Genomic DNA, 115343 nt, shown 5'->3' on the forward strand with positions numbered 1-115343 from the left:
CGGGCGCCGTGTTCTGGATGTGGCTGATGGCGCTCGTCGTCGCCGGAGCCAGTTTCGTCGAGTCCACCCTGGCCCAGCTGTACAAGGTCCGGGACTCCACCGGTTACCGGGGCGGTCCCGCCTACTACATGGAGCGGGGCCTGGGGCAGCGCTGGATGGGCGTCCTGTTCGCCGTCGTCCTCCTGCTGACCTTCCCCATGGTCTTCAACGCGGTGCAGAGCAACACCATCGCCGGTGCCGTGGCCAACTCCTCCGACTCCCTCGGCACGGGTTCGGGCATGTGGTTGTCGGTCCTGGTCGGAGTGGCGGTCGTGGCGGTCACCGCGCTGGTGATCTTCGGCGGGGTCCGGCGCATCGCGAACACCGCCCAGGCCCTGATCCCGTCCTTCGCGGCGATCTACCTGGTCATGGGCGTGGTCATCGTGGGGATGAACGCGGGGCAGATCCCGGCGATGTTCGCGCTGATCTTCGAGCACGCCTTCGGCGTGCGGGAGTTCGCCGCCGCCGGTCTGGCCACGGTGATCGTCCAGGGCGTGCGCCGGGGCATGTTCTCCAACGAGGCCGGGCTCGGTTCGGCCCCCATCGCCGCGGCCAGCGCGGCGGTCACCCATCCGGTCAAGCAGGGGTTGGTGCAGACCCTGGGCGTCTACTTCGACACCCTCGTGGTCTGCTCCATCACGGCCTTCATCATCCTCATCGACTACGAGGGGGGCGCCGGTCGGCAGGTGGAGGGCGATCTGGCCCAGGTCGCGGTGACCTCCGCGCTGGGGCCCTGGGGGCTGCACCTCATGACGCTGATCATCGTCCTGGTCGCGTTCACGTCGGTGCTGGGCAACTACTACTACGGCGAGTCGAACCTGGAGTACCTGACCGGCAGCCACGGTGTCATGGTCGGCTACAAGGTCTTCTTCCTGGTCGCCAGTTTCCTCGGCGCGCTGGGTTCGATCGACCTGGTCTGGACGTTGGCCGACACGACCATGGGCATGATGGCGCTGGTCAACCTGGTCGCCATCACGCCTTTGGCCGCGGTCGCGGCACGGCTGCTCAAGGACTACACCGATCAGCGCCGCCAGGGCCTGGACCCGGTGTTCACGCGGGACCGGTTGCCCGACCTGAGGGGCGTGGAGTGTTGGGAGCCGGGCAGGACCGAGCCCGCGACCAAGGCGGAGGTCTCCTCCTGAGCCCGGCCGGAGCGGAGTAGGAGGGGCGGAGGGTCGTGTGCCTTCCGCCCCGAGCTTCGCAAACTACGGCCTTTGTGACGAAACCCCTACAGTTATTGCGTTTTCGTGCATCTGTGTCCTTTCGGTCACGGCCGATAATCGCTAGTGTTCTGCATCACAGTTGTGGCGGCCCGTGTGTCTCTTCGAGGGAGTCCGATGTCCATCGTCTCAATCGAGCCCGCCACCGCCGAGCGGTGGGAAGACCTGGAAAACCTGTTCGGACCGACCGGAGCGTACGGGCACTGCTGGTGCACGTTCTTTCGCAGGCGCGCCAAGGACCATACGGCGAGCGTCTCCTGTGAGCGCTCCAGACGCGGCGTGGACAACAAGGAGGAGTTGCGCCGTCTGACCCTGGAGGGGCGGGTCCCCGGCCTGCTCGCCTACGACGAGGACGGCCCCTGTGGCTGGGTGTCCGTGGCCCCCCGTGAGGACTACGTCCGCTTGTCGCGATCGCGTTCCCTGCGCCCGGTGGATCCCCGTGAACCGGGTGTGTGGGCGCTGGTCTGCTTCTGGCTGCCGCCCCGCCGGCGAAGGCGTGGGCTGGGCAGCAGGCTGTTGGACGGGGCGATCGAGTACGCCCGCGCCGGCGGTGCCCGTGTCCTGGAGGCCTATCCCGTGGACACCGCCGGAGGCCGGGCGCCCAGCGCGGAGGTCTCCATGGGAACCGTGGAGATGTTCCAACGGGCCGGATTCACCCTGAGCAACCACCACGCGAGTGAGCGCCTGGTGGCGCGCCTGGAGCTCAAGCCCGAGTAACCCCCTTCCTTTCGACCCCCTCCCCTTCCCCCCGTCCGCACTCCTGGAACCCTCCTGCCGCGCCGCACCGAGGAGGGGACTTCGGTCTGCCATGGCGGGGGAGGGGGAGGGGTGTCCTCGGGGGAGGCCCGGAGCCCGTCCCCGAACGCCCGTGCGCGAGCGGGCCCCGACACCCTGGCCAGGCGTGTCATGATCCGTCCGGTACCCCCCATGGGTACTGTGGGGCCTGGAACACGCGCCGGGAGAGAGAGTGTCGACACCGGCGCGGCCCCCGCGTCCGTCGCGCGAGGACGGAGCCGGGCCGAGCAGGGGCGTTCCTTCTCCGTGCCCTGGGGCCGGAGGGTCGTGCGACGACGGGGGTCGTTTGACATCCGTATACCCCCAAGGGGTATTGTGATCTCTTGGGAGGACGGTCCCGCTGGGGACCGGAACGACACACGAGCCCCAGGAGGCGACATGGACACCACGACCACCTCTGTCTACACCGTTGACGGTATGAGCTGCGGACACTGCGTCAACGCCGTCACCGAGGAGGTCGGCGAGGTCGCGGGGGTCACCGACGTCGCGGTCGACCTGGAGGGCAAGAAGGTGACCGTCACCAGCCAGGGCCCGGTCGACGACGCGTCGGTCCGTGCCGCGATCGACGAGGCCGGATACCAGGTCCGGGGCTGAGGCGGGCCCCAGACCTTCCCGAACGACAGACCGGCGAACGGCCGCACGGCTCGGGACCTCACGCCCGACGGAGCGGGGGGTGGGGCATCGCTTCGACGCACAGCCAAGGACATCCGGGGGATCGATGAGTACCACCAGAGCCACAGCATCCGGCGCGACGTCGGTCGAACTGTCGATCAGCGGGATGACCTGCGCCGCCTGCGCCAATCGGGTCGAGAAGAAGCTCAACAAGCTCGACGGCGTGACCGCCACCGTCAACTTCGCCACCGAGAAGGCCAACGTCGTCTTCGACGGTGAACCGGTGGACACCGACGCCCTGATCGCCGAGGTCGAGAAGGCGGGCTACGGCGCGGTCGCGCCCCGGCGGGAGACGGCCGAGGCCACGGTGGAGGAGGACGACCCGGTGCGGGCCCTGCGGCAGCGCGCCGTGGTCTCCCTCGTGCTGGCGGTACCGGTCATCGCGATGGCGATGTTCCCCGTCTTGCAGTTCACCTACTGGCAGTGGGCCTCCCTGACCCTGGCCGCGCCCGTCGTCGTCTGGGGCGCCCTGCCCTTCCACGTCGCCGCGTGGAAGAACCTCCGGTCGGGCACCGCCACCATGGACACCCTGGTCTCACTCGGGGTCACGGCCGCGTTCCTGTGGTCGTTGTACGCGCTCTTCCTCGGCACCGCGGGCACGCCGGGCATGACGCACCCCTTCGAGCTGACCATCGCCCGCACCGACGGCTCCTCCGCCATCTACCTGGAGGTCGCCGCCGGGGTCACCGCCTTCATCCTCCTGGGCAAGTACTTCGAGGCACGCTCCAAACACCGCGCGGGGACCGCCCTGCGCGCCCTGCTCGAACTCGGCGCCAAGGACGTCGCCGTCCTGCGCGACGGCACCGAACGGCGCGTCCCCGCCACGGAGCTGGTCGAGGGCGACCTGTTCGTGGTCCGCCCGGGCGAGAAGATCGCCACGGACGGCCGCGTGGAGGAGGGCACCTCCGCCGTCGACATGAGCATGCTCACCGGTGAGTCCGTCCCCGTGGAGGTCTCGCCGGGAAGCCTCGTGGTCGGCGCCACCGTCAACTCCGGCGGGCGCCTGGTCGTGCGCGCCACACGCGTCGGTTCCGACACCCAGCTCGCCCGGATGGCGCGTCTGGTGGAGGAGGCCCAGAACGGCAAGGCGGCCGTCCAACGCCTCGCCGACCGGGTCTCCGGCGTGTTCGTCCCGGCGGCCATCCTCATCGCCCTCGGCACGCTCGCGTTCTGGCTCGGCACCGGTGCGCCGGCCTCGACCGCCTTCACCGCGGCCGTCGCGGTGCTCATCATCGCCTGCCCGTGCGCTCTGGGCCTGGCCACGCCCATGGCCCTGATGGTGGGCACCGGACGCGGAGCCCGGTTCGGCATCCTCATCCGGGGCCCGGAGGTCCTGGAGACCGCTCGTGGCATCGACACCATCGTGCTGGACAAGACCGGGACCGTCACCACCGGCCGGATGACCCTCACCGACGTGTTCGTCGCCGACGGTGAGGACGAGCGGGAGGTCCTGCGCCTGGCGGGCGCGCTGGAGAACGCCTCCGAACACCCCATCGCCCGGGCCGTCGCCTCCGGCGCCGCCGACAGGGTCGGCGAACTGGACAAGGTCGAGGACTTCGCCAACATCGAGGGCCGGGGCGTGCGGGGTACCGTCGACGGCCACGCCGTGCTGGCCGGCAGACCCTCCCTGCTTCGGGAGTGGTCACAGGAGCCGTCCGAGGAACTGGAACGCGCCAGGAAGGCCGCCGAGGCCGAGGGCGGGACCGCGATCGTCGTCGGATGGGACGGCCGGGCCCGGGGCGTCCTGGTGGTCTCCGACATGGTCAAGCCCACCAGCGCGCAGGCCGTCCGACGCCTGCGCGAACTGGGTCTGAAACCGGTCCTGCTCACCGGCGACAACGAGACCGTGGCCCGCTCGGTGGCCGACGAGGTCGGCGTCGACGAGGTGATCGCCGAGGTGCTGCCCGAGGACAAGGTGGCGGCGATCCGCCGGTTGCAGGACCAGGGCCACACGGTGGCGATGGTCGGCGACGGGGTCAACGACGCCGCCGCCCTGGCCCAGGCCGACCTGGGACTGGCCATGGGCACCGGCACCGACGCGGCCATCGAGGCGAGCGACCTGACCCTGGTCAGGGGGGACCTGCGCGTGGCCGCCGACGCCATCCGCCTGTCGCGTCGCACGCTCTCCACGATCAAGGGCAACCTGTTCTGGGCCTTCGCCTACAACTCGGCGGCGATCCCGCTGGCGGCGGCGGGGCTGCTCAACCCGATGATCGCCGGTGCGGCGATGGCCCTGTCCAGCCTCTTCGTGGTCACCAACAGCCAACGCCTGCGCCGTTTCCGTCCGCTGACGGAGGAGGCGAGCGCCACTCCGGCACTCTGAGCCCCGACCCCCTCCACGGCCCCGCCCGCGTACACGCGGACGGGGCCGTGGAGCCTTGGGGTGGGGAAGACGGGGGCCGTCCTCACCGTCGCACGGGCATGCCGGGTCTCGCGCTCCCTCGGGGCCGGTCGCTAGGGTGGCGCGAAGCCGCACGAGGACGAAGGACGTCCGACAGCGCGGTCACCCCGCCAGAGAATCCCGCGAACCAGTAACCGACCGGACGGGCCCGCCCGTATCCGGCTTCCCCCTACCGAGGTCGCCCGTGTCTTCTGGATGTCCCCACGCCGCGCTGTACCAGAGCGAGCCGATCGCCGACCCCTACGCCGTCTACGCCAGGATGCGCGCCGACCACGGACCGGTGGTCCCGGTCGAACTCGAACCCGGCGTGCACGGATGGCTGGTCACGGACTACACCACGCTCATCTCCTGGTCCCGGGACACCACCGTCTTCAGCCATGACTCCCGACTGTGGCGGGACTTCACCGAGGGGCGGGTCGACCCCGACTCCCCCCTGCTGCCGATGATGGCGCCCCGCACGAACGCCCTGTTCGTCGACGGCGCCGAACACCAGCGCTACCGGAGGGCGATCACCGACGCCCTCGGCGCGATCGACGACGACCGGTGGCGTGAGACCACCACCCACTACGCCGACCGGCTCGTCGACGAGTTCTGCGCCAAGGGGGAGGCCGACGCCCTCAACGACTACGCCCGCATGCTGCCGCTGCTGGTGATGAACGACGTCCTGGGACTCGACGAGGCCCAGGGGCTCCGCTTCGTCACGGCCATGCGCAACATGTGGCTGGGCATCGACGCCGAGAAGTCCAGGGCCGAGGCCGAAAGGGTCCTGTCGGAGCTGATCACCGTCAAGCATCGGCGCCCCGGCGACGACCTCACCACCCGGCTGCTCCAGCACCGCGCCGCGTTGAGCGACGAGGAGGTGATCATGCAGCTCTTCCTCGTCGTCGCCGCCGGCAACGAGCCGACCGCGAACCTGATCAACGCGGCCCTGCGGGCGGCGCTGGCCGAACCCGCCGCGCACGGTTCGGCCTCCCTGTCCGACGCCACCCTCAACGACCTGATGGACCGGGTCCTGTGGCGGGACCCGCCGATCACCAACTACCCGGTCATCTACCCGCGCGTGGACGTACCGATCGAGGGCGGCCGGGTGATCGAGGCCGGTTCGCCCATCCTGTTGGGCTTCGCCGCGGCGAACCACTTCTTCGCCCGGGAGAACGCCGAGCGCGTGGAGGAGACCGCCAACCGGGCGCACGTGGCCTGGGGCGCGGGCCCGCACCGCTGCCCCGCCCGGGAGGAGGCCATCACCATCGCCATCATCGCCGTGCGCGTGCTGCTCACCCGACTCCCCGGGGTGCGACAGGCGGTCGCTCCGGAGGAACTGCGCTGGCAGATGTCGACCCTGTCCTGGCTTCCGCTGCGCCTTCCGATCACGTTCTCCCCGCAGGCGCCCCCGCCCTCCGACTCCGACGAGGGCGCCTCCGGACCGCCGCGGACCTCGGGGGAGGAGCGGTCGGAGTCCGCGAACCCCGGCCTGTCCTCCCTGGCCAGGTTCCTGGTCAGGGCGTTGCGCAGGTCGTGACCGCCCGGCGCCGTTCCCGGCCCCGTCGGGTCGACGTCCTGGCGAGGGAACCTGGGGTTCGATGCCCTTCACGGGACATCGGAGCACGGGGAACACACATACCACCGTGGCGGAGAGCGCCACCAGTGCCCGCCGACTCCTAGACTCGCTAGGGACCCGGGGCCACCCCGCGGTGCCCGGTGCGTCCCCGCACCACCCTCCCCCGTGCCTCCACCCCGCCTTCCCCCTAGAGGAATCGCGCCCACATGAACAGTTCGGAAGCCGACTCCGGTCGTCTCCTGGTCAGCCGGTACCGCCTGGTCGAGGTCATCGGAACCGGTGGCATGGGCCGGGTCTGGGAGGGAACCGACACCCTCCTGGACCGGCCGGTCGCGGTCAAGGAGCTGACCACGCCACCGAACCTGCCCGCACACGAGATCGAGGTGCTGCGCACCCGCATGCTGCGTGAGGCGCGCAGCGCGGCACAGCTGAGCCACCCCACCATCATCACCGTGTTCGACGTGGCCGAGGAGGACGGCCGCCCATGGATCGTCATGGAGCTGGTCCGCGGGCCCTCCCTGGGCGACCTCATCCGGAGGGAGGGGCGACTGCCCGTCCGGCGCGTCGCCGACATCGGGGAGCAGATGGCCGCGGGCCTGTCCGAGGCGCACGCCGGAGGCATCGTGCACCGCGACATCAAGCCGGGCAACGTGCTCATCGCCGGTGACGACCGCGCCGTTCTCACCGACTTCGGCATCGCGCACCTGGACGGTTCCACCCACCTGACCAGCACCGGCCTGCTGATCGGTTCCCCGAGCTACCTGGCGCCGGAGGTCGCGCACGGGAACGCGGCCACCCCCGCCTCGGACATGTGGGCCCTGGGCGTCACCCTCTACCAGGCGGTGGAGGGCAGACTGCCGTTCGAGCGGCCCACCCCCATGGCGACGCTGACCGCCATCGTGACCCAGGACCTGCCGGAGGCGGTCCACGCCGGCCCCCTGCGCCCGGTCCTGGAGGCACTGTGCGAGAAACGCCCGGAGGACCGGCCCTCGGCCAACGAGGTGCGGGCCCTGCTGCGGCGGATCGGGGACGACGAGGAAGGCCTTCCCGACACCGTTACGGCCCTGGCCGAGACCGTACCGGCCCAGGAGACACCGCAGCCGGAGGAGGCCGGATCCGAGGCCCCCGCCGAGCCGGGACCCGCCACCGGGACCGCCGCCCCCGCTCCGGCCGCGAACGCCTCCGGGAAGGACGGACGCCCCTCCTCCCGTCTCAGGCCCCTGCTGATCGCCGCCGCCGTGCTCGTACTGCTGATCGCGGGCGCCACCACCAGCGTCCTGCTGAGCATGAACCGCCCCGGGAACCCCGGGGCGGGGCTCGTCGACGGCTCCGAGCAGCAGGCCGTGGTCCCCTCGGGGGAGTCCGACGCGGACGCCGGTTCACAGGCTCCCGAGGACGCGGAGGGGACCGAGGACGACGAGGACACCGGGGCGGAGGAGGACGAGGCGTCGGAGGAGCCCGAGGACGACGAGTGGGACTTCCTGGTCCGACATGAGGACCCCAGCGGGTTCTCCGTGGACGTCCCCGAGGACTGGGAGATGGAGCGGCGCAGCGGCGGCGTCTTCTTCCTCAACCCCGACGGGGGTTATCTCCAGGTCGACCAGACCGACTCCCCCAACCCCGACGCGGGGGACGACTGGCGCGCCCTGGAACCCTCCGCCCGGGGCAACTTCGACGGTTACTCGCTCATCGGCATCCGGGACGTGGAAGGCGGCTGGGCCGACGACTACGTCAGCGCCGCCGACTGGGAGTTCACCTTCGGTAACGGGCGCAGGCACGCCATCAACCGCGGCTTCCACACCGAGAACAAGGGCTACGCCCTGTTCCTGGTGGCCGACAACGACGACCCCGAGGCCAACCACGCGCTGCTGGACCGGATGGCGCAGAGCTTCGAACCGGCGTCCTGAGCAGAGCGTTTCAGAACACCGAACACTTGGTGATGTCGGTGAAGGCCTCCAGGGCCAGCGCCGCCGTCACCGAGTTGCCCTTGTCGTCCAGCCCCGGCCCCCAGGCCGCCACCGAGCACCGGCCCGGCACGATCGCGAGGATGCCGCCGCCTATCCCGCTCTTGCAGGGAAGGCCTACGCGGTAGGCGAACTCGCCCGCGGCGTCGTAGGTGCCGCAGGTGAGCATCACCGCCATGATGCGGCGGGCCTCCCGCGTGCTGAGCAGCCGGGAGCCGTCCGCCCGCCTGCCGTGACGCGCCAGCAGCAGTCCCGCCTTGGCCAGCTCCTCACAGCTGATGGTGATCGAGCACTGCCGGAAGTAGTGGTCCAGGACCTCCGGGACCGGGTTGTGCATCTTGCTGAAGCTGGCCATGAGATAGGCCAGTGAGCGGTTGCGGTCCCCGTGCTCGTTCTCGGAGTCGGCCACCACGTTGTCCGCGTGCAGGTCCGGGTCGCCCGTCTCCACGCACAGCAGTTCCTGGAGGGCGCCGAAGGCGTCGCCCGTGTCCGTCAGCAGCTGGTCGGTGACGATGAGCGCACCGGGGTTGATCATGGGGTTGCGGGGGATGCCCTCCTCGAACTCCAGCTGGTAGAGGGAGTTGAAGGACGTCCCGGACGGTTCGCGGTGGACCCGCTTCCACACCTCACCGCCGGAGATGCTCATCACCAGGGCCAGGGTGAACACCTTGGTGATGCTCTGCATGGAAAAACGCGTGGAGGCGTGTCCGCCGGTGCTGTACAGCCCGCCGTCCACCGTGGCCACGGCGAATCCGAACTCCTCGGGGTCCACCTCGGCCAGTTGGGGGATGTAGTCGGCCACCTTCCCCTCACCGATGTGCGAACGCACCCGTTCCATGACGGCGTCGAGCACACCGGGGTAGTCGTCGCTGTCGCGCATCTGGGTCACCGCGTCCTCCTGTGTCGAGTCGGTCGTTCCCCGCCTACCCACAAGAGCGATCGGAATCGCCACGGGCGTGTTCCGTCGGACACCCGGACCGCCGCAGGGCGTCCGTCCGGCCGCCCCCGCGCACCGGCATCCGTGCGGACGGCCCGCGGCGCCGGCCGGTCGGCCGATGTGGGGAGGGCGCACCGGTGCCTAGCGTCGGGGTATGCGAAAGATCGTTCAGGCGTTCGGAGCGCTGCTCTTCCTCGTCGGGATCAGTGGCGCCATCGACCATCTCTGGTACCAGCCGTTCCTGGGAATCGTCCTCAACGCCTTCCACCGGCTCGTCGTCCTGCGGGTGGGTGCCCTGGAGGGCCACGAACTCGTAGCCGACCTGGGTGTGGCGGCCCTCGGGGCGGTCCTGGTACTGGGAGCGGAGGCGGTACGGCCCCGTGCGCGCACCTGAGAACGCGGTCGCGGGGGCGGTTCGGGACCGGTCGGGTACCGAGCGTCGGTACCGTGTAACCGATGAGCACTCTGGTCACAGGATCCACCGGAATGGTGGGCCGACGCGTCGTCACTCAGCTGAGAAGCCGCGGCCTGCCCGTGACGGCTGCTTCCCGTACCGAAAGAACCCGCCTGGACTGGACCGACACCTCCAACTGGGACGAGGTGCTCGACGGTGTCGAGAACGTCTTCGTGGTGACCCCGGTGGGTCGCTCGCTCGGACATCGGGTCGCCGGTTTCCTGGAGAAGGCGGCCAAGGCCGGTGTCGCCAACGTGGTGGTCATGTCGGCGATGGGCACTGAACACGCGCCCTCGGACTCCGACCAGCGGGCCGCGGAGGTGCGGGCCAAGGAACTGTTCGACCGCTGGACCGTGCTCAGACCCAACTGGCTCTTCCAGGACTTCACGGAGGGGACGTTCGCGGACCTCGCGCGTTCGCGTAACGGCCGCCTTCGACTTCCGGTCAAGAAGAGGACCGAGGTCAGTTTCGTGGACGCCCGCGACGTGGCCGACACGGCCGTGGCGGCGCTGTTGGAGGACCACGGCGGCAAGGAGTACACGCTCACGGGTCCGCAGGCGCTGACCTTCCGCGAGGTGGTGAAGCAGACCAGGGGCACCGAGAGCCCCGTGTGGCGCTTCAAGAGCGTGGACGAGGCGGGTTTCTACTTCCGCGCCGCCGACCGGGGCTGGAGCGACCGGTACATCGACACCCTCAACGAACGCTTCGCCGCCGCCGTCAGGGGAAACGCCGCGGAGGTGGCGGAGGGCGTGCGCGAGGCCCTGGGACGCGATCCCATCCCGCTGGCCCGTTTCATCCGTGAGGCCGTGCTCTGACCGTCCCCGTTGAGGGCCACGTGTCGAAGAGGTCGGTCGTGAGCCGGGCTTTTCCTCGTTCTCGGGGGTCTACCTCGGTGGTTGGCGGGCCGGTGGGCCAGCGGCCCATGGCCATGCGCTGGAGACGGCGGTGCCCTCGTAGATTCGGGCGCTGGCGTTCGGCCTTCGAGGGAACACGGACGGAATCCAGGAACGGTGGTCACATGAGGTGTCGGTGAGGTAGGAAGACATCAGGTGATCACGGTCTGACAGGCGTGGGTGAAATGTCTGTTTTTCAAGAAGTTGGAAAAATGGCTGTCCGTCGCTGGTAAGTTCGCAGGTCAGTGACTGTGCTCCCCGCGCACGCGGGGATGGTCCCTCCACGCTGGGCCGGATGGGCGCTCTGGCTGCGTGCTCCCCGCGCACGCGGGGATGGTCCCGCGCACGACTACCTCGGCCGGGACACGACCATGTGCTCCCCGCGCACGCGGGGATGCCCCTCGACGGTGGCCGTACTCACCGGTTGCTCGGGCCTTGGGCCGTCCTACGCAAGAAGTCCGAGGCCTTTACGCTCCAGAAGCTCCCGCATCTTCCGCACGAACCTATTGCGGTCGTAGCCCTGGTACAGGCTCACGCCTCCCAGCGCTTACCGGTGATCCGTTCGTAGACCTCGACGTACCGGGCCCGGGTCGCTTCCACGATCTCATCGGGGATCTCGGGGCCGGGCGGGGTGCGGTCCCAGTCGGTGACCGTGCTGGACCAGTCCCGGACGAACTGCTTGTCGAACGCGTGTTGGGGCCTGCCGGGCTCCCAGTCGTCGGCAGGCCAGAACCGCGAGGAGTCGGAGGTCAACACCTCGTCGGCGAGTACGAGCGTGCCGTCCGCCGCACGGCCGAACTCCAGCTTGGTGTCGGCGATGATGATGCCGCGCTCGGCGGCGATCTCCGCACCGCGCTTGTACACGTCCAGGGTCACCGTGCGCAGATGATCGGCGGTCTCCTGCCCGATCTCCTCGACCACGTCGGCGAAGGTGATGAACTCGTCGTGGCCCTCGGTCGCCTTGGTGGTGGGGGTGAAGATCGGCTCAGGAAGCTTGGACGCCTCCACCAAGCCTGCGGGGAGCTTGATCCCGGAGACCGTGCCCTGCTTCTCGTACTCCTTGAGCCCCAACCCCGCGAGGTAGCCGCGAGCGATCCACTCCACCGGCAACATGGTGAGCCTTTGGCAGCGCACGGCACGTCCGGCCCATTCCTTGGGCACGTCGGTGGCGGAGATGATGTGGTTGGGCACCACATCGGCCAGCTGTTCGAACCACCACAGCGAGAGCTGAGTGAGGATCTTGCCCTTGTCGGGGATAGGGGTGGGCAGTACGACGTCGTAGACGCTTACGCGGTCCGAGGCCACCAGGATGAGGTCGTCACCGTCGGCGTAGACGTCGCGCACCTTGCCCGAGTGCAGCAGTTCCATGTGTTCCTACCTGGAGATCTCGTAGTTGTAGGTGGTCCAGCGGCGGGGTACGGAGACGGACTGGCCGAACTCGATCACGTCGCCTTCGGTGCTGAAGACCCAGTTCTGCTTGCGCAGCACCGGGGAGCCGAGCGGGATTCCGAGTGTTGCGGAGTCCTCTTCCGAGGCGATGTCGGCGCGGAGTTGGTCCCTGCCGGAGGCGGGTGTGAGCCCCGCGTTCTCTTCCACGTACTTCGGGGTGCCCTGGGGCAGTCGTCTGGCTTCCAACAGCGACGGGGCCGAGTCGGCCAGTTCGCCCTTGAACCAGGACGTGCTCGCTGAGGAGGGCACGCCATCGCGAAGGGTGACCCGCCGGCGTCGGATGACGTTGGCTCCGGTGGGAACGCCCATGGCGTCCGCGACGTCCTCGGGAGCCGGTACCAGTTCGGCCGCCCGGATCTCGGCACGCTCGTTGTCGGAGTAGATCTGGCCCTCAAGGCTACGGATCACGCGGTCCCTGGCACTGGCCGCCGTCTGGTCGCGGGTGACGATGCTGCCCCTGCCCGGCTCGCTGCGCACCAGGCCTTCGGCCTTGAGTACCCCGACGACCTTGGTCGCGGTCGCGAGCGAGATCTTCCATTTCGCGGCGATGGTGCGCACCGAGTCGATCTTCTGCCCCTCTTGGAGCGCACCGGACTCGATCTCGGCCTTGATGTGTTTGGCGACCTGGAGGTAGGGCGGGTCGGTGCGTTGAATCTGAGGCGGAGGCGACACAGACGGCTCCTTCCTGGTGGACGTGCTCAGTGTACTAGTACGCATAGAGGTCCGGTTGTGTGAGCTGGGGGTTCTGCCCACCGATATCTCTTGTAGGCATCGAAAATCGATACCGTACTAGTACGGAAACACCTTGCCTCCTATAACAAAATCCTCGGCCCCAGGGCACAGCACGGACGAGGATTCCGTTGTCCAAGGCAAAGCCCGGTCGCTCGCGTGGAATCTCGGAGTACGTAAGCGTTGACAGGCCCATGCGGTACGTAGCGAGCAAGCCTTGAACCTGAACCGAACGGACAAGGGAGGCGACGGGAAGAAGCAGCCGTAGGCGCATTCTTCGATGCTCGCCGAGCAGATCCGGCGAATCTATGGGGTCGGAACCCGCTTGCAGCGGTCCTGTCCTGGATGTGGGGTCCGCGATCGGACCGGGGTCCACAGGTCCCGGACGGAACTTAAGAACGGTGGTCATATGAGGTGCCGGTGCGGTAGGAAGGCGTCAGGTGATCATGGTCTGACGCACCTGGGTGAAATGTCTGTTTTTCAAGAAGTTGGAAAAATGGCTGTCTGCCGCTGGTAAGTTCGCAGGTCAGTGACTGTACTCCCCGCGTACGCGGGGATGGACCCCCACCACCTCTAAGAAAAGCACGGGGGCAGGAGTACTCCCCGCGTACGCGGGGATGGACCCGAACTCCCAACCCTCGACAATCTCCAAACCCGGTACTCCCCGCGTACGCGGGGATGGACCCTGGTTTCGGCACCTGTTCCGATCGATCATTTCGTGCTCCCCGCGCACGCGGGGATGGACCCGGTGGCGGCATGACCCAGCCGTGGGTGGACGTGTGCTCCCCGCGCACGCGGGGATGGTCCTGCATCCTGACCTCAGCGCAGACCGCATCGTCCGTGCTCCCCGCGCACGCGGGGATGGTCCCGAGTCCAACGCCGCCCTGCACATGCCTGACCGGTGCTCCCCGCGCATCCCGGGGCCATCCCCACGGACCGCTCGGACCGACCTCCCCAAACCCCGGCCGGGACCCAGGGAACACGACACACCACGCCAAAAGGCCCCGCCGCACGACTCGCGTCTCCACCGAGACCGGTCGTGAGCAGGGCCTTTCCTGGTTCTTCGGGGCCTACTTCAGCAGCTGGCGGGCCATGACCATGCGCTGGATCTGGTTCGTGCCCTCGTAGATCTGCGTGATCTTGGCGTCGCGCATCATGCGCTCCAGCGGGAAGTCCTTCACGTAGCCCGAGCCGCCCAGGAGCTGGACCGCGTCGGTGGTGATCTCCATCGCGGCGTCGGAGGCGTAGCACTTGGCCGCGGCGCCGTAGAAGGGCAGGTCCTCGTCACCGCGCTCGGACTTGGCGGCGGCCACGTAGACCATCTGGCGGGCGGTCTCCAGCTTCATCGCCATGTCGGCGAGCATGAACTGCACGCCCTGGAAGTCGGCGATGCGCTTGCCGAACTGCTTGCGCTCCTTGACGTAGGCCACGGCCTGGTCGAGGGCGCCCTGGGCGATGCCGACGGCCTGAGCACCGATGGTGACGCGGGTGTGGTCCAGGGTGCGCAGGGCGATCTTGAGGCCCTCGCCGGGGGCACCGACGATGCGGTCACCGGGCAGGCGCACGTTGTCGAAGAACAGTTCGCGGGTGGGGGAGCCCTTGATGCCGAGCTTGCGTTCGGGCTCGCCCAGGGTGAAGCCCTCGTCGTCGGCGTGCACCACGAAGGCCGAGATGTTGCGACCGCGCGCGCCCTCGGGGTCGGTCACCGCCAGCACCGTGTAGTACTTGCTCACCCCGGCGTTGGTGATCCAGGACTTCTGTCCGTTGAGCACCCAGTCGTCTCCGTCGGGCAGGGCCTGGGAGCGCATGCTCGCGGTGTCGGATCCGGCCTCGCGCTCGGACAGTCCGTAGGAGAACATCGCCTCGCCGCTGGCCACCTGGGGAAGGTAGCGGCGCTTGACGTCGTCGGAGGCGCCCAGGATGAGCGGCATGGTGCCGAGCTTGTTGACGGCGGGGATCAGGGAGGAGGAGGCGCAGGAGCGGGCCACCTCCTCGATGACGATGCAGGTGGCCAGGGCGTCGGCGCCCACGCCGTCGTACTCCTCGGCGATGTGGGGGGCGTGGAAGTCCGTGGCGACCAGGGCCTCCAGTGCCTCCTGTGGGAAGGCGCTCTTCTCGTCGACCTCCGCCGCGTGCGGGGCGATCTTGTCCTCGGCGACGGAGCGTACGGCGGCGCGCAGCTCCTCGTGTTCCTCGGTGGTGGTGAACAGGTCGAAGTCGCTCATCTCGCGTCCCTTCCGGAGGCCCCTCTCGGTGTCTGGCACCGGGTGCCTTTTTATGGCATCTAGTGCCAGAGTAAAGGGTGGAAGTGGCGATGTACACCGACGGGGTCGGATAGCTTCGTGGGACCGGGGTGAAGAGGGGTGGACCGATGGAGCGGTCGGGAGGTCGGGGAGGCCAACCGCGTGTGCCCACTCGGGAGGTGGTTCTGGCCGCGGTGCGGCTGTTCACCGAGAACGGGTTCGAGGCCACGACGATGGACCAGATCGCCGCCGACAGCGGGGTGAGCCGCCGCAGCCTGTTCCGCAGGTTCGGCTCCAAGGAGGACATCCTCTTCGCCGGGCACGACGAGCTGTTCTCCACCGTGGCCGGTTACCTGAGGGCGTCCCCGGACGAACCGCTGACCACGGTGTTCGCCGCCGCCCGTCTGGTGCTCCAGGACTACCTGGGGGACCCGGAGGTCACCCTGCCCCGCTACCGCCTGGTGCGGGCCCACCCGCGACTGCGTGACCGGGAGGTGGCGATGACCGCGCGCTACCAGGCCGCGTTCAGCCGCTATCTCGCCCGCCAGGAGGGCACGGAGAGCGGCTCACCGGTCGCGGAGATGGCCGCCGCCTCGCTCATCGCGGCGCACAACCACGTGCTGCGGGGGTGGCTGCGCGATCCCGAGCAGGACGGCCAGGAGGTGCTGGCGCGATTCGAGGAGGCCATGGACCTCGTCCGCCGGGTCGCCGAACCGATGCTGCACGCCGAGGGCGGGCCGGGGAACGACCGGGTGCTGGTGGCGGTCTATCCCGGCGGCATCGGACGCGAGGAGCTGCTGCGCCGCATCGGTGCGGCCGTGCAGGAGTCCGGGAGGGTCTGACGCGGGGAGTCGTCACCGCTCCCGCATACGGGTGACCTCCCCCCCCGCATGGCCTGGGTCGAGTCGTGGCGCGCGTAGTCTGGACGGGGTCGGAAAACCGGGCGAGCACACGATGCGGAGCGGACGGCGGAGATGAGTGTGGACACGGCGAGTGCCGCCAAACAGGAGTCAGAGGTCACCCGCGAAGCGGGGCGGCGGCGTACGTTCGCGGTCATCTCCCACCCCGACGCCGGTAAGTCCACACTGACCGAGGCATTGGCCCTGCACGCCGCGGCGATCTCCTCCGCCGGCGCGGTCCACGGCAAGGGCGACCGCAAGGGGGTGACCTCGGACTGGCTGGAGATGGAGCAGGACCGGGGTATCTCCATCACCTCCGCCGCCCTGCGCATCGACTACGAGGGATGCGTGCTGAACCTGGTGGACACCCCCGGTCACGCCGACTTCTCCGAGGACACCTACCGGGTGCTGTCGGCGGTGGACTGCGCGATCATGCTGCTGGACTCGGCCAAGGGCCTGGAGGCGCAGACGCTCAAGCTCTTCGACGTGTGCCGCGCCCGGAAGATGCCCGTGATCACCTTCGTCAACAAGTGGGACCGTCCGGGCCGTGAGCCGCTGGAGCTGCTGGACGAGATCGAGCAGCGCATCGGTCTGCGCCCGACCCCGCTGAACTGGCCGGTGGGCATCGCGGGGGACTTCCGTGGGCTGGTCGACCGTCGCAGTGGTACCTACACCAGGATGATCCGTACCCCCGGTGGCGCCCACAAGGCGGTCGAGGAGGTCGTGGACGCCGACAAGGCGGCCGAGATGGAGGGCGAGGCCTGGATCCAGGCCGGCGAGGAGATCGAGCTGCTGGAGGCCCTGGGCGCCGACTTCGACGAGGAGTCGTTCATGGCGGGGCGGTCCTCTCCGGTGCTGTTCGGCGCGGCGTTGCCCAACTTCGGGGTCGGCCAGTTGCTGCGGGCGGTGGTGGAGTTGGCGCCGGCCCCGGCGCCCAAGGCCGACGACCGGGAGCGACCGCGCCCGGTCTCCGAGCCGTTCTCGGGCCAGGTGTTCAAGATGCAGGCCAACATGGACAAGAACCACCGGGACCGGATGGCGTTCGTGCGCATCAGTTCGGGCAGGTTCGACCGCGGCATGGTGCTCACGCACGCCCCCACGGGGCGCCCGTTCGCCACCAAGTACACCCAGGCGGTGTTCGGCTCGGACCGCACCACCATCGAGACGGCCTACCCCGGCGACGTGATCGCGTTGGTCAACGCCCAGGCCCTGGCGGTGGGCGACACGCTCTACGACGGACCCAAGGTGGTCTTCCCGGCCATCCCCAGTTTCGCCCCGGAGCACTTCGTGGTGGCCCGCTCCAAGGACGCGAGCAAGTACAAGCAGTTCCAGCGCGGTATCGCCCAGCTGGACGCCGAGGGCGTGGTGCAGGTCCTGACCTCGGACGTGCGGGGCGAGCAGGCCCCCGTGCTGGCCGCGGTGGGGCCGTTGCAGTTCGACGTGGTCCGTCACCGCATGGAGCACGAGTTCCGCTCTCCGGTGGAGACCTCGCCGCTGGACTACTCGGTGGCCCGTCGCACCGACGAGGAGTCGGCGCCGAAGCTGCACGCGTTGTCGGGCGCGGAGGTGCTCCGACGTCGGGGCGACGGTGAGCTGTTGGTGCTGGTGCACAACAAGTGGCGGTTGCGGGTGATCGAGCGCGACAACCCGGATCTGTTCATGGAGCCGTTGCTCGCCGGTGGGGTCGCCGAGGGCGAATGACGTCCCTCCGGCCCGTTCCGAGAGGCCGTCCGTGCCGTTTTCACGGAGCGCCCCAGGTATTCACCTCGGGTGAATACCGATGACGATCCGCCTGCTCCGACGGGGCGTGTGAACTTCTGTGCCCCGAGCACGGTCCGCCTCCCTTCGTGCCCCCGGTTCCGCCGTGGTCCGGGGACCTTGGCCTCCTCCCGCCACAGGTGGGGACGGCAGAGGCGAAGATCACCGGTTGTGGGGTACCCCGCCTCAACCCTTGTGATCAGGGCGAAGGTACCCTGAGAGGTGGCCACTAGGGCACTTCCGGACACCTGTCCGCATCGAGCTTCGTCCGACTTTGTCCATTTCTGTGAAAGGCGGTCGGCGGAGGCGGGGGCGGGCCGACGACGGGATGTCCGGAGGACCGGTACAGGAGACGAGGCGGTGTCGGGAGGATCCCCGGCGTCCCGTGACGTCTCAGGGTGATCACGAAATAATCGACAGCCGGCAAAGTTTGCAAATCTTCACCGTGCGGTAATTCGGCTCACGTCTGGGTATGTGTTGCATGTCACCTGTTCGTGAATCGGTGAAACTTATATGGTTTTGCTTAACTGTCGTTTAACAAAACAGAACAATAACGAGTGAAGCAGGAACGTGGCGGCGGACCGCCCCGCGTCTGACGCATCTCACGTATCCCCCGCCTGGAAAGGTTGACCTCGGGCATGAGCGAAGACGACAAAGAGCGCACGGTGGAGCTCCACTACGAGGGCGGCGTGCTGAAGCTGCCGGTGCACACCGGTACCGAGGGTGAACGCACCATCGAGCTGAAGGCCCTGCTGGGGTCGACCGGTATGACCACCCTGGACCCCGGGTTCGGCAACACCGCTTCGTGCAGCTCGAAGATCACCTACATCGACGGGGACGCCGGTATTCTGCGCTATCGCGGATACCCGATCGAGGACCTCGCCGCGGGCGCGACCTTCCTGGAGGTCGCCCACCTGGTGATCTACGGTGAGCTGCCCGACGCGGGTCGACTCAAGGAGTTCGCCGACAAGCTGCGCGCGAACGCCGACATTCCGGCCGACATGGGCACGCTGATCGACGCGATGCCCCGTAACGGCCACCCGATGGCGCTGTTGGCCAGCGCCGTGAACACCCTCGCCGCCTACTACGACGACAGCGTCGACCCCGGCGACGAGGACCAGGTGGAACTCGCCACGATCCGACTGTTGGCCAAGCTGCCGACGATCGCGGCCCGCATCTACCGCAACTCCATCGGCGAGAAGCCGATCAGCCCGGACGACTCCCTCGACTACGTCGACAACTTCATCCGGATGACCTTCGGCGACGTCCACGCCGACAGCGAGCTGGGCGACCTCTTCAACAAGGCCGTCGGCATGCTGCTGGTGCTGCACGCCGACCACGAGCTCAACTGCTCCACCGCCACGGTGCGCGTCGTCGGCTCCGCCAAGGCCGACATCTACGCCAGCGTCGCCTCGGGCATCAACGCCCTGTCCGGCCCGTCCCACGGCGGTGCCAACCAGGCGGTGCTGGAGATGCTGGAGCAGATCCGCGACTCGGGCATCTCCCTGGAGGAGTTCCTGGAGCGGGTCAAGGCCCGCGAGATGCGCCTCATGGGCTTCGGCCACCGGGTCTACAAGAACTTCGACCCGCGCAGCAAGGAGATCAAGGAGCTGGCCGGCCAGATCCTCGACCGCGACGAGAACCCGGACGAGCTGTTCGCGCTCGCCCTCAAGCTCGAAGCCGCCGCGCTCGCCGACTCCTACTTCACCGAGCGCAAGCTCTACCCGAACGTCGACTTCTACACCGGCGTCATCTACCGCACCATGGGCTTTCCGACCAACATGTTCACCGTGTTGTTCGCCCTCGGCCGTCTGCCCGGCTGGATCGCCCACTACCGCGAGCAGCTGCACGACCCCGACTTCCGGATCGCGCGCCCGCGCCAGCACTACGTCGGCTCCCCCGAACGCCGGCTCCCCGGCAGGGACTGACCCTTTCGGACACAGCGAGAGCGCCCGCCCGCGTCACGACGGGGCGGGCGCTCTCGCGTCGTCCGCGTCGGTCGCCGTCGTTCCTCCCCAAAGGAACGGGGTATCACAGCTGTCACAGGGACGGTGGGCCGTCCCTCTTTCCCCTTATTTTGCGGTCGGCCGTCCTCGGCGGTCGTCCTCCGGGGGAAGGGGCTGGATGCGGCCCCCGTCCGAGGGTGCGCGAAGGGAGGCGACGATGATCCGGTACGCGTTGACCGGTGACCTGCTCGGTGAACTGAGGCGGCACTGGTGGGTGGTGGTCCTTCGTGGGATCGCCGCGCTCCTCTTCGGTGTGATCGCCCTGGTGTGGGTGGACAAGACCCTGGTGGTGCTGGCGATCATCTTCGGTTTCTACGCTCTGGTGGACGGCGGGGCACTGGGTTACGCGGCCTATCGCGCGAGACCGGGCAACCGGGCGCAGTTGGTCGTACAGGCGGTCCTCAGCGTCCTGGCCGGGCTGATCGCCCTGTTCTGGCCGGTCGTGGCGATCCTCGCACTGGTGTTGGTCATCGGTTTCTGGGCGGTGTTCACCGGTGTCGCCGAGATCGTCACCGCCATCCGTCTGCGCGCACACCTGAGCTCGGAGTGGCTGCTGGTCTTCGTCGGCGCCCTCTCGATCGTCTTCGGTCTGCTGCTGTGGTTCTGGCCGCTGGCGGGCGCCCAGGCCATCATGCTCGTGATCGCGGTGTACGCCATCGTCTTCGGCGCGGTGATGACCGTGGTCGGATTCCGTCTGCGCAACGCCGACGCCCTGCCCCCGGGAGGAGCGACCCCCCTCGACCGACCCGGCGGTCGTCACCGGAGCCCCGACGAGGACTACCCCGAGGACCCCGACCGGCCGGCCTGACCCCGGCTGATGAGGAGTGAACCCAAGCGGTCCTCTTGGCTTCCGGGGACGGTCACCCGTGCCTTCTCCTCCTGCCACGCCGAGAAGTGCGGGGTGCGCCGGTGGGCGCGCAGCGCCTCCTCGTCGGCGAACACCTCGTACACCCAGAACACCTCCGGATCCGAGCCGTCGGCGACCACGTCGAAGCGCAGGCGACCCGGCTCGTCGCGGACCGATGCCGAGGCGTTGGCGAGGATTCCCGCGAGGAAGGCCGACCGGTGGCCCGGACGCACCCGGATCGAGATGACGAGCGAGATCGGGGCGCCGGGAGCGGGCAAGGGAGCGGGCATGGGAACTCCCATGGGGGCTGGGGACAGGGTCCGTGATCCTATGCGGTCTCCTTCGGCGATGGGGAACGGTACCTTCCGCGCCGTCGCCGCTCGCGGAGGTCTTCGGCGCGTGGAAGGAGCACATGTGGCCGTTCGTGGCCGGAAACCGTGCCATCCCTTGTGGTTCGGGAAGGTCGGCGCCACACTCTTCTTGAGGTAAAGGATTGTTGACCGTCCACTCCCGGGCGGGTACGGAAGCAGGAACGCCGGAAGGGATACGGCAGGTGGCCAGCGCGTCTGGAGCGAGCACACCGCCCATGAGCTGGGAGGGCATCGACCACGCGCTCAACCGTGCGCGGGGCGAGGCCGACCGGATGGCCCTTCACCTGGCGGATCTGGACGAGCACGTGGGGTACCGCCTGCTGAGGGAGACCGACCTGGTCGGGCGCACCCGCGAACGCTGGGAGTACGCCGAGGATCGCCTCCAGAGCCTGCTGGCGGTCTATGGTGCCTTTCGTCGTACGGTCGACCGGATGCACGCCCTGCGCCTGTCCGCCGACGGCGCCCCCGAGCACCAGACGGCGTTGACCGACCTGCTCAACGGCGCCTCGGTGACCCTGCCCACCGGGAAGGCCCCGTCGGGCGGGCACGGGCGGTTCCACGTGGGACGCGAGTGCATCACGCTCGCCGACGCCGTGGCCCGCATGTCCGCCGACCACGAGGAGGCCACCGAGGTCATCTCGGCCACGGAGACGGCCTGGGACGCGCTCCATCCGCGCCTGGCCGAACTCGACGCCATGTGGTACGAGATCGGCACCCTCTCCGACCTGATCGAACTGGGCGAGAACGAGTACGAGTCCCTGCGCGCCGAACTGGAGGCGGTCAGCACCACCGTCCGACGCGATCCCCTCTCGCACGTGGAGGAGGGGCGCGTGGACACCTCCTCCCTCGAACGGCTGCGCCTACGCCTGGAACGTGTACGCGGAGAACTCCGCGACGCGCTGCGCATGCGCGACTCCTACACCGAGAGCGTCGAACGGCTCCGCTCCGCCATCGTCGACGTCGGCACGGTGCTCACGCGCGCCCGCGGGCTGCGGCGACAGGTGGTCGCCAAGATCTCCTCGCCGGTGGCGGTCGACGTACCCGACCCCGTTCCCACGCTGTTGGCCGGCATCGACGACATGGACGCCCTCCGCGCCCAGAACAGGTGGCGTGAACTCGGCGCCCGCCTGGGCGAACTGCAACGGGCCGTCCACGAGGTCGCCGACGACGCACGCGAGCGCGAGGCCGGTCTCACCGGACTCCTGGAACGCCGGGCCGAACTGCGCGGCCGGCTGAACGCCTACCGGGCACACGCGGTCCGGCTCGGCGTGGCGGGGGAGGAACGACTGGCCGAACTCCACCGCAAGGCCCACTGGGAGCTGTGGGCCGTGCCCTGCGACCTGCGGGCGGCCACGGTGATCCTGTCCTCGTACCAGTGCGCGCTCCAGGAACGCGGAGGAACCGACCCCTTCGGGGACAGAACCACACCGGACGGGAAGGCGTCTGACGGCCAAAGAGACGGCGGAGGGAGAGACAGATGACCGCGTGTGCGTCCTCGGGCTGTCACGGTCTGATCGAGGGCGGTTCCTGCGGGGTGTGCGGATCGACTCCCTCGGGCGCGACATCCTCCGGACCCCCCTCGGGGGACGCCGTGGGTCGTCCTCCCCACGTCCCCGCGTCGGAGTCGGGGCCGCGACGCCCCTTCGCGGCCTCGGTCACCGGAGCCCGGCCCGGCGGTGGGGACGAGGCGCTCGACCAGTGGCTGTCCTCCGGCTCCTCCACCCCCTCCGGCGGCGAGCCGGGGCACTCCCATCCCGTCTCCGGTCACGTCCGACTCTCGGGCCGCTCCGGCCCCGGCGGCGTCGCCGCCACGACCGGCTCCGCCGTCAGCGGCCGGGGGGCGGGGCGGGGAAGTCGCCGTTCCTCCCGCGGCATGCTCGGTATGGGCATGGTCCAGGTGCCCCTCGTGCCCTACCGGGACCCGGCCGAGGCCGTCATGGACCGCCCCGTCGTGTCGGAGAAGAACCGCTTCTGCGGTAACTGCGGAGAGAGGGTCGGCCGCTCCCGGGGCGACCGGCCGGGCCGTACCGAGGGTTTCTGCCCCGCCTGCGGAACCCAGTTCTCCTTCACCCCCAAGCTCTCCCCGGGAGACCTGGTCGGCGGGCAGTACGAGGTGCTCGGCTGTCTGGCCCACGGCGGTCTGGGGTGGATCTACCTGGCTCGCGACCGCAACGTCAACGACCGCTGGGTGGTCCTCAAGGGTCTGCTCAACGCCGGTGACGCCGAGGCGCACAAGGCGGCGGCAGCCGAGCGCGCGTTCCTCTCCGAGGTCGAGCACCCCAACATCGTCAAGATCATCAACTTCTCCCAACACCCCGATCCACGTACCGGCATCCCCGGCGGCCACATCGTCATGGAGTACGTGGGGGGCAAGTCCCTGCGCGAGCTGCTGGTCGAGCGTCGTGAGCAGGGACCCGACGCGGTCCTGCCCGTGGACCAGGTCATCGCCTACGGCCTGGAGGTGCTACGGGCCCTGGGCTACCTGCACTCCAAGAACCTTCTCTACTGCGACTTCAAACCCGACAACGTCATCCAGAGCGAAGAGCAGATCAAACTCATCGACCTGGGCGGCGTACGGCGCATGGACGACACGGTCAGCCCCGTCTACACCACCCCCGGTTACCGGGTGCCCGAGGACGAACTGCGCGATCCCGGTCCCAGCGTCAGCGCGGACCTGTACTCGGTGGGCCGTGCCCTGGCCGTGCTCAGTTTCCGTTTCAACTTCCTACGGGAGCACCCGCACAGCATCCCGCCGCGGGAGACGGTGCCCCTGCTCCAACGTCATGAGTCCTTCGACCGGTTGCTGCGTCGCGCCACCCACGCCGAGCCCGAACTGCGCTTCCACGACGCGGGCGACATGGCCGACCAGCTCACCGGCGTGCTGCGCGAGGTCATGTCCGATCTGGAGGGAGTGCCCCACCCGGCCCCCTCGAACCTGTTCGGCGGGGAGAACTCCACCATCGCGGGCTTCGACCACGGTGCGCACGAGGCCGATCGCATGCTCGCCCCGCCCCCGCTCACCGAGGCGGCCGCGCTGCTGCCCGTGCCCCTCATCGACCAGACCGACCCGGCCGCCCGGCACCTGCACGGCTTCGAGGCGCTCGCGCCCGAGGAGCTGATCCCGGCGTTGCGCTCCATGGAAACGCCCACCCCCGAGACCCTGCTGATGTCGGCCCGCGCGCTCATCACCCTCGGGCGTCACGGCGAGGCCATGGACGCCCTCCAACGCTTCAGCGAACTCAGCCCCGGCGACTGGCGCACCATGTGGTACCTGGCGGTCGCCGAACTGAGCACCGGCCGGTTCCACGACGCCCGTGACCACTTCGACGAGCTGTACGACCACCTTCCCGGGGAGGCCGCGCCCAAGTTGGGTCTGGCCTTGGCCTGCGAACGCACCGGCGAGTACGACGTCGCCGCACGCCAGTTCCAGACCGTGTGGAACACCGACCACTCCTTCGTCGGCGCCGCGTTCGGTCTGGCCCGCATCCGCCTGGCACAGGGGGATCGGGCGGAGGCCATCGCGGTCCTGGACACGGTTCCGGAGCTGTCCAGTCTCCACGTCCACGCCCAGACCGCGCTGATCACCGTGCTCGCGGCACGGAACGGAGGCACCGCCGCCGACTTCGTGGAGGCCGGACGGCGTCTGGAGCGGGCCCGCCTGGACGGCGAGTCCGCGGACCGGCTGGCGGCCCGGATCCTGGAGTCGGCCCTGGTCTGGCTCGGTGCGGGGGGCCGGGCCCAGGAAGGGCAGGTGCTGCTGGGCGGACCGCTCACCGAGGAGGGCGTACGGACCGACCTGGAACGCCGCTACCGCGCGCTGGCCCAACGCGCCGTGGTGCGCTCCGTACGCTACGAGCTCATCGACAGGGCCAACTCCCTGCGCCCCATGACGCTGCTGTGAGGATCGAGGAAACGGCGATGACCAAGGTGTGGAACTGCCCCGCCTGCTCGGACAGGGTGACCGAGGGAGACGTCTTCTGTGAGGGATGCGGTCGTCCCCTCCCCGAGGAGGTCGCGTCCGCGTCCGAGAAGCACCCGGACTCGGTGCCCACCGCGCCCCAGGCGAGCCTGTCGGGGATGCGGCCGACCGACGCCGACCCCGCCCCCACCGACGCTCCGGGCGGGGGAGCGCCCCACGGAAACGGTGAACGCCCGGGCATGGTGCCGCCGGAGGGGGCTCCCACGGCACCCCAGGTGAGCCTGAACGCCGCACGGCGGGGGGACGACCCCTCGGGCGCCCGGTCGGCGCGGCGTGACGGTGAGCCGGGAGCTTCGCGGCGACCCCAGCGGCCCGAAGCCGACGACGTCGTCTCCGACTGGCCGCCGCCCGCCACCGGCAGCAACCCGGTACGGCCCACCAACCCGGAACTGTGCGTGTGGTGTCCCGGTCGGGTGGAGGACGGGTACTGCCGGACGTGCGGTCTGCTCCAGCCCACCGGGCGCGACCACGTCGAGGTGCGCACGCACGCGGCCGTCGGCGTCAGCGACCGGGGCCTGCGGCACGAACGCAACGAGGACGCCATGGCGATCCGCGTGGTCGAGGCCGACCACACCCGCGCTCCCGGAGTGGTCTGCGCGGTGGTCTGCGACGGGGTCTCCACCTCCCCGAGATCGGACGAGGCCTCCCGGGTCACCGCCGAGACCGGGGCGACCACCCTGGCCGAGCAGATCCGTCGGGGCGTCGACCCTCGGGAGGCCACCGGGGTGGCGATGACCAGGGCGGCCGAGGCGGTCGCGGGGATCGCCGAATCGCCCGGCTCCGCGCCCGCCTGCACCTTCGTGTCCGCGGTGGTGGACCCCGCCACGGGCGAGGCCACCGTGGGGTGGGTCGGCGACAGCCGCGCCTACTGGCTCTCGGGGGGTCCCACCGCCAGCGCTTCGGCGCTTTTGACCAGGGACGATTCCTGGAGCGAGGCGATGGTGCAGGCGGGAGCGCTCTCCCGGGAGGAGGCGATGCGTTCGGCCAACGCGCACGCCCTGGTCGCCTGGATGGGCGCGGACTCCGGCGAGATCGACGCCCACATCTCCACGGTCAGGCCGACCGGCCCCGGCGCCGTCGTGCTGTGCAGCGACGGCCTGTGGAACTACTACCCCGAGGCACAGGACCTGGTCGACGCCGTCCCGTGGACGGACACCCGACCCCACGAGGCGGCCCGGACCTACGTCAGGCTCGCCCTCCAGGCCGGCGGTAAGGACAACATCACCGTCGTCGTCATCCCCGTGCCGGGGTAGGAGGGACCCATGTCGAGTTGCCCCTCCGGGCACCGCTCGACCACGACGGACTTCTGCGACGTCTGTGGACTGCGGCTCCAGGCCTACCCCCCACCGGTTCCGGCGCCCCGTCGGGCCCCGCCGACCCCGCCCTCGGCACGGCCTCGTACGCCCGGCCGGACGGTGGTCGAGCCGCGAGGAGGCCCCTGCCCGGGCTGTGCGACCCCCCGCACGGGCAGGTTCTGTGAGGAGTGCGGGTACGACTTCGCCTCGCGGTCGGGTGGTCACCGACACGGTGGGGCCGGGGTCGATCCCGGAAGGGCGCACTGGCGTGCCGTCGTGGCCGCCGATCCGGCGTACTACCAGTACATGGCCGACCAGGGCAGGCTCGACCCCTCCCTGCTCCCCTTCCCCAAGAGGCACGTCCAGCGTCGGGTGACGCTCGCCGGCGACCGGGTGCACATCGGTCGGCGCAGCGTCTCCCGGAACTTCACCCCCGAGATCGACCTGGGCGGACCCGGCGGGGATCCCGCCGTCTCCCACGTCCACGCGATCCTGGTCGCACGGCCCGAGGGTTCCTGGGCCCTGATGGACCCGGGATCGACGAATGGGACCACGGTCAACGGAGCCACCGACCCCCTCACCCCCAACGTGGAGGTTCCCCTACATGACAACGACCGGATCTACGTCGGCGCATGGACCGTCATCATCCTCCAGAAGGGGTGAGTCCCGTTGACGCCTCCTGACCTCGCACGGGTGGGGCGAAGGCGGGCCGCACTCCGCCGGTGGTTCGGTACGACCCCGGCCAAGGTGTGGCTGTCGGCGTCGGCGTGCGTGGTGGCCGTCGTCGGCCTGTTCGGTTCGGCGGCCTTCGCGTTCGACCAGGCCCGTAGTGGTCTGCACGTCCTGAAGGAGGGGGCGGGGCCACAGGCGATGGCGACCACAGAGCTGTACCTGTCGTTGGCCGACATGGACGCGCACATGGCCGACGTACTGCTCATGGGAACCGACCACGACCTGGGTTCGAGACGTGAGGACGCCCTGAAGCGGTACGACACGAGCCGGACGAAGGCCAACGAGACCTTGGTGCAGGCGGCGTTGCTGACCGAGGACGACGAGGTGGAGAAACGCAACGTCCAGTTGGTCCTGGACGGGATGGGCGCCTACGAGAGGCTGGTCACGCGGGCCCGGTTGCTCAACGACGAGGCGAATGCCCCGTCCGGACGGGTGGACCAGGAGGCTCTGGAGGAGTACCGGCGGGCCACGCGGTTGATGCACACGGAGCTGCTGCCCAAGGCGTTCAACCTGGGGCTGGACTCGTCGGCGATCGTGCGCGCCGACCACGAGGAACGACAGTCCGCCGCCGGGTTCGGCCTGGTGGGAGTGGGCGTCACCGGGCTGATGGCGGTCACCGCACTGCTGGCCTTGCAGATGTACCTGCGCGTACGGTTCCGGCGACGGATGAACGTCCCGTTGCTGGGTGCGACGGCGGGCACCGTCCTGCTCACCGCCGGGATGGCCCTGGCACTGTTCTGCAGCAGCGGCCATCAGCGCGAGGCCAAGGAGGGCCTGGACGCGGTCATGGCGCTGTCCCGTGCCGGAGCGATCTCCACCGACATGCAGGCGGACGAGAGCCGGTACCTCATCGACCCCGACAGGGCCGACAACTACCAGCAGGTGTACCTGGAAAGGGCCCAACAGGTGCTGTTCTGCCAGGCGAACGACCTGGCGACCTACTACGAGGCCATCGAAAAGGTCGCCAAGGATCAGAAGTGCCCCGATCCGGATGAGCCCGACAAGAACTCGGACGCCCTCGGATACCTGGGGCCGGACGCCCAGAAGGTGCTCCTGTCGGGCTCGGAGGGCGCGCTGGCGGAGGTACTGGAGTCCTACGCCGCCCTTCAGAGCCAGGACCGGGCTCTGCGCGCGGCCAAGGAGGACGGCGACCTGTCCGAGGCCATCGACATCCGCATGGGCATCACCGACGCCGAGGACGGGGCCTTCCAGGCCTACGAGGGCACGCTGGCGGAGCTGATCCAACAGCGCCGTGACGCGTTCGACGAGGGCAACGAGCGCAGTGACGCGACGCTGTCGCCGTGGACGTGGCTGCTTCCGGGCGGCACGGTCCTGCTGTTGGCCCTCGTGGTGTCGGGGGTCCGTCCCCGGCTGGCCGAGTACCGGTGACCGGAGGAGACGACGGTGGACCCGCGCAAGGGACCGGACACCCGAGCTTTCCCCATCCCCCGAGAGACAAGGAACAGGCCGATGAGGTTTCGCCACCGTCGTACCGCCTCCGCGGGTGCCCTGGTCGCCGCGGTGGTGCTGGGGCTGTCCTCCTGCTCCGTGGTGCTGGGCGAGGAGGAGTCGCTGCTCGACGCGACCTCGCTGACCGTCGGAGTGAAGGGGGACCAGCCCAAGCTGGGGCTGAAGAACGACGACGGCGAGTTCGAGGGCTTCGACGTGGACGTGGCCTACTACATCGCGGAGAAGCTCGGTTTCTCGAAGGAGGAGGTGGACATCGTCGAAGTCACCTCCGCCAACCGCGAGGAGAAGCTGCTCGGTGAAGACAAAGACAAGGACAAGGGCAAGGACGAAAAGGTGAACATGGTCGTGGCGACCTACTCCATCACCCCCGAACGTAAGACCGAGGTCACCTTCGGGGGGCCCTACTACGTCGCCAAACAGGACGTGCTGGTACGTGCGGAGGACACCCACATCCAGGGTGTTCGCGACCTGGAGGGACTCACCGTCTGCCAGGGCGAGGAGTCCAACTCCGCGGCCCGCATCACCGAGGGGTTGGGCATCGACATCGAACAGATGAACGCCCCCGACTACAGCTCCTGTATCGACGCCCTGCGCGAGGGCAACGTGGACGCCGTGTCCACCGACAATCTGATCCTGGCCGGGTTCCTCGCCGAGGAGCCCTCCGCCTTCCGGCTGGTCGACCAGCCCTTCACGGACGAGAAGTACGGTGTCGGGCTGCCCCACGGTGACGTACGCGCGTGCGAGGCCGTCAACAAGGCCATCAGCCAGATGTACCAGGACGGTACCGCGCAGGAGTTGCTGGACGAGTGGTTCGGCGAGACCGGCCTTGAGGCGGTGACGGGCGAGCCCGCGCACGTGCCCCAGTTCGAGGGGTGCGGCTGAGGGGACGGTCATGGCGGGGGAGGACTGCCGCCGAACGGGGAGATCACACATACTGGGGGCTGATGTGGAGCGAGGGGCAGGAGGGAGTGGCCCGTTGACCATCGTCGAGTTCCTCAACGCGCGTCTGGACGAGGACGAACGCGCGTCGAAGGCCGCTCCCGTGGGAGCCCGCGGCCGGGACAGGGCGTTGGCGGAGGTCGCGGCCAAGCGCAAGATCGTCCGTGGGTACGTCGAGGCGCACCGCGCCGGCATGCGCAGACTCCAACCGATCCTGGACCCCGCGTCCTCCTCCGACCATCCCCCGCGGCCTGCCGACGACGGTGATCCGTGGGCCGAACTCCTGGCCTGGCGGCTGGCCCTGAAGTACCTGGCGGGGGTGTACCGGGCCCACCCCGAGTACGACAGTGCCTGGGAGGACTGACACGGGTGCCGGGGAGGCCCGCCCGTAGGTCGGTTCAGCCGCCCGCGACCGACGGGAGCACCCGCACGTCCGCGCCCTCGTGGAGCGGTGCCGCCAGCCCTCCGGCCGTACGACACTCGTCCTCGTCCACGAACACGTTGACGTAGCGGCGCAGGCGTCCCTGTTCGTCCCGGATGCGCCGGTCCACACCCGGATACCGGGCGACGAGCGCGTCCAGCACCTCGCCCAGGGTGGTGCCCTCCTCCACCTCCAACGGGACGTGGGCGGCGCCGTCGGTGTCGGCCCGCAGCAGCCCCGGCAGATGTACCGTCACCCGCATCTCACACCTCCGCCGCGCGTACGCACAGGACGTCGGGCAGGTGTGCCACCACCTGGTGCCAGTTCTCACCGTCGTCGGTGGTGGCGTAGACGTCGCCGGTACGGGTCCCGAAGTAGAACCCGGGCACGTCCGCGCCGTCGGTGCAGGCCCCGTCGCGGAGCACGATCCCGAAGTAGGGGTCCTCGGGGAGTCCGCGCGTGACCGCCCGCCAACCGCCGCCCCCGTCGTCGGTCCGGTACACCCCCAACCGGTCGTTCGGCGGCAGGTGCACCTCCTGACTGACCACGGGGAAGTTGAACGCGCCGCCGGGGCGGTGCGGGTGGGCCACCACCGCGAAGCCGAAGTCGGTGGGCAGCCCCTGCTCCACTGCGGTCCAGCCCCTGCCGGCGGGGTCCTCGCTGCGATACACCCCGTGGTGGTTCTGCGCGTAGAGCACGCCGTCGGGGCCGGCGGACACCTTGTGCACGCACTGTCCGTACTCGGGCTCCTCCTCGGGAAGGAACACCGCCGATATCCCCCGGTTGGTCGCGGTCCAGCTCGCGCCGTCGTCGCGGGTCTGGTAGACGCCACCGGTGGACATGGCGACCGTCATGGCGCCGGGCACGCGTTCACCGGCTCCCAGGATCCCCGGCAGGATCGTGTGGATCGCGCCGCCCCCGGCCCCGGGGAACCAGTCGGCGCGGTGCGGGTGGTCCCACAGGGCGCGCACGAGCGTGAAGCTCCCGCCCCCGTCAGAGGAACGGAACAGGGCGTGCGGTTCGACGCCCGCGTACACGGTGTGGGGATCGTCGCCGAAGGCGAACTGCCACACGCGGGTGAGCGAGGCGTCGGTGTCCGCGGGGAAGGCGATGGGCGCTGTTTCGGGCTCGTGCCAGGTCCGGCCGTGGTCGTCGCTGTACCGGACGCTGGGGCCGAAGTGCGAGTTCTCCACCCCGGCCAGGACGCGGCCCCCGTGCGGGGAGATCCCGACCGCGTACACGGCGCTCATGTCGGGGTGGTCCGCGGAGCCGAGCCGATGGGGGCCTTTCACCTCCCATCCACGCCGATCCTCGCTTTGGGCGGTGAAAAGCCCCTTGCGTGTGCCGATGACCAGGAGATACGCCATGACCTGCTCCAGGATGAGGATGAGAACCCCACTGTGACACAGGCCACCGACGTTCGGTGGAGTGCGCTTCCCCCACCACACGTGTCGGGTCGCCGGGAACGCCGATGGTGAAGGAGGTGAACGGTTTCGGGGAAGGAGAACACAGGACAATGGTCGAAAATGGTCCGCCGTCCGTGGCATATCCGCCGCGGTAGGGGAACCCTTTCTCCACGGGTGTCCCTCCCGAAACGGAAGGCGGTTGTCAGACCAGGACTTCTCTGCAATAAAATTCCGGGCCAACCGGTGCGATCGTGCGGGGCCGGACCTGTACCCGCACGATCGTTCCTTCCCTACGACAGCACAGAAGATCTCCCGCTCACTCGGTTTTCACGGCGCGTTTCAGGACTGCCGTCCTCAAGGTCCTCGTGCCGGGGAGAACCGGGCCCCCACTCGATAGGTTTCGCCTCATGCAACACCCCCCGGACACGCTTCACGCCCGCAAACGACGCAAGGCTCGGGCCATGATCGTGTCAGCCGCCTTCCAACTCTTCGCCGAGCATGGATTCGACAACGTCACGGTCGCCGCGATCGCCGAACGCGCCGAGGTCGGCCGGACCACCTTCTTCAGATATTTCGGCGACAAACAACAAGTACTGTTCGCCGACGTCGCAGCCGAGGACGAACGCATGTGCGCCTACGTCCGGGAGAACGCGGAGCAGCCCCTGGGTGAGGACCTGTACGCCGCGATCGAGCTGCTCCGGAGGGCGAGCACGGCCTCCACGCCCTACACCGCGCTCTCACCCGCGCACTCGGCCGTGCTGAAACGCCTGCTCGGGGAGAGCGCGGAGCTGCGCTCCCGCTACCTGCTCACCCGAGAACAGCGGGCGATGAGGTTGGCCGGTGTCCTGACGGAGGCGGGGGCGACCGAGAGGGTCGCCGTGCTCGCCGCCCACACCGCCATGGCCTGTGAGCTCTCCGCCACACGACTGGCGGAGAACCCCGAGACCTTCCCCCGTCGTCTGGAGGAGGTCCACGGCCTGTTGCGCGCTCCCGGCGGGCACAAGACGGTCCCCTGACCGGGGCGGTCCTCCGACCCGGGTCCGTCGGTGGTCGTGTGCGTCCACCGACAGGGCGGTCCCACCGCCCGCTTCGGCGGCGGTGACGGCCGTGCCCGCGCGGGGCCCACGACGAGGCGGGACCGCTTTCCGTGTCCGCACGGAAAGCGGTCCCGCGCCATGGTCTCAGTCGTCCGACGGGACCCGGTAGGGCTCCGCGTTCACCAGGGTGACTCCGATGACCACCCCGCGTGGAGAGGTGAAGGTACGCCTTTCGCCCCGGCGGGCGCCCAGCAGTGAGGCGCCCAGCGGAGACTCGGGCGAGTACACCGTCATCCTGTCCGCCACGGAGGCGTCCCGAACGCCGAGGAGGAACTCCTCCGTCTCCTCCTCCTCGTCGTCGTAGCGGATGGTGAGCACCTTGCCGGGGGCCGCGATCCCGTCGTCCGGGGCGGCCTCGCCCACCACCGCCTCGCTGAGGAGGCGTTCGATGGTGTTCACGCGCGCCAGGCGCACCGCGGGGTCGTGAATGTAACGGGGCGCGGGGTTCTTACCCCCCGCGCCCCCGTCCGCCCCGGTCTCGGGGTCGTCGTCGGGGACTCCGCGCAGCGTCCTGAGCTCCTCCTGGAGCCGTTCGTATGCCTCCCGGGTCATCCATCGTTCGGTGGTCTTGGCCATGGGGCGTTCGTTCCTTGTCTTCACGGGCGCGTGCCGCGAACCGGTCGCGGCGTGATCGAACACGCGAGAGGGCCGGGGGTGCGCCGCTCGTTCATCAGGAGTGTGTCCGGCTTCCCTGCACGGACGGTTATCCTTGGCGCACAATCCCACGAGCTGCTTTTGTGGCACCGGAACAACACCTGAGCACCGGGGAGGGGCACCGTGATCCACCTGGACCGGCTCGTCAACGTCCTTGGCGGATACGGAGCCCGACTGATCGGCTCGGAACGACTACGTCGCCGGGAACTACGCAGCGTCGCCATGTACGACCCCCTCGACGAGGCGCCGCCCCTGGGCGACGCGCTCCTGGCCGTGGGCGTGGAATCGGCGGAGGAGGCCGTGCGCCTGGCCGAGCGGGCTCGGGCGACCGTCGTCATCGTCCGTTCCGCGACCGAACCCGACGCCGAGGTGCGTGAACGCCTCAAGTCGGGTGGGCTGGCCCTGCTGATCGTGGAACCCGACGTGACGTGGAGTCAGGTGTCCGGCGTCGTCTACGCGCTGGTCCTGGAGGGGCGTGAGACCGAGGCCGGGCGCGGTCCCAGCGACCTGTTCGCCCTCGCCGACACCATCGCCGCCGAGGTCGACGGGCCCGTCACCATCGAGGACCGCTCCTCACGTGTGGTCGCCTACTCCGCCGCGCAGGCGGACACCGACCGGGTGCGGCGCCGGACGCTCGTGGACAGGACGGTCCCTCTCCAGGTCCGGGACCGGCTGGAGGCCGACGGGGTCTTCACCCGGCTGGCCACGACCACCGAGCCGTGGTTCGTTCCGGAGATACCCGAACTCGGCATGGGCGGGCGCACCGCCGCGCCCATCCGGGTGGGCCGCGAACTCCTGGGGTCGCTGTGGGCCGTGTGCGACGCCCCGTTGGGGGCGGAGCGCTCACGGGCACTGCGGGAGGGGGCGCACACGGTCGGTCTGCACATGCTGCGGGCCAGGGTCAGCAGCGACCTGGAAAGACAGGTGGAGTCGGAGTCGGTGATCGACCTGTTGGAGGGTTCGGCCGATCCGGTGCAGGCGGCCGGACGGATCGGACTGCTCTCCGCCGAACTGCGGGTGATCGCCTTCCAGGCCAGGGCCAGCGCCGAACCGGAGGCCTCGATCCTGCAACTCTTCGAGCAGGTCACCACGGGTTTCGGGTGGTCGCGGCCGGGACGCAGCACGTTGTTGGGCACCACGGTGTACACGGTCCTGCCCTGCGGGGCCGATCCCACGCCGGCGGTGGAGTGGGTTCGCTCGACGACGCGCGGTCTGCCCGAGAGCCCGGGGCTGGTCGCCGGTGTGGGAGGTGTGGCCGACGCCGCGGGCCTGCCCGCCAGCAGACAGGAGGCGGACGAGTGCCTGACGCTGCACGCGCAGACACCGGAGAAGACGGACCCGGTGGTCTACGACCAGGCCTGGCACTCCGTGCTGCTGCGCAGGTTGCGGCTGGTCGCCGAGAGCGGGCGGATGCCCACCCGCAACCCGGTGGCGGACCTGGTGCGCAACGACGCCGAGTACGGCACCGACCACATCCGGACCCTGCGCACCTGGCTGTACTCGCACGGCGACCTCGGAAGGACGGCGGAACTGCTGGACCTGCACCCCAACACGGTGCGCTACCGGTTACGTCGGATGGGAACGGTGACGGACCTGCGGCTGGACGATCCCGAGGCACGCGTGGCGATGATGGTGGCCCTGGCCGCGCTCGCGGACGGATAGCGGGGCCGGGCGGCCGGGTCCTTCCCACCGGTCGCCCCGCTCCGGAACGGGTCTTCCGGGAAGCGGGTGCCCCCGGGGCGGAGCCCTACCGGTTCTTGTCGGCGGCGCGCCTGGCCTCGATGTGCTCGGCCATCTCGTCGCGCACCATCGTGCCCGAGTCGATGCGTTCGGTCCGGTAGGCCACCCGGGTCACGATGTGCCCGGCGACCGGGATGGTGAGCATCTGGAAGAAGCCCACCAGGAAGAGCGTCCCCACGCTGAACACGTCGGTCTCCACCGGGATCAGACGGATCCCGATGCCCACCAGCACCAGCAACAGTCCCAACACCTGCGGCTTGGCCGCGGTGTGCATGCGTGAGAGCAGGTCGGGGAAGCGGAGCAGCCCCGCGCCGGCCACCAGGGAGAGCGCGGCCCCCGCGAAGATGCACAGGATCGCCACCCAGTCCAGGACGGTGATGAGCGCCTCGCTCATGGGGTCTCCTCCCGCTGGTCGGACTGGTCGGGCTGGTCGGGCTGGTCGGGCCGCTCGGATCCGGCGAGCGCCTCGGCGGGGGAGACGACGTCCTCGTCCTCCGTGCGCCGTGCGACGAACTTGGCGAGACTGACCGAGCCGATGAAGCCCAACAGGGACAGCACCAGCAGGGTCGGCAGCACGGTGGGGTCCCGGTGGAAGGCGGCGTAGGCACCGGCTCCGGTCAGCGCGGAGGCCAGGAGCACGTCCACCGACAGCGCCCGGTCCAGGATGCTCGGACCGATCATCATCCGGGTCAGTCCGGCGAGCGCCGCCAGGCCGAGCATGACGCCGATGGCGATCCACAGAGCGTTCACGTCTTCTCCCCCCGCCCGAGCTTCTCGACCCCGCCCGCCCGCAGCGCCGCGATGTCCTCCCGCGTACCCAGCGCCATCACGAAGCCCTCCTCCAGTTTGCGAACGCCCCGGCGACCCTCCTCCATGGCCTCCTCGGTGTCCGCGCCCAGCACGTGCACGTAGAGGATCCGTTCGGTCCGCTCGGCCTCCGCGATCACCGTGCCGGGGATGATCGAGGTGGCGATCGCGGTGAACACCATCATCAGGTCCGACTCGGTGCGCATCGGCACCGCCACCATCGAGTTGCGCACCGGCTCGGGACGGAAGGTCATGATGGTGACCTGGATGCTGGCCAGGGCCATCTCCCGGAACACGTACGCGGCCAGCCGGATCATGTGCAGTGGACGGAAGCGGAGCCCCGGGGTGATCGGGGGCAGGGGGAACAGCAACATGATCAGCACCGACACCAGGAACCCCAGGACCAGCAGGCCCAGGGACTCCCAGCGCGGCTGGAAGCCCTTGAAGAGCAGCATCCACACCAGGGTCATACCGAGCGCCACCGGCAGCTGTACCTTGCCGAGGCGGCGTCGTAGCGCGGTCAGGCCGAGCGGCCTCTTCTGCCGTGGGTCGCTCATCGGTAGCCTCCGAGAACCGCCTCGATGTAGGGGGTACGTGCCTGAAGCTCGGTGGCGGCCTCCGACGCGTACGAGATCAGCGGACCGGCGAACACCGTCAGGGCGATGCTGAACGCCACCAACCCCACCGTGGCGCCGACCATGCTCCGGGGCAGCACCACCGACGTGACCACCGGGGTGGCCGCGGTCGCGGTGTCCCGGAGGCGGGAGGAGGGACCGACCGCCTCACCGGGGCCCAGCGCCGCGGTGGAGGGCTCGTCGGTGTCGGCGTCCTCCAGCACGGTACCGGGCTCGGCCACCATGCCCTCGGAGGGAGTGCGCCAGAAGGCGTAGTTCCACACCCGGGCGATCACGTACAGGGTCAGCAGGCTCGTCAGCACGGACGTGCCCACCAGCGTGTACGCCAACGGGGTGCCGACCTCGACACCGGCCTGCAACAGCCCCAGCTTGCCGAGGAAGCCCGACAGCGGCGGGATCCCGCCCAGGTTCATCGCGGGGATGAAGAACAGGATCGCCAGGATCGGGGCGATCCTGCCCAGGCCGCCCAGACTGTCCAGGGACGTGGAGCCGCCCCGGCGTTCGATCAGGCCCGTGACCAGGAACAGCGTGGTCTGCACGGTGATGTGGTGCGCGATGTAGAACACCGCGCCCGTCATGCCCAGTTCGGTGCCCAGGGCCACGCCGAAGACCATGTACCCGATGTGACTGATGAGGGTGAAGGACAGCAGACGTTTGATGTCGGTCTGCGCGACCGCGCCCAGGATGCCCATGATCATGGTCGCCAGCGCCACCCACATCAACAGGGCGTTGATCTGGTCGCCGGGGAAGAGCAGGGTCTGGGTGCGGATGATGGCGTACACGCCGACCTTGGTGAGCAGGCCCGCGAACACCGCGGTGACCGGCGCGGGGGCCGTCGGGTAGGAGTCGGGGAGCCAGGCGGCCAACGGGAAGACCGCCGCCTTGATGCCGAAGGCGAACAGCAGCACGATCTGTAGGGTCGTCCTGAGTTCGACGGACAGCTCCGGCAGTCGCTCGCCGAGCTGGGCCATGTTCACCGTGCCGGTGGCGCCGAAGACGAGTGCGATGGCGATCAGGAACAGCACCGAGGACACCAGCGACACCACGACGTAGGTGGCGCCCGCGCGCATCCGGGCCTGGGTGCCTCCCAGGGTCAACAGCACGTAGCTGGCGGTCAGTAGGATCTCGAAGCCGACGTACAGGTTGAACAGGTCTCCGGCGAGGAAGGCGTTGGAGACGCCCGCCACCAGGATCAGGTAGGTGGGCTGGTACACCGACAGGGGCGCCACCTCGGCCTTGCCGGCCATGCCCTGGCCGATGGAGTACACCAGCACGGCCAGGGTGATCGCGGCCGACACCGTCACCATCAGCGCGGACAATCGGTCGGCGACCAGGGTGATGCCGATCGGGGCCGCCCAGCCGCCCACCTGGACGGCCTGCGGGCCGAACTCGTGGGCGCCCAGCATCAGCACGAAACCGATGGCCAGGACCACCGCCAACGAGATGACGCTCAGCCACTGCTGCACGCGGGGCCAGCGGATGCCCAGGGCCAGCTTCACCCCGGCCGTGAACAACGGCAGTACCACGGGCAGGGGGACGAAGTAGTGCAGGATGCCCGCGAGAGGGTCCAGGCCCATGGTCACTCGCTCCCTTGCAGGTCGCTGTCCTCGGCACGGGCCAGACGCTCGCGCTCGGCCCGCATGGTCTGGCGCGCCTGGCGCCGCTGTGCGCGGACGCGGCGGCGCAGCTCACGCCACAGCTCCCGCTCGGCGGCGCGGTCGGCCCTCTTGTGTTCCCGCAGCCGCCTGCGTCCCTGCCGGATCCGTCCGCGCAGTCCCTGGATCTGGGCGGCCATGCTCTCGGCCCGGTCGCTCAGCAGACGCATGGTCTCCTGGGACTTCTCGTCGAGGTCGTGGTCCTCGGCCTCCAGTTCGTGGCGGGCCAGTTCGGCGCGGGCCCTGGCGATCTCGGCCTTGATGCGCGCCTGCTCGGCCAGTTCGCGGGCGTCGGCGACGGCGATCCGTGCCTCCAGCTCGGCGCGCTGGCGTCGGATGTCGGCCTGGAGCCTGCGCCGTTCCTTCACGTAGCGCTGGCGCAGGGCGCGGCGCCCCTCGCCCTGGGAGATGCGCAGGTCCTCGGCGTCGTCCTGGACCTCGTCGTTGCCCTCCAGCTGCCAGGTCCGGTAGGCCATGGCCAGGAGGAAGGCGGTGATGCCCAGGGTGATGACGATCGCGGTCAGGATCATCGCCTGGGGCAGTGGGTCGGTCATCTCGTCGGGCTCGGTGAGCCACAGGACCGGGGGCCGACCGGGCTCGCCGGCCATGGCCAGGATCATGAGGTTGGCGCCGTTGCTCAGCACGACGAACCCGAGCAGGACGCGTGTCAGGCTGCGTTCCAGGAGGAGCACGACGCCCACCGCCACGAGGACGCCGATGCTGACGACGAGGAGCAGACTGGGTGACTCACTCACGAGACGGTCTCCTCCTCGGTTTCGCTCTCCTCGATCCTGCCCTGTTCCTTGGCGTGGGCGGCGTCCCGTTCGATCTGTTCGTCGATGCGGGCGCCGAGGCTGCGCAGGATGTCCAGGATCAGCCCGATGACCAGCAGGTACACGCCGATGTCGAAGAAGAGGGACACCGTGATGTGCGCCTCGCCCAGGATCCACAGGTCGATGTAGGCGTGGCCGCCGCCCAGGACGTCGGTGCCGAAGACGGCGCCGCCCAGCGCGGTGCCGGTGGCCACGGCCAGACCGGTGCCGATCAGTGCTCCCGGCTGGATCCACGCGGCGGCGTACAGGTCGTACCGTCCCGCGGCGAGGTACCGGACGATGAACGCCAGTCCCGCGACGATGCCTCCGGCGAAGCCTCCGCCGACCGCGCCGTGGCCGGTCAGCAGCAGGTACACCGAGATCACCATGACCACGGGGAAGAGGAAGCGGGAGACGACCTCGAAGATGACCGAGCGGCGTTCCGACGGCATGGCGCTCGCGCCCGGCAGCCAGGTGCTCTGGAGTCGGGGTTTGATGTGCATGCTCCGCGGGGCGTTCCGAAGACCGCCGAGGTCCACCGGCACCTGGCCCTCGGCGGGCTCCGGCGGTGTGGTGAGGGAGACGGCCATGATCCCGCGGGGGGCCTTGCGCGGTTGGGCGCGGCGGCGCACGAACATCAGGCTGGCCACCCCGGCCGCCGCGGCGGCGAGCACGGAGATCTCACCCATGGTGTCCCAGGCGCGGACGTCCACCAGCAGGACCGAGACGATGTTGGAGCCGCCGGCCTCCTCCGCCGCGGCCGGGTAGCCTTCCGCGACGGACGGCTCCTGACGTCCGGCCAGGGCGAACCAGGTCATCGCGGCGACCAGGACGCCGGTGGCCAGGCCCAGGACCAGGTTCCAGATCCGCCGTCCGCGCAGTGCGGGGGCGGAGAAGCGCGCGGGGAAGCGACGCAGCACCAACACGAAGACCACCAGGCTGACGGTCTCCATGAGGAACTGCGTGAGGGCGATGTCGGGGGCGCCCATGACGTAGAAGAGGGTGGCGACGCCGTAGCCGCCGGTTCCGACGAGGATCACCGCGAACAGACGGCGTCGCACGAAGAGCACCAGCAAGGCGGTGAGGACGATGACCAGGGCGGGGACGATCTGGACGGGGGAGTCCCACAGGCGGAGCGCCGGATGCTCGCCCTCCCAGAGTCGACCGCTGATCGCCCACCAGCCGGTGGTGACGACCAAGGCGACCAGGATGGTGCCCAGGTACACGGGCAGTGAACCGCGCTGGGTGCTGCCCGTGGCCTGCAACGCCAGGGTCTCCAGTCCGGCGAGGATGCGGCGGTAGACCCGGTCGGCGTCGGGCAGCGCGGTGCGGGTGCCCAGCCACACGACCTGGTGACGGAAGTGGAACAGCACCAGACCACCGGCGATGCACAGCGCCGACAGCAGCAGGGGGAGTTCGAGGCCGTGCCACAGGGCCAGGTACGTGGGCTCCTGCCCCGGCGCGACGGGGACGGTGTCCGCGTACACCGACAGGAAGGGGTCGAGGGCGCCGGAGAGGACGCCGCCCAGGAGCCCGAGCCCGGCCAGGATCGCGGCGGGGGCCTGGAACAGCGGCCCGGGGGCGTGGACCGGTGTGGCCGCGACGTTCTCCTTGACGGAGAAGGCCCCCCACAGGAAGCGCAGGGTGTAGGCGACGGTGAACGTGGTGCCGATCATGAGGCCGATCAGGACCACGGTGTCGAGACCGCCGTAGGTGAAGGCGCCGAGGGCCAGTTCCTTGGCGGCGAATCCGAGGGTGGGCGGCAGACCCGCCATGGAGGCCGCAGCCGCGACCGCGATCCAGAAGGTCGCGGGCATGGAGGTGCGCAACCCCGACAGTTCGCGCAGGTCCCGGGTGCCCGTGCTGTGGTCGATGACGCCGACCACGAGGAACAGGGGCGCCTTGAACAGCGAGTGCGCGATGAGCATGGAGATCCCGGCCAGGGCACCGGCCTGGGTTCCCGCGCCGAGGAGGGCGATGAGGAAACCGAGCTGGCTGATGGTGCCGTAGGCCAGCAGGAGCTTGAGGTCGTACTGGCGTAGTGCCTTCCAGCCGGCCATGATCATGGTGACCGTGCCGAAGAACAGCGCCATGTACCGCCACACGGTGACGTCGGGGAAGGCGGGGGTGAGCCGGGCGACCAGGTAGACGCCCGCCTTGACCATCGCCGCGGCGTGCAGGTAGCCCGAGACGGGTGTGGGCGCGCGCATGGCCGCGGGCAGCCACAGGCTGAACGGCAGCAGCGCGGACTTGGACATCGCGCCGACCATGATCAGGGCGAGCGCGACGTGGATCAGGGTGCCGTCGGGGGGTGCTTGGACGATCTCGGCGATGACGTAGGTCCCCGCGGTCTCGCCGAGGATGACCATGCCGACGAGCATCGTCAGGCCGCCCAGGGTGGTGACCGTCAGAGCGGTCATGGCCGCCCGCCTGCTCTCCTTCAGCTCGGTGCTGTGCCCGATGAGCAGGTAGGAGAAGACCGTCGTCAGCTCCCAGTACACGAAGAGCTGGATGAGGTCGTCGGCCAGCACGAGGCCGAGCATGGCCCCGGCGAAGGCGACGAAGACCCCGGCGAAACGCCCGAGTCCGGGCTCGGAGTCACTGAAGTAGCGGCCGCAGTAGACCAGGATCAGGGCGCCCACGCCGGCGGCGATGAGCGTCATGACCAGACCCAGACCGTCCATGTACAGGCCGAGCCGCAGTGAGAACTCCGGGGCCCAGGGCATGGAGGAGGACAGCGTCCCGCCGTTCAGGACGGTGGGGACCTGGAAGAGGGCCCAGACGGTCGACACGGCGGGGACCACGGCGAGCGCGAAGAAGGCGTTGCGGCCCCACTGACGCACCAGTAAGGGCGCGACCGCGGCCGCGATGAAATGCGCGATCAGCACTGTGGTCAATGCGCCCCTCCCGGATCGATCCGGGCCCGCCCCGTTCTCGGACGGACGTCGCTGCCCCCGTCAGCGGCACATCGCGCCCACGACCGGGTCGATGGACGAGGGGGTGTCGCTACGGTCTGGAGGGGGCAAGGATGTGTGTGTAATTGCGTGCGCAAGCTATTTAATAGCTAAGCTACTCAATCGTCAAACCAGCGCGCGGTCGAGAGCCCGCGGCGACAGTCCAGCCTGCGAGGACCGTTTCGTGCCCGATGAGACCCACGAACCCCGTGTAGAGCAGTGCGACGCCGAACTCGAAGAGTTCCAGCGCGCCTGGACCGAACTCATCAACGCGGCGCTCCATGCCCGCTCTCGGAGCGGTCACCGGGTGGCCGAGGAATTGACGCTCACGCAGGCGTTCCTCATGGAAGCGGTACGAGGGATGGACAACCCCAGCGTCGGGGAGGTCGCTCAGATCGTCGGTGTCTCCTCTCCTTCCGCCACCCGCATGATCCAGCAGTTGGAACGCAAAGGCATGATGACGCGCCGCCGGTCCGAGCGTGACGAACGCAGCACGGTGGTGGCCATCACAGAGGAGGGCGAACGGGTCCTGGCGATCCGCCGCCGGGACACGGAGGCCAAACAGCGGCAGCTCTTCGAGGCCATCAGGCCGTCATTGCGTCCCATGGTGCTCGCCCTCCTGCGCGACCTGCGCCGGGCCGTGGACGACGTCTGAACCGCACCGACCGCGAGGACGTCGAGCACCGACCCGGGCCGCGCGCGGACCCGCCCCGGTCTCAGGCGGCCAGGGAGAGCACGTGCGCCCTCCGGGCGGGCGCGGGCGCAGCGGACGGGTCCGCCGGACGGCGGTCGCCCCGGGAGACGCCGTCGCGCCGGAGCCGGCCGGCCGTGGTCCGCTCGTGGAGTTCGCCCAGCACATCGGTCAGGTTCAGGCCCAAAGAGCGGTAGACGGCGGCGAGGACCTCGGAGGAGGCCTCCTTGCGCCCGCGCTCGATCTCGCTCAGGTAGGGCAGTGACACCCGGGCCTCCTGGGCCACCTCTCGCAGCGTGCGGTTCTGCTCGGTCCGCGTGCGACGCAGCAGCTCACCGATGAGCTCGCGCAGAAGAGGCTCCCCCCGCGCGTGGGAGCGCCCATCCGTGCGGGCCTCGTCCAGGGAGCATGGGGCGTCGGTCATGGGCGGCCTCCCGTGTGATGTCGCTCTCCCCCGACCCTACGCCGGGGCCCCCGTGACGGGGAGCCGCTCCCGGCTCCTTCTGCGCGGGGCAGAACCGGATTCGCGGCCCCGTACCGGCTGTCGGAGGCCGGTCGTGATCGGTGTCGGATCGTAAAAACCGGTCCAAAGCTTCTCTCCGCAGGTGTGTCGTGTGTGTTTTCCGGCCACCGGGGCGGGCAGGGGGGAGATGCGTCTACATGTGGAGGAACCCATGGAGATCACCGGAATCATCACAGCGATCATCGTCGGTCTGATCATCGGCGCTCTGGGGCGTCTGGTCGTTCCAGGCAAGCAGCACCTGCCGATCTGGCTGACGCTGGTCCTGGGCATCGTGGCCGCTTTCGTGGGCGGCTGGATCGCCAGCTTCTTCACCAGCTTCTGGCTCTTCGTGCTGATCGTCCAGGTGCTGGTGGCCGCCGCGATCGTCTACTTCGCGGACGGCATGTACTCCAAGGGTGCCAAGGGCAGGACCGTTTGACAGGTGCGGGTGCCGAAGGCCCCCGCACGCAAGGCGCCCGGACACGGGACGAAGTGAGGCGGAGTCCCGCGACAGTGAGCTTCCGCCCTCCTGGGCGGGGTCGTCGGACCTACTCGACGGCCCCGCCCACGTCCGTGGTCCCGCCCGAACGCACGGAGGTCTGGGCGGCCTCCAACACGGCCACCACGTCACGGCCAAAACGCACGTCGCACGGATCACCGGGCACCACGCCCTCCACCTGGGCCGACAGCCGGTCGATCGCCGCGCCGAAGGCCTCCACCGGACTCCGCTCACCGCCCGGCACCGGTACCCAACCCCGCTCCCCGTGCAGGACGACCTCGAAGGTCTTCTCCTTGGGGGCCGCCTCCAACGTCACCGAGAACGAGCCCACCGCGCCGCCGCTGTGCCGTGTGAGCATGTGCGTGGTGTTCCGCGGTCCCGCGAGCGCCGTCACCTGGGTGACGGGACCGAGCACGGGCAACACCAACGACAGTACGTGCGGGCCCACGTCCCACAGACCGCCCTTCTCCCTGCGCCAGGGGGAGGCTCCGTAGGGGTTGCCGGGTTCGAGGATCGACGCGAACAGCGTCGCACGCGCCCCGCGCCAGCCGCCCTCGGCGGCGGCCGACTCCAGGAACTCCGTCACGTCGTCGGAGAAGCGGCTGGTGAAGAACACCACGGAGGCGAGGCCGCGCTCGGCGACCTCGGAGGCGAGCGCGTCGGCCGCGACGGTCGACAGCGCCACGGGCTTGTCCAACAGCAGGTGCCTTCCCGCCCGTGCGGCGCGCAGCGCCAGCTCGGCCTGGACGTCGGGGGGCAGGGCGATCGCCACGGCGTCGACCTCGGCCAGCAGGGCGTCGACGTCCTCATGGGCACGGGTCCCGTACCGCTCGGCCAACGCCGAGGCCTTGGCCGGATCGCGTCCCCACACCCCGGCGAGGGTGGCCTCGGGGTGCGCGTGCAGCGCCGCGGCGTGCGTCTCCGCAGCCCAGTAGCCCGTGCCCAACAGTCCGAACCTGAGACCCATGCCCACTCCCTCGTTCGTCGTCACACCACCGACCATTGTCCATGGAAGCGCTCCCAGGGGGTCGGGCGGCCCGGGGCGCGTCCGTCACGGGGGCCTTCTCCCGAGGGCCGGCGCTCCACGGCGCCACGGGCGCGCCATCGCCAGGAGGGTTCACGGGTACAGGCGGCGGGCTCCCGCCGAGGGCAGGGCGGTGAAGAGGGAGGGCGGGGCGAAGCCCCGTTCCCGGTAGGCCAGCCGAATACTCCTCGCACAGGCCTCCACCCGGTCGGTCAGGACGATCACGCACCCGCCGAATCCGCCGCCGGTGATCCGTGCGCCCGCCGCCCCGGCGGACAGAGCGGCGTCCACGGCCGTGTCCACCTCCGGGACGCTGACCTCGTAGTCGTCACGCAGCGAGACGTGGGAGGCGGTGAGCAGGGGCCCCACCTCACGCGGGCGCCCCGACCGCAGCAGCTCCACGGCGCGCAGCACCCGTGCGTTCTCGGCCACCACGTGACGCACCCGACGCCGGAGCACCTCGTCGGGCAGCGCGGCCAAGGCCCCGGGCAGGTCGTCGACGTCCCGCAGGGCCGGGACCCCCAGGGCGCGCGCGGCGCGTTCGCAGGAACGGCGGCGCTCGGCGTAGTGGCCCTCCACCAGCCGGTGGGGGGCACGGGTGTCCACGACCAGCACGCTCAGACCCGCCGCCGGGGGATCGAAGGGCACCTGTTCGACGGCCATGGTCCGCGTGTCCATGAACAGCGCGTGCCCCTCGGTCGACAACATGGACGCGGACTGGTCCAAGATTCCGCAGGGCACGCCCACGAAGTCGTTCTCCACCCGTTGGGCCAGGCGGGCGACCTCGGACGGGTCGAGGACGGTGCCGTACAGGGAGGCGGCGGCCATGACGGTCGCACACGTGAGAGCGGCCGAGGAGGACAGTCCCGCGCCGGTGGGGATCGTACTGTCCACCAGCAGGTCCAGGCCGCCCACCGGAAGGCCCTCCTCCCGCAGCACCCACAGCACACCGGCCGGATAGGCGGCCCATCCCCGGACCGCGCCGGGGGCCAGATCCGCCGGACCGGCCTCGAACACCTGCGTGGACCGGCCCGACCGCACCCGCACCCTGCCGTCCGACCGGGAGGCGGCGGCAGCGGTCAGCGTGCGGGGCAGCGCGAAGGGGAGCACGAACCCCTCGTTGTAGTCGGTGTGCTCGCCGATGAGGTTGATCCGCCCCGGCGCGGCCCACACCCCCTCGGGCCCGTACCCGAACGCCGACGCGAACGCGCCCGCCACCTCGCCCATGCCGCCCTCGACGACGTCCGGTCTCACGGGGCGGCCTCCCGGAGCCGCCGGGCGGTGTCCTCCGGCGCGACGTCGTTGACGAACACGCCCATACCGGACTCGGTCCCGGCCAGGTACTTGAGCCTGTCCGGCGCACGCCGCACCGAGAACAGTTCCAGGTGCAGGTGGAACAGGTCGCGTCCTTCCCGTACGGGCGCCTGGTGCCAGGCGGAGACGTAGGGCAGGGGGACGCCGTGGAGCGCGTCGAGGCGGCGCAGCACGTCCAGGTACAGGTGGCCGAAGTCCCGGCGTTCGTCCCGCGACAGCGCGGGCAGGTCGGGTACGCGGCGGTGGGGGTACAGGTGCACCTCCACCGGCCAGCGGGCCGCGACCGGGACGAACGCGGTCCAGTGCTCGCTCCGCGCGACCACCCGGACCCCCGCCTCCCGCTCGTCGCGCAGTACGTCGGCGAAGAGGTCGCCGCCGGTGCTCTCGTGGTGGGCCGTGGCGGAGTCGAGCATCCGACGGGTGCGCGGGGTGACGAAGGGGAAGGCGTAGATCTGCCCGTGCGGGTGGTGGAGGGTCACCCCGATCTCGGGCCCCCTGTTCTCGAAGCAGTACACCTGCTCCACCCCCGGCAGCGCGGACAGGGCCAGGGTCCGGTCGATCCAGGCGGCCATGACGGTGTCCACGCGTGCGGGGGACAGGTCGGCGAAGGAGGCGTCGTGGTCGGAACTGAAGACGAGGACCTCGCAGCGGCCCGTGCCCGCACGCCGGGAGGGTGCCGGCTCGCCGATGTCCCCGAGGACCCTTCCGTGGTCGGGGACCAGGGAGGGGAACCGGTTCTGGAAGGACACCACGTCGTAGGAGGCCGCCGGGATCTCGGTGTCGCGACCGTCCGTGGAGGGGCACAGCGGGCAGTCGTCGCTGGGGGGCAGGTGGGTGCGCCCCTGCCGGTGGGAGGCGATGACCACCCACTCACGCAGGAGCGGGTCGAAGCGCATCTCCGAACCCGTCGCGGCCGGGGGGAGTACACGTGGGTCGGGGGAGGGCTCGCGGGGGGTCTCGCCCTCGTCGAAGTAGACGATCTCGCGTCCATCGGCCAAACGTGCGGAGGTCCTCCTCATCCCCGGCCCTCCAGGTCGTCGGGGTCCCCGCGCTTGGTCGGGACCCGGGTCGAGAGGTCCTCGACGGGGCCGGTCACGCCGACTCCGCCGGGGCGGTGCGGCCGTTCGAGGATGGGTTCCCGCCGTTGCGCGGCCGACATCCGCCCCCCTGCGTGATCGCGAGTGGTGTTTCCCAGATCCAGTGTGGCCGTGCTCGGCGGGGTGTCAACGGGCCTTCCACCGTGGATTCCGGCGGGGATCGGTGGAGGGGCGTGCTCTGGGCACGCTCCGGACGGAAAGGACGTCGTGCGCCCACCCGAAGGTCGGGGAACCTCGGGGGAGTGGGGGCGCGCACGCGAACGGGGAGGCACCGACGGTGCCTCCCCGCGCTCGACGGCTCAGCTCTTGTCGGGTCCGTCGTCTCCGGTCAGGGCGTCCTTGACCTTGTTCCCGGCCTGCTTGAACTTCGAGGTCTTCTGTTCGCCCTTGCCCTCGGCCTGCCACTGCTCGTTGTCCGTGGCCTTGCCGAGCTGTTCCTTGGCCTTGCCCTTGAACTCCTCGGCCTTGTGCCGGGCCTCGTCGCGGTCGGACATGTCCACCCCCTGGTCGTGTGGTCCTCCCTTCCCCCTAACCGGTGAGGGGGAAGGGGAATCATGTCCGACGTCGAAAATCGGCGGGTGAGGGCCGGTGCCCGTTCGGGCGACCTCGCTTCCGGCGTCGTCGGGGGGACGTCGGCGACACGGGGGGCGGGGTCATCGAACGTCCGTCACCCCGCCGTGGGCGCGAGGGTGGTCACCGAGGCGAAGGGCGCGTGAGTGACGAGCCGGTGGCTGATGCCCTCGCGCACCATCGCCTTGGCCACCTCCACGGCCTTCCCCACGTCCGCGCCCTTGGTCAGCTCGGCGGTGATCGCGGCGGCGAAGGTGCAGCCGGCGCCGCTCACCCGGGCGTTCCCGATCTTGGGGGCGCTCAGGACGGTCGTCTCCTCACCGTCGAAGTACACGTCCACCGCGTCCGGTCCGGGAAGCTCCATTCCGCCCTTGACCACGACGTGCCGAGGGCCCAGCTCGTGGATGCGGCGGGCGGCCTCCACCAGGTCGTCCACCGTCTCGATGCTCTCCATGCCCGCCAGGGTGCGCGCCTCGAAGTGGTTGGGCGTGATCACGGTGGCCAGCGGCAGGATCTGGGCGGTCAGCGCCTTGTCGGTGTCCAGGGCGGCACCGGGTTCCTGGCCCTTGCAGATCAGCACGGGGTCCAGGACCACGTGCCGCCAGGACCGGCCGCGCAGTCCCTCGGCGACCACGTCGATGGTCTCCGGCGTGCCGAGCATGCCGATCTTGACCACGTCCAGGTCATGGCAGGACGTGGCAGCCTCGATCTGGTCGGCGATGACCTGCGGGGCGATCGGGACGAAACGGTGCGCCCAGTCCTTCTTCGGATCGAAGGAGACGATGCAGGTGATCGTCCCCATGCCGTAGACGCCCAGCTCCTGGAAGGCCTTGAGGTCGGCCTGGATGCCTGCGCCGCCGGTGGCCTCCGACCCTGCGATCACGTACGCGCGGTTGGTCATCGGACACCAACCTTCCTTCCCTTGATGGATTGTTGCCGGGCTCGCGAACCCCACTCACAATAATGGGCGACCGGGGCATTTCGGCAGGGTGGTGGGGCGCTCCGGTCACAGGTCGGCCCTCAGGTCGTCGGTGACGACGTAGCCGCTGTCGTAGGCGCCGTCCACGGTGTTCTCTCCCGTGACCGCTTCCCCGGCGAAGAACAGCGTCCGTCGTACGGGGAAGGCCAGGGCCGCCGGAGCGTCATGGGCGCCGGGCGGAACGTACAGGTAGGCGCCCCGGCTGAACTCGTCGGACGACCAGTCGTGCGTGGTACGACGCACCGGGTCGGGGACCTTCTCCCCGACCGCCTCGCCCAGGGCCTTCAGGCCCGCGCCGAACCGTTCGTCGTCGGGCAGGGCCAGGAGTTCGCGGGCCCGGTCGCCGGCCGTCCACACCACCACGATCTCCGGATCCCGGGACACGCACCAGAACACGGGCCCCTCGTCCTCCCCTCCCAGGATGTGGCGATCCTCCGGGAAGACCGGGCGGTCGAACTCGTAGTGGAGTTTGAGCACGTCGGTGGCGCGCAGTGCGCCGAGCGCCTCCCGGTGGTCGGCGGGCAGCACCGGGTCGAAGGCCACGGCGCCGCCGCGCAACACCCCGATGGGCAGGGCGACCACGCACCGGCGGGCTCGGACCCGTCGGTCTCGCCCTCGACCGGACACCGTCAGTTCGACCTCCGGGGCGGAGGACCCCACCAGGCGGATTCGCCGCACCGGGCTGTTCAACTCGATGTGCAGCCCGTCGGCCAGAGGGCTCAGCAGTTGGTCGTAGCCGCCCACCACGCGGAAGTCCTGGCGGGGGGCGGACCACCAGTCGAAGACGCCGTTGCGGTACATCCACGTGGCGCTCCACCGCTCCGCCGGCTCGTTGTCCACCGCCACCGGAGGCCAGTCGTCTTGGGGCACACCGAGTCTGCGCAGGTAGGAGGCGACGCTCTCGTCGTCCCGGGGAGGTACGGACAGGGCGATGGGGGTGGTGCCCTCCTCGTCCGAGCGCACAGGCACGGTCCGTACCCGGGCCTCCTCCACCAGCTCCCAGGTGGACACGTCGGCGCCGTGGAGGAGACCGGCCCCCAGTTCCACGGGCACCGAGGAGAAGGAGTGGTCGGTGTACAGCTGCCCGCCCACGCGGTCGCGGGCCTCCAGGACGATCACCCGGAAGCCGTGGTCGACCAGGTTGCGCGCGGCGGAGAGCCCGGCCACCCCCGCGCCCACCACCGCCACGTCCCACTCCGGTTCGCGCGCGCACCCGGCCATGGCCAGCAGGGCGGCGCCACCGAGCGTCACACAGGCACGGCGGGTGATAGGGGGAGGCTGCGGTGGTCGCACCCCGGTATTAGAGCACGGCCCCACCCGAGCCGGACGTGCCGCTCCCCGACGTCACGAGGAGGTGGAGAAGGTGGGGTGGCTCCAGGGGGCGGGGGTGTCCTTGGCCTCGAAGAAGTCGCCGCCCTTGCGCAGGGGGTCGTCGGTGCCCCACGCCTCCTCCCGACCGACCTTGCGCAGGTGGGGGATGTGCTTGCGGCAGTGGATGTAGGCCTCCTCCACCCGGACCAGGGTCCACATGACGGCCTTCTGTCCCGGTGCCTCGGCCACGGGCAGGTCGCGGACCCGGCGGCGCAGCTCTATGTCGTCGAACAGGGTCGCGCGGCCGTTGACGTGCAGGCCGATGCGGTCGCGGTCGAAGTCCAGGAACATCAGGCCCACGTGCGGGTTCTCCAGGATGTTGCCCGCGCTGGCGAACACGCCGTTGCCCCGGAAGTCGGGGTAGGTCAGGGTGCGCTCGTCGATCACGTGCACGAACCCGGGAGGCCCCGCGCGGAAACTGGAGTCGCACTCTCCCCGGCCGTCCGCGGTGGCGATGAACATCATCTCCTGCCGGGCGACGAACTCGCGCATCCGCGGGTTCAGGTGGTCGAGCATCTGGTCACGGTAGAAGCGGCCGGCGCGCTCGCTCGTGCCCGTCGCCTCCTGTACACGGTGCTCTCCTTCGCTACCGGGAAGGTGACGTGGGGAGGTCTCGTGCATCACTGCCTCTCTGTGGGGGTCGTGGGGTCGATGGGCCGGGGGCGCGGGGAACGGCGTGGGGGGCGCCGGAGGGGAGGAGGGTCCGCGTGTGTCAACGGATCCGTGAGGAGGCGTCGGCGGCCTCGACGCCCCGGGCGCGCGCGGAGGCGGGTCCGGTGGGCGGTGGTTCGGGGTGGCGGTCGCGCGCCGGGGGGACCTCGCCCCCGGCCTCGCGTGCGCCTTCGAGCATGGTGGCGGTGATCCACTCGTAGACGACGATCCAGGCCGAGCTCATGGAGGAGGACCAGGTCGGTGAGACCTCGCTGACCGCGCGCACCAGGGCGCGTCCCACGTAGGGATAGTGCTCGGGTTCGACGCCGATCTGCCGCATGTGCTGGGCGCCCAGTCGGCGGAGGTACCCGGCGACCTTCTCCGGCTGGTCGAGGTGGTGGACGACTTCGAGCAGGGCGGAGGCCATGCGCTCCTTCTGGGCCTGCATGTCCTCGGCGAACATGTCCCGGAAGTCGGGGGCCATGGAGAACAGCACCTCGTAGAAGCGTTCGGACAGGCGTGTCGAACCGGGAGGCAGGGCGGAACAGGAGTGCCGGACCGCGTCGATGACGGCAGGGGCGGGAAGCGGGACCTCTTCGATGGAGCGGGGGAGCAAAGGGCCTCCGATCGGGGGAGCGGGGGAGGGACACCACGCGAGCACGTGCGTCATGACGTTTCCGTCACGGAGAGTAGCGGCGTGGAAGGTGTGTTCCCGTCGGCCTTTCAGAGGGATCGCATCGGCCGACTCCACGCCCGGACGGTCACGTGCGGGGGTGCCTCAGGTCGTCTTCGGCATGGTGGTCTCTCGACGGCGCGCTGGGCGGACCGGTACGGCGGCACCGAGGCCGCCGGGTTTCCTCGTCGCCGCCTCGCCTTCCTCCGGGGCGCACCCGTCCGAGGGTGAACGGATGCGAACACCGTGCGTAAAGCGGAAGGTGATCGCTTCTGCACCATTTGTTCCCTGGTGCGTCGTGGCAATGTAACAGAAGCATGGACGCATGCAAACGTTACTTGCCGGTAGTGCGACGGTCCTGAGCCATCGGTCTTCCAGTGCCCCGCAGCCGATGCTCCCGGGGACACGAGTGCGGCACCCGTCTCGGGGACGGGCGCCGCGTGGGCCGGGGCTGCGGGTGGTCGTGGGCCGGTGCAGGGCCGGGGCCTTCGCCCGCACCGGCCGTGTCAGAGGGTTCAGGCGGCCGTGTCCTGGATGGCGTGCGGCGTTTGGTCGCTCTCGTCCCGGGACTCCTGGTGGAGGAGGGACACGGTCTCCTCTCCGCGAAGCTCTAGATCTGTCGGCGCGTGGACCACACGGCGTGTTGGGGATCGCGTAGCCACACCGTCTGACAACCTCGGTCGCGGTCCACGGTCAACCCGAAGTCGGACAGCGTGGGGCGCCCTTGGGCCGCCCACCACCGCCAGGTGGTGCGTGCCTCCTCCACCAGGAGCCGGCGCCCGCCCTGTTCCACGCGGCCATCGGAGTGCAACCGTGCCCACGAGTCGCACGTGGTGGAGGCCAACCACACGTGCGGCTCCGTGGCACCGGGCGCCATGCGCATTCCGAAGGCCCAGCCGGGACGCATCAGTGCCAGCAACAGCGCCTTCTCTCCGTCCAGCCACGGCTCACGCGGGTCGCCGTCCACCGTCTCCACGTGTTCGGCGGTCGCGTCCGGTGAGGGCGCGGGTTGTCCTGGCCACCGCTGACCACGCGCCCACATGAAACTGAGTCCGCCCTCGAAGCGCCCTTCCACGCGGGTGGGGGTGACGCTGTCCAAGGCGGCGAGCACCCCGCCCGGGGCGCCCGGTGTCGGTGACCACGGGGTGACGATCCGGCCCCGATCGCGCACCTGCTCCAACCACCGCCACGGCACCTGGCTCACGGTGCAGGTGGCGATGATCCGGTGGTAGTCGGCATACCGGCTCTCGGTGCGCTCGCCGTCACCCACCACCACGTCGGGGCCGTACCCGGCGGTGTAGAGGTGGAGCCTGGCCTGGTCGGCCACGGACGGGTCGATCTCGACGGTGGAGACGTTGCGCGCCCCGAGCAGTTCCGACAACAGGCCGGCGTTCCAGCCGGTGCCGGTGCCGATCTCCAGCACCCGGTGGTCGGGTTCGATCCTCGCGGCGGTGAGCATACGCGCCATGACGCCCGGGGCGGAGGAGGACGAGGAAGGGATGCCCATGCCGCCCTCGGCGCCGTCATCACGTTGGGTGGTGAGGGCCTGGTCGGTGTAGGCCGTGCGCAGCCACGTCTCGGGGTCCTCGGCGCGGTCGACACGCTCGCGGGTGTCCATCCAGTACACGTCCGGCAGGAACCGGTGACGAGGCACGCGGGCGAACAACCTCGCGATGTGCTCCGGTGTGCCCTGGTCGCGGAGGTGTTCGGCCAGGGAGATGGCGAGAGGGGCGTGGTCCATGTCGGTGGTATGCCCCATCAACTCTTCCCCGATCCGTTGCAACCGGCGCAGGGCACCCACTCGCGGATGTTCTTGCCAGGGGTGTCGCCGTCGTTGGTGATCCAGGAGCCGCCCTGTCCGTTGCACATGCCGCAGTCGGCGGCGGTCGGTGCCTGTGGCGGGGGTGTCGGTCGGGTGAGGGTCGTGGTCATGTGGTCTCCTCCGTTTCGAGGGGTCGGAAGGGCCGGTGCGGGCGGGGTCTTCGCCCGCACCGGCGGTGTCGGGGGTTCAGGTGGCCGTGTTCTGGGCGGTGTGCCGTTCGGCCTCCTCCCACTCCCGGTGGTGCTCGCGCTCGGTGATGGCGTGTGGTGCTCGGTCGCTCTCGTCCTGGGACCTCTTGGGGAGGGGCGTCGTTTCTTCGTCTTTGCCGGTGAGTGGGGAGCCGCCGCATACGCCACTGGTGAACAGTCCCGGTCCGGTGTCGGGGTGGGTGGTGCTCACCCAGGCCAGGTAGGCGCCCTGGCGTTCCACCGCTTCTTGTTCGGCGGGGGTGAGCGGACGGTCGGCCGACGTGGCACCCGGCCGTGGCCTGCGTCGTGGGGTCACCGTGGGGTCCCCTTTCTGGGGTGCGGGAGGGGTGGGTGTCCGGTGTGGCGGCGAAGGTCGGCCTCCAGTTGGGCGGGGGTGGGCTCCACGTGGGAGCGCCAACGAGCACGCCGGTCGCGCGCGGTGGCCACCCAGTAGGTACCGGTCCAGGCGATGCGGTGAGTGCTCCCCCAGGCCTGGTGGAGCCGGGCCAGCACCGCCTGGGGTGCCTCCCACCGGTAGCCGGTCACGTCCACGTGCACACCCTCGTGCCCGGCCTCCTCCACACACACCCGACGTCGGGCGCATGTGTCGAGGGCGGTCTGTCCGCACGGGGGCGGGATCACCGGGCGCGGGTCGGGGATCATCCGGCCACCGCCAACGAGGGCCGCGCCAGGCTCACCAGCGCCACGCCACCGGACCAGGACCAGTCGGCGCGACGAGCGCCCCCGGCCAGGAGCGGACGCGCCGGCGGTGGTGGGAGGTGCGCCCTTGAGGCGGCCAGCGTGGCAAGGAGCGGGACGGGGCCGGCGATCACGTTGGGGCGGGCGGGGCGCACGTTCTGGGCGTAGCGGCGCACACGCCGCGAGCGCCGCCGCATGGCCACGCGAGCGTGGTGGGTGAACGCGCGGGCCGCCAGGCACAACGCGGACAGGGTCAGAAGCAGGTAGTGCACAGGGCGCCTCCTCTGGCAGGTGCGGGTGGTCGGCCCGCGTGAGTTCTGGCACACCCATAGTGACCTCTATCCACAAAACTTTCAATGCAAAGCTTTAGATTGGTGAGATCCTGGCTTCTAAAGTTTCGCGAAAGGGGTGATCTACCATCGGGCCAGAACGAAGAACAAGCAGGAAGAGCCGAGGAGCGCGTGCTGTGACGGACCGCTACAGCCCCACCATCCGGCGCCGCCGGCTGTCCGCTGAATTGAGACGTTTGCGAGAGGCGTCCAAACTGACCGCTGAACAGGTAGGAGACAAGCTCGGCTGGTCACGCGGACGGCTCACCAACATGGAGCTGAACAAGTGGAAGCGGCCAGACCCGGTGATCGTCCGGGCTCTGGCCAACCTCTACCAGGCACCGCCGGACGTCACCGAGGGCCTGGTGCTCCTGGCGAAGCAGTCTCGGGAGAAAGGCTGGTGGTCTCGCTACGGCGACGTGTTCACTGACGCCTATGTCGGCTTTGAGGCTGAGGCGTCAGCGGTGTCCACGTATCAGAGCATGGTCGTGCACGGCCTACTCCAGACCCCCGAATACGCTGCGGCGTCGACGCGGATCGGTCGATCCCGGTCCGCGGAGACCATCGACCGTGTTGTGCAGGCCCGTTTGGCGCGGCAGGAGATCCTCGACCAGGAAGACCCGCCAAAGCTGTGGTGTGTGCTGGATGAGAGCGTGTTGTTGCGTCCCGCTGGCAGCAAGCAGGTGATGCGGGACCAGATCACGAAGCTGATCCGCCTCATCGAGACTGCCGACCACATCAAGATTCAGGTTCTTCCGCTGGAAGTGGGCCTTCACCCGGGTATCGCAGGTAGTTTCACCATCCTGGACTTTGCGAACCCCTTGGATCCCTCCATCGCTTACATCGAGACACGCACTGATGGTCTCTACTTGGAGGACGATGAGGAAGTCCAAGTCCATCGGGATGCGTGGGACGAGGTCAGGGTGATGGCGCTTCACCCTGATGCGAGCGCTGACCGTATGCGTCAGATCATCGAACAGTACGAGTAGGAAATCATCGTGTACCAGAAGCAGAGCAACCAGCTGACCTTCCATAAGTCGTCCTACAGTGCGACCCAGAACGACTGTGTAGAGGTTGCCGAGACACCCAAGGGTGCAGCCGTGCGTGACACGAAGAACCGTGAGGCCGGCCATCTGGTGTTCACCGCCTCGGAGTGGGCTGCTTTCCTAGGCACTGTGCCCCGGTAGCACCTTGGAACGACGAGAGGCCCCGGTGACCAAACCGGGGCCTCTTCGCGTACCAGAACAGGGCCACTCTACCGACCCATGCGGGCACCAGACCAGACCCCGGCATGGCCGACCGGCGTCGGTGTTGTGACCGGTGTGAACGGCCGCGTCGCTTCCAGAAGCCTCGTCCCCAGCGACCGTTCCACTGCGGGGTCGTCACCGGGCCTCAGATCCGGTCGAGCAGCCGCGCGACCTCGTCGGCGGTCAGCGGGCGGGGGTTGGGGTAGGGAGCGTCCGCCACCCGCTCGGCGATGCCGCGTAGCCGGGAGCGATCGACCCCCAGCTCTCGCAGGGTCGTCGGTCCCTCGTGTGCGCGGGCGAGCGCGGAGACCACCGCGACCGGGTCCGCCCCGGCCGCCCGGGTCAGGCGGGCCGCTGCGGCGGGCGCCGCCGGGAGGTTGAACTCCATCACGGGCGCCAACAACATCGTGTGGAGTTCGGCGTGCGGAAGGTCGAAGGCACCGCCGAGCACGTGCGCCAACTGGTGGTGCAGGCCCATCCTGGTCTGGGCCAGGCATGTCCCGGCCAGCCACGCGGCCGACTGCAACCGTGCGCGTGCGTCCGGGTCGGTCGGGGAGGCGAGGACCTCGGGCAGGGAACTCAGGATGCCGCCCACCGCCTCGGTCGCCAACGCGTCGGTGAACAGGGTGGCGTCGGGCGCCCACAGGGCCTCCACGGCGTGGGCGAGCGCGTTCATGGCGCTGGTGCGGGTCAGGCCCGAGGGCATGGACAGGGTGAGGTCCGGGTCGTAGACGACGGTGCCGGGGGTCAGAGCGAGGTCACGACGGGTGCTCTTGACCCCGTTCTCCGTCTCCCCCAGGACCGGGGTGGCCTCCGAACCCGCGTACGTCGTCGGTACGACGACCTGGGGCATACCCGTGCGCGCCGCCAACGCCTTGGACAGACCGATCGCCGAACCACCGCCGATCGCCACCACGCAGTCCGCGCCGGTCCGGTGGACCAGCTCCATGGCCTTCGTGGTCACGGAGACCGGTGTGTGCGGCGCGGGACGGTCGAAGCGTGCCGCCAGGTGTGGCCCCAGGGCCTCGGCCACCGCCTCGGCGGCGACCGATGCCGAGAGGGTGGCCACCAGCAGCACCCGTCGCGCGCCGGTGCGCGCCGCCTCGTCCGCGACGAGGTCGCACGCACCACGACCCGACAGGACACGGGTCGCGGGGAACTGGTGGACGGTCACCCGGGTGTGGTCCGGTCGGCCGTCGTCTGTGGTGCTCGACATGCCCCCATCCTCCCCCTTCCGGCGCGTGCTCGACGGCATCGGGGACGGACGTCGACGCCTCCGCGTGGACGTCGCACGCACAGGGATCACGGAGCGGCGACGACGGCCGGGCGGTCGCCGAGGACGAACGCGCCATGTGCACCGAGCACCCGGGCCGGCGCCGTGCCGAACGACCTCGCCCGAGCCCGGGGGAGGGGACGCTCCACCCCTGTTCGGAGCGGGCGTCCCGCCCGTACGTGGTGTCCGCTTCGAACGGTACGGTTCCCACAGGAGGCCGAGGGGGATCCACTCCCGGCCCGATCCGCCGCCGGGCCATGCAGGGGGCCGGCCCCGCGCGAGCGTGCGGACGCACACGAGGGGGACGAGTGAGCACCACGGCGCGACACCCGCCGCCGACCACCAGACTTCGACGGTGGCTGGTCCTGGCGGCCGTCTCCGCGGGGCTGCTGCTGATCTCGGTGGACATGACGGTGCTCTACACCGCCCTGCCCACCCTGACCGGTGACCTGCACGCCGACGCCTCGCAGAAGCTGTGGATCATCAACGCCTATCCACTGGTGATGGCGGGGTTGTTGCTGGGCGCGGGCACCCTGGGCGACCGGGTCGGCCACAAGCGCATGTACCTCATCGGGCTGGTCCTGTTCGGGACGGCGTCGGTCATGGCCGCCTACGCTCCCTCCCCGCCGGTCCTGATCGCCGCACGGGCCTTCCTCGCCGTGGGCGCGGCGGCGATGATGCCCGCCACCCTGTCCCTGATCCGCGTCACCTTCACGGATGAACGTGAGCGCGGTGTGGCCATCGGGGTGTGGGGGACGATGGCGATGGCCGGCGCGGCCCTGGGCCCGATCGTGGGCGGACTGCTGCTGGAGTACTTCTGGTGGGGGTCGGTCTTCCTGGTGAACGTGCCCGTCGTCCTGGTCGCGCTGGTGATGACGGTCCTGGTCGCCCCCGGCGGTTCGGGCGGCTCCGACCGGCCCTGGGACCTGATCGCCTCGCTCCAGGTCATGGTCGGGCTGGTGGGCGTGGTCTACGCGATCAAGGAGGCCACGAGCCCGGCGCCCTCCTGGGTCGAGGTCGCCGTGGCCGTGGCCGCCGCCCTGGTCGGGTTCTGGCTCTTCGTCCGGCGCCAACGCGGTCAGGCCCACCCACTGATCGACTTCGCGCTCCTGCGAGACCCCCGCATCCTCGTCGGCGTGTTGGCGGCGGGCATGGCGATGCTCGCCACGGCCGGGGTCCAACTGGTGCTGACCCAACGCCTCCAGCTGGTCATGGACTTCTCCCCGTTCCATGCGGGGTTGGTCGTCGCGGCGATGGCCGCCGGAGCCCTGCCGGTCGGGGTGGTGGTCGGCGCGCTCCTGTACCGCACCGGTACGCGCCCCGCGATCTCGGCGGGTCTGCTGACCGCTGGGCTGGGCACCCTGATCGTCCTAGCGTCCACCTCCGCGCCCCTGGGATGGACCGTCCTGGGGTTGCTCGTGGCGGGCGCGGGCACCGGCGCGGCGATGACCGCCGCCTCGGCCGCGATCGTGGGCAACGCCCCGGCCCACCGGGCCGGGATGGCCTCCTCGGTGGAGGAGGTCTCCTACGAACTCGGCAGTCTCATCGGAGTGGCCGTGCTGGGCAGTCTTCTGGCCGCCGCCTACACCGGTACCGTCCGTCTTCCCGAGGGGTCCCCGGAGTCGGCGGCCGACAGCCTGGACCAGGCGCGGATGGTGGCGGAGCGCGTGGGCGGTGCCGACGCCACGGCCCTGCTGGAGGCCGCCACGGACGCCTTCGACAACGGCTACCGGCTCACGCTCGTCGTCGCCACCGGGGTCCTGCTGGCCTCCGGGGTGTTCGGCGCCCTGCACGGGCGCCGCCGCACGCCCTGAGACGGCGACGGCGCCGGCCATTTCTTGGACTTCGCCGGCATCGCCCGCACCTTGATCTGCCACCGCAGACCCACCAACTGAGATGGGCCTTCATCAGCTGTCAGGGCGGGCCGGGGTTGAAGATGGCGTGGGTACCCACCCGGCGCCAGATCACGTGCGGTTTATCCGGGAGGCGCTGGTCGCCGTACTCCCACGTGGCGCGCCCGTCAGGCGCCCACGTCATCTCATAGACCCCCGGCGCACCCTGTACCCCTTTGACCCGCAGGCCGGGGCGGAACTCGCCTTTCTGTACGTCGGGCGCGAACTCGGCGGTGACCACCGCGCGGAAGCGCTCCGCCTGACGGCGGGTCAGCTTCTTGAAGTCGGCCCGGAAGCGGGGGGTGGTAGCGAACGTGGCCAGGACTCAGCGCTCCTCGTTTTCCAGAGCGTCGAACATCGATTCCGCGTCCTCGAACTCCTCGGTCCGGCCAGCTGCGATCTGTTTGCTGGCCTCCCGCTCGCCCTGCTGCCAGTCGCGGTCCCAGAACCACGCCTGGTCGGCCGGCACGGCGGTCATGCCCCGAAGCAGCACCTGGCCGCTGTCGGTGATGTCGAACTCGACCTCGTCCCCCTCACGAATGTGAAGGGCCTCGGCGACCTCTCGGGGCAGGGTGACCTGGTTCTTGCGACGCATCACCGCGCGTCGACGCCTCACTTTCGTTTCGTTTCTAGGCGTTTCCGGCATGGCGGGGCTCCTGAGGGCGTCTCTCTTGGTGGTGTGCGCTGGGGCTTCCCTCCCCGGGCGCATGGTTTCAGAATGACTCCGATAGTCGGAAAGTTCAACTTTCCGACCCAAGATTTGCTCGCACGTCTGCGCTGAGCGCCCGTCAAGGCCCACTTGGAGCTCATTTGTCCGTGGCGCCTTCGGGGGCCAACACCCACGACGGTCAGGCTCTGCAACCCTTGGGCTGTCCGGATGCCGCCGCCTACACCGGTACCGTCCGTCTCCCCGAGGGGTCCCCGGAGTCGGCGGCCGACAGCCTGGACCAGGCGCGAGTGGTGGCGGAGCGCGTGGGCGGTGCCGACGCCACGGCCCTGCTGGAGGCCACCACGGACGCCTCCGCACGCCCTGAGACGGCGACGGCTCCGGCCATGGCCGTCTTCGGGGACGTCCGAGTAGGAGCCTTCCGCAGGGCCTCGGCCTGGAGGACGTCTGAAGGGTCAGGGATCGGGCAGTCGTTCGCGTTGCCGGTTGTGGAAGATCTCCAAGGACTCGGCGCGCGGGCTCTTCTCACAGCGGAGAGTACGCATCGCTCCACAGGATCTCCTCAAAGGGAAGTGCTGACCTGTCCGGATCCGGCCACACCCGGCGTTGGGCCGCCCACGCGGGTAGAACCACGACGCCCCCCATATGGACAGGAGTTCCTCGTGGCCCAGTGCTCTCTGCGCAATGGTGAAGGCACCGTCGTGGTCGAGTCCGACGGTGACGGCAGTGCGGGCGGGTGGGCCCACCGCGAGGTGGCCACCTGTAGCGGGTGCAACGGAACGGAAGAGACGTGACGGAAGACCTCGACGCACTCCACACCGCCTTGGTCGAGCGCCTCGACACCACCCCTGCGATCCGTGACGCGTTCGCCGCTCATCCCCGGCACCGTTTCATCCCCGACATGGTCTGGCCCGATGCGACGGGATCGCCGCTGTATCGGAGCACCGACCCAGGCCGATGGACGCGCCTGGTCTACTCCGCCGACGCGGTCACCATCCAGGCCAACGACGGCGGGCCGGGGCCGCGCAACGAGCCCAGCTCGTCCTCGTCGGCTCCCCAGGTGATGGCCGACATGATCGCCGCGGCCGGCGTCGGCGAGGGTATGAGGGTGCTGGAGATCGGTACCGGCACCGGATGGAACGCGGCGATCCTTTCCACGCTGGTCGGTGCGAAGGGTGCGGTCACCAGCGTGGAGATCGACCCTGGTGTGGCGGCCCTGGCCCGGGAACGGCTCACCGGCACCGGCGTCACCGTGCATGCCGTGGCCGCACCACCAGACGGGGAGGTCTACGACGCGGTCATCGCCACCTGCGCGGTGACACGGATTCCGTCCTCATGGACGGCCGCCCTCCGCAAGGGAGGCGTTCTGGTGCTGCCCTGGAGTCCTCACCCGGCCGCGCACAGCACACCGATCGCGGCACTGCGCCACCGGGGCGGCTCGGTCTCGGGGAGGTTCGTACGCGAGGGCGCGTTCATGCGCGACCGCACCCAGCGCCCCGGCGACCTGCCCTTCCCCGGTCTGGGGCGACAGCCCGTGCCCCTGGAGCCTCTTGCGGTCGGGTCGGTGGAGCTGATCGGCTCGGGGATGATGACCCCGCTCCTGCTCATGCTGCCCGGGGTGCGTCTGGGGACGGGGATGCGTCCCTTCCAGGGGCGGCCCGGTCGGATCGTGTGGATGGGCGCGGGGAAGGCGTGGGCCTACCTGTGGCCGGACGGTACCGTCACCGGAGGCGGTGAGCGTGCCTTGGGTGAGGAGCTGGCGGAGGCCTATCGCATGTTGCGGGAGGCGGGACTTCCCGGCGTGGGGCACTTCGCGTTGGAAGCCGGCCCTGACCGTGGTTCCTACCGGGTGGTGTGCGAGGCGTTCGACGGTTACTGGGAGCATGCGGTGTCATCGTGAGGGTGTTTCCGGCTGTCTGCACTCGTTCGTGGTCATCGGCCGCGCCTCGGACCCACCGCAGGAGAGGAGTCAAGGCCGTGCCACCCCGTTCTGGTAGGCCCACACCACCGTCTGCAACCGGTCCCGGGTCCCGATCTTGGTCATGACCCTGCCCAGGTGCGACTTGACGGTGCTCGTCTCGATGAACAGTGTCTCGCCGATCTCGGCGTTGGACATCCCCTGGGCGAGCAGGCGCACGATCTCCACCTCGCGGGCCGTGAGCAGATCGAGGGTCTCGGTGGCGGCCGACCGCGTGGGTCCGCGCCGGGCGAACTCGGCCATCACCCGTCGGGTCACCGCCTGGTCCACCAGCCCGTAGCCGTTGGCGAGTCTGCGCACGGCGTCGATCAGGTCGTCGGGGTCGGTGTCCTTGAGGATGAACCCGCTCGCCCCGGCCTCCAGAGCGCCGAAGACGTACTCGTCGAGGTCGAAGGTGGTGACGATGAGGATCTCGGGCGGGTCCCCCTCGGCGCGGGAGAGGATCCGCCGGGTCGCGGTCAGCCCGTCTCCGCCGGGCATGCGCACGTCCATGCAGATGACGTCGGGACGGAGGCGTTCGGCGAGTTCGACCGCCGTGGGTCCGTCGCCGCACTCCCCGACCACCTCGATGTCGTCCACCAGGTCGAGGATGACGCGAAAGCCCGCTCTGACCACGGACTGGTCGTCCACGAGAAGCACTCTGATCACTGCGTTCCCCCTGTGTCGCGGACCGCCCCGGAGGACGAGGAGGTCTCCCGGTCGACGGGCAGTTCCAACCGGACCCGCCACCCGCCTTCCGGCGTGGGTCCCGCCTCCAACTCGGCGCCCACCAGGTGCGCCCGTTCCCTCATACCGAGCAGGCCGAGGCCCCGCGGCGCGTCCTCGGTTCCCTCCTTCGTGACCGCGCCGCCGTCCCCGCCCTCATTGGCGACCTCAAGGACGACCCGGGAGACGCGGTACTCCAACAGCAGCCGCACGGGTGCGTGCGGCGCGTGTTCGCGGGCGTTGGAGAGCGCCTCCTGCGCCACTCTGTAGACGGTGACGTCGGCGACCGGCGGCAGTTCGTACGGCTCTCCTTCCAGGACCAGCTCGACCGAGCATCCCAGAGCACGTTCGGCCCGTACCAGGCGTTCGATCGACGCGGCGCCGGGAACGGGCGCTCCGCGTGCCCCCGGCGCCCCCGAGTGGGACAGCCCCTCGCCCGTGGACGCGGGTTCCTCCCCGGGGTCGCGCAGGGCCCCCACGATCAGCCGCAGGTTGCGAAGGGTCTCCCTGCCCTGGGAACGGACCCAGGCCATCGCCTCACGGGCGGCCTGGTCGTCGCGGCCCACCAGACGCTCGGCGGCCCCCGCCTGGACGACCATGCCGGACAGGTGGTGGGCGGCGATGTCGTGCAGTTCGCGTGCCATGCGCGCCCGTTCGGCCATGATCGCGCCCTCCGCCCGTTCCCTCTGCCGCTGGATCACCTCGGCGGCGCGCACACGCGCCAGTTCGGTGAAGCGGCGTCGGGTCGCGGTGTGGACTCCCACGAGCGCGGAACCCACATAGACGACCGCGGCGACGGCGAGCTGCCCGAGGGCCACCAACAGGTGCTCTCCGAGGGTCGAGGGCTCGACGATCAGGATCTCTGGACCCAGCGGGGGGTCGGACAGCGACCCCGTCAACAGGGTCCCCGCCAGACCGTGGAGGGCCGTGACGGGGGCCAGGACCCACGCCAGGCGACGCGGCGGCAACAGGGTTCCGCAGGTGTAGGCGGCGATGAACGGGGCGATCCCCTGAGCCGCCACGTGCGGGGGCATGAAGGCGATGACGCCGACCTGGGTGAGGGCCACCACGACCAGGCACGGGATCGGACGCACACGCCGCGTCCACAGGGCGAGGGACTGCGCGCACGTCAGAAGGAGGAGGGCGGTCACGGTGGTCGGGGAGAACAGGAGGTTCTCCACCCTCGCGATGAGGGCCATCGCCGGCCAGAGCATGAGGCAGGAGAGCAGCGCCACGGACACCGCCAGGAGGCCGTCACGGGCGAGCGTGGAGCGCAGGCCCAGGCGGTCCAGTCGCTCGTCGAACCACGTCGCCGTCCTGGAGGTCGGGCTCTCGATCTCCTCCGGTGTCCGGAGCCCTCCCGCGTCGCGCGTTCCGGTGTCGTCGGTCGTCGCGTTCACTGCTTCCTCGGTTCCTCGGCGTCGTGAGCATGATGCCTCATCAGGGGGCACGGGATACTCCGGAGAAGGACGCTTCCTCGGAGCACCCCGTGCCCGACGGGTGGTCAGTACGTCATGTCGGCACCGAGCAGACCGGAGACGGCGGCGAAGGAGGCCACCCCGACCAGAGCCAGCAGGACCAGGGCGCTCCCCACGTAGCGCTTCCAACCGGAGCGGCGCCGGACGTCGTCGAACAGGACCACGGTCGCGGGGACGACGGCCAGGACCCCGAGCCACTGTGCCGCCAGGACCGTGTACAGCATCCCTTCGGGCACGGGTTGGAAGCTCATGGCCAGGCCGATCGCCACGGTCCAGCCCACGAGGGCGGCCAGGGCGGCGCCCACGCCCACCCGGGTCAGGACACGGGCCGTGCGCCCGGCCCGGTTCCGGGGAGGCAGGGACACCAGACGGCGCACCACCGCGCCCACGGGCAGGCTCAGCACGGCGACGACCAGGATCAGGACGGAGGGGACGACCACGGGCAGGACCAGCGAGGCCTGGCGCGCGGTGTCGGTACGCAGGAGGGTGAAGGCCGAGGTGTGACCGATCGCCTCCACCTGGTCCCCCTCCACCCGCATCGCCAACAGGCTCTGCCCCCCGACCTCACGCCACACCCAGGGCTCGATCTCCTCATAGACCGTGGGCCGCCGGGTGTCCGGCCCGGGGGTGACCAGGATCGTGCCGTCCTCACGTGCGGTGACCCGCACCTGCTGGAGCACGCCCAGCACGGAGAGGAAGGTGCTGTCCATCGTCCGGGAGGTCTCGTAGGTCCCCTCGGCCATCGCGGCGTGCTCGGCGGACGAGGACCGGGCGGGAGAGCCGCCTTCGTCGGAGGCGGGGAAGTAGCGGTCGGCGAACCCGAACAGGACCGCCTCGCGCAGCAGCAGGCTGTCGATCGCCTGGTATCCGCTGCCGTTGAGGGTCACGAAGACGCCGGTGCCCTCATCGGGATAGAGCTGCATGTGGGCGTGGAAGTGTTGGGTGTCTCCCCCGTGTCCGAGGATCCTGTGGCCGTTGCGGTCCTCCTGGAAGAAGCCCAGCGTCATGCGCGGCCCGTTGGCCAGACCTCCCAGGGAGTCCTCCCCCAGAGCCGGTGTGTGCATGAGTTCGAGCGTTTCGGGGGACAGCGGGGACCGGTCGGAATCGAGTTCACCCAGGTGCGCGAGCATGAAACGCGCCATGTCGGTCGCCGACGTGGTCAGTGCGCCGGCGGGCGCGCCCGGGATGACCTCGAAGGGCCTGGCCGTGCCGGTGACGTCGGAGTAGCCGCTGGCGAGGCGTCCCTCCAGCTCGTCGGGCAGGGGCTGGGCGAAGGTGGAGGAGTCCATGTCCAGCGGTTCGAACACGTTCCGCCGGACGTACTCGGAGAAGGGGACACCGCTGACCCGTTCGACGACGTACCCGGCGAGAGCGTTGCCGTAGTTGGAGTAGGCGGGGACCGTGCCCGGCTCGAACACCTGCTCAGGGGGGTAGGTGACCAGGTGTTGGCGCAGGTCGGCCTCACTTCCCTCGGGGAGGATCAGGTCCTGGACCCGCTCCTCGAAACCGGGGGTGTGGGTCAGCAGGTGGCGCAGGGTCACGGGTTCGTCGAAGGACGTGGGCAGAGTGAAGTCCAAGTACTCGTGGACGTCGGTGTCCAGGTCCACCTCCCCCGACTCCACGAGTCGCATCACGGCCGTACCGGTGAACAGCTTGGACACCGAACCCGCCCGGAAGAGGGTCTCCTCGGGGTCGACCGGTACCGGGTCGCCTCCGTCGGCCCCGGTGTCGGCGTGGCCGTAGCCGCGTGCGGTGAGCAGTTCGCCGTCGTGGACCACGCTGATCGAGGCGCCGGGGATACCGCTCCGCCGCAGAGCCGCCGGAACCAGACCGTCCAGCCAGGTGTCGAGGTCCTGGGCGGTGAGTTCGGCGGTGGCGGCGGAGGGAGCCGGGGGCGGGGGCTCGTGGGCGCTTTCGGGCACGGGCCCCGCGCAGCCTCCGGCCAACGCCGCGACGGCCGCGACGACGGCCGCCGCCCGCAGGAGTCCGCGCGGTCGCCCGTCGGCCGGTGGGGATGGGGAGGTCGTCCTGGCAGTGCTCACGTGCTCTCTCCTGCTCCGGGGATGCGCCGGGCGGAAAAGAGAGGTCCCGCCCGCCCGGCGAGGTGGGTTCCCAGCCTTCCGGAACAGGTGGTCACGGCACATCCGGCGCAGGTGCGCACCTGGTCTACGACCTTTGGTGGAGGCGGGCTCCTCCTCGGGTGGGCGGTGGCGCGCGGCCCCGCCCTGCTCGGGCGCCTGGAACACGGGAACCTTCGGCGCCTGCGGCGTGTCGGTTCGTTCCTCGCGAACCCGACTCCGGCATCTCCAGAACCCCGTGGGCGCCCTCGCTTTCCCAGGGGGCCGGGAGGGGCTTCGCGAGGACGGAGTCCTAGGCCCTGGCGGGCAGGGGAGCGCCGGTCCCCTCGTCGGCGCCGGCCCTCGCGAGCACCGCCTCCGTACTGGCCTCGGGGCGCAGGTCCAGGCGGCGCAGCAGCTGGGCGTTCAGCGCCACCACCACCGTGGACAACGACATCAACAGCGCGCCCACGGCCATGGGCATCACGAAGCCCACGGGCGCCAGCACACCGGCCGCCAACGGTACGGCGGCGAGGTTGTACCCGGCGGCCCACCACAGGTTCTGCCGCATCTTGCGGTAGCCCGCCCGGGACAGTTCGATGACCGAGAGCACCGAGCGAGGGTCGTCGCCGGCCAGGATCACCCCGGCCGAGGCGATGGCCACGTCGGTGCCGGCGCCGATGGCCAGTCCGATATCGGCGCGGGCCAGGGCGGGGGCGTCGTTGACGCCGTCGCCGACCATGGCGACCCTGCGTCCCCGGGCCTGGAGCTCGGCGACCTTGGCCCCCTTCTCCTCGGGTCGTACCTGGGCGAAGACCTGGTCGATGCCCAGTTCGGCGGCGACGGAACGGGCGACGGCCTCGGCGTCACCGGTGATCATCACCACCCGCAGACCCAGCGCGTGCAGGGCGCGGACGGTCTGGTGGGACTCCTCACGGATCTCGTCGGACAGGGAGAGCGCGCCGATGACCTCCCCTTCGGAGAGCACGTGCAGGACGATCGCGCCCTCGGCCTTCCAGGGTTCGGTCGCGGGAAGTTCCGCCGCGCCATGGGTCCGCAGCATCGCGGGACCTCCGACGGCGATCCGCTCCCCGCCGACCGTGGCGGTCACGCCCTCGGCGGCGGAGGAGCGGAAGTCGGTGGCTCCGGGCACGTCGAGGGCGCGTCGCCGCGCCGCCGCCACGATGGCCCTGGCCAGGGGGTGTTCGCTGTCGGTCTCGGCCGCCGCCGCCAGGGCCAATACCTCGTCCTCGCCGCGACCGGCGACGGGGACCACGTGGTCCACCACCGGTTCGCCCTTGGTCAGGGTGCCGGTCTTGTCGAACAGGACGGTGTCGGCGGTGCGCATGCTCTCCAGGGCCATGCGGTCCTTGATCAGGACCCCGCCCCGCGCGGCGCGTTCGGTGGCGATGGAGACCACCAGGGGGATCGCCAGCCCCAGGGCGTGGGGGCAGGCGATGACCAGCACGGTGATGGTCCGGATCAGGGCGGTGTCGGGGGCGCCCAGCAGGGACCAGACGGTGAAGGTGAGCGCGGCCGACCCCAGGGCGAACCAGAACAGCCAGGCGGCGGCCCTGTCCGCCAGACGCTGGGCGCGGGAGGTGGAACTCTGGGCGTCGGCGACCAGTCGTCGGATCCCCGCCAACGCGGTGTCCTCGCCCACGGCCGTGATCCGTACCCGCAGCGCGGTGTCGGTGGAGACCGTTCCGGCCACGACCCGGTCGCCCGGACCACGGGCCACGGGGCGGGACTCGCCGGTGATCATCGACTCGTCCATGTCCGCGACGCCCTCGGTGACGTGGCCGTCGGCCGGAACACGGCCGCCGGGCCGGACGATGACCACGTCACCGACCACCAGGTCGGAGGGGGCGACCGTGACCACCTCGTCGCCGGAGACCTTCTCCGCCTCGTCCGGCAACAGCGTGGCCAGCGACTCCAGGGCCGAGGAGGTCTGCGCGAGGGAACGCATCTCGATCCAGTGGCCCAGCAGCATGATGACGATCAGCAGCGCCAGCTCCCACCAGAATTCGAGTTCGTGGGAGAGCACGCCCAGATGCGCGCCCCAGGAGGAGAGGAAGGCCACGGTGATGGCCAGGGAGATCAGCAGCATCATGCCGGGTCGGAGGGCGCGGACCTCCTCGACGGCCCCGGACAGGAAGGGCGACCCGCCCCAGAGGTACATCACGGTGCCCAGGAGCGGAGGGATCCAGACCACCCCGGGCGCGTCCGGCACGGAGTAACCGACGATGTCGGCGAACATGCCGCTCAGCCCGACGGTGGGCACCGCCAGGACCAGCATGATCCAGAACAGCCGCCGGAACCGGTCCACGTGGTCGCCGTGGTCCCCATGGCCGTGGTGGCCCCCGTGGTGTCCGTGGCCCGTGTCGTGGTCGGCGTGGTGCTCCCGGCCGTGGTCGGGGTGCCCGGAGGATGGTGCAGTGCTCATATCCGCGACTCCTACCCCAAGGGGGTATGCGGCAAGCACCGTTCTCGGAACCGGTGTCCGGTGGCCGGAAAAGGGGAGGAGGGAATTCCCTCCCGGGCGTCCTCCCGGACGCCTTCATGAAGAACCCCCGAATCTCCCATTCGGGGAAAGGTCAAGAGCGCCGATCGGCGCGGAACGACGTCAATTCATCGACGGGCCGGGAAGTTGTTCTCGATCCTTTCGTGGAGCGCGATGCCGACGGATACCGAGACGTTGAGGGACTCGGCGTCATTGATCATCGGAATGGAGACCGAGGTGGACGGGATCTTCTCGAATTCCTCTGAGTGTCCCCCCTTCTCGCTGCCGAAGAGAAGGGCGAGGTTCCCCTGCCAGTCGCCGAGTTCCTTCATGCTGATGTCCCCGTGGGTGTCGAGGACCACGAGCGACATTCCGTTCCGCCGGACGAAGTCGATCGCCTCCTCACGACCGGAGAGGACCACGGGCAGGGAGAAGACGTAGCCACGGCTGGCCCGCAGAAGACGCCGGTCGGCGATGCTGGTCAGATCGCTGTCGACGAGGATGATCCCCCCTGCTCCCAGAGCGAGGGAGGTTCGTACGATCGCGCCGATGTTCCCGACGATCTTCACCCCGTCGAGGATGACGACGTCCCCGTCCCGTTCGACGATGTCGCGGAACGAGGCGGGGCGGGGCACACGCGCGACGCCGAACGTCTTGGCCTTCCTCTCCCCCTTGAAGATCTGGTTGACGATCGACGAGTCGACGAGACGGAAAGGGATGTTGTTCCGCTCGCAGAGCTCAAGGAGTTCCGGGGAGATCTCGATGCTGTCGCTGGCGTAGATCTCCACGAATTCCACGCCCACCTTGATGCATTGAACAAGGGGCTCGGCGTCCTCGATCAACGCGGTCCGAATATTGGGCCTCGAACCCTTACTGAGATCGATGACGCGCCGCACGGCGGGATCGGAGATAGAGGTGATCGTCTCGAAGTCGGGCATGGCCGGATTCTACCAGGGTCTTTGCACTGGAATGGGAATCCGGTTATGCCGTGGCCATGGGGAATCCGCTCGGCCTCGGGAACGGGGAGGCCGACGGCGCGTCGTGGCGGACGGTCACCTGTCCAGGAGTTCGTCGGTGGTGGTGCCGGGGAGGGAGACCGTCAGCTGTGTGCCCCACGGGTCGTGGAGGACCACCGACTTTCCGGTGTCGGCGTACTCCAGCTTCCGCTCCTTCAGGCGGGAGATGAGCGCGTCGAGGCTCTCACGGGCGGGCACGATGACCGCCACGTCCCCCAGTCCCAGGGTCGAGGCGCGGGGACCGGAGCCCGCGCTGTTCCAGATGTTCATCGCGACGTGGTGGTGGTAGCCGCCCGCCGCCGCGAACAGCGCGCCCGGGTAGTCCTCGACCGTGCTCTCGAACCCGATCGCGTCCACGTAGAAGGCCCGAGCCGTCTCGATGTCGCCGACCTGAAGGTGTACGTGCCCGACCTTGCCCGCGCGGCGCGGACCCGCCGCGACGACGGCCTCGTCGAGGTGGGTGCGCAGGTACTCGTTGGGGTCCAGACGCAGTGTGTCCATCCGCACCCGGCCGTCGACGTACGTCCACTGCGAGCGGTCACGGTCGGTGTAGAGCTCGATCCCGTTGCCCTCGGGGTCGGTGAAGTAGAAGGCCTCGCTCACCAGGTGGTCGGCGGACCCGGCGAACCGGCTGCGCGGGTGCTCGGCCGCGCGGTAGACGGTCGCGGCCAGGGATGCCTGGTCCTCGAACAGGAACGCGGTGTGGAACAGTCCGGGCCAGCGCGGATCGACCGGGGGCAGTCCCGGTGTGGAGATCAGCCGGACCATGGGGGTGCTTCCGCGACCGAGCACACGATGGACCTCGCGCCCGTGCGCCCGCTCCTCGACGGGCTCAAGGACGAGGGCCTCGGAGTAATAGGAGGTCATCGTCTCCAGGTCGCCGACGTGCAGGGTCACGGCGTCCATCGCCGTGTCGGGGTCGAGGAACCGTGCGTCGGTGGAGGAGCCCGGTCCCTGCGCTGTGGAATCGGTCATGGCGCAACCTCCTGAGGTCTGTCGGTCCCGCACTGCTCACGCGGCTCCGGGGCGGTCTGGACAATGTCAACGTTCGGTAACGGTCCGATATTCCGGAGTGCTCGCCGGAACGGCCTCGAAGAGCACGGCGGTACGCCATGACCGCACGGAGCGCCGATCCGTCCCGGACCGGAAGGGGCCGGTCCGTCACCGGTCCGCCGACGGCGGCTCGTCCCCCTTCGAGGCACGCCGAGTCCGCCTCCGAAGCGCGCACCACCACGTCGGTTACGGTGACGCTGACGCCGGCCGTGTGCCCGCACCCTCAGTTGACGTGGAGGTCGACATGTCGTTCGTTCCCACCGCGCCCATCGGTAGGAGTGAGGCCGCCAGGGCGGTCCTCGACGCCAAGCGGCGCAGGAACCTCACGTGGGAGGCCATCGCGGCGGAACTGGGCCGTTCCAAGGTCTGGACCACCGCGGCCCTGCTGGGCCGGCACCGGGTCAGCGACGAGATGGCCTCGGCCGTGGGCGACCTCCTCGGCCTGGAGGAGGCGGTGGTCCAGGCGCTGCGACTGCCCCCGGAGCGGGGGGCCGACGCGGTGGACACCACCGATCCCGTGGTGTACCGCCTGGAGGAGATCGTCCAGGTCTACGGCGGGGCGGTCGCGGAACTCATCCAGGAGGAGTTCGGCGACGGCATCATGAGCGCGATCGACTTCGAGATGGACTTCCGGCGCGTGGAGGACCCCCAGGGGGACCGCGTCGTCCTCACCCTCAACGGGAAGTACCTGCCCTACCGCGAGTTCTGAACCCCGCCGCGCGCGGACCGTCGCAGGTCCGCTCCTCGGAGCGGGCGCCGCCCATGACGACGGGGCCCGGCGGAGGCCGGCCCGTGGCCGAGCGGCCCCGCCGGGCCCCGGTGTTCGGTGGGTCAGCGCCGTCCGGCGCCGACCTCGCTCCTGTCCGCGGAGGACGGTTCCGTACCGTCGTCGGCGACGGCGTCCTCGGTGACGGAGGTCTGGGGTGCGCGACTCCGCTCCAGGGCCGAGCCCTCCACGTCGATGTCGGGCAGCGCCCGGTCGAGCCATCGGGGCAGCCACCAGGCCGCGTCCCCGGCCAGGTGCATGACCGCCGGGATCAGCAGCATGCGGACCACGAACGCGTCGACGAGGACACCGAAGGCCAGCGCGAACCCGACCGAGCTGATCATCATCGTCTCGGAGAAGACGAAGCCGCCGAAGACGGAGATCATGATGATCGCCGCCGCGGTGACCACCGCGCGTCCGGCCCGGAAGCCCCGCACGACGGCGAGCCGGGCGGGGGCGCCGTGCACGTAGGACTCGCGCATGCCCGTGCTGATGAAGAGCATGTAGTCCATGGCCAGGCCGAACAGGATGCCCACCAGGAGCGTGGGCAGGAAGTTCAGGATCGGCCCCGGGTTCTCCAGACCGATGACCCCCGCGAGCCACCCCCACTGGTAGACGGCGACCACGCCGCCGAGCGCGGCGAAGTAGGACAGGATGAACCCGAGCGTGGCCACCACGGGGACGAAGATCGACCGGAACACCAGCAGCAGGATGACCAGGGACAGTCCCACGACCACCGCGAGGTAGGTCGGCAGGGCGTCGCTGAGGGTGTCGGAGATGTCGATGTTGCCGCTGGCCATACCGGCGACCCCGAGCGTCCCGGTGCCGTGGACGGGCTCCATGGCGCGGAGGTCGTGCACCAGCTCCTCCGTCGACTCGCTCGCCGGGCCCTCCACCGGCAGGACCTGGAAGATGGCCAGGGTCCCGTCCTCGGTGACGTCGATCGGCGCCACCGCGGCGACGTCGTCGTGGGAGTGGATCGCCTCGGCGACCTCGTACTGGTACCGCTCGGCGTTGGCCGTGGCCGACTCCTCGTCGGGACCTCCGGGAAGGTCGGCGGTGACCAGGAGGGGGCCGTTCTGTCCGTCGCCGAAGTTCTCCGCCACGGCCGTGTAGGCCCGGTTCTGGGTGGAGTCACCGGGCTGGGAGGAGCCGTCGGGCATGCCCAGACGCAGGTCCAGCGCGGGCAGGGCGATGACACCGAGCAGCAAGACGGCGATCGCGGCGCGACCGAGCGCGGCGCCGTGCGACATCGGCCTGAGCCGGTCCTCCCCGTCCCCGAGCCGGGGGGCCGCTCCGTCGCCGGTGACGGAGGCGAGGCGATCGCGTTCGCGGCGGGACAGGATGCGCGGTCCCACCAGCGACAGCAGGGCCGGGACGAGCGTCACCGCGACCAGGACGGCCAGCAGGATGGCGATGGCGCCCACGCTGCCCATGAGACCGAGGAAGCCGATGCCGGTGAGGTTCAGGCCCAGGAGGGCGATGAGCACGGTGGTCCCCGCGAAGACCACGGCGTTGCCCGCGGTGCCGTTGGCCAGACCGATGGACTCCACCAGGTCGAAGCCCTGCTTGAGCTGACGGCGGTGGCGGTTGACGATGAACAGGGCGTAGTCGATGCCGACGGCCAGACCGAGCATCAGACCGAGGATCGGCGTGATCGTGGCGATGTCGAGCACGTCGGACAGCGACATCGCCGTCAGGGTGGCGATGCCGACGCCGACCAGGGCGGTGAGCAGGGGCAGTCCGGCGCCCACGAGGGTGCCGAGCATGACGACCAGCACGACGCCCGCCACGATGACGCCGATCACCTCGGCGGCGCTGACCAGACCGGGCAGGGCCATGGCGATGTCGTCGCCGAAGTCCACGGTGGTCCCCGGGACCGGGTCCTGCTCGAAGACCGCGATCACGGCGTCCTTGGTCTCCTGGGAGACCGCCTCCTGGCTGTCGGTGAAGGCGACGTTGACCAGGGCGGTGCCGCCGTCCTCGGAGATCGTGCGCACCCCCGAGGCCATCTCCATCAGGGCCTCGCCCCGTTCGAGCCGCTCCTCCTCCCCGGCCAGGGTCTCCAGGCCGATCTCGATCATGGCCTGTCGCTCCTCGGGGGTTCCCGGGGGAAGCCCCTCGCCCGCCTCGATCCCGGCGCGGGCCGCTTCGAGCTCTTCACGACCGCTCGCGAGCTCCTCCTGCTGCTCGGAGCGCTCCTCCTCGGTCGCGAACGGGTCGATGACGTCCTGGACCCCGGCGACCTCGGCGGCCCTCTCGACGCGCTCGCCGATCTCCTCCCGCTGGTCGTCGGTGAAGGCGGAGCCGTCCTCGGTCTGGTAGACGACGGTGCCCGCGCCGCCGCCCATGTCGGAGAACTCCGCCTTGAGACGCTGGTTCACCTGGTCGGTCGGGGTGCCGGGGATGGAGAAGCTGTCCTCCAGGTCACCGGAGAAGAGGAGGAAGGCGGCGCCGGCCGACACCAGGAGTGCCAGCCAGACCGCGATGACGGTCCGGGCGCGCCGTGCTGAGGCGCACCCGAGTCTGTAGAGAAATTCAGCCATGGGTATCCCGCAAACGAGGTGGGTGGGAGCGCGTGCGCTCAGGAGGCGTCGGCCGCGGAGGACAGGGCTCCGAAACCGTCGCGGTTGACGGTGATCATGCGGTCGAGGAGCTCGTCCCAGACACGGCGTGACTCCGGAGTGTCGACCCCGCCGGTGACCCGCGCCCAGTGCCGGACCACGACCAGGGAACCGCCCACGAGCGCCCCGCACATCAACTCGACCTCCAAGGGGTCGGCCGAGGGGTGGTGACGCATGGTGGTGGCCGCGATCCGCGTGCCCAGTTCGGTGAGGGCGCGTTCGAGGAGTACGGCCTGGCGGGGGTTGGGCCCCTTGTCCCGGGGGTTGAGGATCCGGGCGAGACCGCCGCCCTCGGACTGGAAGATCCGGGTGAGCTCGGTGATGGGGGTGACCAGGTCGGTGGCCCGCAGGGCGGCCGCGACCCGGTCGAACATCGCAGGGCCGCCGGGCCGCTCCGAATCCGACGCGGACAGGTTGGCGTCGACGTTGGACAGGACCGTTCCGAGCATCTCGCGGAAGACCTCGACGGTGATGTCGTCCACCGACGTGAAGTGGTTGAACACGGTCCGTCGGGAGACGTCGGCACGCGCGGCGAGCTGGTCGACGGTGAAGTCGGTGCCGCCGATCTGGGTCATCAGCTCGGCCGCGGCGTCGATGATGGCGCGTCGGTGCCGTGCCTTGAGGGCTTCACGCCTGTCGGGCACGGAGGATCGCTGCCGTTCTGCCATGGAACCAGAGTAGAGAAGATGGTGCACTTAGTGCAACGACGCACTGAGTGCAGCGAATCACACGAGGGGTGCGCCGACGAAAGGCCCGCCCCGACGTGCTTCGTCGTCGCCGTGGGGTGCGGTGGGCCGTGCCCGGAGACCAAGGGGAGCGTGTCGGTGGGAAAGGCGGGGTGAGGGCGCGAGGACGTCCGTGCCCCCCTTTCGGGAACCGCTCCCGCCACGGGCCAGGGCCTGCGCGGTGCTCGGTCGAGGAAGCCCGCGAGCCCCGACCCGCCGTCGCGGGCCTCGCCGGCTCCGCGATGGGCCGATGTCACCGGTACGCCGTTCCTCCGGTGAGGGCGCTCGCGCCCCCGGCGTGACGTCCTGCGCTACGCTGCGGCGGCCGGAACCGTCCCCACCCGCCCTTTCGGTGCCGTGGTGCGCCGGTTCCCCGACGCGGGTCATCCCGTTTCCCCGGCGCCGCGGCGTGGCGGAGACCACCGTCGCGGGCCGTTCCGTTCCACGTGAGGAGGGGCGTTGACCGACAACCGTTCCACGGAGGAGACCACCGCGCTGCTGGTCGATTTCATCCGGAACCACTTCCTGGACGGTGATCCCGAAGGCCGTTTCGACGAGTCCAGCCCCCTGCTCGACACGGGCGTGCTGACCTCCCTGAACACGGCCGTCCTGCTCAACTACATCCACAAGGACCTCGGCGCCACCCTCGCCCTGGACCAGATCACGCGAGGGACGTTCCAGGACGTGCGCAGCATCAGCGCGGCCCTGACCGCGACGGACTCCCCGACCACGGCACAGGGACGGGGAGGGTCGTGATGCGGGGACGGCCGGGAGACGGACAGGAGGCGCCCCCTCTCCCGGTGGGTTTCTCCCTCGTCCTCGACCCCGACACCGTCGTACGGTCCGAGGGACGTGTCGTGGTGGGAGGCGACCCCCCTCGTACCCTCGCCCTCTCCACGTCCGAGGCCCGACTTCTCGAAGAACTGGACGGCGGCCCGGTACGTACCGCCGAGGCCGGGGCCCTGGCCCGACGCCTGGTGGACTCCGGAGCCGCCCACCCCCGCCCTCCAAGGTCCGCCGCACCGGGGAGAACGGCGGTGGTCATCCCCGTTCGCGACCGCGCCGCCTACCTCGACCGGCTTCTCCGAGCCCTCCGCGCCTCCGAGGACATCGCAATGGTGACGGAGGTCGTCGTCGTGGACGACGGGTCTCGGGACCGGGAGGCCGTCGCCTCGGCCGCCGCCCGCCACGGTGCGCGGCTGGTCGCCCGACCGGTGAACGGAGGACCGGCGGCGGCCCGCAACAGCGGCCTCGCCGCGTGCGCGGCCGATGTGGAGTACGTGACGTTCCTGGACAGCGACTGCGTGCCCCGCCCGGGGTGGCTGGCCCCTCTCCTCGCCCATTTCGCCGACCCCGAGGTCGGCGCGGTCGCCCCCCGGGTCCGACCGGCGAGCCCCGACCGGTCCGTTCTCGGCGCCTACGCGGTGGCGCGCTTCCCCTTGGACCTGGGAGAGCGGGAGGCCCTGGTGAGACCCGGAGGACGGGTCGGCCACCTGCCCACGGCAGCGCTCGTCGTACGGCGTGCGGCCGTGGGTGAGGACTTCTTCGACGAGGACCTGCGCTACGGAGAGGACGTGGACGCGGTATGGCGTCTGGCGGACTCGGGGTGGCGTGTGCGCTACGAACCCCAGGCCCAGGTGGTGCACACCGAACCCGCCACATGGAGCGCGTACCTGGCGCGCCGCTACCACTACGGCACTTGCGCGGCGCCGCTGGCCCTGCGGCATCCGGACCGCATCGCCGCCGTCATGCTCCGGCCGGCACCCGCGGTGACCGCTGCGGTACTCCTCCTGGCCTGTCCGGCACTGGCCGGGGTCCTGCTCGGCTCGGCGGTGTGCGGTCTCCCGCGCCACCTCCGGCGCGCGGGGCTGTCCGCGACCGCCGCCGCGTGGGTGACGGCGCAGCCGGTGGGGACGACCTTGACCGGGCTGGGGCGCGCCCTCGCCCAGGTGGGACTTCCGGCGCTGCCGGCGGCGGCGGTGGCGCCGGGAAGGCGTGGACGAAGGCTCGCGATGATGGGCGCGCTGGCGGCGGCTCCCGCGTTGCGGGACTGGTTGGCGACCCGTCCTCCGGTGGATCCCGTGCGGTGGACACTGGCGAGCCTGGCCGATGACGCCGCTCACGGGGTCGGGGTGTGGCACGGTGCGCTCCGTTCGCGCACCCTCGCTCCGCTCCTTCCACGGTTCCGGTCGAACCGGCCGTGAAGCGGGGGCCGCGCGCGGGGACGGAACACCGCGAGACGACGGCTCTCGGGATCGGTCCGCCGCACCGGCTCCGAGAGCCGTCGCCGACGGACGGGGCTCCCGCCGGTGGGTTCACCGCTCAGGGCGGCCTTTCACCGGCGGGAGCCCCGTCCTGCCCGGGAGCCCGCCCGAAGTCCGCCCCGTCCGCGCGCCGGGCGGGCGTACGGACGAGGCGGCGGACGAGCGTGTCCGTCAGAGTGCCGAGCCGTGGTCTACGGCCGGGAACCCCGGCTTCGGACACCGAACGCCCGAGCCGGCCGGCCCGCGGGGTCGCCCCCACGGGTTCCGACCACCGACCGGTGCTCGGACGTCTCGCGGGCTACAGCGGCTGGGCGACGCTGCATCCGGAGATGCTGTAGCCGCTGCACATGAGCAGGGTCTCCTCGGAGGCGAGCTCAAGCTCCATCTCCTGGAGCGCGAGAATATCGGTGAGTGCCATGTGAATCCTCTTTTCTCCGGCCGGGGTTCCTACTTCGGCTGGGCGGCCGGAATGATTCCTACATCGGCTGGGCGACGCTACAACCGCCGAGACTGAATCCGCTGCACATGAGCGGAGTCTCCTCGGAGGCGAGCTCAAGCTCCATCTCCTGGAGCGCGAGAACATCGGTGAGTACCATTTTCCTTCACCTCCCCCGGAGGATGTGTCTCAGGAGTGATCGGTTATGTCGCCCTGTGGACTACAGCGGCTGGGCGACGCTGCAACCGGTGACGCTCGCTCCACTGCACATGAGCGGGGTCTCCTCGGAGGCGATTTCGAGTTCCATCTCCTGGAGCGCGAGAATGTCAGTGAGTGCCATTTTCCTTCACTTCCGTTCGAGGTTGGTCTTTCGTGTCGCCCAGGAGGTTACAGCGGCTGGGCGACGCTGCAACCGCCGACGCTTGTTCCGCTGCACATGAGCGGGGTCTCCTCGGAGGCGATTTCGAGTTCCATCTCCTGGAGCGCGAGAATGTCGGTGAGTGCCACTATTGAAGCAACCTCCTCAACTTGTCCGGGTAAGGATCACGGAAGCCCGGCAGGGTCGGCCTGACGGATACTTTCCGTTTCAGGGTGTCCCGCTAGCGGGACACCCTGAAACAGAAATTAGCTCCAAAGAATCCCGTTGGAAACCCGTGTACGGAGATCATTGCGGATTCCCCGCGTCCCACCAGGTCACAGGGGAGAAAGCCGTCGTCATGCGCTCTGATCCCCGGCCGTTCTCGCCCGCCTGCCGCCGACAGGCCGGGACCCTCTGTACCCGGCGCCGGGTCAGCGCGTTCCGCCGGCGTGCTTCTTCACGAACTCGGTGATGGAGGAGATGACGAAGTCGATCATCTCCTCGGTGATTCCCGGATAGACTCCCACCCAGAATGTCTGCTCGGTGATGATGTCACTGTTGACCAGGTCGTCGGCGACACGGTGCGGTCGGTTGATGTAGGCGGGGTGCCGGGTCAGGTTCCCCGCGAACAGCAGACGGGTGCTGATCTTGCGTGCTTCGAGGAAGGACACGAGTTCGGCACGGCCGAAGGGGGCGTCGGGGTCCACGGTCAGGACGAACCCGAACCAACTGGGGTCGCTGCGCGGAGTCGCCTCCGGAAGCAGCAACCAGGGCACACCGTCGAGCCCCTCACGAAGTCTGCGCCAGTTGCGGCGGCGAGCGGCTCCGAACTCGTCCAGTCTGGCGAGCTGACTGAGGCCGAGCGCCGCCTGGAGGTCCGTCGCCTTGAGGTTGTAGCCGACGTGCGAGTACGTGTACTTGTGGTCGTATCCGGCGGGCAGTCTGCCCACCTGGAACCCGAAGCGCCGATGACAGGCGTCGCTCTCACCCGGCTCGCACCAGCAGTCCCGGCCCCAGTCGCGCATCGACTCGATGATCCTCGCCAACGCCAGGTTGGACGTGAGGACACAACCGCCCTCGCCCATCGTGAGGTGGTGGGCGGGATAGAAGCTCACGGTCGACACATCGCCGAAGTTCCCGGTGAGCCTGCCGTCGTAGAACGAGCCGACGGCGTCACAGTTGTCCTCGATGAGGTAGAGACCGCGGTCCTTGGCGAGTTCGGCGATCTCGGCGGCCTCGAAGGGATTGCCGAGGGCGTGGGCGAGCATGATGGCCCGGGTCTTGGGCCCGATCGCCTGGGCGACGCGGTCCACGACCGTGTTGTAGGTCCCGAGTTCGACGTCGACGAACACGGGGAGAAGCCCGTTCTGCAAGATCGGGTTGACCGTGGTCGGGAAGCCCGCCGCGGCGGTGATCACCTCGTCGCCCGGGCGGATCCGTCGGTCCCCCAGCAGGTGCGACGTGAAGGACGAGAGCGCGAGCAGGTTCGCGGAGGAGCCCGAGTTGGTCAGGTGGGCCTTGCGCAGTCCCAACAGCCGTGCGAACTCCGACTCGAACCGTCGGGAGTGCGGGCCCGCGGCGATCCTCATCTCCAAGGCGGCCTCCACCAAGGCGACCCGGTCGTCCTCGGTGAGCACCGCCCCGGAGGTCCAGATCTCGGTGGTCCCCGGTACGAATGTCGCGGGCCTCTCCGTGGCGCGGTGGTAGGCACGGACGCTTTCGAGGATCTGCGCCGTGTGGTCGCTTGTCTCCATCCGAATCCTCCTCGGTGGGGTGGTCCCAGTGAACTCGGGCCTGCGGGGGCACGACGGTGTTCCCGGGGTGGAAGAGCATGGAGCGACGGCCGCCGACCGATGAACCGGACCCGGGGCGAAGGCGCGGTGCCGATAAACGCGCACCGGCCGACGTGGTCCCGCGCCGGCCGTCCGTCGCGCCATCCTTCATGCTGTGAGTCGCCGAGGAAAGCGGCAACCGGAGGACCATGGAAAGCGCCGGTGTCCCTTCCCCTCCACGAGCCGCCGCGAAGGGCGCTCGGCCCGCCGCCCACGTTCTCAGCGCGTGTCCTCCCATCGGGCCAGGAGCCCGGCCGCGGCGGCCTCGGCGACCCCGCCGGCCTGGGCGTCCTTCTCCGACATCAGGGGAGGCTCGGTGAAACCCCAGGGCAGATCCAGTTCGGGGTCCAGCGGATCGATGTCGACCTGCGTCCCCTGCACGTGCGCCGTGGACAGCACGTAACAGACACAGGAGTCGTCGGCCAGTGAGAGGAACCCATGGCCCACGCCGGGAGGAACGTAGACCGACCGACCCGACTCCGCGTCCAGCGATGTGACGTGGTAGGCGCCGAAGGTCGGCGACCCGATCCGCAGATCCACCACGATGTCGCGAATGGCGCCGCGGACGCACGTGACGTACTTGGCCTGGCCCGGAGGCACCGTCACGCTGTGGATCCCCCGAAGCGTGTTGTTCCGGGAGACGGAGAAGTTGATCTGGCGAGGGTGGAACGGGACTCCGGAGGCCGACTCCACGGAGTCCACCCTCATGCCCTCGTGGAAACTGCCGCGTTCGTCGAGTATCCGCACCGGATCGAACACGAGGACACCGGGGACGGCCGTCCGCGAGATCTTCGCCGTCACGTCTCTCCTTTCAGTCGCGGGTGTGGTCCGCCGTCGGTGTGGGATGCGACCGGCCGGTTCCCGAAGGAGTGCCGCCGTCGCCGCTGTGCTTGCGGCCGTACGACCGGCGCGCGTCGTCGAGCAGATCGGACAGGGACTCCTCCAGCCCCAGGCGTGGACGCCATGACAGCAGACGCCGGGCCACGGTGATGTCCAACTGCTGCCAAGAGGGGTCGAAGCGGGCGGTGGCCGGTGGCTCCTCGACGAGTTCGAGGGGGATACCGCTGATGGAGACCATCCGCTCGACCGTCCACCGGACGGGTACGGCCCGGCCACTGCCGACGTTGATGACCCGCCCCGCCACGGAGGGAGCGGGGGCCGTGGCCGCCGCCAACACCGCCTGGGCGACGTCGCGCGCGTCGACGAAGTCCCGTCGGGAGCGGAGCGGGGCCAACCGCAGTCGCGGACGCGCGGCGCAGCGCTCCGGCCGATACGCCGCCTCGGCCAGACAGTGCGCCACGGCACCGAGCAGGCTCTGCCGGGGAGCCCCCGGCCCGACGACGTTGCCGACGCGCAACGCGGTCCCCACCAAACCGGTGGTCCGCACGCCGTCGAGCACCGCGCGGGTGCCGCGGAGCTTGGAGTCGGCGTAGACCCCGGCCGGAGCCGGGGGATGGTCCTCGGTGAAGCTCGTTCCGACCTCGCCGGCCCCGTACTCGTGGATGCTGCCCAGGTGGACGAGCCGTGGCCGCTCGGAGACCAGGGACAGGGAACGCACCAACCGCTCCACGAACTCGGCGTTCGCGGCGCGCGTCTTCTCGGGCGACGCCTCATGGACGCTTCCCGCGGCGTTGACCACCACCGAGGGGGAGGTGGAGGCGAGGAGTGCGAGCAGGTCCCGCTCGGACGCCGCGACCAGGTCCAGGCGTATCGAGTCCGTGTCGTGCCGGCCCGTTCCGGAGGCGCTCCTGGACACGAGGAGGACGCGTGCGTCGGCGGACCGGAACGTGGTGCACAGGTGCCGGCCCAGGAAGCCCGTACCGCCGAGCACGAGAACGCGTTCTCCCGCGATGCGGGGGCGCCCGCACTCCGGCGAGTCGTTGCGCGACGCGATACCCATCGCCTCCTGTGTCCAGATGTCTCGCCGGCGGGACCGCCGGAGCAGCGGAGATGGCACCGAACCCTAAGGCAGGTGGTGGCCCGGTGCTAGGGTCGGCCTCCCCATTGGTGCCGACTACCCGGAGATCAGGGGTACCTGCGTGATATTTCCGCACATCAACGCGCCTGGAATCGCCCTTGAGGCCACACACGCCAGGACCGGGACCGAGGTCCACGCCGAACTGGCCGCCCAGGGTGTGCAGGGCATCGACCGCCACGACGTCTTCGCCTCCTCCGCCCTCTGGCCGAACCGGCCCCACCAAGAGGTCGCGGCGCAGTTCCTCGTGCGCGCGGTCGAAGACGGCGGGGTCCTCGGCTACACCTCCTTGCACGAACTCAGTCCGCACAGTCGATACGTCAAGTGCGCCCTGGCCGTGGACAGTGAGGCCACGGCCCGGACCCGTACGGCGGCGGCGGCCCTGACCGTGAACTACGCGTTCGCGATGTGGAACGTCAGGAAGATCTACTTCTGGACGCCGGAGCCAGAGGTACCCGGCCTGGCCGCCACGGGAGCGGCGCCGGAGCGGGAGGGGACCCTGCCCGAGCATCTGTTGGACGGAGGCACGTTGCGCGCGGTGCACATCTTCGCTCTTTACCGGCGGCGGTGGCAGGACGCGGGAGTCGCGTTCGTCGAGCGGATCGCCACCGAGTCCCGAAGCCCGGCCCAGGAAGGGAGAAGGGGATGAGCGCGCGTTCGGAAACCCCTGGAGGACCGGCCATCGCCACGCACGGGCTGAGTAAGCGCTACGGCGAGATCGAAGCGGTGAAGGGGGTCGACCTGGAGGTCGGACGGGGCGAGATCTTCGGCCTGCTGGGTCCCAACGGGGCCGGCAAGTCCACGATGATCAAGATGCTGTGCACCCTCACCCCCCCGACCGACGGCACGGCCTCCGTGGCCGGACACGACGTCGTCCGGCGGCAGGCGGACGTGCGTCGCAGTATCGGCCTGGTGTTCCAGGAGCAGACACTCGACCGCTACCTCACCGGCCGTCAGAACCTGCGCTTCCACGCCGACATCTACGGAGTCCCCTCCGGGGTGGCGGAGGAGCGTGTCGACGAGGCGCTGCGCACGGTCGATCTCCTCGACCACCAGCATCGGGCCGCGGGGACGTACTCCGGAGGCATGCGGCGCAGGCTGGAGATCGTCCGGGCCATGCTGCACCGCCCCGCGGTGCTGTTCCTGGACGAACCCACCGTCAGCCTCGACCCACAGACGCGCCAGACGATCTGGGACGGCGTCCGCGAGATCAACCAGCGTGACGGCACCACGGTCTTCATGACGACGCACTATCTGGAGGAGGCCGAGAACTGCCACCGGATAGCCATCATCGACCGTGGGGGCATCGTGGCCCTGGGAAGCCCGCAGGAGCTGAAGGACAGCGTGGGCAAGGACCGGGTCGAGCTGGACTCCACCGACAGCGCCGGAGTGGACGCCGTACTACGGGAGGTGTTCGACGTCACCGCCGTGGTCGAGGGCGACAAGCTCGTCTTCCACGTGGCGGAGGGGGAGAAGTTCCTTCCCGAACTCTTCTCCCGGCTGGACGGCACGGTCCGCTCGGTCCGGGTGACGCAGCCGTCGCTGGACGACGTCTACCTCTCCTACACGGGCACCAGCTTCCGCGACGCGGACAAGGCCGAGCACGACGAGGACACACGGCTGGTGGGCCGCTGACGCCGACGGCCCCGGCCGCCGAGTACTACGGCGAGGAGGACGCGTGCGCGTTGTGATCGCCACGCAGGCTGAGCGGACCCATTTTCTGGGCCTGGTCCCGTTGGCGTGGGCGTTGCGGGCGGCTGGTCATGAAGTGGTGGTGGCCGGCCAACCGGAGCTGGCCCCGACCGTGGCCGCGGCCGGGCTGCCCTTCGCCCCCGTGGGCCGCGACCACCACTTCGGGCGGATCACGAAGCGCTTCGCCGCTGGCCGCCTGCCGCTGCTGGACTTCGGTGAGGAGGACGAGGAGAAGCTCACCTGGCCCCACCTCCTGGAGGGCTACCGCCAGGTCGTTCCCTACTGGTGGCGGATGGTCAACGACCCGATGGCCGACGACCTGGTGGGTCTGTGCCGTACCTGGCGCCCTGACCTGGTGGTGTGGGAGCCGACGACGTTCGCGGGTGCGGTGGCGGCGCGGGCGTGTGGTGCGGCGCATGTGCGGTTCCTGTGGAGTCTGGACCTGTTCGCGCGGATGCGGGGGTTGTTCCTGGAGCGGATGCGGGAGCAGCCCGCCGCCTCCCGGGAGGACCCGTTGGAGGAGTGGCTGACGGGGTTGGCCGGGCGGTACGGGGTGGACTTCGACGAGGAGCTGGTCTGTGGTCAGGCCACCGTGGATCAGGTGCCGCCCGGTCTGCGGATACCGGTGTCGGCGCGTGTGCCGGTGCGTTATCTGGGGATGCGGTTCGTGCCCTACAACGGGCGGGCGGTGGTGCCCGACTGGTTGCGCGAGCCCCTGGAGCGACCCCGTCTGTGCCTGACCCTCGGGACGAGTTCCACCCAGCGTTTCGGCGGGCACGTCCTGTCAGCGGAAACGGTGGTGGAGGCGTTGGCCGATGTGGACGCCGAGGTGGTGGCCACGGTGCCCGTCGATCGTCGGCGGGGGTTGGAGAACCCACCGCCCAACGTGCGGTTGGTGGATTACGTGCCGTTGCACGCGCTGGCCGCGGCCAGCACCGCCACCATCAACCAGGGCGGCCCGGGAACGGTTTTCACGATGCTGGCACACGCCCTGCCCCAGCTCATCGTGGCGCGGCCACGGCTGTTCGACGCCCCGCTGCTGGCGCGTCGGGTCGCCGGGGCGGGGGCGGGTGTGGCGCTGGAGGCCGAGCGGGCGGATCCGCAGGCCCTGCGCGGGGAGGCCCTGCGGTTGCTGGGCGATCCGGATCTTCGGCGCCACGCGGCCAGGCTGCGCGAGGCCATGCTCGCCCAGCCCGCGCCGGCCGCGATGGTCGCCCGCCTGGAGCGGCACGCCGCCGAACGGCGGACCGCCTGACCCGCGCCACCGTCCCCCGCCCCGGGGCCCGTCTCACGGAGCGGGAGTGCCGCCTCCCGCGTGCTCGGCCGTCAACAGCTCGATCCGCTCCACCAGTCGGTCCGGCGTCGGAGTCTGGGCGAACTCCCGCCGAAGCAGCGCGGCGCCCCGCGCCACGGACGGGTCCGTGAGCAGCCGCGCCGCCTCCTTCGCCACCGAGGCGGCCTCCACATCGTCGCGGTGCAGGGTCGCGCCCGCGCCCAAGGCGACGATCTCGTCGGCCACGAGCCCCGCGTCGTAGAGTCCCGGCTCCGGCAGCACCAGTTGGGGAACGCCGTGCACGCCCGCCGCGCACAGGGTGTCGAAGCCGCCCGCGTGCACGGCGAGCGAGCAGGTGGGAGCGAGCGCGTGCAGAGCCCCCTGCTCGACGATCCGGGCCACGCCCGGCAGGTCCACCGGCTCCTCACCGCGTCCCTCGGGCACCACGAGGACCACCTCGACGTCCTGGAGGGTGCCGAGACCGCCCAGCACCTCGCGAAGGACCGCCGTTCCGGGGTCGCCGGTCACCGCGGACGCGGCCCGCCAGTCGACGAACACCCGCCGGGGGGCCTCCTGCCCGGACTCGTCCCCCGGCACGCCTCGCAACCATGGGGGGATCACGGTCTGACCGCCGTAGTGGATGTAGCGCAGGCGCAGGGGTTCGGGCGCCGTGGCGTCGGACGGGGCCAGGACCGACGGCAGGTGTGTGAGGGAGAACCGGCCGTGCACGAACTCCTCACCGAAGCGGGCACCGTGGCTCTCGGCACGCGCCGAGAGCCACTCCCGGAGCGGATCCTGTCGTTCGTGCGGCTCACGCTCGGCCAACCGCTCCAAGAAGTACGTGCGGCTCGTGCCGAGCAGATCCGCGCTCCACAGGAAACGGGCGTGGGCCGCCCCGCACGCCTCGGCGGCCACCGCACCGGCGAGGGTCGTCGGTTCCCACAGCACCAGGTCCGGTCGCCACTGCCGACACAGGAGCACGAGGTCCTCCAGCATCGGGTCGTTGACGGCCTTCAGCCAGTTGCGGACCAACCCGTCGTAGGCCCAGGCCAGGTCCTGCCACAGCATGGACCTGAGATTGTCCGGGCTCAGGGAGAAGTCTTCCTCGTCATGCTCCTGGTGTGTCGTCTCCAGGTTCGCGAACTCCTCGAACCGGTGGTCCTCGCCCACCGCCACGACCGTCAGGCCGGTGTCGGCGGCGGCGTCGACGAGGGCGGGTTGGGTGGCCACACGCACCTCGTGGCCCGCCGCGCGCAGTGCCCACGCCAAAGGCACCATGCTGTACAGATACGATCGCGACGCGTGGGTCGCCATGAGGACACGCACTCTCTACCAGTTCCCTTTCGATCATCATCCGGACATGCACGCCGAGCCGCATGTGCATAAATGGTCGGAGGAGGCACGGCGGACACCATGAACCCTCCCACCCCGCAAACCGAAGGCGACCGGAGTACGGGCGCGAAGCGGTGAAAATACCACGGCCCCGTGGACATGGAAAGACCATGGACGAACTCCGGTCTCCTCCCTGTACGGTGTCCCGAACGTTCTACCCCGACCAGGAGTGGACATGAGGGGTATTATTCTCGCCGGAGGGCGGGGGACACGTTTGCACCCCGTCACCCGCGCAACTTCCAAGCAGTTGCTTCCGGTCTATGACAAGCCGGTCATCTACTATCCGCTCTCGGTGCTCATGCTTATCGGCATCCGAGAGATATTGATTATCTGTACCCCCGAGGCGGTATCCGGATTCCGATCGCTACTCGGTGATGGACGACATCTGGGAATCTCGATCTCGTACGAGACACAGGAGGAGCCGAGGGGAATCGCGGAGGCGCTTGTCATCGGGGAACGTCACATCGACGGAGAACCGTGTGCGCTGGTGTTGGGGGACAACCTGTTCTACGGCCCCACTCTCGGCAGAACGCTGCGCGACGCCGCCGACTCCCTTGAGGGATGCGTCCTGTTCGGAAAAGAGGTCGCCGATCCGCAGCGCTTCGGTATAGCGGAGTTCGACGCGTCGGGCAACCTCGTCTCCATCGAGGAAAAGCCCGCGTATCCCAGATCCAAACACGCCGTGACCGGTCTTTACCTCTATGACGGGCGCGCGAGCCGGATCGCCGCGGACGTCCGCCCCTCCCCGCGCGGGGAGCTGGAGATCACGGACGTGAACCAGGCCTACGTGGAGGAGGGGAGCGCGCGCTTCGTGCCGCTGGGGGACGATTGCACCTGGATCGACGTGGGGACCGAGGAGTCCCTGTTCGACGCCGGTGACCGTGTCCGCAGGCTGGCGCAGGAGCACGGGGTCCGGGTGGGATGCGTGGAGCAGGTGGCCCTGGAAATGGGGTTCATCGACGCGGACGAATGCTCCCGCCTGGGAAGGGAGTCGGGCGACTCCCCGTATGGCCGGTACGTGGTAGACGTGGCTCGAAGTCTCAACGGCACATATCGCGAAGGTGAGTCCCCTTGAGAATATTGGTCACTGGCGGGGCGGGGTTCGTCGGATCAAATTTCGTCCGGCGGGTGGTCGCGGGATGCTATCCCGAATTCGGGGGCGCCGAGGTCGTGGTGCTCGACAAATTGACCTACGCCGGAACGATGGAGAGCATAGATTCCGTTCTCGGAGACCCTCGGGTGCGCTTCGTCCAAGGGGATGTATGTGACGCCGACCTGCTCGACGATATTCTTCGCGGGGTCTCCCTCGTCATCCATTGTGCGGCGGAATCGCATGTCGATCGTTCGATCACCAGTGGGTACGACTTCATCACCACGAACGTGAAGGGGACTTTCACCCTGCTCGATCGCGCCATGCGGGCAGGGGTCGAAAAGTTCGTCCATGTGTCGACCGACGAGGTCTACGGTGACATCAGATCGGGTTCGTGGGACGAGCAGGAGGCCCTGGAGCCGAACTCCCCCTATGCCGCCTCCAAGGGGGCATCGGATCTCATCGTTCGGGCGTTCCACCAGACCTACGGTTTTCCCACATGCATCACCCGGTGTTCCAACAACTACGGTCCATATCAATTCCCCGAGAAGCTGATACCGCTTTTCATCACCAACCTTCTGGACGGTAGACCTGTCCCTCTCTACGGTGACGGGGGAAATGTTCGCGAATGGATTCACGTCGATGACCACTGTGACGCCATAGCCCTGGTCGCACTGCGCGGCCGGCCGGGACGGCGGTACAACATCGGTTCCTCGGAGGAGCTGACCAACGAGCAGGTCACGGCGATGCTGCTGGAGGCGATCGGTGGAGACTGGTCGCTCGTCCGCTACGTGGCCGACCGCAAGGGGCACGACAGGCGGTACTCCGTCGACTTCTCCAGGATCCGGGAGGAGCTGGGCTACCGCCCCACCGTGGACTTTCGCACGGGACTCGCGGAGACCATCCGGTGGTACACCGACAATCGCGCCTGGTGGGAACCGCTGAAACACCGCCTGCCCCTGGCCGAGGGAGACGCGGCGTGGGCGCCCTGACCCGGTCCTCGGCCACGGGCGGTCGTCCCGCCAGCGGGACGGCCGTCGAACGCACCGATGCGCGACGCTCGGCCCCGGGCTCCGCGTTCGCCTCCCGTCGACGCCTTGCAGGAGAGGAGCGCCCGTGAAGGGCTACGAGCAGATCTCACCGGAGCAGCTGCTCAGCGCGGACCTGAGCGCGCCGGAGTGGACCGAACGTCCGTGGACGGTCCGGTGGGACGGGTCGACGGAACCCCCCGAGGAGGTGGTGCGCCGCACGCTGGGCGACGTGGTCGACTTCCACACCTCGGGAAGCACGGGCGACGGCCGCACGTGGCGGCGGGACCGGGAACAGCTGTGGGCGGAGGCGGGCCTGATCGGCGACATGCTGACGGCGGATCGCCCCGAGGCCGTGCTCTCCTTCGCCCCGCCCCGGCACATCTACGGGATGATCGCCACGGTGCTCGTCCCCGCGCGCCTGGGGCTCCCCGTCTGGTATCGCCCCCAGTTCGCCCCCATGCCGGAGGACACCCCTCACCGGCGTTGGGCGGTCATGGCCATTCCCTGGACGTTCCGCCTCCTGCGACAGCGATTGTCGTGGGCACGGGGAATGCGGCGGCTGAGCATAGTGCACAGCACCGCCATGCTGCCGGCGGCCGCCGGAGAACTGCTGGACGAACTCGGGGACACCGCGTCGATCCTGGAACTGTTCGGCTCCACCGAGACCGGGGCCGTGGCCACCCGCCGTTCGGGCGAGGGGGACCGCCACTGGAGGCTGTGCCCCGACGTGGAACTGCTACAGCCGCGCCCCGGTGACGAAGGGGAGGCGCCCCTGGTGGTACGCAGTCCCCGGCTCGCCCACGCACCGGAGGGCGGGGCCATGACCGAGTGGCGGATGGACGACTACGTCAGGGCGCTGGACGAGCGGACGATCGCGATGACGAATCGGCGCGGTCGCCTCGTGAAGATCAACGGTCGTAGGTTCGACCTCGACCTGTTGGAGGAGCGGGTCCGCTCCGCGGTCCCCTGCGTCGACGCGGCCTGCGTCCCGGTGAGCGACCCCGTGATCGGTGAGCACTTCGACGTCCTCCTCGTGCCGGCTCCCGGAGACGCGCCCGGGGACATCGACCTGGCCGCGCTGCGGTCGGCACTCCCGTGCCGGCCGAGACGGGTCATGGCGGCGGACAGGATCGACCGTTCGGAGACTGGCAAGCTGAGGCGCCTTCAGACCGGAGACCGGTCGGAACTGGGGAGGAACAGTGCACGGTAGACCGCGATCCCTCGACGAACTGCTCGATGCGGCGGCGTGGGAGGCGAAGATCGCATGTGACGAACAGGACGCCTCGCGGATGCGCTCCGGCGTGAGCACCCTGGAGAAGGCGCTGGCCGACGGGCAACAGGTGTACGGGGTGAGCCGTGGCTTCGGCCCCCTGGTCGCCTTCGCCGCCGCGGAGTCCGTCGAGGAGCAGGGGCGCGGACTCATCTCCCACCTGGGCACCGCTCAGGGGGAGGCTCTGCCGGCGGACGTGAGCCGACTCGCGGTGTGGCTCCGGTTGAACAGCATGCGCTCGGGATACTCGGCGGTCTCCCCCGAGTTCTGGCAGAGGCTGGCCGACCTGTGGAACCGCGGGTTCACCCCGGTGATCCCCCGCGACGGCACGGTCAGCGCCAGCGGTGACCTCCAGCCCCTGGCCAGCGCCGCCCTGGCGTTCGCCGGGGAGGGCCACTGCTGGAGCCCCGACGGCGAGGGAGGCAGGACGCGGCGCCCGGCCACCGACGTGCTCGACGAACTCGACGCGCGGCCGATCCAGTGGCGCGCACGGGAGGCGCTGGGGTTCGTCAACGGCACCGCCGTCAGCCTGGCCGTCACGGTGCACAACCACCGACAGGTGCTCGCGCTGCTTCGCGCCGCGGCGCTGCTCACGGGCCGCCTGGCCACGCTGCTGGGCTCGGACCCCGTCGCCTACCACCCGAACCTTTCGAAGGTGCGCGGCCAGATCGGACAGTCGACCGTGGCCCGGTGGATCCGCTCGTACATGCCCGCATCCGCCGAGCGGTCCCCCTCCCGCCCCCTTCAGGAGCCCTACAGCCTGCGGTGCGCTCCACAGGTCCTCGGCGCGGTGCTGGACCAACTTGAGGCGATGGAGGCCATCCTGGTCCGCGAGGCCGTCGGAACCACCGACAACCCCGTCTTCGTGGAGGACGAGGTCCTGCACGGGGGGAACTTCCACGCCATGCCGGCCGCCCTGTGCTCGGACCAGCTGGGACTGTGCCTCCAGCAGATCGCCTTCCTGGTCGACCGCCAGCTCGCGCTGCTGTGCGCCCCCGAGAGCAACGGCGGGCTGCCGCCCATGCTCACTCCCAGGGCCGGCGCGGGAAGCGGACTGGCGGGGGTGCAGATCAGCGCGACCTCCTTCGTCAGCCGTATCCGCCAGCTCGTCGTCCCGGCCACGCTCACCGCCCTGCCCTGCAACAACGGCAACCAGGACCACGTCCCGATGGCGCTGAACGGGGCCAACGCGGTCGCTGAGGCGGTGGGGCACGCATGGAACGTCCTAGGTTCCCTCGGGGTGGGCGTGGCCCAGTGCGCCGCCCTGACCGGCGCCTCCTCCGGAGACGACGAGCGGTGGAAGGTGCTGGCGGAGGTCTGTCCGCCGCTGGACGCGGACCGGCCCCTGGCCGCCGAGGTCCACACGGTCGGGCGACTCCTCCAGGGGTGGGGCCACGAACTGGCCCGAGGGGGGAACGAGAACCCGTGACCCCGGAAGCCGCCGGTGACCCCGGTCAGTTCACCAACGAGGTCGTCTGGAACCGGCTGGACGGCGGACATTCCATGATCGGTCCGTTCTCCGCCGCGACCATCGACCGGATGCTCCAGGGCGCCCGTCTGGGGAAGAACCCCCGGATCCTCGACATCGGTTGCGGACTGGGGGCCTGGATTCTGCGTGCTCTGGAGCTGTACCCCGACGCCCACGGCGTGGGCGTCGACGTCTCCCGGGCCCATGTGGAGCGCGCCAGGGCCGAGGCCGAACGCCGTGGTGTCGCCGACCGCTTCACCGGCCAGGTGGGCGACGCCTGGGACCTGGTCCGGACCGGGGACTTCGACCTGGTGATGTGCGTGGGCCTGAGCGACGTGCTCGGCGGTACGGGCACGACCCTCAGAGAGCTGATACGCCCCCGGCTCCGGGACGGGGGCGTGGTCGTGCTGGGAGAGACGTTCTGGCGGCGCCCGCCCGACGAGGCGGCACTGCGGTCGCTGGGGGTGGCCGAGGACCGCTATCGGGACCTGGAGGGCGTGTTCGACGAGGTGATCGCCGCCGGAGGGCTTCCCGTCGACGCCCATGTGAGCACCGAGACGGAATGGGACGCGTACATGTGGGCCTGTGTGCGGGCCCTGGCCGACTGGGGGCTGGACGAGGCGCCGCCCGAGGAACAGGGGGAGATCCTCCGGTTCATGGCCGACTACCGGGACGCCTGGCTGCAAGGTTTCCGCGGAAAGCTGGGTTTCATCACCCTGCTGCTGCGGCCCGTACCGCTGCGGCTGAGCGTCCTGGCCGGCCGACGGCCGGCCTGGGCACCGCCCCCCTGGACGGCGTGACGCCCCACCGCCTCCGGAGGAGGGGATTCCGATTCCGGACGCCCGGCGGTGCGGGCGCCGGCAGACGACGTGGCGTCGCTCGCCCAGGGCGCGCGTTCCGTCAACCGTTCACGGCCCCGTTCCACCGAGGCGCCGTGGGGAGATAGGGAGAAAGATGCGTACACCCCAACTGTGGCTCAGTGGTCTGGGGACGTTCGTGCCCCCGTCCGTCAGTGTGCGGTCGGCTCTGGAGCAGGGGCTGTGCACCGAGGAGGAGGCCGCCTCGCACGAGATGACCGGTGCCGCGGTCGCCGGCCCGGTTCCGGCTCCGGAGATGGCCCTGAGGGCCGCCCGCGAGGCGTTCGCGCAGAGCGGTGCGGCTCCCGCGGACACGCGCCTGCTGCTGTACGCCGACACCTGGCACCAAGGACCGGACGGCTGGTTCCCGCAGTACCACCTCCAGCACCACCTGGGCACCGGTGACGCACTGGCGATGGAGGTACGGCAGGGATGTGTCGCGCTGTTCAACGCCCTGGAGTTGGCGGCGCCCCACGTGAGCGGCGGTGACGAGGACGAGTGCGCCCTCCTCGTCGCGAGCGACAACTACGGCACCCCGGGCGTCGATCGGTGGCGCACCGGCGACTTCGTCCTGGGCGACGGAGCCTGTGCGCTGGTCCTGAGGCGGGATCGCGGCTTCGCCAGGATCCTCTCCGTGGGGTCGATGGTGGTCCCCGAACTGGAGGAGATGAGCCGCAGCGGAGAAGCGGAGTTCCCGCCGGGGGCCACCACCGGCACGTTCTTCGACCTCAAGGGCCGGGTCCAGGAGTTCGGCCGGGTCGGCGAGCAGCGCAGCGACACGAAGCTGGCCTGGCTGGTGCTGCAAAAGAAGATGCTGATGCTGATCAACCGCACGCTCGCCGAGGCGGGCATCACGATGGCCGATGTCACCCGCGCCTCGCTCACCAGCCTCGCGCCGCACTCCTTCGAGCACCGGTGGCTGGACCTTCTGGGACTGACGGTGGACGAGACCACGTGGGACTACGGCCGCGGCATCGGCCACATCGGTGCAGCCGACCCCTTCCTGGGACTCCGGCACCTGATCGACGGCGGTGAGGTGAAACCCGGCGACCACGTTCTGCTCGGCGGAGTGGGTTCGGGGGTGACCGCCGCCTGCGCGGTCGTGCAGATCACCGACACCATGCCGGAGGGCGGTTCCCAGCCGTGAGCCCTGAACCTCCCGCGACTGGGGCGGGAACCGACCTACCGAATGGAGCGTGACGCGTGCTCGACAACATGGAGATCTACGTACAGGCCGATTCCCTCTTCTACGAGGATCCGCGTCACTGGGCCAGGGGGCCGAAGTTCCTCGACACCCCACAGTTCTCCGTGAGCGGGCGCGAGTGCCCTCCCGGGTGGAGCCGCACCGATCACGGCCTGTGGACCTACGTGTTCCCCGAGGCCACGGAGCTTCCCGACCAGGGCTGGAAGATCCACGTCTCCGCGACCCTGGACAACGGCGACGCCCTCTGTAACGCGGTGTGGGACTACTGCACGACCCGGGGGATCCCCTTCAAACACCTGCTGGACCGCAAGATCCAGTACCTGTGCAACTCCAAGTACGCCCCACGGGGCTCCAGCGGCAAACTGATCACGATCTACCCTCGCGACGAAGCGGAGCTGGAGTCGATCCTCACCGGACTCTCCGAGCGGGTCGAAGGGCAGGAGGGCCCCTACATCCTCAGCGACCTGCGTTGGGGGGAGGGGCCGCTCTACGTGCGCTACGGCGCGTTCGCCGACCTGCGATGCGTGGACGCCGACGGCCGATCGGTGCCCGCCATCCGTCGCCCGGACGGCGTCCTGGTCCCCGACAAGCGCCGTCCCGGCTTCACCCCGCCTTCGTGGGCGCGATTGCCCGCGTTCCTCGAACCGCATCTCCAGGCGCGCGGAGGTGGCGGGGGCACCCAGCCGTACAGGGTGGACAAGGCCCTGCACTTCTCCAATTCCGGCGGGGTCTACCTCGCCACCCGCCTGAGCGACGGAGAGGAGGTGGTGCTGAAGGAGGCCCGGCCGCACGCCGGTGTGGACGGCAACGGCGACGACGCCGTCACCCGCCAGGAGCGGGAGGAGAAGGCGCTGCGCCGACTCGACGGGATCCGGGGGATCCCGCGACTCCACGACGCCTTCACCCTGGGCGGCCACCGCTTCATCGTGCAGGAGTACCGGGAGGGCCTGCCCTTGTACTCGTGGTGCGCCGCGTACCACCCCCGGGTGATCAAGGCCGACCCCCCGGAGAAGGAGGTCGCGGACTTCACCGCCCGACTTCTGGAGGTACTGCGCCGGGTCGAGGAGATCGTCGCGGCGATCCATGAACGCGGACTGGTCGCCGGGGACCTGCACATGAACAACGTGCTGGTCGGTCCGGACGACGAGGTGACGGTCATCGACTTCGAGCAGGCGTTCGAGATCGGGGAGGAGTGGCGCCCCGGCCTGGGCGCCCCGGGCTTCGCCACCGCGCACCGTCAGGGCACGGGTATCGACGAGCACGCACTCGCCATGCTCCGCCTGACGTCGTTCCTGGCGTTCGCCCCCATCACGAGCCTGGCCCCGGCCAAGGCCGAGGAGTACATCGGCATCATCGAACGGGAGTTCCCCGTTTCCCCCGCATGGATCCGCGAGACCACCGAGCGGCTGGAACTCGAAGGCTCCTCGGAGCCGGACCCCGCCCGTGAGGCGGCCTCCCCGGAGGAACTGGAGGCGAAGCTGGCGGCGGCGGTGGTGGAGTCGGCGACTCCCGACCGGGAGGACCGCCTCTTCCCCGGCGACATCCAGCAGTTCGTCTCCGGAGGTCTCGGGATCGCCTACGGCGCCGCCGGCGTGCTGTGGGTCCTGGACGTCTGCGGCCACGGCCGCCATCCGGAGTTCGAGCGGTGGCTGATCTCCGCGGCGCGTCGGGAGAAGAGCCTCAATCCGGGCTTCTACGACGGAGCGGCGGGCATCGCCTACGTGCTCGACCGCCTGGGGCACCGGGAGGAGGCCGCACAACTGCTCGAACGGTACGCGGCGGCGCCACGCGGCGGGGTCTCCCTGTTCTCCGGACTCTCCGGCATCGGCGCCTCCCTGCTCCACTTCGCCGAAAGCCATGACGACTCCCGTCACCGCGACGAGGCACTGGAACTGGCGAACCGGATCGGGGACCACGTGACCAGCGGCAAGAGGCCCGGTCCCGAAGGAACGGTGTCAGGCCTCCAAGCGGGACTCATGAGGGGGTGGTCGGGAGCGGCCCTGTTCTACCTCCGTCTCCACGAGCACACCTCGGACCCCTCCTGCCTCGACCTGGCCCTGCGCGCCGTCCACCGCGACCTCGACCAGTGCGTCACCAACGACGACGGCGCGCTGGTCATCGACGACCGTGGCGTTCGGGGACTGCCGCACATCGAGGCCGGCGGCCTGGGGCTGGCGCTGGTCGTCGACGAGGTGCTCGCCTACAGGGAGGACGACCGCCTGAGAGAGGCGCTCCCGGCGCTGGCGAGATCGGGACTGCCGCAGCTGACGGTGCGCGGCGACCTGTTCTTCGGCAAGGCGGGGCAGCTCGCGGCCATGGCCCGGATCGGCAAGGACGACCAGGCGGTCCGGCGTCGCACGGACGAACTGAGGCGCTACCTGGTCCCCTACCGCGACCACCTGGCCCTGCCCAGCGGTCGCGGGTTCCGGCTGTCCATGGACCTGGCCACCGGCACCGCGGGGGCGCTGCTGGCCCTGGCCGCCGCGCGCGGCGGCGGCAGCCCGTTCCTGCCCTTCTTCCGCACGACCTCTGCCGACACGGACCTGGGAGGTACCGAATGACCGCGACCCGAGTACCCGCGCAGGCGGCCAACCGCGGCCTGGGCCATGACCTGCGCGTGGCGAGGGTGGTACTGGTCCGGGACCTGATGCGGTTCCTGCACGACGTGGGACGGGCCGTGTCGACCCTGCTCCAGGGCGTCATGATGCTGTTCGTGATCGGCGTCGGTTTCGGTTCGCTGATGCCCGACGCCCCCGCCGGGGTGGAACTGACGACGGTGATGTTCCCCGGTGTGATCGCCATGCTCGTGATCAGCACCGCCATCGCCTCGGCGGGGTCGATCGTCTCCGACCGGGAGTTCGGCTTCCTCCGCGAGATACTGGCGTCGCCGGCCAGACGCAGCGCGATCGCCCTGGGCAAGGTGCTCGGCGGAGCCGTCCTGGCGGTGTTCCAGGGAAGCCTGATCCTGGTCATGGCGGGCCTGGCCGGCATTCCCTACGAGCCGATGCTCCTTGTGAAGCTCGCGGGACTCATGTGCGTGCTGGCGCTCACGACGTCCGCGCTGGGCGTGCTGACGGCGACACTGGTGCGTCACCCCGAGGCCTTCCTCGGGATCTCGCAGATGGCCATCACGCCGCTGGTCCTGCTCTCCGGCGCGCTGTTCCCGATCGCGAACCTGCCCTCGTGGCTCAAGGCCGTGGCCGTGGTCAACCCGATCACCTACGCGGTCGACCCCATGCGCAGAGTCGTGTTCGAACGGGTGGAGACCACACCGGAGGCGGAGGCCCTGTTCAACCCGGGGGTCACGTGGTTCTCCTGGCAGGTTCCCGGAAGCGTCGAGGTCCTGATGGTCGGCGGTGCGGGACTGGTGTTCCTCGCCCTGGCCGTGCGGAGGTTCAACAAGATGACCTCCTGAGCCGGCACACCTCGCTGTGCCGGCCCAGGAGCCGTCCTCACGACGCCGGCGCGCCGCTCAGGTGACGCTCACCTCAGGGACGTAGCGGATCCAGCGGCCGCCGGCCTCCTGGAAGGCCTTCTCCTTCGCCATGATCTCCTCGGCGTGGTTCCACGCCAGCAACAGCGCGTACTCGGGATAGGAGCGGCGGTACTCCTCGGGGCTGCGCACGGGGATGTGCATGCCGGGGGTCACCCGACCCTGCTTGGCGGGGGTGCTGTCGCAGATGAACTCCAGCAGATCCGGGCCGATGCCGCAGTAGTTCAGCACGGTGGCGCTCTTGGCGGTGGCGCCGTAGCCGACGACCCGCTCTCCACGGTCCCGGATCCGCTTCAGCTCGTCGACCAGTTCGGTGCGCACGCGCTCGACACCGGAGACGAAGCGGGAGAGCGTGTCCGGCGCGGTGAGCTCCCGCCTCTCCTCCTCGGCGATCCTCGCCGCCACCGCGTCCGACGGCCGACGCGCTCCGGCGTGGACCAGGGTGTAGCGGAGCTGGCCGCCGTGGGTGGGGAGGGGTTCCACGTCGACCAGTTCCAGGCCGCTGAGCTCTGCCATCCTCGCCACCGACTGCGCGGTGAAGAAGAAGAAGTGCTCGTCGTAGATCTGGTCGAACGACGTGCGCTCGATGATGTCCCCGAAGTAGGGGTCCTCGAAGACGAACACGCCCCCCGGGGCCAACAGGGCCTTGATGCCCCTCAGCACCGAGTCGACGTAGGGGATGTGGGAGAAGGTGTTCGCCGAGTAGATCACGTCGGCGTGCCCCTGGGAGTCGAGGATGTCCAGGGCGGTGGACTCCTCGAAGAAGTCCTTGCGCACCGTGACCCCCTCCGACGCGGCGAGGTCGGCCACTCCGCCGGAGGGCTCCACGCCGACATGGCGTACACCCGAGGCGGCGATGGTCCTGAGGAGCACTCCGTCGTTGCACCCGATCTCGACGACGAAGGGGTCGGACCCCTGGAGCTCTGTGGCCAGCAGCCTCTTCGCCATGCCCTCGAAGTGCGCGCGCATGACGGTGGAGCCGGAGGACAGGTACGGATAGTCCTGGTGGAACATCCGCTCCCGAGGGACCTCCTCCATGAGCTGGACCATCTGGCAGCCGCGGCAGGCTCCCACGGAAAGACGGTAGAAGAACTCGGGCTCCCGCGATTCCGGCAGGCGGAACGCGTCGGCCAGGGGCTGGCGCCCGAGGTCGATGAACTCGACCACCTCGCCCGAACAGATACGGCACTCGGATGTGATGGCCATGGGCTACTCCTTGTCAGTCGGTTGGTGGGGAGGGCCACGAGTCGACCCACGGCGCGGGTCCGGAACGGAGTCCGGCCGCGAAGGCGGAAAGCTCGGGCGTGATGCCGATGTCAGTCGGGTGCGCTGTCCGGCTGCTGCAACCACCAGGGGTTGGCCCGCGCCCAGTCGATGGTCCGACCGAGTCCCTCGCGGAGGCCGGTGCTGCTGCTCCACCCCAGCACGGACCTGGCCTTCCCGGTGTCGGGAACGCGTCGGACCATGTCCTGGTAGGCGTTCCCGAACTGTTCTCCCGTGGCCAGGTGCGAGAAGTCGACGTCGAGGCCGGTCAGCTCGATGATCAGTTCGACGACGTGCCGGATGGGCACCTCCTCGGAACTGCCGACGTTGAAGCACTCTCCGTCCGCCGCGGGGTCGCGGCCGATGGACACGGTGGCCTCCACCGCGTCCTCGACGAAGGTGAAGCTCCTGGTCTGTCTTCCCTGGTCGTAGACGACCGGAGCGAGCCCGCGCAGCGCCCGGTGCACGCTGCGACTCACGAGGAACGCCGGCCGCTGCCGAGGGCCGTAGAGGTTGAAGTAGCGGACGATCGAAGCCCGTAGACCGTGCTGGCGGATGAAGGCGAAGACGAAGTGCTCGGCGAGCGCCTTGCTGGAGGAGTACCCCCACCGATCGGCGGCGGTGGAGCCCAGTACGCGCTCGGCCTCCTCCGTCCAGGGCACGTCGGGGTTCTTGCCGTAGACCTCGCTGGTACTGGCGAAGACCACCTTGGCCCCCACGCGCGCGGCCAGGTCCAGGACGTTGCGGGTGCCGGCGACGTTGACGTCGATGACGTCCAGAGGACGCCCCAGATAGTGGTCGACGCCGACCACCGCGGCCAGGTGGTAGACGGTGTCCACACCGTCGGTGATGACCTCCGCGAGCCGGTCGCGGTCCCGGACGTCGCCGGTCACGTGGCGGCTGCCTTCGGGGCGGCCGTGCTCGGCGTGGTCATGGGAGTCGAAGGCGATCACGTCATCACCGGACTCGGCGAGCCGCTGCACCAGATGACTACCGAGGAAACCCCGTCCCCCGGTCACGACAACCGTGGCCATAGCCGTTACCGTCCAATCCCGCGATAGGAGAATCCCGCCCGCCGGAACGACGCGACCACGTCGGCGGGGAAGTAGGCGCGTCCGTCGACGATGGCGCAGTCCCGTCCGACCCTGTCGCTCAGGCCGGGAAAGTCGATCTGGTGGAACTCGCGATGCCAGGCCAGGACCGCCAGGCAGTCGGCCCCGTCGACCGCCGCCTCCAGCGTCGGACTCAAGGGCCTTCCGAAGATCCGCTGTGCCTCGTCGCGGTCCACCAGCGGGTCGTACAGGGAGACGTCCGCCCCGGCGGCCACGAGCTGTGCGACCACGGGTGCGGTGGGGGTCTCCCGCAGGTCCCCGGTGTTGTTCTTGAAGGCGAGCCCCAGGACGGCGATCTTCGCTCCCCGCGCGGACTTGCCCGCCTCCTCCAGCCCGTCGAGGACGAGCCGGGCGGTCAGTCCCGGCATCGCGTCGTTGACCTGCCGCGCCGTGCTGATCGTCGCCAACTCCACGCCCCTCTCGCCGGCCGCGCGCCACAGCATCCAGGGGTCCTTGGTCAGACAGGAACCGCCCACCCCCACACCGGGGAGCAGGACGTTGACGCGGCCGTTGCCCTTGGGGATGGAGTTGGCCGCCTCGATGACCTCCATGACGTCCACGTCGAAGGAGGAGCACACCTGGGCCAGTTCGTTGGCGAGGGCGATGTTGTGGTCGACCCACCAGTTGTTGGCGAGCTTGGCGAGTTCGGCGGCCTCCAGCGAGGAGCAGCCGACCACATGGGAGCCGAGTCCGCGCCGCCAGAACTCCGCGGCGGCCGCGGAGCTGTCCTCGCACCATCCGCCGACGATGACCGGAAGGCTGCGCAGCTCGGCGAGGGCCGCGCCCTGGGACAGCCGCTCCGGGCAGAACGCCAGTCCGAAGTCCTCGCCGCACACCAGTCCGCCGCCCTCCAGCAGGGGGACCACCAGCCGGCGGACCGTGCCCGGGGGCACCGTGCTCTTGACGATGACGAGCTGGCCCGGACGCAGGTGGCGGCCGAGTTCCTCGCAGCAGCGGCGCAGTTGGGTGTCCACCAGCCGACCGCGGTCACGGGCCGGAGTGCCCACCGAGACGATGACCACGTCGCAGGCCGTGACCTCGCCGTAGTCGGTGGTGAAGCCCAGTCGGCCCGCCTCCACTCCTTGGGAGAACATCTCGGGCAGACCGGGGTCACGGAAGCGGCTGCCCCCGCCGCGCATCTCGGCCACCAGCCGATCATCGGTGTCGACACAGGTGACGTTCAGGCCGCTCTCGGCCAGGGTCGCGGACAGGCACGAACCGACGTATCCCATACCGATCACGGATACGGCGAGGTCCCTTCCATCCGGCAGGAAACGCATGTGAACTCCGTTCGGGGGTCATCCGACAGGGTGGAATGGGGCCATCGGGTCCATGCGCCAGTGCATATTCCGGGCGTTCGGGTAGGGGGTTGTTCGCGGGCCAGAGTACACGCGGGAGAGGAATTTTCCCACGGTGTACCAAGGCTTCCTTTCTCGGTTCGGACGAGGCGGATTCCCTGGCTGACGGAATTCTCCACTGGACGGAGGGTTCCCGAGTTCTTCATTCCGTAGAGAAGCGGGAAGTGAATTAAGGTGTGCGGGCCGATGTTAGCCGACACCGTCGACCGTAAGACAACCCTCCTCGTCCAGGTGTCTCAATGATCGTGGTTTCGAGGATTCCTTAGCGACAATGAGGGCGACATTCGCGGCAGTGTATTCGAGGACCGGAAGGTGTGGGCATGCGTGTGGTGATCGCGACCCCCGCGGAGCGGACGCATTTTTTGAACCTGGTTCCGTTGGCGTGGGCGTTGCGGGCGGCGGGCCATGAGGTGCTGGTGGCCAGCCAACCGGAGTTGGCTCCGAGCGTGGCCACGGCCGGGCTGCCCTTCGCCCCGGTGGGTCGCGACCACGACCTGCGTGCCCTGACACGCCGTATGTACAGCCTGCCCGGGGCGGGCGAGGCGGTGGACTGGGACGACGAGCGGACCTGGCGGATGCCGTGGGGCGTGCTGCGGGTGCACTACCGCCAGGTCGTGGCCTTCTGGTGGAAGGCGATGAACGAACTGCTCGTCGACGACCTGGTGGGTCTGTGCCGTACCTGGCGACCCGACCTGGTGGTGTGGGAGCCGACGACGTTCGCGGGTGCGGTGGCGGCGCGGGCGTGTGGTGCGGCGCATGTGCGGTTCCTGTGGAGTCTGGACCTGTTCGCGCGGATGCGGGGGTTGTTCCTGGAGCGGATGCGGGAGCAGCCCGCCGCCTCCCGGGAGGACCCGTTGGAGGAGTGGCTGACGGGGTTGGCCGGGCGGTACGGGGTGGACTTCGACGAGGAACTGGTGTTCGGGCAGTTGACGGTCGACCAGGTGCCGCCGGAGTTGCGGTTGGAGGTCGGGGGCGAGGTGGAGTACGCGGGGATGCGGTTCGTGCCCTACAACGGGCGGGCGGTGGTGCCCGCGTGGCTGCGCGAACCCCCGGAGCGGCCCCGTCTGTGCCTGACCCTCGGAACGAGCTCGGCCGCCTGGTACGGCGGTCATTCCTCGATGACGGGGGCGGTGGTGGAGGCGTTGGCCGATGTGGACGCCGAGGTGGTGGCCACGGTGCCCGCTGATCGTCGGCGGGGGTTGGAGAGCCCGCCGCCCAACGTGCGGTTGGTGGATTACGTGCCGTTGCACGCGTTGGCCGCGGCCAGCACCGCCACCATCAACCACGGAGGCCCGGGCAGCGTGCTCACCTCCATGGCGTACGGCCTTCCGCAGGCTCTGATGGCCGACCCGCGGCTGTTCGACACCCCGCTGCTGGCGCGTCGGGTCGCCGGGGCGGGGGCGGGTGTGGCGCTGGGAGCCGAACAGGCGGATCCGCAGGCCCTGCGCGGGGAGGCCCTGCGGGTGCTGGGCGATCCGGATCTTCGACGCCACGCGGCCAGGCTGCGCGAGGCCATGCTCGCCCAGCCCGCGCCGGCCGCGATGGTCGCCCGCCTGGAGCGGCACGCCGCCGAACGGCGGACCGCCTGAGTCCGCCCGCCACACTGTGGCGGGTGTCTCGCCGGCAGGACAGGCGGGACCGTCCGGGGTCGGACGGGGTCGCGGCGGCGAGTGCGCCGGGAGCGGCAGTGGTCGAGGGAGGAACGGACATGCGAGTGGTCATCGCGACGATCGCCGAGCGGAGCCATTTCCTGGCGGTGGTCCCGTTGGCGTGGGCGTTGCGGTCGGCGGGTCATGAGGTGCTGGTGGCCAGCCAACCGGAGCTGGCCACGGCGGTGACCGGGGCCGGGCTGCCCTTCGCCCCCGTGGGACGCGGCGACATGCTGTCCAGGGTGCTGCGTCGCCTACGCGAGCGTCCGCAGACCGCGGAGGCGTTGGACTGGCACGACGATCGGACGTGGCGGGTGCCGTGGGACGAGCTCCGGACCAACGTCCAAAACGTCGTGACGTTCTGGTGGCGGATGGTCAACGACCCGATGGCCGACGAGCTGGTGGACCTGTGCCGCACCTGGAAACCCGACCTGGTGGTGTGGGACCCCCTCACCTTCGCCGGTGCGGTGGCGGCGCGGGCCTGCGGTGCGGCCCACGTCCGTTTCCTGTGGGGGGTGGACACCCTGTCCCGGATGCGGGGGTTGTTGCTGGAGCGGATGCGGGAGCAGCCCGTCGCCTCCCGGGAGGATCCGTTGGAGGAGTGGTTGACGGGGTTGGCCGGGCGGTACGGGGTGGACTTCGACGAGGAACTGGTCTGTGGTCAGGCCACCTTGGACCAGGTGCCGCCCGGCCTGCGGATACCGGTGTCGGCGCGTGTGCCGGTGCGTTATCTGGGGATGCGGTTCGTGCCCTACAACGGGCGGGCGGTGGTGCCCGTGTGGTTGCGCGAACCCCTGGAGCGGCCTCGGGTGTGTTTGACGTTGGGTACCAGCGCCACGGACCGGTTCGGGGGGTACACGTTGTCGGTGGGGGCGGTGGTGGAGGCGTTGGCCGATGTGGACGCCGAGGTGGTGGCCACGGTGCCGGCCGATCGTCGGCGGGGGTTGGAGAGCCCGCCGCCCAACGTGCGGTTGGTGGATTACGTGCCGTTGCACGCGTTGGCCGCGGTCAGCACCGCCACCATCAACCACGGGGGCTTCGGCAGCGTGTCCACCTCTGTGGCGTACGGCCTTCCGCAGGTACTGGTGGTGGATCCGCGGATGTTCGACACCCATGTGCTGGCGCGTCGGGTCGCCGGAGCGGGGGCGGCGGTGGAACTGGAGGCCGGGTGTTCTGACCCCGAGGAGGTCCGCCGGGCCGTGCTGCGCGTCCTGACGGATCCGGGGCCGGCCTCTCACGCGGCGAGGCTGCGCGAGGCCGTGCTGGCCCAGCCCTCCCCAGCGGACGTGGTGGCCCGACTGGAAAGGCTCGCCACCGGAAGCGGACCCTTCTGAAACCCCTTTTCCGGCGGATTCATCCGATGAATTCTGAGGGCGCTCGCACAGTGGCGTTTCGACGGAGTTCTTCTGTGATCTTGTTTACATTTTCCGATTCCGGTGCGATCTCGTCGCGGCGCTGAGGGGAAGGCACGACGGGGGTCCAGTATACGCGGGCGAGACCGCGCACTCTTCCGGCCATGGGCGATGTCCGTCGGACCGAGAGCACAAGGCGGACGGCTTTCGGCGGCGATCTCGTATCCCCCCTGTCGCGTACGTCACACCAGTGCCTTTTCGTGCAGGTGGGCCGTGGAATTCGGTCGTCACCGTGAACCCCCGTTCGTGATGACGGGTCCCGTGCGCACGCGGAAGTCCCCCTCCCGATTTCCGTGGACATTCCCCGTGTTCGGGGTCCGCCGCACCCGCGTCCCCGCTCCGCCCGTGGTCTCGGCCGCCTCAGGGGAGGGGAGCGCCCTCAGGACCGACGGGGCGCCCTTCCTCGGGGTGCTGTCCTCGGAGCCGGTGTCCTCTCCGCGCTCCGTCACACCCCCGGGTACCCGTCCGTGGCCGGAACCGGCCACGGACGACCGGAGGGCCGCCGGTGCCCCGTCCGGGGCGTCGGACGGGGCACCGGGGAAACCGGCTCCGCCGGTCCTTCGCGGCACTCTTCGCTCCTCATGTCCATTGACCTGGTCATGTGCGCCCTCAGGAGGCGTGCAGCCGTTATCTCGACAGGGCCCCCGGAGGCACTGTCGGACTTTCTTGACGCTCTCTGAACAGCGAAAACGTCATCGCGATCGAATCTTGAACTGCTTAGGGGTTACGCCTCGCTTCGAGGGCTGATAAAAACCAGCGAAACCGGACAAAATGCAATGGGGAAAGAGGCGTTCGCGGTGGTCGGGGTAGCGATACGTACAGGTAACCAAACAGAAGGTACAGGACGCAACTCGCGGCGTAACGGACGTATGACACTGGAGGGCGTGACCACGCGCAGAACCACGCTGGTGTTGCCCGAAGGCATGTCCCTCGACGACTGGGGGGCCGTCGGCCAGCACATCTTCGTGCTCTCCGACTCCTCCGGATGGTGGTTGGGGGATTGGCTCGTATACGGGCAGGAAAACTATCCGAATAGGTACAAACGTGCGATTGAGGCGACCTCGCTCGACTACCAGACACTGCGCAACTACGCGTGGGTGGCACGTAAATTCGTTCCCGCCCGAAGGCGGGAGAAGCTCAGTATGCAGCACCACGCCGAGGTCGCGAGCCTCCCCATGGAGGCGCAGGAGCACTGGCTCGCCCAGGCCGAGGCCGAGGGCTGGTCGCGAAACGAGCTGCGTCGCAGGATTCAGGCCGCGACCAAGCGCAACTCACAACAAGTCGCCTATGTCCAGGTGAATGTGATGATAGATCGTAAGCAGCACTGGCAACAGGCGGCCGAGAGCTCCGGGATGAACCTGATGGAGTGGATCAGCGCCACTCTCGACAACGCCGCGCAGCGCGCACTGGACTCGGCTGGGGAGAAGGCCGATGTGAAAAGCGCGAGCATCACCACGTGACCAGCGAAGAAAAAGGATGGGGAGCATGACCACATACGTCTGGGGATATCTGGACGAGTACGCGGAAGAGCGAGAGGATCTGCTCGACGCGGTGGACACCGTCTTCAGATCCGGGCAGCTCGTCTGGGGGCCCTTCCTCGATTCCTTCGAACACGACTTCGCGCGGTATCACGGCGCGGCGCATTGCGTCGGTGTCGACAATGGGACGAACGCGATCGTGCTGGCACTCAAAGCACTCGGCATCGGCCCTGGTGACGAGGTCATCACCGTCTCCAACACCGCGGCCCCCACCGTGCTGGCGATCGACCTGGTGGGAGCCAAGCCGGTCTTCGTCGACATCGACCCCGAGACCTACCTGATGGACGTGACACAGGTGGAGGCGGCCATCACCGGGCGTACCCGGTGCCTCCTGCCGGTCCATCTCTACGGTCAGTGCGTCGACATGGACCCGCTGCTGAAACTGGCGGCCGACCACGACCTGGTGGTGTTGGAGGACTGCGCCCAGTCCCACGGCGCCCGCTACCGCGGCAGGATCGCGGGGGCGATGGGCGACGCGGGCGCGTTCTCGTTCTACCCGACCAAGGTGCTGGGCGCCTACGGCCACGCGGGCGCGACGATCACCTCCGACGCCGAACTCGACGCCCGGATGCGCCGCCTGCGCTACTACGGCATGGACGAGGGGCGCTACTACGTCATGGAACGGGGAGGGCAGAACAGCCGGCTCGACCAGGTCCACGCGGAGATCCTGCGCCGTAAGCTCACCCGCCTCGACGCCTACATCGAGGCCAGGCGCGCCGTGGCCGCACGTTACGCCGAGGGGTTGGCGGACACCGGACTCCTCCTGCCTCGGACCGTCGAGCACAACGAGCACTCGTACTACCTCTACGTGGTCCGACACCCCGAACGCGACCGCATCATCGAGGCGATGAAGGCCTACGACGTCGCCCTGAACATCAGCTACGCCTGGCCGGTGCACACCATGACCGGGTTCTCCGACTTCGGTTACGGAAAGGGGGATCTGCCGCACACGGAGCAGGCCGCGGAGGAGATCTTCTCGCTGCCGATGTTCCCCTCGCTCAAGGAATCGCGGCAGGCGGAGATCATCGACGGTCTGCGCAAGACCATGGAATCCCTGTGACGGGCTCCGGTCGCGCCACGCGGTTCACGGCCTCGGCGACCGGGCGGGGGCCGGCCCTGGGCACCCTGGACGAGTTCTGGGAATGGTGGTCCGCACTCCCCCGGGAGGAGGTCTTCGACGTCACCCCGGTCCCCTTCGAAGAGATGCGGGGCTGGGGGTTCGACTCCCGGGGGAACCTGGTCCACGACAGTGGCCGCTTCTTCTCGGTCGAAGGCCTCAGGATCACCGAGGGCGACGGGACACTCCACACCCAGCCGATCATCAACCAGCCCGAGGTGGGAATCCTCGGCATCCTGGTGAAGGAGTTCGACGGGGTCCTGCACTGCCTGATGCAGGCCAAGTTCGAGCCCGGCAACGTCAACGTCCGACAGTTGTCACCGACGGTCCAGGCCACACGCAGCAATTACGTCCGCGTGCACAACGGACGTCCCACCCCCTACGTGGAGTACTTCCGCTCGGCGCCCCGCGACCGGATCCTGGTCGACGTCCTCCAGTCGGAGCAGGGCGCCTGGTTCTGGCGCAAGCGCAACCGGAACATGGTCGTCGAGGTGGAGGAGGACGTGCCGGAACGGGAGGGATTCCGCTGGCTGACCCTCGAACAGGTCAACCGACTGCTGAGCAGTGACAACGTGGTCAACATGGACGCCAGGACCGTGTTGGCCTGCATGCCGCTGCTCCCAGACCCCGAACCGGCCGCCGGAGAACCGGACGACGCCTTCGTCCGAGCCCTCCGTCGCTCCTACCACGTGACGGGCCACGACACGGCGGCGGTGAACACGCTGGGTCACGTCATCAGCTGGTTCACCGACGCCAAGCTCCGCTGTGACTGGGAACGGAGCCTCATCCCCCTGGACGAGGTCGAGGGCTGGTCGCGCGACGAGAACGAGATCGTGGACGACGCCCGCCGAGCGTTCCGGGTGATGGCCGTACGTGTACGGGCCGAGGGTCGGGAAGTGGGGCAGTGGACGCAGCCGCTGCTCGCGCCGCACGGGCGGCAGACCGCGACGTTCCTGACCCAGGAGATCGGCGGAGTACTGCACGTCCTGGTCGCCGCGCGGGCCGAACCCGGCCTCATGGACACCCTGGAGATCGCCCCCACGGTCCACCTCCGCACGCCGGAACAGGACCTGGGGCTTGCCGAGCCGTTCGCCGAGGCGGTGATGTCCGAAGACCCCGACCGGGTACGGCACGACGTGGTGCTCTCAGAGGAGGGCGGCCGCTTCCGGGACGCCCAGACCCGCTACCGCATCGTCGACGGAGGAGGAAGGCTGCCGACCGAGGCACCTGAGGGCCACTGCTGGGTGACGGTGGGGCAGCTCACCGAACTGGTGCGTCACTGCGGTTACCTCAACATCGAAGCGCGCACGCTGTTGGCGTGCCTGCACAGCCTCTGGTGAGGAAGCGCTGTGGCGGACGCCCTCGCGGCGTCCGCCACGCGAGCATAGAGAGTGAGAATCCCCCGTGCGCATCCTGTTCGTGACCCAGGCCGAGAAGACGCACATGCTCAGCATGGTCCCGCTGGCCTGGGCACTGAGATCGGCCGGGCACGATGTCCGGGTGGCGAGTCAACCGGAGCTGCGGGACGCCGTCGCCGAGACGGGGTTGCCCTTCTGTGACGTCGGCCCGGGTTACGTCCTCGACCAGTACCTCAGGGCCTTCAAGGTGCTGAACGACCAGTACGCCGACGACGCCGGCGGCGGACTCGGCGGTGCGGCCGACCTCGACCGGATGGACTCGGAGGAACTGCTCGACGTCTACCGAGGCACCGTGAACTACTGGCTGAGGATGGTCAACGAGCCGATGCTCGACGGCCTGGTGGAGTTCTGCCGTCGGTGGCGGCCCGACCTCGTGGTCTGGGAGCCGAAGACCTACGCCGGAGGGATCGCCGCGAAGGCGAGCGGTGCGGCACACGTGCGCTTCCTGTGGGGGATGGACGTGCTGTCGACGATGCGCGTGGAGATCGCGCGCAGGAGCGCGGACCCGGACACCGCATGGCGAGAGGACGCGCTGGCCCGATGGCTCGGCGGATGCGCGCGCCGCTTCGGAGTGGAGTTCGCAGAGGAGCTGGTCCACGGCCAGGTCACGATCGACCCCTACCCCGGAGGACTCCCTCTACGGCCGGGACCCGAAGCACTCCATCAGCCGATTCGCTACCTGCCCTTCAACGGATCGGCGCGGATACCCGCGTGGCTGCGCGCCCGACCCGAGCGCCCTCGGGTCTGTGTGACCCTGGGGACCACGAGCGCCGAGCGGTTCGACCGCAGACACCGCCTCGGGGACCTCCTCTCCGCGATGGCGGAACTGGACATCGAGGTGGTGGCCACACTGTCGGCACACCAGAGGCAGGACATGGGCGAGATCCCCGAGAACATACGCGTCCTCGACCACGTCCCCATGCACCCGCTGCTGGAGGGCTGCGCGGCCGTCGTCCACCACGGAGGGGCCGGCACCTGCCTGACCGCCATGTCCCTCGGCGTCCCCCAACTGATCCTCTCCGACCTGGTCCTGGCCAAATACCAGTTCGACGAACGCGTTCTCGCCAAACGCCTCGCGGACCAGGGGGCGGGGATCGATCTCACCGGCGACGACGTGACCCCGGCCGGGACACGGGACGCGCTCCGAAGCCTGCTGACCGATCCGCTCTTCTCGCACAGGGCCGATCTCCTGCGCCGCCGTATGGTGGAGGCCCCCACACCGGCGGCACTCGTCCCCCGACTGGAGCGCCTCGCGACCGAGCACGCCGGAGTCGAAGGGCCGATCCCCGCCTAGGGGCGGCGGCGCCGACCGGCACCTGAAAGCACACGCCAATCTAGATCCCGGGAGAACCGTTGCTCGTGCCGCACCTGGAGACTCCACGAGTCTCGTTCCGGCCCGCCACCCAGGACAACGCCGACGATCTGTACGACAGTCTGCTCAGCACCGGGCTGGAGCCGCTGCCCTCACGGGACCGCTTCCGCGTCGGTTTCGCGGAGGCCATCCAGAGCGATGCCACCCTCTTCGCGATGTACCTGCGTTCCAGCGGCGAGGTCGTGGGATTCGGCAGTCTGCGGGACCATGACCCCGCGGGCCACCTGAAGATCGGCATCTCGATGAACCAGGAGACGCTCCCCTACGGAGCCGGGGCCGAGGCGATGCTGCTCCTGGCGAACTACGGATTCGCCCGATGGGACTACATTCGCCGCGTCTACATCGAGAGCACCGAGGCGAGCATCGCCCGCTTCGGTTCCGCCATCTCCGTCCTACGGAGCGAGGCGACCCTGCGCGACCACGTCTTCTTCCGTGGACGGTTGTGGGACATGCACTACTACGCGGTCACCCGTGAAGCGTGGGAACGCGGCGGCGCGCCCGCCCTCGAACGCCTCGTTCGGAGGGGAAAGAGGAAGCAGGCCCCGTCCGGTCGATGAACGCACGAAGGTCTTCGACCAGGGGATCACGGGAACGCCGTTCTCCGTGATCCTCGGACCGGGCCTCTCCGGAGGGTCGAGGCGGCGGATGCGCTTCACTTCCTCCGCCGGGCGCCTCCGCCCCCTTTCGTGCCGGGGGTCCTGTTCTCTCCGAGTGCCGAGTGCACCATAGGGCTCCAGGTGAGAATGCCGGAGAATTTCCATGTTCGGAAGATGGGATAGCATCCCGGGACGCCGCGTACGGAGAGTGCTGTCCGGCGGTGTCCCGCCAGCGGGACAAGCGGGTTTTCCGGTGCTCCGCGGTGGCAGACCAATGTGAATCGAGGTACGCGTACAATGCCTTCCCCTCAACTCACGAGTCGCAGGGTCACCCTTCGGCCGGCGCGTTTCGAGAGCCGTGAAGAACTGCGCGCTGCCCTCAGGGAAGCGGGACTGGACGGCGCCGTCGGTGCCGAGGTGTTCCTGGATTCGCTCCCGGAGGACTTCGGTGACGCCGACGCGGCCTTCATGGTGGACGACAACTCCCGGAACGCCCCGGTCGGTGCGTGCGTCCTGTTCGGAGTCGACGGCGAGGAGCGCTCCGCGCAGATCAGCGTCCTGGTCGACGGGGAAGCCGCTCCCCTGGGAATGGGGATGGAGACCTACGTCTTCTTCATCGGCCACGTTTTCGCGGAGTGGGACGTCGACAGGATCTACTTCTGGTCCCTGGAGGATCTGGTCGGCATGATAACTGTCAGTCAGGCGGTTATCAGTGAGGTGAAGGAACCTACGAGCGGAAACGGTGACCCCTCTGCGGGTGGCGCCAAGGCATTCGCCATCGAGCGAGAAATATGGGAACGCCAGGGCGACCGTTTTCGGAACTGGATCATGCGGGGACAACAGAACGGCTGAAACCCGGGAGCCGTCGCCTCTGAAAGAAAGGGCGTATAACAATGGCCGCAGTCGACCAGAACGAATTGCTTTCCCAGATCAAGGTGCAGGCGTACACCATTTTGATGTTCACGTCGACGGAACCTCAGATGGACCTGCCCGAACCCAAGGGAATGAGCGATCTGGATTCCTTTTCCATCGTTCAGCTGGTCCTCGCGTTGGAGGAGATCTACGACGTGATGCTGTTGGAGGAGATCTCGTCGTTCTCCGGTGAGTCCTTCGAGGAGCTCGCCGCCTTCATCGCCGAACGGATCACCTCCGGAGCCGCCGCGGAATGAACCGGGTGCGGTCCCGGCCCCCTCCGTCCACTCCGTGGCGGCGGCCTCCCCACAGCCGTACCGCCGGGGAGGCCGCCGCCGGTCTCAGCGGGTGATGACCACTCGCATCCGCCAGGCCCCCAGCGCGAACAGCACGATCGCGTAACCGAGCAACACGGACAGCTGCGGCAGGATGTCGCCGATCCCCCCTCCGTGACGGATCAGCTCGCTGAACGCCTCGTAACCCCACGCGTGCGGCGTGGCGTAAGCGGCCGTCCGTGACGGTCCCTGTAGTGCCTCCAACGGCACCATCGTTCCTCCGGCGCCCGCGGCTCCCATCCCCACCGCCAAGGCGGCCGCCATGGCCCCGCCCTCGCTACGGCACAGAGAGCCGATGAGCATGGCGGCTCCACTGCCGACGAGGCAGAACGTGGTCACCACCGCGGCGACCCCGAGGGGATCACCCCACGACACACCGAACAGCACCGAACTCCCGACCAGGATGACGAGCGCTTGGACGAGGGTGATCACGAAGCGGCCGAGGGACTCCCCCGCCACAAGGCTCCTCACGGACGTGGGAGTCGAGTACATGCGCCGGGTGAGCCCCTTCTGCCTGAGCTCCACCACCCCGATCGCCGTGGTGAGCGAGATGACGAAGGTGAAGAGCAACAGCAGGGGAGGGGCCGCGAGACCGTACTGGCTGACGTCCTGCGGGAAGATCGCCTCACCGGCGGTGACCGTGACGATCTCGATCCCCGGAGGGTCGGCTTCCTCGGCCCGACGCAGGCTCTCGTCGAACCCGTCGCCACCGGCCTCCGCGGCGAACTGCGCGGCCCCGAGGACCGACGCCTCCTGGGTGGCGACCGAACGCGCCCAGGTGGACAACGGATAGGCACTCCAGTCGTCGGGACGGCTCAGGAAGTGGATCTCCGCGGTGTCGCCGTCCCGCAGGGTCCGGTCGTAGTCGTCGGGTATCACCAGGCCGGCGTTCATCTGGCCCCGCTCGACGAGCCGGCGCAGTTCCTCGGAGGTGTCGACCCGCTCGACGGAGAAGCGTCCTCCCTCCTCCAAGGAGGTGGCCAGGCGTTCGGCGAGCGGCCGGTCCTGCCCGTCGACGACCACCCCGAGCCGCTGCTGGTCCTCCCCGTAGGAGAGCCCCATCATGAAGACCATGATCAGCGGCAGGAGCAGCATGAAGAAGATGTTCGTCCGGTCGCGGAACATACGGCGCAGATCAAGCAGCGCGATCGCGAGCGTCTTGCTCATGGGTGCAGCATCCTTCCCATGCGGTACAGCGCCACCGAAGCGCCGGCCAGGGCCATGGCCAGCAGGACGCCGACCGGGAGGAGCACGGACCCGAGCCCGTCGCCCGTCGACAGGTCCGAGAGGCCGCGCAGGAACCACTGGTGGGGTGTGAGGTAGCTCAGGTCGGCCAAGCCCCCGAGGTTGGCCAGGGGGAACAGGGCGCCACCGAGCAGACCGAGCAGCATCGCCACGACCGTCGCCCAGCTGGAGGCCTGTTCGGCGTTGGTGGCGAATCCGGCCACCGCGGACATGATCCCGACCGCGGCCAACACCATGGCGACCGTCAGGACCGTGACGCCGAGCGGATCACCCCACTCGGCTCCGAAGGAGAAGGTCGACACGGTGATGAGGATGACCATGCTGACCAGACCGACCAGGACGGTGCTCGCCAGCTTGGCCGCCAGGATTCCCAGGGTGCTGACCGGAGAGGCGGACAACCGCACCAACGTGCCGGTACGGCGCTCCTCGAAGAGGCTGACCACGCCGGGCATGGCCGCGAACAGCAGGAAGAAGACCGCGGTGCCGGCCGCGTAGTACGTCGGGGAGTCCAGCTGCCGCCAGTCCGCGTCCGTGTCCTCCACGACACGTACGGCCGCGGGAGCCTCGGCCGCGCGCAGGGCCAGTTCGGCTCTCTCCTCCTCCGAGGGTTCCGCGGTCGTCACCGCGAGTTCCACGCGGTGGTACTCCGCCGCGAACGCCTCGGCGACGCCGTCGGCCACCTGCACCTCGTCGGGGGAGTCGACGTCGCCGAGCACCCGCAGTTCGACGGAGTCGCCGTTGTGAAGATCGTCCGTGAAGCCGTCGGGGACGAGGAACGCGGCGTCGATCTCTCCGGCCTCCACCGACTCCCTCGCCTCCTCCTCGGAGGCGAAGGTCCGCAGCTCCAGGATCCCCTCGCCCTCCAACGGTTCCAGGACGTCCTCGACGAACATGGAGGCGAGTTCGCCGCCGTCGGCGTCCACCACGCCGTAGCGGGCGCTGAAGTCCTCCTCGGGGTCCCCGCCGAGGAGCATGTTGAGCAGGAAGGCGAGCCCGAGAGGTAACACGAGGGCGAAGACGATCAGGGTCCCGTCCCGGGAGCGCTGGCGTAGGTCCTTGCCGACCATGGTGAGGAAGGCGCGCATCGTCATCCCCCTAGTTCCGCAGAGCCTTGCCGGTGAGGTGCAGGAAGACCGTCTCCAGGTCCGGCTCCCGTACCTCCACGGAACGCAGCACCGTCTCGCTGTCGGCGACGGTCTCCAGGACCAGGGGGACCGTCGACCGGGCGTCCCTGACCAGCAGGCGCACCTCGGACCCCTCCGTGCTGACCTCGCGGACCTGCGGGATCTTCTTCAGAGCGAGGACGGCCCTCTCCGTGCCGCCGGACAGGGACAGGACGATGGTGTCGTCCTCACCGACCTGCGAGACCAGTTCCCGCTGGGTGCCCTCGGCGCGGATACGGCCGAGGTCGATGATGCCCACCCGGTCGCACAGCCGTTCCGCCTCTTCCATGTAGTGGGTCGTGTAGAGGACCGCCACGCCCTCCGCGGCCTGCCGTTGGATGCTCTCCAGGATGGCGTTGCGGCTCTGGGCGTCGACGCCCACGGCGGGCTCGTCGAGGATGAGCAGGCGGGGGCGGTTGAGCAGGCCGACGCCGATGTTGAGGCGCCGGGCCATCCCGCCGGAGAACGCGGAGACGTTCTCCCGCGCGCGGTCGGCCAGGTCGATCAGCTCCAGGACCTCACCGCACCGGCGGCGGGCCTCCGCGCCGGACACTCCGTAGAGGCGGGCGAAGAACATCAGGTTGTCCCAGGCGCTCAGGTCGGGGTAGAGGGCCAGCTCCTGGGGGACGAAGCCGATCTGTGCCTTGGTCGCGTTGTTGCCGACGCCGTGGGGGCGTCCGCCGATACGGATGGAACCGGAGTCGGGCCGGAGAACCCCCACGATCATCGAGATCGTCGTGCTCTTGCCCGCACCGTTGGGCCCCAAGAGGCCGTAGGTCTCACCCTCGGCGATGGAGAAGCTGACCTCTTCGACGGCTTTGTTCGAGCCGTAGCTCTTGGAGACCTTCTCGACTTCCAGGAATGTCACGGTGACGGTCTCACCCTTCCTTCGTGTGCGGAGTCCGGGGAGCTCTCAGCCGACACGCCCCTGTTGGCCCGTCCCCGGTCACGGGTGCGTGGTCGAGTCGTGCCCTGGAACACCCAGCGGCTGTGATCGAAGCGCAGTGAACCACAAAGCGGTGCTGGTGTGGAGACACGCCAGGTATGGGACTTCGCTTCCTCCGTGACGGGGCGGACCGGATCCGTTACAGGGCGCGGGCGGTGGCGAGCCCTTCCAGTCGGGCCACCGCGTCCGCCGGGGAGGGCTGGGCCAGCATGGCCTCGCGCAGCCTCGCCGCGTGAGAGGCCGGCCCCGGATCCGTCAGGACGCGCAGCACGGCCCGGCGGACCTCCTCGGGCTCGGGAGCCGACACCAGCCCGGCGCCGTGCCTTTGGACCAGACGGCCGAGCAGGGGCTCGTCGAAGGTGGGACGGGGGACGATGATCTGGGGGAGCCCGTGCACCATTCCCGTCCACACGGTTCCTGTTCCTCCGTGGTTGATGGTGGCGGTGCTGGCCGCGGCCAACGCGTGCAACGGCACGTAATCCACCAACCGCACGTTGGGCGGCGGGCTCTCCAACCCCCGCCGACGATCGGCCGGCACCGTGGCCACCACCTCGGCGTCCACATCGGCCAACGCCTCCACCACCGCCCCCACCGACAACGTGTACCCCCCGAACCGGTCCGTGGCGCTGGTACCCAACGTCAAGCACACCCGGGGTCGCTCCAGGGGTTCGCGCAACCACGCGGGCACCACCGCCCGCCCGTTGTAGGGCACGAACCGCATCCCCAGATAACGCACCGGCACACGCGCCGACACCGGTATCCGCAGGCCGGGCGGCACCTGGTCCAAGGTGGCCTGACCACAGACCAGTTCCTCGTCGAAGTCCACCCCGTACCGCCCGGCCAACCCCGTCAGCCACTCCTCCAACGGGTCCTCCCGGGAGGCGGCGGGTTGCTCCCGCATCCGCTCCAGGAACAACCCCCGCGTCCGGGACAGGGTGTCCACCCCCCAGATGAAGCGGACGTGGGCCGCACCGCAGGCCCGTGCCGCCACCGCGCCGGCGAAGGTGAGGGGGTCCCACACCACCAGGTCGGGTTTCCAGGTGCGGCACAGGTCCACCAGCTCGTCGGCCATCGGGTCGTTGACCATCCGCCACCAGTAGGGAACGACCTGGCGGTAGCCCTCCAGGAGGTACTCCCAGGAGACCTCGTGCTCGGGGGCGTCGGCCTTGCCGAAGGGCGGGGTCTCCCGCTCCAGCACCCCGAGCAGGGAGTAGGCGCGCATCATCCGCCAGTACCCGTGGTCGCGTCCCACGGGGGCGAAGGGCAGCCCGGCCCCGGTCACCGCCGTGGCCAGCTCCGGTTGGCTGGCCACCAGCACCTCATGACCCGCCGACCGCAACGCCCACGCCAACGGGACCATATTGAGTAGATTTGTCCGTTCTGCGATGGTCGCGAGGAGTACGCGCACCATCCCTCCCCTCTCCGTTCCGGGGCCCTTCCCGTGGTCGTTTCGGCGGGCTCGACCCGGTGCCCGAAGGCCGGGAGAACCATAGTGCTGTGTTCGTGTGCCGCCATCGGTCCCGTCAGGGAGTGTGCGTAGGGGGCCTGGTCCGGGCGGCGGGTCGGTGCTCGGTCTTTGCGAGGGTGTCGTGCCGGTCGTGTCGGCGGGCTTGCCCCGGTGTCCGGAGGTCGGGGCCGTGGTGCTGTGTTCGTGTGCCGCCATCGGTCCCGTCGGGGGTTGTGCGTACGGGTACCTCGACGGAGGGTTCCTCGCCGGCACCGAGAGGGGGCGCCCCTCCTGCGCGGGGACGGCGGGGGAAGCCGTGGCGACTCGCGTACGTCTCCGGAGAGCGGTTGTCCGCCGCCCGGGGCGGGACTATCGTTCGGCGGGCCCGCGAACCGGGGTCGTCGGTGGAACACGGTGGTCCGCGTGCGTGGGAACGAAGGAGGGAACGCGTGCGCGTACTGGTGGCCACGGCGGCGGAGAAGCCGCACTTCCTGGGCATGGTCCCGTTGGCGTGGGCGTTGCGGTCGGCGGGTCATGAGGTGCTGGTGGCCAGCCAACCGGAGCTGGCCACGGCGGTGACCGGGGCCGGGCTGCCCTTCGC

Annotated in this window: 103 protein-coding genes and 1 CRISPR repeat array (2 of these 104 running past the window's edge); of the genes, 52 read left to right on the plus strand and 51 right to left on the minus strand. The window is 69.8% G+C overall.

The window, feature by feature from the left end:
• From PFX91_RS03635 to PFX91_RS03660, 6 genes are all read left to right on the plus strand, one after another.
• Positions 1–1181 carry the 3' portion of an alanine/glycine:cation symporter family protein gene (locus PFX91_RS03635; protein ID WP_502888243.1) on the plus strand. The gene continues 364 nt to the left of window position 1, outside the view, so 1181 of the gene's 1545 nt are visible here — the last part of the coding sequence; its start codon lies off the left edge, out of view; its stop codon occupies positions 1179–1181.
• Positions 1182–1376: 195 nt separating this feature from the next.
• The gene (locus PFX91_RS03640) at positions 1377–1976 is read left to right on the plus strand and encodes a GNAT family N-acetyltransferase (protein WP_285729380.1); all 600 of its coding nucleotides are present in this window, start codon (positions 1377–1379) and stop codon (positions 1974–1976) included.
• 456 nt (positions 1977–2432) lie between these two features.
• The gene (locus PFX91_RS03645; RefSeq protein ID WP_285729381.1) at positions 2433–2648 is read left to right on the plus strand and encodes a heavy-metal-associated domain-containing protein; all 216 of its coding nucleotides are present in this window, start codon (positions 2433–2435) and stop codon (positions 2646–2648) included.
• 124 nt (positions 2649–2772) lie between these two features.
• The gene (locus PFX91_RS03650; RefSeq protein ID WP_285729382.1) at positions 2773–5049 is read left to right on the plus strand and encodes a heavy metal translocating P-type ATPase; all 2277 of its coding nucleotides are present in this window, start codon (positions 2773–2775) and stop codon (positions 5047–5049) included.
• A gap of 262 nt (positions 5050–5311) precedes the next feature.
• On the plus strand, positions 5312–6646 hold the full coding sequence (locus PFX91_RS03655; protein ID WP_502888244.1) for a cytochrome P450 family protein: 1335 nt from the start codon (positions 5312–5314) through the stop codon (positions 6644–6646).
• Between the two features lie 245 nt (positions 6647–6891).
• Complete coding sequence (locus PFX91_RS03660; RefSeq protein ID WP_285729384.1) at positions 6892–8592, plus strand: serine/threonine-protein kinase; 1701 nt, start codon at positions 6892–6894, stop codon at positions 8590–8592.
• Between the two features lie 10 nt (positions 8593–8602).
• Here the strand turns inward: PFX91_RS03660 and PFX91_RS03665 are convergent, their stop codons facing one another.
• Positions 8603–9529: a glutaminase gene (locus tag PFX91_RS03665; protein WP_285729550.1), complete on the minus strand. Its 927-nt coding sequence runs from the start codon at positions 9527–9529 to the stop codon at positions 8603–8605.
• 211 nt (positions 9530–9740) lie between these two features.
• Here PFX91_RS03665 and PFX91_RS03670 point away from each other — a divergent pair, with 211 nt between their 5' ends.
• Both PFX91_RS03670 and PFX91_RS03675 read left to right on the plus strand, forming a co-directional pair.
• Positions 9741–9980: a hypothetical protein gene (locus PFX91_RS03670; RefSeq protein WP_285729385.1), complete on the plus strand. Its 240-nt coding sequence runs from the start codon at positions 9741–9743 to the stop codon at positions 9978–9980.
• Between the two features lie 62 nt (positions 9981–10042).
• Entirely contained in the window at positions 10043–10855 is an 813-nt protein-coding gene (locus PFX91_RS03675; protein ID WP_285729386.1) for an NAD(P)H-binding protein, read from the plus strand.
• Between the two features lie 609 nt (positions 10856–11464).
• Here the strand turns inward: PFX91_RS03675 and PFX91_RS03680 are convergent.
• From PFX91_RS03680 to PFX91_RS03690, 3 genes are all read right to left on the minus strand, one after another.
• Positions 11465–12301 (minus strand): phosphoribosylaminoimidazolesuccinocarboxamide synthase, encoded by an 837-nt coding sequence (locus PFX91_RS03680; protein ID WP_285729387.1) that lies wholly within the window; start codon positions 12299–12301, stop codon positions 11465–11467.
• A gap of 6 nt (positions 12302–12307) precedes the next feature.
• A complete protein-coding gene (locus PFX91_RS03685) occupies positions 12308–13054 on the minus strand; it encodes a GntR family transcriptional regulator (protein WP_285729388.1) in 747 nt (248 codons plus the stop codon).
• A gap of 592 nt (positions 13055–13646) precedes the next feature.
• A CRISPR array of direct repeats spans positions 13647–13980; the repeat unit is 29 nt; unit sequence GTACTCCCCGCGTACGCGGGGATGGACCC.
• A 201-nt stretch (positions 13981–14181) separates the two neighbouring features.
• On the minus strand, positions 14182–15336 hold the full coding sequence (locus tag PFX91_RS03690) for an acyl-CoA dehydrogenase family protein (RefSeq protein WP_285729389.1): 1155 nt from the start codon (positions 15334–15336) through the stop codon (positions 14182–14184).
• A 146-nt stretch (positions 15337–15482) separates the two neighbouring features.
• On the opposite strand from PFX91_RS03690, the gene PFX91_RS03695 reads away from it, so the two are divergent.
• The 4 genes from PFX91_RS03695 (at position 15483) to PFX91_RS03710 (ending at position 20825) form a co-directional block, all read left to right on the plus strand.
• Entirely contained in the window at positions 15483–16196 is a 714-nt protein-coding gene (locus PFX91_RS03695) for a TetR/AcrR family transcriptional regulator (protein ID WP_285729390.1), read from the plus strand.
• 132 nt (positions 16197–16328) lie between these two features.
• Positions 16329–17954: a peptide chain release factor 3 gene (locus PFX91_RS03700; RefSeq protein WP_285729391.1), complete on the plus strand. Its 1626-nt coding sequence runs from the start codon at positions 16329–16331 to the stop codon at positions 17952–17954.
• 695 nt (positions 17955–18649) lie between these two features.
• The gene (locus PFX91_RS03705; RefSeq protein ID WP_285729393.1) at positions 18650–19939 is read left to right on the plus strand and encodes a citrate synthase; all 1290 of its coding nucleotides are present in this window, start codon (positions 18650–18652) and stop codon (positions 19937–19939) included.
• 196 nt (positions 19940–20135) lie between these two features.
• A complete protein-coding gene (locus tag PFX91_RS03710; RefSeq protein ID WP_352231619.1) occupies positions 20136–20825 on the plus strand; it encodes an HdeD family acid-resistance protein in 690 nt (229 codons plus the stop codon).
• Here PFX91_RS03710 and PFX91_RS03715 read toward each other — a convergent pair.
• Positions 20795–21154, minus strand: coding sequence for a putative quinol monooxygenase (locus PFX91_RS03715; protein WP_285729394.1), 360 nt, complete (start codon positions 21152–21154; stop codon positions 20795–20797). The two genes, PFX91_RS03710 and PFX91_RS03715, sit on opposite strands and share 31 nt — an antisense overlap.
• 296 nt (positions 21155–21450) lie before the next feature.
• On the opposite strand from PFX91_RS03715, the gene PFX91_RS03720 reads away from it, so the two are divergent.
• The 7 genes from PFX91_RS03720 (at position 21451) to PFX91_RS03750 (ending at position 30014) form a co-directional block, all read left to right on the plus strand.
• Positions 21451–22716 (plus strand): hypothetical protein, encoded by a 1266-nt coding sequence (locus PFX91_RS03720; protein ID WP_285729551.1) that lies wholly within the window; start codon positions 21451–21453, stop codon positions 22714–22716.
• On the plus strand, positions 22713–25136 hold the full coding sequence (locus PFX91_RS03725; RefSeq protein ID WP_285729395.1) for a serine/threonine-protein kinase: 2424 nt from the start codon (positions 22713–22715) through the stop codon (positions 25134–25136). Before PFX91_RS03720 ends, PFX91_RS03725 begins: the two co-directional genes overlap by 4 nt.
• Positions 25137–25153: 17 nt before the next feature.
• On the plus strand, positions 25154–26467 hold the full coding sequence (locus PFX91_RS03730) for a PP2C family protein-serine/threonine phosphatase (protein ID WP_285729396.1): 1314 nt from the start codon (positions 25154–25156) through the stop codon (positions 26465–26467).
• A 9-nt stretch (positions 26468–26476) separates the two neighbouring features.
• Positions 26477–27172 carry an FHA domain-containing protein gene (locus PFX91_RS03735; RefSeq protein WP_285729397.1) on the plus strand — a complete coding sequence of 232 codons (696 nt, stop codon included), beginning with the start codon at positions 26477–26479 and terminating at the stop codon, positions 27170–27172.
• Between the two features lie 6 nt (positions 27173–27178).
• Complete coding sequence (locus PFX91_RS03740; RefSeq protein ID WP_285729398.1) at positions 27179–28630, plus strand: GlnX family signal transduction membrane protein; 1452 nt, start codon at positions 27179–27181, stop codon at positions 28628–28630.
• Positions 28631–28711: 81 nt separating this feature from the next.
• On the plus strand, positions 28712–29593 hold the full coding sequence (locus PFX91_RS03745; RefSeq protein ID WP_285729399.1) for a glutamate ABC transporter substrate-binding protein: 882 nt from the start codon (positions 28712–28714) through the stop codon (positions 29591–29593).
• A 94-nt stretch (positions 29594–29687) separates the two neighbouring features.
• Positions 29688–30014 (plus strand): DUF6221 family protein, encoded by a 327-nt coding sequence (locus PFX91_RS03750; protein WP_285729400.1) that lies wholly within the window; start codon positions 29688–29690, stop codon positions 30012–30014.
• A 34-nt stretch (positions 30015–30048) separates the two neighbouring features.
• On the opposite strand, the gene PFX91_RS03755 is transcribed toward PFX91_RS03750, so the two are convergent.
• Positions 30049–30333 (minus strand): ubiquitin-like small modifier protein 1, encoded by a 285-nt coding sequence (locus PFX91_RS03755; RefSeq protein WP_285729401.1) that lies wholly within the window; start codon positions 30331–30333, stop codon positions 30049–30051.
• 1 nt (position 30334) lies between these two features.
• Complete coding sequence (locus PFX91_RS03760; RefSeq protein ID WP_285729402.1) at positions 30335–31438, minus strand: WD40/YVTN/BNR-like repeat-containing protein; 1104 nt, start codon at positions 31436–31438, stop codon at positions 30335–30337.
• A 446-nt stretch (positions 31439–31884) separates the two neighbouring features.
• Between PFX91_RS03760 and PFX91_RS03765 the strand changes: the two genes are divergently transcribed.
• The gene (locus tag PFX91_RS03765; RefSeq protein ID WP_285729403.1) at positions 31885–32493 is read left to right on the plus strand and encodes a TetR/AcrR family transcriptional regulator; all 609 of its coding nucleotides are present in this window, start codon (positions 31885–31887) and stop codon (positions 32491–32493) included.
• Between the two features lie 165 nt (positions 32494–32658).
• On the opposite strand, the gene PFX91_RS03770 is transcribed toward PFX91_RS03765, so the two are convergent.
• Positions 32659–33150 (minus strand): GreA/GreB family elongation factor, encoded by a 492-nt coding sequence (locus PFX91_RS03770; RefSeq protein ID WP_285729404.1) that lies wholly within the window; start codon positions 33148–33150, stop codon positions 32659–32661.
• 201 nt (positions 33151–33351) lie between these two features.
• On the opposite strand from PFX91_RS03770, the gene PFX91_RS03775 reads away from it, so the two are divergent.
• Complete coding sequence (locus PFX91_RS03775; RefSeq protein WP_285729405.1) at positions 33352–34890, plus strand: PucR family transcriptional regulator; 1539 nt, start codon at positions 33352–33354, stop codon at positions 34888–34890.
• Between the two features lie 85 nt (positions 34891–34975).
• Here the strand turns inward: PFX91_RS03775 and mnhG are convergent, their stop codons facing one another.
• The 6 genes from mnhG to PFX91_RS03805 are packed head-to-tail and all read right to left on the minus strand — an operon-like array spanning position 34976 to position 41765.
• Complete coding sequence (mnhG, locus tag PFX91_RS03780; protein ID WP_285729407.1) at positions 34976–35362, minus strand: monovalent cation/H(+) antiporter subunit G; 387 nt, start codon at positions 35360–35362, stop codon at positions 34976–34978.
• Entirely contained in the window at positions 35359–35718 is a 360-nt protein-coding gene (locus PFX91_RS03785) for a monovalent cation/H+ antiporter complex subunit F (protein ID WP_285729409.1), read from the minus strand. The genes mnhG and PFX91_RS03785 overlap by 4 nt, the downstream gene beginning before the upstream one ends.
• Positions 35715–36332, minus strand: coding sequence for a Na+/H+ antiporter subunit E (locus PFX91_RS03790; protein WP_285729411.1), 618 nt, complete (start codon positions 36330–36332; stop codon positions 35715–35717). Before PFX91_RS03790 ends, PFX91_RS03785 begins: the two co-directional genes overlap by 4 nt.
• Entirely contained in the window at positions 36329–37987 is a 1659-nt protein-coding gene (locus tag PFX91_RS03795; protein ID WP_285729412.1) for a Na+/H+ antiporter subunit D, read from the minus strand. The genes PFX91_RS03790 and PFX91_RS03795 overlap by 4 nt, the downstream gene beginning before the upstream one ends.
• 2 nt (positions 37988–37989) lie before the next feature.
• Positions 37990–38820 (minus strand): Na(+)/H(+) antiporter subunit C, encoded by an 831-nt coding sequence (locus PFX91_RS03800; protein WP_285729413.1) that lies wholly within the window; start codon positions 38818–38820, stop codon positions 37990–37992.
• Complete coding sequence (locus PFX91_RS03805; RefSeq protein WP_285729552.1) at positions 38817–41765, minus strand: Na+/H+ antiporter subunit A; 2949 nt, start codon at positions 41763–41765, stop codon at positions 38817–38819. The genes PFX91_RS03800 and PFX91_RS03805 overlap by 4 nt, the downstream gene beginning before the upstream one ends.
• Positions 41766–42015: 250 nt before the next feature.
• Between PFX91_RS03805 and PFX91_RS03810 the strand changes: the two genes are divergently transcribed.
• Positions 42016–42486 (plus strand): MarR family winged helix-turn-helix transcriptional regulator, encoded by a 471-nt coding sequence (locus PFX91_RS03810; protein WP_285729415.1) that lies wholly within the window; start codon positions 42016–42018, stop codon positions 42484–42486.
• A 61-nt stretch (positions 42487–42547) separates the two neighbouring features.
• Here PFX91_RS03810 and PFX91_RS03815 read toward each other — a convergent pair whose 3' ends face one another.
• Positions 42548–42946, minus strand: coding sequence for a helix-turn-helix domain-containing protein (locus tag PFX91_RS03815; protein ID WP_285729416.1), 399 nt, complete (start codon positions 42944–42946; stop codon positions 42548–42550).
• 250 nt (positions 42947–43196) lie between these two features.
• On the opposite strand from PFX91_RS03815, the gene PFX91_RS03820 reads away from it, so the two are divergent.
• On the plus strand, positions 43197–43463 hold the full coding sequence (locus PFX91_RS03820) for a GlsB/YeaQ/YmgE family stress response membrane protein (RefSeq protein ID WP_285729418.1): 267 nt from the start codon (positions 43197–43199) through the stop codon (positions 43461–43463).
• Between the two features lie 109 nt (positions 43464–43572).
• Here PFX91_RS03820 and PFX91_RS03825 read toward each other — a convergent pair whose 3' ends face one another.
• The 14 genes from PFX91_RS03825 to PFX91_RS03890 all read right to left on the minus strand — a co-directional run bounded on the left by PFX91_RS03825 (position 43573) and on the right by PFX91_RS03890 (position 54183).
• On the minus strand, positions 43573–44490 hold the full coding sequence (locus PFX91_RS03825; protein ID WP_285729554.1) for a Gfo/Idh/MocA family protein: 918 nt from the start codon (positions 44488–44490) through the stop codon (positions 43573–43575).
• 150 nt (positions 44491–44640) lie between these two features.
• Positions 44641–45774 (minus strand): galactokinase, encoded by a 1134-nt coding sequence (gene galK, locus PFX91_RS03830; protein ID WP_285729556.1) that lies wholly within the window; start codon positions 45772–45774, stop codon positions 44641–44643.
• Positions 45775–45797: 23 nt separating this feature from the next.
• Positions 45798–46880: a galactose-1-phosphate uridylyltransferase gene (gene galT / locus PFX91_RS03835; protein ID WP_285729420.1), complete on the minus strand. Its 1083-nt coding sequence runs from the start codon at positions 46878–46880 to the stop codon at positions 45798–45800.
• Positions 46877–47020: a hypothetical protein gene (locus PFX91_RS03840; protein WP_285729422.1), complete on the minus strand. Its 144-nt coding sequence runs from the start codon at positions 47018–47020 to the stop codon at positions 46877–46879. The genes galT and PFX91_RS03840 overlap by 4 nt, the downstream gene beginning before the upstream one ends.
• A gap of 237 nt (positions 47021–47257) precedes the next feature.
• Positions 47258–47452, minus strand: coding sequence for a CsbD family protein (locus PFX91_RS03845; RefSeq protein WP_285729423.1), 195 nt, complete (start codon positions 47450–47452; stop codon positions 47258–47260).
• Between the two features lie 173 nt (positions 47453–47625).
• Complete coding sequence (gene thiD / locus PFX91_RS03850) at positions 47626–48429, minus strand: bifunctional hydroxymethylpyrimidine kinase/phosphomethylpyrimidine kinase (protein ID WP_285729424.1); 804 nt, start codon at positions 48427–48429, stop codon at positions 47626–47628.
• 105 nt (positions 48430–48534) lie between these two features.
• Entirely contained in the window at positions 48535–49758 is a 1224-nt protein-coding gene (locus PFX91_RS03855) for a flavin monoamine oxidase family protein (protein ID WP_502888245.1), read from the minus strand.
• A 93-nt stretch (positions 49759–49851) separates the two neighbouring features.
• On the minus strand, positions 49852–50499 hold the full coding sequence (locus tag PFX91_RS03860; RefSeq protein ID WP_285729425.1) for a pyridoxamine 5'-phosphate oxidase family protein: 648 nt from the start codon (positions 50497–50499) through the stop codon (positions 49852–49854).
• 91 nt (positions 50500–50590) lie between these two features.
• Positions 50591–51199, minus strand: a complete 609-nt coding sequence (locus PFX91_RS03865; protein WP_352231620.1) for a globin domain-containing protein — start codon at positions 51197–51199, stop codon at positions 50591–50593.
• 613 nt (positions 51200–51812) lie between these two features.
• The gene (locus PFX91_RS03870) at positions 51813–52961 is read right to left on the minus strand and encodes a methyltransferase domain-containing protein (protein ID WP_285729426.1); all 1149 of its coding nucleotides are present in this window, start codon (positions 52959–52961) and stop codon (positions 51813–51815) included.
• Entirely contained in the window at positions 52961–53134 is a 174-nt protein-coding gene (locus PFX91_RS03875) for a hypothetical protein (RefSeq protein ID WP_285729427.1), read from the minus strand. Before PFX91_RS03875 ends, PFX91_RS03870 begins: the two co-directional genes overlap by 1 nt.
• A 76-nt stretch (positions 53135–53210) precedes the next feature.
• Positions 53211–53528 carry a hypothetical protein gene (locus PFX91_RS03880; protein ID WP_285729428.1) on the minus strand — a complete coding sequence of 106 codons (318 nt, stop codon included), beginning with the start codon at positions 53526–53528 and terminating at the stop codon, positions 53211–53213.
• Positions 53525–53875 (minus strand): hypothetical protein, encoded by a 351-nt coding sequence (locus PFX91_RS03885; RefSeq protein WP_285729429.1) that lies wholly within the window; start codon positions 53873–53875, stop codon positions 53525–53527. The genes PFX91_RS03880 and PFX91_RS03885 overlap by 4 nt, the downstream gene beginning before the upstream one ends.
• Positions 53872–54183, minus strand: coding sequence for a hypothetical protein (locus tag PFX91_RS03890; RefSeq protein WP_285729430.1), 312 nt, complete (start codon positions 54181–54183; stop codon positions 53872–53874). The genes PFX91_RS03885 and PFX91_RS03890 overlap by 4 nt, the downstream gene beginning before the upstream one ends.
• 194 nt (positions 54184–54377) lie before the next feature.
• Here PFX91_RS03890 and PFX91_RS03895 point away from each other — a divergent pair, with 194 nt between their 5' ends.
• Both PFX91_RS03895 and PFX91_RS03900 read left to right on the plus strand, forming a co-directional pair.
• Entirely contained in the window at positions 54378–55229 is an 852-nt protein-coding gene (locus PFX91_RS03895) for a helix-turn-helix domain-containing protein (RefSeq protein ID WP_285729432.1), read from the plus strand.
• 9 nt (positions 55230–55238) lie between these two features.
• Positions 55239–55427: a DUF397 domain-containing protein gene (locus tag PFX91_RS03900; RefSeq protein ID WP_285729434.1), complete on the plus strand. Its 189-nt coding sequence runs from the start codon at positions 55239–55241 to the stop codon at positions 55425–55427.
• 205 nt (positions 55428–55632) lie between these two features.
• On the opposite strand, the gene PFX91_RS03905 is transcribed toward PFX91_RS03900, so the two are convergent.
• Entirely contained in the window at positions 55633–56703 is a 1071-nt protein-coding gene (locus PFX91_RS03905; protein ID WP_285729436.1) for a maleylacetate reductase, read from the minus strand.
• 365 nt (positions 56704–57068) lie between these two features.
• Here PFX91_RS03905 and PFX91_RS03910 point away from each other — a divergent pair, with 365 nt between their 5' ends.
• On the plus strand, positions 57069–58574 hold the full coding sequence (locus PFX91_RS03910) for an MFS transporter (protein WP_285729438.1): 1506 nt from the start codon (positions 57069–57071) through the stop codon (positions 58572–58574).
• 100 nt (positions 58575–58674) lie between these two features.
• On the opposite strand, the gene PFX91_RS03915 is transcribed toward PFX91_RS03910, so the two are convergent.
• Together PFX91_RS03915 and PFX91_RS03920 are read right to left on the minus strand one after the other, a co-directional pair.
• Positions 58675–58893: a hypothetical protein gene (locus tag PFX91_RS03915; protein WP_285729440.1), complete on the minus strand. Its 219-nt coding sequence runs from the start codon at positions 58891–58893 to the stop codon at positions 58675–58677.
• Positions 58894–58977: 84 nt separating this feature from the next.
• Positions 58978–59247 carry an AbrB/MazE/SpoVT family DNA-binding domain-containing protein gene (locus PFX91_RS03920; RefSeq protein WP_352231622.1) on the minus strand — a complete coding sequence of 90 codons (270 nt, stop codon included), beginning with the start codon at positions 59245–59247 and terminating at the stop codon, positions 58978–58980.
• Between the two features lie 734 nt (positions 59248–59981).
• On the opposite strand from PFX91_RS03920, the gene PFX91_RS03925 reads away from it, so the two are divergent.
• Positions 59982–60113: a hypothetical protein gene (locus PFX91_RS03925; protein WP_285729444.1), complete on the plus strand. Its 132-nt coding sequence runs from the start codon at positions 59982–59984 to the stop codon at positions 60111–60113.
• Positions 60110–61219 carry a methyltransferase domain-containing protein gene (locus PFX91_RS03930; RefSeq protein WP_285729445.1) on the plus strand — a complete coding sequence of 370 codons (1110 nt, stop codon included), beginning with the start codon at positions 60110–60112 and terminating at the stop codon, positions 61217–61219. Before PFX91_RS03925 ends, PFX91_RS03930 begins: the two co-directional genes overlap by 4 nt.
• Before the next feature lie 69 nt (positions 61220–61288).
• Here the strand turns inward: PFX91_RS03930 and PFX91_RS03935 are convergent, their stop codons facing one another.
• From PFX91_RS03935 to PFX91_RS03960, 6 genes are all read right to left on the minus strand, one after another.
• Entirely contained in the window at positions 61289–61945 is a 657-nt protein-coding gene (locus PFX91_RS03935) for a response regulator (protein WP_285729446.1), read from the minus strand.
• A complete protein-coding gene (locus tag PFX91_RS03940) occupies positions 61942–63402 on the minus strand; it encodes a sensor histidine kinase (protein ID WP_285729447.1) in 1461 nt (486 codons plus the stop codon). Before PFX91_RS03940 ends, PFX91_RS03935 begins: the two co-directional genes overlap by 4 nt.
• Positions 63403–63506: 104 nt before the next feature.
• Positions 63507–65522 carry a serine hydrolase gene (locus tag PFX91_RS03945; protein ID WP_285729448.1) on the minus strand — a complete coding sequence of 672 codons (2016 nt, stop codon included), beginning with the start codon at positions 65520–65522 and terminating at the stop codon, positions 63507–63509.
• 328 nt (positions 65523–65850) lie between these two features.
• Complete coding sequence (locus PFX91_RS03950) at positions 65851–67983, minus strand: heavy metal translocating P-type ATPase (protein WP_285729450.1); 2133 nt, start codon at positions 67981–67983, stop codon at positions 65851–65853.
• Between the two features lie 185 nt (positions 67984–68168).
• Entirely contained in the window at positions 68169–68978 is an 810-nt protein-coding gene (nshR, locus tag PFX91_RS03955; protein WP_285729451.1) for an NshR/TsnR family 23S rRNA methyltransferase, read from the minus strand.
• Positions 68979–69092: 114 nt separating this feature from the next.
• Positions 69093–70031: a VOC family protein gene (locus tag PFX91_RS03960; protein WP_285729452.1), complete on the minus strand. Its 939-nt coding sequence runs from the start codon at positions 70029–70031 to the stop codon at positions 69093–69095.
• Positions 70032–70353: 322 nt separating this feature from the next.
• Between PFX91_RS03960 and cynS the strand changes: the two genes are divergently transcribed.
• Positions 70354–70818: a cyanase gene (gene cynS / locus PFX91_RS03965; protein WP_285729453.1), complete on the plus strand. Its 465-nt coding sequence runs from the start codon at positions 70354–70356 to the stop codon at positions 70816–70818.
• A gap of 122 nt (positions 70819–70940) precedes the next feature.
• Here the strand turns inward: cynS and PFX91_RS03970 are convergent, their stop codons facing one another.
• Positions 70941–73421 carry an MMPL family transporter gene (locus tag PFX91_RS03970; RefSeq protein ID WP_285729454.1) on the minus strand — a complete coding sequence of 827 codons (2481 nt, stop codon included), beginning with the start codon at positions 73419–73421 and terminating at the stop codon, positions 70941–70943.
• A gap of 38 nt (positions 73422–73459) precedes the next feature.
• Positions 73460–74167, minus strand: coding sequence for a TetR/AcrR family transcriptional regulator (locus PFX91_RS03975; RefSeq protein WP_285729455.1), 708 nt, complete (start codon positions 74165–74167; stop codon positions 73460–73462).
• Between the two features lie 516 nt (positions 74168–74683).
• Between PFX91_RS03975 and PFX91_RS03980 the strand changes: the two genes are divergently transcribed.
• Both PFX91_RS03980 and mftF read left to right on the plus strand, forming a co-directional pair.
• Positions 74684–74980: an acyl carrier protein gene (locus tag PFX91_RS03980; protein WP_285729456.1), complete on the plus strand. Its 297-nt coding sequence runs from the start codon at positions 74684–74686 to the stop codon at positions 74978–74980.
• A 44-nt stretch (positions 74981–75024) separates the two neighbouring features.
• Entirely contained in the window at positions 75025–76428 is a 1404-nt protein-coding gene (gene mftF / locus PFX91_RS03985) for a mycofactocin biosynthesis glycosyltransferase MftF (RefSeq protein WP_285729457.1), read from the plus strand.
• A 1285-nt stretch (positions 76429–77713) separates the two neighbouring features.
• Here the strand turns inward: mftF and rfbH are convergent.
• The 3 genes from rfbH to PFX91_RS04000 all read right to left on the minus strand — a co-directional run bounded on the left by rfbH (position 77714) and on the right by PFX91_RS04000 (position 81014).
• Positions 77714–79036 carry a lipopolysaccharide biosynthesis protein RfbH gene (gene rfbH, locus PFX91_RS03990; protein ID WP_285729458.1) on the minus strand — a complete coding sequence of 441 codons (1323 nt, stop codon included), beginning with the start codon at positions 79034–79036 and terminating at the stop codon, positions 77714–77716.
• A 297-nt stretch (positions 79037–79333) separates the two neighbouring features.
• Positions 79334–79915, minus strand: a complete 582-nt coding sequence (locus PFX91_RS03995; protein WP_285729459.1) for a dTDP-4-dehydrorhamnose 3,5-epimerase family protein — start codon at positions 79913–79915, stop codon at positions 79334–79336.
• Positions 79916–79925: 10 nt separating this feature from the next.
• On the minus strand, positions 79926–81014 hold the full coding sequence (locus PFX91_RS04000; RefSeq protein WP_285729460.1) for an NAD-dependent epimerase/dehydratase family protein: 1089 nt from the start codon (positions 81012–81014) through the stop codon (positions 79926–79928).
• A 139-nt stretch (positions 81015–81153) separates the two neighbouring features.
• Here PFX91_RS04000 and PFX91_RS04005 point away from each other — a divergent pair, with 139 nt between their 5' ends.
• From PFX91_RS04005 to PFX91_RS04015, 3 genes are read left to right on the plus strand one after another with little or no spacing between them, the layout of a single operon-like run.
• Positions 81154–81738: a hypothetical protein gene (locus PFX91_RS04005; protein WP_285729461.1), complete on the plus strand. Its 585-nt coding sequence runs from the start codon at positions 81154–81156 to the stop codon at positions 81736–81738.
• Positions 81735–82724 (plus strand): ATP-binding cassette domain-containing protein, encoded by a 990-nt coding sequence (locus PFX91_RS04010; protein WP_285729462.1) that lies wholly within the window; start codon positions 81735–81737, stop codon positions 82722–82724. Before PFX91_RS04005 ends, PFX91_RS04010 begins: the two co-directional genes overlap by 4 nt.
• A 43-nt stretch (positions 82725–82767) precedes the next feature.
• On the plus strand, positions 82768–84036 hold the full coding sequence (locus tag PFX91_RS04015) for an activator-dependent family glycosyltransferase (protein WP_285729463.1): 1269 nt from the start codon (positions 82768–82770) through the stop codon (positions 84034–84036).
• Between the two features lie 33 nt (positions 84037–84069).
• Here the strand turns inward: PFX91_RS04015 and PFX91_RS04020 are convergent, their stop codons facing one another.
• Positions 84070–85368 carry a nucleotide disphospho-sugar-binding domain-containing protein gene (locus PFX91_RS04020; RefSeq protein ID WP_285729464.1) on the minus strand — a complete coding sequence of 433 codons (1299 nt, stop codon included), beginning with the start codon at positions 85366–85368 and terminating at the stop codon, positions 84070–84072.
• Positions 85369–85621: 253 nt separating this feature from the next.
• Between PFX91_RS04020 and rfbA the strand changes: the two genes are divergently transcribed.
• From rfbA to PFX91_RS04060, 8 genes are all read left to right on the plus strand, one after another.
• Complete coding sequence (rfbA, locus tag PFX91_RS04025; protein WP_285729466.1) at positions 85622–86521, plus strand: glucose-1-phosphate thymidylyltransferase RfbA; 900 nt, start codon at positions 85622–85624, stop codon at positions 86519–86521.
• Entirely contained in the window at positions 86518–87528 is a 1011-nt protein-coding gene (gene rfbB / locus PFX91_RS04030; RefSeq protein ID WP_285729467.1) for a dTDP-glucose 4,6-dehydratase, read from the plus strand. The genes rfbA and rfbB overlap by 4 nt, the downstream gene beginning before the upstream one ends.
• Positions 87529–87652: 124 nt before the next feature.
• On the plus strand, positions 87653–88777 hold the full coding sequence (locus PFX91_RS04035) for an AMP-binding protein (RefSeq protein WP_285729469.1): 1125 nt from the start codon (positions 87653–87655) through the stop codon (positions 88775–88777).
• Positions 88767–90266: an aromatic amino acid ammonia-lyase gene (locus PFX91_RS04040; protein WP_285729471.1), complete on the plus strand. Its 1500-nt coding sequence runs from the start codon at positions 88767–88769 to the stop codon at positions 90264–90266. The genes PFX91_RS04035 and PFX91_RS04040 overlap by 11 nt, the downstream gene beginning before the upstream one ends.
• Complete coding sequence (locus tag PFX91_RS04045; RefSeq protein WP_285729472.1) at positions 90263–91105, plus strand: SAM-dependent methyltransferase; 843 nt, start codon at positions 90263–90265, stop codon at positions 91103–91105. Before PFX91_RS04040 ends, PFX91_RS04045 begins: the two co-directional genes overlap by 4 nt.
• A gap of 154 nt (positions 91106–91259) precedes the next feature.
• A complete protein-coding gene (locus PFX91_RS04050) occupies positions 91260–92309 on the plus strand; it encodes a ketoacyl-ACP synthase III family protein (protein WP_285729473.1) in 1050 nt (349 codons plus the stop codon).
• Positions 92310–92365: 56 nt separating this feature from the next.
• Positions 92366–94927, plus strand: coding sequence for a class III lanthionine synthetase LanKC (gene lanKC, locus PFX91_RS04055; protein WP_285729474.1), 2562 nt, complete (start codon positions 92366–92368; stop codon positions 94925–94927).
• A complete protein-coding gene (locus tag PFX91_RS04060; protein WP_285729475.1) occupies positions 94924–95781 on the plus strand; it encodes an ABC transporter permease in 858 nt (285 codons plus the stop codon). Before lanKC ends, PFX91_RS04060 begins: the two co-directional genes overlap by 4 nt.
• Before the next feature lie 57 nt (positions 95782–95838).
• Here the strand turns inward: PFX91_RS04060 and PFX91_RS04065 are convergent, their stop codons facing one another.
• The 3 genes from PFX91_RS04065 to PFX91_RS04075 all read right to left on the minus strand — a co-directional run bounded on the left by PFX91_RS04065 (position 95839) and on the right by PFX91_RS04075 (position 99514).
• Complete coding sequence (locus PFX91_RS04065) at positions 95839–97065, minus strand: class I SAM-dependent methyltransferase (RefSeq protein WP_285729476.1); 1227 nt, start codon at positions 97063–97065, stop codon at positions 95839–95841.
• A 110-nt stretch (positions 97066–97175) separates the two neighbouring features.
• Positions 97176–98156 carry an NAD-dependent epimerase/dehydratase family protein gene (locus tag PFX91_RS04070; RefSeq protein WP_285729478.1) on the minus strand — a complete coding sequence of 327 codons (981 nt, stop codon included), beginning with the start codon at positions 98154–98156 and terminating at the stop codon, positions 97176–97178.
• Positions 98157–98161: 5 nt separating this feature from the next.
• Positions 98162–99514 (minus strand): nucleotide sugar dehydrogenase, encoded by a 1353-nt coding sequence (locus PFX91_RS04075; RefSeq protein ID WP_285729479.1) that lies wholly within the window; start codon positions 99512–99514, stop codon positions 98162–98164.
• A gap of 398 nt (positions 99515–99912) precedes the next feature.
• On the opposite strand from PFX91_RS04075, the gene PFX91_RS04080 reads away from it, so the two are divergent.
• The 9 genes from PFX91_RS04080 to PFX91_RS04120 all read left to right on the plus strand — a co-directional run bounded on the left by PFX91_RS04080 (position 99913) and on the right by PFX91_RS04120 (position 109863).
• Positions 99913–101181 (plus strand): activator-dependent family glycosyltransferase, encoded by a 1269-nt coding sequence (locus PFX91_RS04080; protein ID WP_285729481.1) that lies wholly within the window; start codon positions 99913–99915, stop codon positions 101179–101181.
• Positions 101182–101300: 119 nt separating this feature from the next.
• On the plus strand, positions 101301–102575 hold the full coding sequence (locus PFX91_RS04085; RefSeq protein WP_285729482.1) for an activator-dependent family glycosyltransferase: 1275 nt from the start codon (positions 101301–101303) through the stop codon (positions 102573–102575).
• Between the two features lie 962 nt (positions 102576–103537).
• Entirely contained in the window at positions 103538–104113 is a 576-nt protein-coding gene (locus tag PFX91_RS04090; RefSeq protein ID WP_285729484.1) for an LmbU family transcriptional regulator, read from the plus strand.
• Between the two features lie 25 nt (positions 104114–104138).
• The gene (locus PFX91_RS04095; RefSeq protein ID WP_285729485.1) at positions 104139–105251 is read left to right on the plus strand and encodes a DegT/DnrJ/EryC1/StrS family aminotransferase; all 1113 of its coding nucleotides are present in this window, start codon (positions 104139–104141) and stop codon (positions 105249–105251) included.
• Positions 105248–106648 carry an NDP-hexose 2,3-dehydratase family protein gene (locus PFX91_RS04100; protein WP_285729486.1) on the plus strand — a complete coding sequence of 467 codons (1401 nt, stop codon included), beginning with the start codon at positions 105248–105250 and terminating at the stop codon, positions 106646–106648. Before PFX91_RS04095 ends, PFX91_RS04100 begins: the two co-directional genes overlap by 4 nt.
• A 64-nt stretch (positions 106649–106712) precedes the next feature.
• The gene (locus PFX91_RS04105) at positions 106713–108020 is read left to right on the plus strand and encodes an activator-dependent family glycosyltransferase (protein ID WP_285729488.1); all 1308 of its coding nucleotides are present in this window, start codon (positions 106713–106715) and stop codon (positions 108018–108020) included.
• A 65-nt stretch (positions 108021–108085) separates the two neighbouring features.
• Positions 108086–108655, plus strand: a complete 570-nt coding sequence (locus tag PFX91_RS04110) for a GNAT family N-acetyltransferase (RefSeq protein WP_285729563.1) — start codon at positions 108086–108088, stop codon at positions 108653–108655.
• A 336-nt stretch (positions 108656–108991) separates the two neighbouring features.
• Positions 108992–109546: a GNAT family N-acetyltransferase gene (locus tag PFX91_RS04115; protein WP_285729490.1), complete on the plus strand. Its 555-nt coding sequence runs from the start codon at positions 108992–108994 to the stop codon at positions 109544–109546.
• Between the two features lie 41 nt (positions 109547–109587).
• Positions 109588–109863, plus strand: coding sequence for a hypothetical protein (locus tag PFX91_RS04120; RefSeq protein WP_285729491.1), 276 nt, complete (start codon positions 109588–109590; stop codon positions 109861–109863).
• Between the two features lie 84 nt (positions 109864–109947).
• On the opposite strand, the gene PFX91_RS04125 is transcribed toward PFX91_RS04120, so the two are convergent.
• The 4 genes from PFX91_RS04125 to PFX91_RS04140 all read right to left on the minus strand — a co-directional run bounded on the left by PFX91_RS04125 (position 109948) and on the right by PFX91_RS04140 (position 114703).
• Positions 109948–111108: an ABC transporter permease gene (locus tag PFX91_RS04125; protein WP_285729492.1), complete on the minus strand. Its 1161-nt coding sequence runs from the start codon at positions 111106–111108 to the stop codon at positions 109948–109950.
• On the minus strand, positions 111105–112277 hold the full coding sequence (locus PFX91_RS04130; protein WP_285729493.1) for an ABC transporter permease: 1173 nt from the start codon (positions 112275–112277) through the stop codon (positions 111105–111107). Before PFX91_RS04130 ends, PFX91_RS04125 begins: the two co-directional genes overlap by 4 nt.
• A gap of 4 nt (positions 112278–112281) precedes the next feature.
• Positions 112282–113217, minus strand: a complete 936-nt coding sequence (locus PFX91_RS04135) for an ABC transporter ATP-binding protein (protein WP_285729494.1) — start codon at positions 113215–113217, stop codon at positions 112282–112284.
• A 217-nt stretch (positions 113218–113434) separates the two neighbouring features.
• A complete protein-coding gene (locus tag PFX91_RS04140; RefSeq protein WP_285729565.1) occupies positions 113435–114703 on the minus strand; it encodes an activator-dependent family glycosyltransferase in 1269 nt (422 codons plus the stop codon).
• 488 nt (positions 114704–115191) lie between these two features.
• On the opposite strand from PFX91_RS04140, the gene PFX91_RS04145 reads away from it, so the two are divergent.
• Positions 115192–115343: the 5' end (the start) of an activator-dependent family glycosyltransferase gene (locus PFX91_RS04145; RefSeq protein WP_285729495.1), read on the plus strand. Its footprint extends 1177 nt past the window's final position; only the first 152 of its 1329 coding nucleotides appear in the window; it begins with the start codon at positions 115192–115194; the stop codon falls past the right edge of the window.

Origin of the sequence: Nocardiopsis sp. ATB16-24 (assembly GCF_030271535.1) — a bacterium.
In the GTDB taxonomy this organism is placed as follows: Bacteria; Actinomycetota; Actinomycetes; order Streptosporangiales; family Streptosporangiaceae; genus Nocardiopsis.

What these genes read in the sequence shown, in the direction of transcription:
- PFX91_RS03670 (WP_285729385.1), top strand. Translation starts at nt 9,741, where the DNA reads ATGCGAAAGATCGTTCAGGCGTTCGGAGCGCTGCTCTTCCTCGTCGGG.
- rfbH (WP_285729458.1), bottom strand. Translation starts at nt 79,036, where the DNA reads ATGGAGACAAGCGACCACACGGCGCAGATCCTCGAAAGCGTCCGTGCC.
- PFX91_RS03920 (WP_352231622.1), bottom strand. Translation starts at nt 59,247, where the DNA reads ATGCGTCGCAAGAACCAGGTCACCCTGCCCCGAGAGGTCGCCGAGGCC.
- PFX91_RS03865 (WP_352231620.1), bottom strand. Translation starts at nt 51,199, where the DNA reads ATGACGCACGTGCTCGCGTGGTGTCCCTCCCCCGCTCCCCCGATCGGA.
- nshR (WP_285729451.1), bottom strand. Translation starts at nt 68,978, where the DNA reads ATGCCCGACTTCGAGACGATCACCTCTATCTCCGATCCCGCCGTGCGG.
- PFX91_RS03970 (WP_285729454.1), bottom strand. Translation starts at nt 73,421, where the DNA reads ATGGCTGAATTTCTCTACAGACTCGGGTGCGCCTCAGCACGGCGCGCC.
- PFX91_RS04050 (WP_285729473.1), top strand. Translation starts at nt 91,260, where the DNA reads ATGCGTACACCCCAACTGTGGCTCAGTGGTCTGGGGACGTTCGTGCCC.
- PFX91_RS03650 (WP_285729382.1), top strand. Translation starts at nt 2,773, where the DNA reads ATGAGTACCACCAGAGCCACAGCATCCGGCGCGACGTCGGTCGAACTG.
- PFX91_RS04130 (WP_285729493.1), bottom strand. Translation starts at nt 112,277, where the DNA reads ATGACGATGCGCGCCTTCCTCACCATGGTCGGCAAGGACCTACGCCAG.
- PFX91_RS03760 (WP_285729402.1), bottom strand. Translation starts at nt 31,438, where the DNA reads ATGGCGTATCTCCTGGTCATCGGCACACGCAAGGGGCTTTTCACCGCC.
- PFX91_RS04120 (WP_285729491.1), top strand. Translation starts at nt 109,588, where the DNA reads ATGGCCGCAGTCGACCAGAACGAATTGCTTTCCCAGATCAAGGTGCAG.
- PFX91_RS03875 (WP_285729427.1), bottom strand. Translation starts at nt 53,134, where the DNA reads ATGACCACGACCCTCACCCGACCGACACCCCCGCCACAGGCACCGACC.
- PFX91_RS03640 (WP_285729380.1), top strand. Translation starts at nt 1,377, where the DNA reads ATGTCCATCGTCTCAATCGAGCCCGCCACCGCCGAGCGGTGGGAAGAC.
- PFX91_RS03645 (WP_285729381.1), top strand. Translation starts at nt 2,433, where the DNA reads ATGGACACCACGACCACCTCTGTCTACACCGTTGACGGTATGAGCTGC.
- PFX91_RS03845 (WP_285729423.1), bottom strand. Translation starts at nt 47,452, where the DNA reads ATGTCCGACCGCGACGAGGCCCGGCACAAGGCCGAGGAGTTCAAGGGC.
- PFX91_RS03745 (WP_285729399.1), top strand. Translation starts at nt 28,712, where the DNA reads ATGAGGTTTCGCCACCGTCGTACCGCCTCCGCGGGTGCCCTGGTCGCC.
- PFX91_RS03730 (WP_285729396.1), top strand. Translation starts at nt 25,154, where the DNA reads ATGACCAAGGTGTGGAACTGCCCCGCCTGCTCGGACAGGGTGACCGAG.
- PFX91_RS04115 (WP_285729490.1), top strand. Translation starts at nt 108,992, where the DNA reads ATGCCTTCCCCTCAACTCACGAGTCGCAGGGTCACCCTTCGGCCGGCG.
- PFX91_RS03755 (WP_285729401.1), bottom strand. Translation starts at nt 30,333, where the DNA reads ATGCGGGTGACGGTACATCTGCCGGGGCTGCTGCGGGCCGACACCGAC.
- galT (WP_285729420.1), bottom strand. Translation starts at nt 46,880, where the DNA reads ATGAGGAGGACCTCCGCACGTTTGGCCGATGGACGCGAGATCGTCTAC.
- PFX91_RS03950 (WP_285729450.1), bottom strand. Translation starts at nt 67,983, where the DNA reads ATGAGCACTGCACCATCCTCCGGGCACCCCGACCACGGCCGGGAGCAC.
- PFX91_RS03860 (WP_285729425.1), bottom strand. Translation starts at nt 50,499, where the DNA reads ATGCACGAGACCTCCCCACGTCACCTTCCCGGTAGCGAAGGAGAGCAC.
- PFX91_RS03770 (WP_285729404.1), bottom strand. Translation starts at nt 33,150, where the DNA reads ATGGCCAAGACCACCGAACGATGGATGACCCGGGAGGCATACGAACGG.
- PFX91_RS03825 (WP_285729554.1), bottom strand. Translation starts at nt 44,490, where the DNA reads ATGGGTCTCAGGTTCGGACTGTTGGGCACGGGCTACTGGGCTGCGGAG.
- PFX91_RS03885 (WP_285729429.1), bottom strand. Translation starts at nt 53,875, where the DNA reads ATGATCCCCGACCCGCGCCCGGTGATCCCGCCCCCGTGCGGACAGACC.
- PFX91_RS03715 (WP_285729394.1), bottom strand. Translation starts at nt 21,154, where the DNA reads ATGCCCGCTCCCTTGCCCGCTCCCGGCGCCCCGATCTCGCTCGTCATC.
- PFX91_RS03675 (WP_285729386.1), top strand. Translation starts at nt 10,043, where the DNA reads ATGAGCACTCTGGTCACAGGATCCACCGGAATGGTGGGCCGACGCGTC.
- PFX91_RS03840 (WP_285729422.1), bottom strand. Translation starts at nt 47,020, where the DNA reads ATGTCGGCCGCGCAACGGCGGGAACCCATCCTCGAACGGCCGCACCGC.
- PFX91_RS03870 (WP_285729426.1), bottom strand. Translation starts at nt 52,961, where the DNA reads ATGGGGCATACCACCGACATGGACCACGCCCCTCTCGCCATCTCCCTG.
- PFX91_RS03725 (WP_285729395.1), top strand. Translation starts at nt 22,713, where the DNA reads ATGACCGCGTGTGCGTCCTCGGGCTGTCACGGTCTGATCGAGGGCGGT.
- PFX91_RS04060 (WP_285729475.1), top strand. Translation starts at nt 94,924, where the DNA reads ATGACCGCGACCCGAGTACCCGCGCAGGCGGCCAACCGCGGCCTGGGC.
- PFX91_RS03660 (WP_285729384.1), top strand. Translation starts at nt 6,892, where the DNA reads ATGAACAGTTCGGAAGCCGACTCCGGTCGTCTCCTGGTCAGCCGGTAC.
- mnhG (WP_285729407.1), bottom strand. Translation starts at nt 35,362, where the DNA reads ATGAGCGAGGCGCTCATCACCGTCCTGGACTGGGTGGCGATCCTGTGC.
- PFX91_RS03765 (WP_285729403.1), top strand. Translation starts at nt 31,885, where the DNA reads ATGCAACACCCCCCGGACACGCTTCACGCCCGCAAACGACGCAAGGCT.
- PFX91_RS03690 (WP_285729389.1), bottom strand. Translation starts at nt 15,336, where the DNA reads ATGAGCGACTTCGACCTGTTCACCACCACCGAGGAACACGAGGAGCTG.
- PFX91_RS04080 (WP_285729481.1), top strand. Translation starts at nt 99,913, where the DNA reads ATGCGTGTGGTGATCGCGACCCCCGCGGAGCGGACGCATTTTTTGAAC.
- PFX91_RS04075 (WP_285729479.1), bottom strand. Translation starts at nt 99,514, where the DNA reads ATGCGTTTCCTGCCGGATGGAAGGGACCTCGCCGTATCCGTGATCGGT.
- PFX91_RS03735 (WP_285729397.1), top strand. Translation starts at nt 26,477, where the DNA reads ATGTCGAGTTGCCCCTCCGGGCACCGCTCGACCACGACGGACTTCTGC.
- PFX91_RS03820 (WP_285729418.1), top strand. Translation starts at nt 43,197, where the DNA reads ATGGAGATCACCGGAATCATCACAGCGATCATCGTCGGTCTGATCATC.
- galK (WP_285729556.1), bottom strand. Translation starts at nt 45,774, where the DNA reads ATGGGCGAGGTGGCGGGCGCGTTCGCGTCGGCGTTCGGGTACGGGCCC.
- rfbA (WP_285729466.1), top strand. Translation starts at nt 85,622, where the DNA reads ATGAGGGGTATTATTCTCGCCGGAGGGCGGGGGACACGTTTGCACCCC.
- PFX91_RS04085 (WP_285729482.1), top strand. Translation starts at nt 101,301, where the DNA reads ATGCGAGTGGTCATCGCGACGATCGCCGAGCGGAGCCATTTCCTGGCG.
- cynS (WP_285729453.1), top strand. Translation starts at nt 70,354, where the DNA reads ATGTCGTTCGTTCCCACCGCGCCCATCGGTAGGAGTGAGGCCGCCAGG.
- PFX91_RS04070 (WP_285729478.1), bottom strand. Translation starts at nt 98,156, where the DNA reads ATGGCCACGGTTGTCGTGACCGGGGGACGGGGTTTCCTCGGTAGTCAT.
- PFX91_RS04000 (WP_285729460.1), bottom strand. Translation starts at nt 81,014, where the DNA reads ATGGGTATCGCGTCGCGCAACGACTCGCCGGAGTGCGGGCGCCCCCGC.
- PFX91_RS03720 (WP_285729551.1), top strand. Translation starts at nt 21,451, where the DNA reads ATGAGCTGGGAGGGCATCGACCACGCGCTCAACCGTGCGCGGGGCGAG.
- PFX91_RS03960 (WP_285729452.1), bottom strand. Translation starts at nt 70,031, where the DNA reads ATGACCGATTCCACAGCGCAGGGACCGGGCTCCTCCACCGACGCACGG.
- PFX91_RS03790 (WP_285729411.1), bottom strand. Translation starts at nt 36,332, where the DNA reads ATGAGCGACCCACGGCAGAAGAGGCCGCTCGGCCTGACCGCGCTACGA.
- PFX91_RS03695 (WP_285729390.1), top strand. Translation starts at nt 15,483, where the DNA reads ATGGAGCGGTCGGGAGGTCGGGGAGGCCAACCGCGTGTGCCCACTCGG.
- PFX91_RS04125 (WP_285729492.1), bottom strand. Translation starts at nt 111,108, where the DNA reads ATGAGCAAGACGCTCGCGATCGCGCTGCTTGATCTGCGCCGTATGTTC.
- PFX91_RS04065 (WP_285729476.1), bottom strand. Translation starts at nt 97,065, where the DNA reads ATGGCCATCACATCCGAGTGCCGTATCTGTTCGGGCGAGGTGGTCGAG.
- PFX91_RS03665 (WP_285729550.1), bottom strand. Translation starts at nt 9,529, where the DNA reads ATGCGCGACAGCGACGACTACCCCGGTGTGCTCGACGCCGTCATGGAA.
- PFX91_RS03815 (WP_285729416.1), bottom strand. Translation starts at nt 42,946, where the DNA reads ATGACCGACGCCCCATGCTCCCTGGACGAGGCCCGCACGGATGGGCGC.
- PFX91_RS03680 (WP_285729387.1), bottom strand. Translation starts at nt 12,301, where the DNA reads ATGGAACTGCTGCACTCGGGCAAGGTGCGCGACGTCTACGCCGACGGT.
- PFX91_RS03705 (WP_285729393.1), top strand. Translation starts at nt 18,650, where the DNA reads ATGAGCGAAGACGACAAAGAGCGCACGGTGGAGCTCCACTACGAGGGC.
- PFX91_RS04020 (WP_285729464.1), bottom strand. Translation starts at nt 85,368, where the DNA reads ATGGCGACCCACGCGTCGCGATCGTATCTGTACAGCATGGTGCCTTTG.
- PFX91_RS03710 (WP_352231619.1), top strand. Translation starts at nt 20,136, where the DNA reads ATGCGGCCCCCGTCCGAGGGTGCGCGAAGGGAGGCGACGATGATCCGG.
- PFX91_RS03795 (WP_285729412.1), bottom strand. Translation starts at nt 37,987, where the DNA reads ATGGGCCTGGACCCTCTCGCGGGCATCCTGCACTACTTCGTCCCCCTG.
- PFX91_RS03700 (WP_285729391.1), top strand. Translation starts at nt 16,329, where the DNA reads ATGAGTGTGGACACGGCGAGTGCCGCCAAACAGGAGTCAGAGGTCACC.
- PFX91_RS04095 (WP_285729485.1), top strand. Translation starts at nt 104,139, where the DNA reads ATGACCACATACGTCTGGGGATATCTGGACGAGTACGCGGAAGAGCGA.
- PFX91_RS03905 (WP_285729436.1), bottom strand. Translation starts at nt 56,703, where the DNA reads ATGTCGAGCACCACAGACGACGGCCGACCGGACCACACCCGGGTGACC.
- PFX91_RS03975 (WP_285729455.1), bottom strand. Translation starts at nt 74,167, where the DNA reads ATGGCAGAACGGCAGCGATCCTCCGTGCCCGACAGGCGTGAAGCCCTC.
- thiD (WP_285729424.1), bottom strand. Translation starts at nt 48,429, where the DNA reads ATGACCAACCGCGCGTACGTGATCGCAGGGTCGGAGGCCACCGGCGGC.
- PFX91_RS04010 (WP_285729462.1), top strand. Translation starts at nt 81,735, where the DNA reads ATGAGCGCGCGTTCGGAAACCCCTGGAGGACCGGCCATCGCCACGCAC.